This window comes from Frigoribacterium sp. PvP054 (assembly GCF_040547465.1).
Taxonomy (GTDB): domain Bacteria; phylum Actinomycetota; class Actinomycetes; order Actinomycetales; family Microbacteriaceae; genus Frigoribacterium.
This window is the reverse complement of sequence record NZ_JBEPPU010000003.1, coordinates 167,369-279,795: the sequence shown is the minus strand read 5'-3', so window position 1 is coordinate 279,795 and position 112,427 is coordinate 167,369. Positions and strand designations below refer to the sequence as shown.

Sequence of the window (112,427 nt, the reverse complement as noted above, 5' to 3'; positions counted from 1 at the left end):
GCTCGACCGGGCCTTCTAGGCCGAGGCGACCCGCGCCTCCTGACCCGGGACTGAGGTCGGGGCCGGGGCCGGTCGCACGGTCCGGCACGGACGACACCGGGCGCGAGTGGGCAGAGGATGCTCCTCCCTCGTACCCGACGAGCACCTTCTTCCCGCTCGACGCCTGCACCCCGCGTCCACGAGCACCAGCCTGTCGAGTGGTCCCTGAGCGTCCTTCCGGCGCACCCGAACGACGATTCGGGACCACTCGACCCGCGCCTCCAAGAGTCTGGTCGCGCCCCGGCACGAGTCCCGGGCGCGAGGGGGCGGGAGATGCTCCTCCCGCGGACGTGAAGCGCACCTCCTGCCCACTCGGCCACCGCGCCCCGCACCGCGCCGTCGGCCGACCCTGCAGCGCCAGGCCGACCCCGCACCACCGGGCCGACCCCGCACCGCCGGCCCCACCCGTCCCCACCCACCGGGGTACGCCCGGGTCGGCGACCCCGTGGACGAGTGCACCCCGCTCCACGCGGATTCTCAGCCCACACGCCGCGGTGGTCCCGGCCAACCCCCTGACCGGCCCTTAACCTGTGCCCATGTCGACGTTCAAGAACCCGGTCGGGCCGCAACCGCCCTCGGTCTACTGGCGTCGTCGCGCGGTGCTCGCGCTCGGTCTGATCGCGGTCGTGGTCATCATCGTGTTGATCGTCGTCCGCCCCGGATCGGGCTCGGCAGAACCCGGTGCCGCCGCGACGACCTCCGCACCCGCAGGCGACGCGGCCACCCCCTCGCCCGCGCCCAGCGAGACCGCCCCCGCGGCCGACGCCACCACCGACCCGTCCGACGACGCGACCGACGATGCCGCGGCCGGCGCCTCCGACGCCCCGACCTGCTCGACCCGCGACATCGACCTCAAGCCGGTCACCGACAAGACGACCTACGCCGCCACCGAGCTGCCGCAGATCTCGATGACGATCACCAACTCGGGCCGCTCCGACTGCTCGATCGACCTGGGCTCGGCGCAGCAGACGCTCGTCGTCTCGAGCGGCGAAGAGCAGTACTGGTCGTCGAAGGACTGCCAGGTCAACGGCACCAACCAGGTCGTCACGCTCACCGCCGGCCAGACCCTCAGCACCCCCGCCATCGCCTGGGACCGAACCCGCTCGTCCGCCGAGACCTGCGAGTCGACCTCGCGCACCCCCGTCACCGCGGGCGGCGCCACCTACCGGCTCTCCGTCTCGGTCGGCGACATCACGTCCGCCGACACCGCCCAGATGATCCTGAACTGACAGTGACCCACCACGTGAACGCAGCCACCCCCTCCTCCGACCCCGTCGATCCGGCCGACCGCAACGGCACCTTCCGCTCCGAGTCCCTCGAGCACGCCCTCGCCGCCCAGGACGCCGCCGCCGTCGCCTTCGCCCTCCGTCACGACGTCGTCGTGGTGCCGAAGCTCGTGCTGCCGATCGACCCGACCGACGCCCCCTCGACCGGCGGCCCCGACGACGGCGCCCTGCCCGACGAAGGCGACCAGGTGCGCGTCTTCGGCCGCGAGAACACCGACAAGCGCATCCTGCTGCTCTTCTCGTCCGACGAGACCTACGCCGCGATGGTGCCCGACGACCCGAACCGCCAGGTCATGCTCTACGACGCCCTGTCGCTCCGGGCGTTCCTCGAGGCCCACCTCGACGTCATCGAGCAGGTCTTCTTCGACATCGCCGGCCCGCACACCATGGCCGCCAACCCCGACGACCTCCTCAAGGCCCTCGGCTAGCGCCGCTTCCTGGCCCAGAGCCCAGGAGGCGCGGGTCCAGTGGTCCCGAATCGTCCCTCCCAGCCGGGCGAAGAACGATCCGGGACCACTCGACCGGCCACGGTGGACGTGAGTGAGCCCGTGGTCAGGCCCGAGCCCAGCCGGAACGACTACAGGGCGGGCAGCGCCTTGAGCATGCGCGAGTTGCCGAGCGTGTTCGGCTTGACGCGTGCCAGGTCGAGGAACTCCGCGACGCCCTCGTCGGTCGAGCGGACCAGCTCGCCGTAGACGTCCGGGGGCACGAGCCCCTCGTCGCCGACGTTGAGGTACCCGTGCTTCTCGAAGAAGTCGACCTCGAAGGTCAGGCAGAACAGCCGGCCGATCTCGAGCCGGCGAGCCGCCCCCTCGAGCGACTCGAGCAGGCGGTGCCCGACCCCCTTGCGGATCCACGCCGGGTCTAGGGCGAGCGTGCGCACCTCGGCGAGGTCGTCCCACATGACGTGCAGCGCGCCGCAGCCGATCGGCACCCCGTCGGGCCCGACCGCGATCTGGAACTCCTGCACGTCGCCGTACAGCGTCACGAGGTCCTTGCCCAGCAGGATGCGCTTCTGCACGAACGGCTCGCACAGCCGCTGGATGTGCGGCACGTCGCTCACGACGGCGTCACGCACCGTGATGCCGTGCCGGTCGGCGGCGCCGTGCCGGTCGGCGGCGCCCTGCGGGTCGACGCGGCCCGGTCGGCCGAGACCGCCCGTCGCATCGGCACCGGTCGTCGCGTCGGCGGCGTCAGACATCAGGCTCCCTCAAGCACACGACCCGAGGAGGCGCGGGTCGCCGCCCAGCCTAGCGACGCGGTGGCGACCCGGCCCCGGGTACGCCGAAGGGCGGCCCCTCTGCTGAGGGACCGCCCCGGGCGTCGAAGGCGACCCGCGCCTCCTTCGGTGTTGCTGTCGTTCGGTGTCGCTGTGGTGCTGGTGCCTCAGCTCTCGAGCTCGGGAGCGTCGCCCACGAGGACTTCTTCGCGACCCGGCTGACGCGAGGTGGCGAAGGTGAACTCACCGTCGACGAAGTCGACCTGGACGTGGTCGCCCGCGTTGAGCTCACCCTGCAGGATGCGCTCGGACAGGCGGTCCTCGACCTGCTGCTGGATCGCACGACGCAGCGGGCGGGCACCGAGCGACGGGTCGAACCCGATCTCGATGAGGCGCTCCTTCGCGGACTGCGAGAGCACGGCCGTCATGTCGCGGTCGAGCAGACGGTCGGACAGGCGCTTGATGAACAGGTCGACGATCTGCAGCAGCTCTTCTTGGTTGAGCTGCGGGAACACGATCGTCTCGTCGACGCGGTTCAAGAACTCGGGCTTGAAGTGCTTCTTGAGCTCTTCGGTGACCTTCGAACGCATGCGGTCGTACGAGGTGGCCGTGTCGCCCTCGATCTGGAAGCCCACGGGACCACCCGTGATGTCTTTCGTGCCGAGGTTGGTCGTCATGATGATGACCGTGTTCTTGAAGTCGACGACGCGACCCTGACCGTCGGTGAGACGACCTTCTTCGAGCACCTGCAACAGCGAGTTGAAGATGTCGGGGTGGGCCTTCTCGATCTCGTCGAACAGCACCACCGAGAACGGCTTGCGGCGGACCTTCTCGGTCAGCTGGCCGCCCTCTTCGAAGCCGACGAACCCGGGAGGGGCACCGAACAGCCGCGAGACGGTGTGCTTCTCGCCGTACTCGGACATGTCGAGCGAGATCAGCGCGCCCTCGTCGTCGAACAGGAACTCGGCGAGCGCCTTGGCCAGCTCGGTCTTGCCGACGCCCGTGGGCCCGGCGAAGATGAACGAACCGGAGGGACGCTTGGGGTCCTTCAGGCCGGCACGCGTGCGACGGATGGTCTTCGAGAGGGCCGCGATGGCCTGCTCCTGACCGATGACGCGCTGGTGCAGGGCCTTCTCCATGAAGACGAGGCGCGAGGTCTCTTCTTCGGTGAGCTTGAAGACCGGGATGCCCGTGGCCTGAGCCAGCACCTCGGCGATGATGCCCTCGTCGACCGTGCCACCGGCACCGGCCTCGCCCGAACGCCACTGCTTCTCGAGACGGAGGCGCTCACCGAGCAGCTTCTTCTCCTCGTCGCGGAGCGAAGCGGCCTTCTCGAAGTCCTGGTCTTCGATCGCGCCCTCTTTCTGACCGCGGACGCCGGCGATGCGCTCGTCGAACTCGCGCAGCTCGGGCGGCGCGGACAGGATCGACAGGCGCAGGCGGGCGCCGGCCTCGTCGATCAGGTCGATGGCCTTGTCGGGCAGGAAGCGGTCGCTGACGTAGCGGTCGGCGAGGTTCGCCGCCGCGACGATGGCGCCGTCGGTGATGGACACCTTGTGGAACGCCTCGTACTTGTCGCGCAGCCCCTTGAGGATGTTGATCGCGTGCGGCAGCGAGGGCTCGTTGACCTGGACGGACTGGAAGCGACGCTCGAGGGCGGCGTCCTTCTCGAAGTGCTTGCGGTACTCGTCGAGCGTGGTCGCACCGATCGTCTGCAGCTCACCACGGGCGAGCAGCGGCTTGAGGATCGACGCGGCGTCGATCGCGCCCTCGGCGGCACCCGCACCCACGAGGGTGTGGATCTCGTCGATGAAGACGATGATGTCGCCGCGCGTGCGGATCTCTTTGGTGACCTTCTTCAGGCGCTCCTCGAAGTCACCGCGGTAGCGGCTGCCGGCGATGAGCGAACCGAGGTCGAGCGAGTAGAGCTGCTTGTCCTTCAGCGTCTCGGGCACCTCGCCCTTGACGATCGCCTGCGCCAGGCCCTCGACGACGGCGGTCTTGCCGACGCCGGGCTCGCCGATCAGCACGGGGTTGTTCTTCGAGCGACGGGAGAGGATCTGCATGACCCGCTCCATCTCTTTCTCGCGCCCGATGACCGGGTCGAGCTTGTTGTCGCGCGCGGCCTGCGTCAGGTTGCGACCGAACTGGTCGAGCACCTGGCTGCCGCCCTGCGCGCCCTGGGTCTGTTCGCCGCCCACGGCCACCGCCTCTTTCCCCTGGTAGCCGGAGAGGAGCTGGATGACCTGCTGGCGGACCCGGTTGAGGTCTGCGCCGAGCTTCACGAGCACCTGGGCGGCGACACCCTCACCCTCGCGGATGAGGCCGAGCAGGATGTGCTCGGTGCCGATGTAGTTGTGGCCGAGCTGCAGCGCCTCGCGGAGGCTCAGCTCGAGGACCTTCTTCGCCCGGGGCGTGAAGGGGATGTGGCCGGTCGGCTGCTGCTGGCCCTGGCCGATGATGTCTTGCACCTGCTCGCGCACCGCGTCGAGCGAGATGCCCAGCGACTCGAGGGCCTTGGCGGCGACGCCTTCGCCCTCGTGGATGAGGCCGAGCAGGATGTGCTCGGTGCCGATGTAGTTGTGGTTGAGCATCTTCGCCTCTTCTTGGGCGAGGACGACGACGCGACGGGCACGGTCGGTGAATCTCTCGAACATCTTCTTTGCTCCCTAGGTGGCGGGGTGGTTGTCGCCACCGAATGTGCATCTGGCGCCCGCAGGGTACGGCACCGGTTTACAGAGAGAGTAACCAGGGCCCGCGGCTTAATCTGCCCCTGTTCGCTGGGGGCATAGAGCAGTGCGCAGGCGGGCTGACGGGGCACGCTGACAGGGGCGGCGGCTAGCCTCGCGCACATGGGCAAGTTCACGGTCGGTCTCGTTCCGCACCCCACCAAGTCGGTGCTCGACAGCGTCGCCATCATCCGCGACTGGACGACCCGGTCGCAGGCGCACCTGCTCGCGATGACCCCGGACGCCGCGCGCGTGGGCGAGGGCGTCGAGCTGGTCGACGAGCAGGCGTTCCGGGACCGCGTCTCGGTCGTCGTCGCGTTGGGCGGCGACGGCACGATGCTCGGGGCCATGCGCCTCGTGGCCGAGCGCCCCGTGCCCGTGCTCGGCGTCAACTACGGCAACGTGGGCTTCCTGGTCGAGGTCGAGCCGCGCGACCTGCCCGAGGCCCTCGACCGCATCGGCGACAAGCAGTTCTCGCTCGAACCGCACCACGCCCTCGAGGTCACGCACACCGCGACCGGCTTCGAGAACACCTACCTCGCCTTCAACGACGCCTCGGTCGCCCGTCGCCCGGGCGAGGGCGTCGTCACGGCCGACCTGGTGTTCGACGAGACGCCCTACGGCTACTACAAGGCCGACGCGATCGTCGCGGCGACGCCCGCCGGGTCGACGGCCTACAACTACGCCGCGGGCGGGCCCATCCTGTCGCCCGCCATCGCGGCCGTCGTCGTCACGCCGGTGGCGCCGATGTCCGGCATCGACCGCTCGGTGGTGCTCGGCCCGCGCGAGCGGCTGCGCTTCGAGATCGGCGGGGGCACGCACTCGGCGGCCCTCGAGGTCGACGGCCGCGTCGTCGCCGACGTCAGCGAGGGCTGCCTGATCACGCTCGTGCTGCGGCGCGACGCGGGCCAGGTCATCCGCCTCGACGCCGACCGGCACGGCCGCAAGGGCCGCCTCAAGCTCAGCCTGCTCGACCTGCCGCTGCGCGAGGACCAACTCCTCGAGCTCGTGCCGACCGACGTCCGGGCCCGCTTCCGCGAGCGCGCCGAACGCGCGGGCGGCATCGCCGGGGTCGTGCACGACGACGACACCTCCGTCACCGGCATCAGTCCCCTGCGCTGACGCGCCCGCACGCAGACCCCGGCCCGGCCCGGCCCCCCGCCGCCCGCCGGCCCGTAGGAGGCGCGGTGCGCGACGCTCGCGCACCGCGCCTCCCAGGGTCTGCCGCCGTCGTGCGAGCCCCGCCGGGCCTGCCGGCCCCGGCGGCCCCGGCGGCCCCGGCGGCCCCGGCAGCCCCTGCGGTCCGCGGCTAGAACACCTCGCCCAGTGCCTCGGCGAACACCTGCTCGGGGTCGCGGACGAACCCGCGTCGGGCGAACCAGGCGCAGACGTTCCGGCAGTCGCGCTCGAGCAGGTCGACTCCGTTGGGGTTGCTGGCGACGTCGACGAGCTGGGGCACGTCGATGGCGACGACCCGGCCGTCGTGGACGAGCAGGTTGTACGGCGAGAGGTCGCCGTGCGCGAAGCCGGCCCGGGCGAACCCGAGCACGATCTCGTGCACCTGCTCGAACAGCGGCCACAGCTCGGCCCCGTCCGCCCCGACCTGCGCGAGCCGCGGGGCGGCCTCGGCGCCGTGGCCGACGAACTCCATGAGGATCTCGGTGCCGCTGATCTGCACCGGGTACGGCACCGCGACGCCGAGGGAGTGCAGGCGGCTCAGCGCGTCGAACTCGGCCGCGGCCCAGAGCCCGGCCTGTACGCGTCGGCCGTGCCGTGAGCCGCGGGCCATCGCCCGACCGTCGCGGGTGTTGCGGACGCGTCGGCCCTCGCGGTACTCGGACGAGCGGTGGAAGTCGCTCTGCTCGGCGCCCCGGTACCGCTTCGCGGCGAGCGAGGAGGCGCGGGCACCGTCCCCGGGGCCCAGCACGACGTCGGCCGGCACGGCTCGGTCGATCAGGTGGACGTCGGCCTCCTTGCCGGTCTTGACGACGCCGAGCTCGGTGTCGATCGCGGCGGCGGAGGTGACGACCCACGCGGGCCAGGGTCGGGGCCCTCGCTCGGTGGGGGTGGCGGCCGGCCAGGTGGACCAGCGCTGGTCGGCGTCGACGTCGGGGTCGACGGTGGAGAAGGTGGGTACGACGAAGTCGTCGGAGAAGGTCAAGCTGTGCTCCAGGGGAAGCGTGAGACCTGCCCGGCCGGGGCACGCGGGTGCGCGCGCCGTCGCCTTCCGGTGACGGGGCCGCGACGAGGCGGTGCCGACTACGGGCGGAGGGTCTCGGGGTGAGTGGGGTACGCGTGGCGTGCGTCGACGGCAGTCATGCTCATCACCCCTCTCGTGCGGCTCGCGCGACGTGTCGCTCGCGGCCCGTCTCTCGTGACCTGTGTCTCGTGGCCGGGCCACCGGGTGCCTGGCTCCGCCCACGGTACCGCCCCGCGCCTCCCCTGTCGACGGCCAGTAGTCGCTCGTCGATGTCGCTCGTCGATGTCGCTCGAGTGGTCCCGAATCGTCGTTCGGGCGGCTCCGAAGGACGATTCGGGACCACTCGACCGCCGCAGAGCGAGACGTGCGGCTCGTGACGCGTGTCATGACAGCAGGCGACGGACACGGTCGACGCGTTCGTCGGCCCGACGCCCGCGCAGGTCGTCGTCCGTGCATCGGACCGTGCGCCAACCGGCATCGGCGAACCTCTCACGGCGCAGGATGTCCTGCCGGAACCGCCAGGGGTCACGCCGGTGTTCGTCGCCCTCGTACTCGATGGCGAGCTTGCACCAGGCGTACCGGAGGTCGGGCTTGCCGAGGTAGCGTCCGCGGACGTCGTGCGTCCGGGTGTTGATCTCGGGTTCCGGAAGCCCCGCACGGATCAAGAGGAGGCGGAGCTCGGTCTCCTTCGGCGACTCGACCCCGGGTCGGATCAGCGCTCGAGCTTCTCGCACGCTCGTGATGCCCCGAGCTCGTCCGACCTCGAGGATCGCTCGGTCGAGGTCGCCGAGTCGTCGGCGTCGCGCCTCGGGCAGGGGTGGCCACGACCCCGCCAGGGCATCACCGGTCCTGACGAGGTCGTCGAGGCCCATGAGCTGGCCCGAACGCACCCAAGCCGAGATCGGCTCGGCGACCGGGAGCCCGTCGACGAGACGCAGCGGCACCGGAGCAGCACGATGGCCGACGACGGCGGGGCGACGAACACTGCGACCCGTCGCGCTGCTGACGTGCAGCGGTTCGCGACCCCGGTCCACCCGGCCTGGGACGGGCAGCCCCCAGAGCGCCAGGGCCGTGACGTGGGAGAAGTACCACCCGTCGACCATGACCGGCATGAGGCGCCGGGCCCTGTCACGGACGGTGCCGACCCGGTCCCCGTCCGCGGCGGCCCTCACCCCGTGGTGGGGTCGCACGAGGTCCGGCCCCCGCATCCTCTCGGGCCCGAGACCCGCGGCCCTGCCCGGCGCGACGGAGAAGGGTTGCTCGAGGTGGCGGGGGACGGCGATCCGGGGCATGACCCGACCTTGGCGGCGGCAACCGGCCCGCGCCTCCTCTCTCGACGTCGCCTTTGCACGACCGCACCGCCTCGCGCGATGTGGACGAGTCGTCCAGCCTGCGACCGCGAGGTCGAGTGGTGGGGGGGGGGGCGGGGGGGGGGGGGGCCGCGGGGGGGGGGGGCCCCCCGCCGCCCCCCCCCCGCCCCGCCCCCGCCCCCCCCCCCGGCCCCCCCCCCCGCCGGCCGGGCCCCTGCCCCCGCCGCCCGCGCCGGGGGGGCGGGGGCCGGGGGGGCCCCCCCCGCGCGGGGGGGGGGGGGGGGGGGGGGGGGGGGGGGGGGGGGGGGGCCGGCCCGCCCCCCCACCACTCGACGGACCAGGACGAGACGAGCCCGGGCACGACGACGGGCCGCCACCCGGGTGATCCCGGGCGGCGGCCCTGACGTGGTGCTGCTTCGGCGACGGACGCCGACCGAGGCCTACTGCAGGTAGAGCTGGAGGTCCTGGCTGACGGCCTTCGCGAACATGCGGAGGCGCGCGCGGCTCTCGACGCGCGAGACGGCCTGGCGCGACGAGTGGACGCGCTTCGAGATCTCGTCGAGGGTCATCGGCTGGTCGTCGTCGAGGCCGAAGCGCATGCGGATCACGCGGGCCTCGTCCTCGGGCAGCGTCGCCACGAGGGCGTGCATGTCGCGGTTGAGCAGCGAGCTCTCGGTGGCCTGCGTGGGCGAGGGGGTCTCCTCGTCCTCGATGAAGTCGCCCAGCTCGCTGTCCTCCGCGTCGCCGACGACGGTGTGGATCGACACCGGCTCGTGCGAGCGCGACTTGAGCTCGACGAGGTCGGCGACCTCCATGGCGACCTCTTCGGCGACCTCCTCGACCGTGGGCGCACGGCCCAGGTCGACGGTGAGGTCGCGCTCGGCCCGCGAGATGCGGTTGATGCGCTCGACCGTGTGCACCGGGATGCGGATGGCACGGGCCTTGTCGGCCAGGCCGCGGGCGATCGCCTGGCGGATCCACCAGGTGGCGTAGGTCGAGAACTTGTAGCCCTGCGTGTAGTCGAACTTCTCGACGGCGCGGACGAGGCCGAGGTTGCCCTCTTGGATGACGTCCATGAAGGGCAGGCCGCGCTGCGTGTAGCGCTTGGCGATGCTGACGACGAGGCGGAGGTTCGCGGTGATCATGCGGTCCTTCGCACGCTCGCCGTCGTGCTGCAGCCAGCGCAGGTCGCGCATCGTCTCGGCGTGGGCCTTGGTGCGGTTCTTCTTGACCGCGTCGGCCGCCTGCAGCTCTTTGAGCTTCTCGCCGGCGAAGAGGCCGACCTCGATGCGGCGGGCGATCTCGGTCTCTTCCGCTGCGTCGAGCAGCGGCATGCGACCGATGTGGCGGAGGTAGTCGCCTACCTGGTCGGTGGAGGCCCCGCGGACCTGTGACAGGACCTCGACCTCGGTGTCGTCGGTGGCCGTGGTGGTGTTGCGCGTGGTGACGGAAGTGGTCGTCATCGTTCTCTCCCTGCTCGAAGTACTGACCTGATGTCGCGTCGATTAGTTCGTGAAGCTCTTCGGCGTACTCAAAGTCTGGCGGGTGGCACCGTCCCGCCAGAAGCCGGGACAGCCTCTCGCGATGCATCTCGGAGCGCACGTCCAGGGTTTCGACAGCAACGGGGTACGGGTGCGAAGGTCCTTTGACAGCAGCTCGATTCGGGTGTAGGTGGCCGCTATCACGCCGGGGGTACACATTCTCAGGTTGCTCACCGGAAACTCGGCGCCAGATCTGCCGGGGTCCGCACGACGGCACCGCGAGCCCGGGAGGCGCGGTGCCGTCACGCGACGGAGTTCGCGTCAGCGACGCGCCCCGGCGAGGAGTCGGGGGCTAGACCGCGCTGCGGTCGGCGGCGCGACGCGACTCGTCGCGCTCGTCGGCCTCGGCCTTGGCGCGCTCTTCGGCCTCGACCTTGGCGTAGACGGCACGCTCGGTGCGGTCGGAGCGCAGCAGTGCCCGGACGATGAACCAGAAGATGAGGCCCACGACGATGGTGGGCGTCACGGAGAAGACGATGGCTCCGGCGAGGGACTCAGGCACCCGACCAGGGTACGTCGCCCGGCTGGGGAACACCACGGGCACCTCTCGACGCCGAGACGACGGAAGCGCCCGACGACGGCGACGGCCAGGCCGAGACCACGGAGGCGCCCCGACGACGGAGGCGCGGTGCCCGACCGGCACCGCGCCTCCTGCCCTCGAGGCGGTCGCCCGTGAGGGACGACCGCGAAGGACTACTTGACGAGCGGGAAGAGGATCGTCTCGCGGATGCCGAGGCCGGTGATCGCCATCAGCAGGCGGTCGATGCCCATGCCCATGCCACCGCTCGGCGGCATGCCGTGCTCGAGGGCGGTGAGGAAGTCGTCGTCGAGGCGCATGGCCTCGGCGTCGCCGCGGGCCGACAGGGCGGCCTGCTCGACGAAGCGCTCGCGCTGGATGACCGGGTCGACCAGCTCGGAGTACGCCGTGGCGAGCTCGAAGCCGCGGACGTAGAGGTCCCACTTCTCGACGACGCCGGGCTTCGACCGGTGCTGGCGGACGAGCGGGCTCGTGTCGACGGGGAAGTCCACGACGAAGGTCGGGCGGTCCAGCGACGGCTTGACGAAGTGCTCCCAGAGCTCTTCGACGAGCTTGCCGTGGGTCTCGTGCGGCACGACGAGGTCGACCGTGGCGGCCAGCGCCTGCAGGTCGGCCACGGTGCTCGACGGCGTGACCTCGACGCCCGCGGCCTCGCTGAGCGACTCGTACATCGGCACGCGCGCCCACTCGCCGCCGAGGTCGTACTCGGTGCCGTCGGCCAGGGTGACGAGGTGCGACCCGGCGACCGCCGTCGCGGCGTTCTGCACGAGCTCTTGCGTCAGGCGGGCCATCTGGTCGTAGTCGCCGTACGCCTGGTACGCCTCGACCATCGCGAACTCGGGCGAGTGCGTCGAGTCGGCGCCCTCGTTGCGGAAGTTGCGGTTGATCTCGAAGACGCGGTCGATGCCGCCCACGACGGCACGCTTGAGGAACAGCTCGGGCGCGATGCGCAGGTACAGCTCGGTGTCGAAGGCGTTGCTGTGCGTCTGGAACGGCCTCGCCGCGGCACCGCCGTGCATCGTCTGGAGCATGGGCGTCTCGACCTCGAGGTACTCGTACGAGTCGAAGGTGCGCCGCAGCGACGAGACCGCCGCCGCCCGGGCGCGCACGGTGGCGCGGGCCTGGTCGCGCACGATGAGGTCGAGGTAGCGCTGGCGCACGCGCGTCTCTTCGCTCAGCTCGGAGTGCAGGTTCGGCAACGGCAGGATGGCCTTGGCCGCGATCGACCACTCCGACACCATGATCGACAGCTCGCCGCGACGCGACGAGACGACCTCGCCCTTCACGAAGACGTGGTCGCCCAGGTCGACCAGCTCCTTCCAGTCGGCGAGGCGCTGCTCGCCCACCTCGGCGAGCGAGACCATGGCCTGGATGCGGCTGCCGTCGCCCGCCTGGAGCGCGGCGAAGCAGAGCTTGCCCGTGTTGCGGGCGTGCACGACGCGGCCGGCCAGTCCGACGACGTCGCCCGACCGGCTGTCGGTCTCGAGCTCGGCGTGCCGGGCCCGCACGGCGCCGATGGTGTCGGTGATCGGCACGCCGACCGGGTACGCCTCGACACCGGACTCGAGCAGGCGGGCGCGCTTGTCGAGCCGCACCTGCTTCTGCTCCGACGCCTCGCGGGCGGCGGCGGCGGCCTCGTCGTCGGGGGTGGTGGTCGGATCGGGCGCGGCGGTCATGTGTCAGGTGCTCCTGGGGTGGTGGAGGGGGCGGGAGGCGCGGGCCGGGTCAGGCGCGCGGGTCACCGAACGCGGTGGGGCCGTCGTCGAACGAGGCCATGTCGATGGTACCGGGACCGGCCGAGCCACCGGCCTGGCCGAGGGCGGCGTCCATGGCCGATCGCATCAGCGGGGCGAGCAGGCGACCGGGCTCGGGCAGTCCCAGCTCGGTCAGCAGTCCGACCGACTGCTGGACGATCGCGGCCGAGAACTCGGTGGCGGTCGCGATCGCCTCGGCGTAGCGCTCCCGGTCGGCCTCGGCGACGACGACGGGCTCGGCGCCCATCTCGACGACGAGCGCCTGCCCGATCGGCTGCACGGGGGTCGGGGCGGTGACGGCGCACCAGGCGTCGCGCAACCGCACGAGGTCGATGGTCGTGCCGGTGAAGGCGAGGGCCGGGTGGATCGCGAGCGGGATCGCCCCCGCGGCGAGCGCGGGCCGCAGCACCTCGAGCCCGTGACGGGGCGAGGTGTGCACGACGAGCTGGCCCGGCTGCCAGGTGCCCGTCGCGGCCAGGCCCTGCACGAGGTCGGCGAGCTGGTCGTCGGGCACCGCGAGCAGCACGAGCTCGGACCGCTCGACGATCTCGGGGACGGTCAGCACGGGCACGCCCGGCAGGATCGCCTCGGCCCGGTCGCGGCTGCGCTCGGACACGGCCGAGATGCCGACGATCGCGTGCCCGGCGGCGGCGAGCGCGGCACCGAGCACCGGGCCGACCCGACCGGCTCCGACGATGCCGACGCCCAGGCGGCCGCTGCGTCGGTCGCCCCGCGGGGCCGAGCGGGGGTCGCTGTCGCGCAGGTCGTCGCGCCGGGGGTCGTCGCGCCGGGGGTCGGTCACGGGGTCTCCTCGCTCCAGCGGTGGGTGCGGTCGGCGCGGGCGGCGACGACCGCCTCGCGGCTGGCGGTGGTGAAGAAGCCGAGGGCGTCGTCCTGGTCGAGCGCGCCGATCTCGGCCACGATCGGCCCCTGGACGGTGTGCAGGTGCACGGTCGCCAGCCGCAGCCGACGACGCAGCGGGCCCTGCACGAGCCCGACGCTCTGCACGCGCGGCAGCGGCACGATGACGAGCTGCCGCCAGATCGCGCCCTTGCGCAGCAGCAGGGCGCCCGGTGCCGACCGGAACCCGTTGCGACGCCACGAGAACCAGCGCAGCACGGCGGCCCGTCGCGGCGAGACCGTGAAGCCGCCGTCGGTGCCGCTCGAGCGGAGGCCCCCCTCGACCAGCGAGAGGGTGTGCTCCGTCGTCGCCTCGACGGCGTCGCGGACGGCAGGAGGCGCGGCCGCGTCCGTCGCGGAGTCGTGCGGCGTCGAGGCGTGCACGGCGGCGCCCGGCACCGGGGCGTGCGCGGCTGCGTCCGGCACCGGGGTCGGGGCCGTCTCGGAGGCGACCGTCTCGGGGGCGACCGCCGGCGCGGTCGAGCCGGCCCGCGCCTCCTCGGCGGCGACGCCCACGGCGGCCACGCCGACCAGCTCGGGCAGGACGAGCTCGAGGACGCGGCGGACGTCCTCTTCGTCGCCGACCGGCAGGATCGTCGTGTTCTCCTGCCCGGCGGCGCCCTTGGTGCTCGAGCGCGAGGCCCGGTTGATCTTGACGTCCCACCAGCCGAACGGGCGCCAGAGCAGCGGCTGGCTGACCTTGACCGAGTGGATGCGTCCGGGCGGCAGCGTCTCGTTGGAGGTCGAGAACAGCCCGTAGCCGATGCGGACGCCGTCGCGCGTGCCCGCGATCGTGTACCGCAGCGACTTCGTGATGCGGTTGACGTAGAACCCGCCCGAGCCGAGCACCGCCGGCAGCAGCACGAAGAGCAGGAACCACTCGCCCGTCGTGATGACGCTGATGGCGATCGCGACCACGACGGCCACGAGGAACAGCGTGTAGCCGCTCAGGACGGTCGAGCCGATCAGGCGCCCCGGGGACAGCTCGACGACCGACTGCGGCGGCGCCTCGTCGGGGTCGAGCTCGGGCGCGAGGAACTCGTTCGCGCGCTGCTCGACGAGACCGCCGAAGCCCGGGCGGTGCGGGGCCCGCGCGTCGGGTCGGCCCGGGGTCGGGGGGCCGTCGAGGGCGGACGCGGCCGTCGTGCCGGCCGTGCCGTCCGCGGTGGCGCCCTCAGCCGCGACCGGCGCGTGCTGCTGCTGCGCGCCTCCCGCCCTCCGCAGGATCTCGCGGCGCAGGTCGTCGGCCGAGGCCGAACGGAGGTAGGCGAGGTTCACGTTGGCGTCCTGCCCGGCCTGGTTCACCTCGAGCTTGGCGGCGCCGAAGACCCGGGCGAGCAGCGGGCGCTGGATGTTGATGCCCTGGATGCGGTCGAGCCGCGCCCGGCGGTTCGTGCGGAACACGATGCCGCTGCGCACCTCGACGACGTCGTCGCCGACCCGGAAGGTGTTCATGGTCCACGACAGCCAGGCCCCGCCGACGAAGACGGCGATCACGGCGAACGCGGCGAGCAGCAGCCAGCCCAGCCAGCCCTGCTCGACGACGTAGCCGAACGGGTCGCCCTCGTCGCCGCGCCGGCCGCCCGGCACGAACAGCTCGACGACGTACTCGCGCGCGTTGTTGAACAGGATCACCAGCACGGCGACCAGCGCGATGCCGCCCTTGAGCAGCGGGGTCGCCGGGTGCAGGCGGTGCCACTCGCCGTCGGTCAGGGCGGCGACCTCGGGAGGCGCGGGTCGGGCCCCGCCCCCGTCCGCCTCGGTGCGGGAGTCGCTCACAGGCCGGCCCGACGCGACTCGGCCAGCTCGACGAGGCGGTCGCGCAGCCGCTCGGCGTCGTCGGCGGGCACGCCGGGGATGGTCACGGCCGACGCCGCGGCCGCGGTGACGAACTTCAGGTCGCTGAGGCCGAGCGCCCGGACGACGGGCCCGCGGTTGATGTCGATCAGTTGCATGCGGCCGTAGGGCACGGCCACGACCCGCAGGAAGAGGATGCCCTTGCGCAGCAGCAGGTCGTCCTCGCGCAGCTGGTAGCCGATCGCCCGCACGCGGCGGGGCGTGAGGGCGGCGACGACGATCGTGACCACCACGACGACCGCGGTGATCGCGTAGGTCCACCACTGGCCGAGCAACCACAGCGGGGCCGTCGCGGCGGCCACGATCAGACCGGTGACGAGGTAGCCGATCAGCTCGGGCCAGACGTACTTCGGCGAGACGCGGGTCCACTGGGCGTCGGGGATGTCGAGTCGGTCCATGTCGGCGTCTCTTCCGGTCGGCGTCGCGGTGGTGCGGCGGCTGTGTCGTTCGGCGGCCCTGTCGTTCGGCGGCCCTGTCGTTCGGCGGCCCTGTCGTTCGGCGGCCCTGTCGTTCGGCTGCTCTGTCGTGCGGGTGGCCGTCGTGCGGGTGGAGCCGCGCCCGATCAGACCGCCTGGGTGCCCGAGCCCGAGCCGCGCTCGTCGTCGGCGGGCGGGACGGTGCACATGCGCTCGGCGACGATGCCGGCCGCGAGCAGCCCCGCGCCGCCGACGACGGCCACGATCGTAGGCACCAGGGAGCCTACAGCGAGCCCCACGCCCCGCGACAGGACGAACAGCAGCACTCCCCCGGCGAAGCCGCCGAACAGCGCGCCGGCCAGGCTGCTCGCCTTGGCCAGCAGCAGCACGCGCGTGGCGTAGTAGGGGTCGACGCGCTCCTTGCTCGAGCCCTGGGCGACCCGGCGCACCGGGACGGCCATCGAGACCACCACCGCGCCGATGCCGAGCAGCACGAGGCCGGTGGCCGCGGGCAGGACGATCGACGGCTGCCGCATGGCCACGAGCACCGAGTCGAGGACGAACCCGGCCGCCACGGCCACGATGACCAGGCCGACCAGGGTCGAGGGGCGGGTGTGCTTCACGGGGCTCCTGGGCTGGTGGCGGGTGTCGGGCCGAGGCTGGCGTCGGGGTCGGCGGGGTCGGCGGGGTCGGCGGGGTCGGGGTCGAGCAGGGAGGTCGCCCCCGGCACGGGACGGCTGTGCTCGGTGAGGCGGGTCGCGAGGTCGGCGACGCGTCCTGCGCCGGCGAGCCGCGCCTCCGGGTCCAGCTGCAACCAGGGCTCGAGCACGAACGCGCGCTCGGCGGCGCGGGGGTGCGGCACCGTGAGGCGCTCGGTCGCGACGGTCGCGTCGTCGAGGGCCACGACGTCGAGGTCGAGCGTCCGGTCGCCCCAGCGCACGTCGCGGGTGCGACCGTGCGCCGCCTCGATCGCCTGCAGGGCGTCGAGCAGGGCGTCGTCGCCGAGCGTGACGTCGGCCAGCAGCACGGCGTTGAGGTAGGTGGGCTTGGTCGGGTCCCGGCCGTCGAGCGTGACGGCCGTCGACGACACCGGGGCCGAGGCCGCGACGACCGTCACGCCCGGGGTCGCGTCGACGGCCCGCACGGCCTGCCGCAGCAGGGTGTCGCGGTCGCCGAGGTTCGAGCCGAGGGCGATGACCGCCCGCCGGACGCGCGGCGCGGTCGACTCCTGCCCGATCTGGACCTGGTCGGTGCCGACCTGCTCGGGCACGCCTCGACCGGACGGGCGCGGGCCGGTCACGCGCGCTCCCGGCTGATCGTGATCGACACGTCGCCGAACGGCACGGTGATCGGGGCACCCGGCTTGTGCACGGTGACCTCGGCCGCGACGGCCGCCCGGTGGGCCAGCACGACGGCGGCGAGCCGCTCGGCGAGGGTCTCGATCAGGTCGACGGGGTCGCGCTCGACGGCGGCGACGAGTTCTTCGGCCAAGACCCCGTAGTGGACGGTCTCGCCGAGGTCGTCGCCGGAGGCCGCGGAGGTCGTGTCGAGGTGCACGACGACGTCGACGACGAACTCCTGCCCGTCGCGGCGCTCGTGGTCGAAGACGCCGTGGTGCCCCGTGGCCCGCACGCCCTCGAGGCGCAGGACGTCGAGGCCGCGGGCGCGGAGGGCCATGGGGCCCCCCGTCGCACCGGGGCCGCCGTCGCGCTCGGCCGAGGCGTCGGGCAGGCCGTCCGGGCCGGTCGCGATGCCGGTCACGCGTGCCTCGCCGGTCGGCGGGGTGCGGCGGCACCCTCGGTCCAGGCCTGCAGCACGTCGAGGGCGGCCCGGGTGCCGGCGACGTCGTGGACGCGCACGCCCCAGACGTCGGCCTGGGCGGCGAGCACGCTGACGACGGCGGTCGCGGGGTCTCGGTCGGTCGCCGGCGCCCCCTCGGGGACGAGGTCGGCCAGGAAGCGCTTGCGCGACGCGGCCACCAGCACGGGCAGCCCGAGCCGACCGAGCACGTCGAGGTGCGCGAGGAGCTGCCAGTTCTGCGCGCCGACCTTCGAGAACCCGAGGCCCGGGTCGAGCACGATCGACGTGGGGTCGACGCCCTGGGCGACGAGGTCGTCCACGCGGGCGGCGAGTTCGTCGACGACGGTGCCGACGACGTCGCCGTCGTAGTCGCGCGACGCGGCGGCGGACCCGTGACCCGAGTCGTCGAGGCGCCCACGCCAGTGCATGGCCACGAAGGTGCGACCGCTCGCGGCGACCACCCGTGCCATGTCGACGTCGGCGAGTCCGCCCGACACGTCGTTGACGATCTCGGCACCGGCCTCGATCGCGGCGACCGCGGTCGACGCGTTCATCGTGTCGATGCTGACGCGCACGCCCTCGGACGCGAGCTGGCGGACGACCGGCAGCACCCGTCGCAACTCGTCCGCCGGCTCGACGCGGGCGGCACCGGGGCGGGTCGACTCGCCGCCGACGTCGACGACGTCGGCGCCCTGGGCGAGGAGCGTCCGCGCGTGGGTCAGGGCGGCGTCGACGTCGAGGTGACGGCCGCCGTCGCTGAACGAGTCGGGCGTCACGTTGAGCACGCCCAGGACGAGGGGGCCCGGCCGGCGTCGGACCACGCGGTCGCGCGGGCGCCGGAGCACGGACGCAGGAGGCGCGGCGTGCGACCCGGGGCCGCTCGCGTCCCGGTCGCGCACCACCGGTGCCGCGTGCGAGGCTTCGCGCTGCCGATCGGGTCGCACCCGGGCCTCGACCGCGGGGACGACCTCGTCGAACGACCGCTCGAGCAGCGGCCCCTCGAACCGGCCGCCGGCCACCAGTCGACGACCCGATCGGGCCTCGGGCCCGGGAGCGGCCGCGGCGGGCGGGTCCGTCGCCACGGGCGGGTCGGCCGCCACGGGCGGGTCGGCCGCCACGGGCGGGTCGGTCACGGGCGGGGTCGGGTCGGCCGCGGCCGGACGTGACGAGCCCGCCCCGGGCGTCCCGGCCGGCTGACCGGATGCGGGCGTCGTCGCGGGCGTGTGAGTCACGGGCGGCAACTGGGCCGGCGGGCGGACGGCCGCGGTCTCGCCCAGGGCGAGGACGAGTCGCCCCTGGGTGACGAGACCCTCGGCCGTCTCGTCGGCGGCGGCACGAGTCGACGAGGGCGGTGCGTCGACCACCACGTCGGCGGGGTAGCGCTCGCGACCCCGGGGCCGCCTCAGCGGTGCGTCGGGCGGTGCGGCGGGGGTGCCGCCGGACTGGTCGGTCACGTGCGGTACCTCCGTTCGGTGCTCGGGACGAGCCCCCAGGCTAGCGACCGGCTGCGCCGTGGCGCAGCCGGTCGGGCCGATCGTGCGTCAGGCCGTGGCGATGCCGGGCGTCGTGCGGGGCGGACGCGTGCGGGCCGGCTTGGTGGTCGGCTCGGAGTCGACGCCCCCGTCGACGGCCTCGGCGTCGACGGGCGACTTCGTCGGCATGGGGATCGCCGGGCGGTCCGACACGGGACGCTTGTCGCTCGACAGCCACTGCGGGCGTTCGGGCAGCTTCTTGACGTCCTTGAAGATCTCGGCCAGTTCGTCGTGGTCGAGCGTCTCTTTCTCGAGCAGCTCACGGGCGAGGAAGTCGAGCACGTCGCGGTTGTCGTTGATGACCTCCCACGCCTCGTCGTGCGCCTGCTCGAGCAGCACGCGCACCTCGGCGTCGACGGTCTCGGCGATGTTCTCGGAGTAGTCGCGCGAGCTGCCGTCGCGGCCCATCATCATCTCGCCCGAGGCCTGCCCGAGCTTGACCGAACCGACCTTGTTGCTCATGCCGTACTCGGTGACCATCTTGCGGGCCGTCGCCGTGGCCTTCTCGATGTCGTTCGAGGCACCCGTGGTCGGGTCGTGGAAGACGAGCTCTTCGGCGACCCGGCCGCCCATGGCGTAGGTCAGCTGGTCGAGCAGCTCGTTGCGGGTGACCGAGTACTTGTCCTCGAGGGGCAGCACCATCGTGTAGCCGAGGGCACGGCCGCGGGGCAGGATCGTGATCTTGGTCACCGGGTCGGTGTGGCGCATCGCCGCCGCCGCCAGGGCGTGGCCGCCCTCGTGGTACGCCGTGATGAGCTTCTCGTGGTCGTTCATGATGCGGCTGCGGCGCTGGGGGCCGGCCATGACGCGGTCGACCGCCTCGTCGAGGGCGCGGTTGTCGATGAGCTGGGCGTTCGACCGGGCGGTCAGCAGGGCGGCCTCGTTGAGGACGTTGGCCAGGTCGGCGCCGGTGAACCCGGGCGTCTTGCGGGCCAGCACCTCGAGGTTCACCGAGGCGGCGAGGGGCTTGCCCTTGCCGTGCACCTCGAGGATCTGCTTGCGGCCGTCGAGGCCGGGGGCATCGACGCCGATCTGACGGTCGAAGCGTCCGGGACGCAGCAACGCCGGGTCGAGCACGTCGGGGCGGTTGGTCGCCGCGATCAGGATGACGTTGGTCTTGACGTCGAAGCCGTCCATCTCGACCAGCAACTGGTTGAGGGTCTGCTCGCGCTCGTCGTTGCCGCCGCCGATGCCGGCACCGCGGTGGCGGCCGACGGCGTCGATCTCGTCGACGAAGATGATGGCCGGGCTGTTCTGCTTGGCCTGCTCGAACAGGTCACGGACGCGGCTGGCGCCGACGCCGACGAACATCTCGACGAAGTCCGACCCCGAGATCGAGAAGAAGGGCACCCCGGCCTCGCCGGCGACGGCGCGGGCGAGCAGGGTCTTGCCGGTGCCGGGAGGGCCGTAGAGCAGCACGCCCTTGGGGATGCGGGCCCCGACGGCCTGGAACTTGGCGGGCTCCTTCAAGAACTCCTTGATCTCTTCGAGCTCTTCGATGGCCTCGTCGGCGCCCGCGACGTCGGTGAACATGACCTGCGGCGTCTCCTTCGACGCGAGCTTGGCCTTCGACTTGCCGAACTGCATGACCTTGCTGCCGCCGCCCTGCATGGACGAGAGCAAGAACCAGAAGATGACGCCAATGATCAGGAAGGGCAGCAGGATGCCGAGCAGCGACATGAACCAGCTGGTCTGCGTGACGGTGTCGTCGAAGTTCTCGAGGTTCGCGTCGTTGATCGCGTCGACGACCTCGGAGCCACGCGGCGTCGCGTAGTAGAACTGCTCGGCCTTGTCTCCGTCCTTCAGGACGAGGTCGACGCGCTGCTCGTTGCTGAAGATCGTCGCCGACTTGACCTGGTCGCCCTGGATCGCCTCGAGGCCCTTCTGGGTCGAGATCTGGGTCGTGCCGGCACCGCTGATCAGGCTCCACCCGATGCCGATGCCGATGACCGCGATCACGATGTAGATGATCGGACCGCGGAAGAGTTTCTTGAAGTCCATGTCAGTACGGGCGACGCCCGACACCTTTCTGCAGGAAGAACGTGAGCAAAAGGGTACATCGGAGCTGCTATGCACCGGATGGGTGTTCGCCGAGGGCTTGATCCGCCCCGCAGGGGGTCGCCCGCTAGCTGTAGACGTGGGGCGCGAGCACCCCGACGCCGCGCAGGTTGCGGTACTTCTCGTCGTAGTCGAGGCCGTAGCCGATGACGAAGTCGTTGGGGATCTCGAAGCCGACGTACCGGACGTCGACGGCGACCTTGGCGGCGGCCGGCTTGCGGAAGAGCGCGAAGATCTCGACCGAGGCCGCGCCGCGCTTCTGCAGGTTCTCGAGCAGCCACGACAGGGTCAGGCCCGAGTCGATGATGTCCTCGACGATGATGACGTCGCGGCCGTGCAGGTCGCTGTCGAGGTCTTTGAGGATGCGCACGACGCCCGACGACTTGGTGCCCGAGCCGTACGACGAGACGGCCATCCAGTCCATGGACGCCGCCAGCTTGAGCTCGCGCGAGAAGTCGGCCATGACCATGACGGCCCCCTTGAGCACGCCCACCAGCAGCGGCTCGCGACCCGCGTAGTCGGCCTCGACCTGCCGCGCGACCTCGGCGATCTTGGCGTGGATCTGCTCTTCGGTGTAGAGCACGCTGGTCAGGTCGGCCTCGATGTCGCTGAGTTCCATGGTGGTGTCGTGCTCCTGGTGTCGTGGGGTGCCGAGGGGGATCTCAGGAGGCGCCGGTCGCCGAGAAGTGCAGCGCGCCTCCGGTGCGTACAACTGTAATGCCCGGCAGCGACACGGCCCCCTGGCCGTGCCAGTCGGTGACGAGCCGGGCGACCTCGAGGGTCTGGGCCCGCGAGAGCGAGACGCCGAACTCGCCCTGCACCGCGAGCCGGATGAGCCGCTGGCGGAGGGCCGCCGGGTTCGCGGCGAGCCCCCGGACGTCGAGCGAGATGCCGGCCTCGGCGTGGTCGGCCAGCTCTTCGGCCAGTTCGTCGGCGAAGTGGTCGAGGGCCGCGGAGTCCTCACGGAGCGCGTCGGCCGTCCGGGCGAGCGCCTCGGTGATGCCCGGCCCGAGCTCGCGCTCGAGCATCGGCAGGACGGTCCGCCGCAGCCGCACCCGGGTGAAGGTCGGGTCGTCGTTGTGCGGATCGAGCCAGGCCTCGAGCCCGGCGTCGGAGCACGCCGCCGCCGTGGTCGAGCGACCGACGGCCAGCAGGGGGCGGGCGTAGAGGCCCGAGCGCGCCTCCATGCCGCTCAGGCTCGTCGCGCCGCTGCCGCGGGTGAGGCCGAGCAGCACCGTCTCGGCCTGGTCGTCACGGGTGTGGCCGAGCAGCACGGTGCGGGCGCCGTGCTCGGCGGCGGTCGAGGCCAGGGCGGCGTACCGGGCCGTGCGGGCGGCGGCCTCGGGGCCGCCCTCGGTGCCGACCGACACCCGCACGACGACGACGGGGTCGAGCCCGAGGCCCCGGGCCTGCTCTGCCGCACGGGCCGCGACCGTGCGCGAGTCGCCCTGCAGGTCGTGGTCGACGACCACCGCCCCGGCGCGGAGCCCGGCGCGGGGCGCCTCGAACGCGACGCCCGCCGCCAGCGCCAGCGAGTCCGGGCCGCCGCTGAGCGCCACGAGCACGAGATCGCCCTCGTCGTGACCGGACAAGGAGGCGCGCGTGGCACGTCGGACGTCGGCCGTCGCGGGGGTCAGGCGGGGTCTGTCGGGCATCTTGTAACGTTAGCGACACCGCCGACCCGTCGGGTCGGACCCCCAACGACGCATCGCAAGGAGCACACCCATGGCCGCGTACGACGCCGTGATCGAGATCCCCAAAGGCAGCCGCAACAAGTACGAGGTCGACCACGAGACCGGTCGCGTCTACCTCGACCGCGTCCTGTTCACCGGGTTCGTCTACCCGACCGACTACGGCTTCTTCGAGAACACGCTGGGCCTCGACGGCGACCCCGTCGACGTGCTCGTGCTGCTCGACCACCCGCTGTTCCCGGGCGTGGGCGTCAAGGTGCGCCCGGTCGGCGTCTTCAACATGACCGACGACGGCGGCAGCGACGCCAAGGTCATCGCCGTCCCCGCCAAGGACCCGCGCTGGGAGCACATCCAGGACGTCACCGACGTGCCCGAGCACCTCCGCAAGGAGATCGAGCACTTCTTCGAGCACTACAAGGACCTCGAACCCGGCAAGTGGGTCAAGACCGAGGGCTGGGGCGACGCCGCCGAGGCCGAGGCCATCGTCGAGGCGGGCGTCAAGAAGCTCGCCGACGAGGGGCACTGACCCTCGCACCCGCGCCGCGAAGGGCCCGACACCACGTGGTGTCGGGCCCTTCGTCGTGCGGGCGACCGGGCTCGGGCGGCCGGGTCCGGCGTCGCGGCCCGGGCGTCGCGGCCCGGGCGTCGTGACTAGAGCTTGATGCCCCGGTCGGCCATGAACGGCTGCGGGTTCTGCGCGACGCCGCCGACGCGGGTCTCGAAGTGCAGGTGGCAGCCGGTCGAGTTGCCGGTCGACCCGACGTGGCCGATCTGCTGACCGGTGCCGACGGCCTGGCCGACGCTCACCATGATGCCGCCGTTCGGCTGGTGGCCGTACCCGGTGGTGATGCCGTTGCCGTGGTCGATCAGCACGAAGTTGCCGTAGCCGCCGTACCAGCCGGCGTAGGTCACCACGCCTGCGGTGGCCGCGTAGATGGGGGTGTTGCAGCCCGCGGCGAGGTCGGTGCCGGCGTGCAGGATGTAGGCGTGCGTCACGGGGTTGACGCGCATGCCGAAGCCGCTCGAGATGTTGCCGCCGGCGGGGCGCGTCCAGCCCTGGGGCGAGACGACGCCGAGGGCCGTGCCGTTGGTCGCCGCCGCGGCGGCCGCGGCGGCCGCGCGCGACTCCTCGACGCCCTTCTGGTACTCGGCCTCGGTGTGGTCGACGTTCGTCTTGAGGGTCTCGAGCTGGGCCTGCAGCCGCGCCTGGTTCTCCTGCTGCGCGGCGAGGGCGTCGCTCGCGGCCTGGGCGGCGTCGTTGGCGTCGGCCAGGGCCTGCTGGGCCTCGTCGGCGAGCACGGCGAGGGCCGCCTCGGCCACGGCCGCCTGGTCCGACAGGCCCTGCGCCGTGTTGCGGTCCTGGGTGGCCTGGGCGTAGATGCCGTCGGCCTGCTCGGTGAGCTTGCTCATCGCGCCGAGCTTGTAGAGCAGCTGCCCCGCCTCGCCCGGGTCGGCGATCAGGCTGCCGCTGACGCCGTTCGTGCCGCCCGAACGACCGAGCTGGGCGGCCAGCTGGCCGGCACGCTCCTCGCTGGCGGCGGCCACCGTGTCGGCGGCGTCGGCCTGCGACTGCAGCTGTGCGGTCTTGTACTGGGCGTCGTCGTACGCGGACTGGGCCTTCTGCAGCTCGTCACCGCGCTTCTCGGCCTCGGCGTTCTTGGCGTCGAGGTCGGACTGCATCTGCGTGAGGATGCCCTCGAGGTTGGTGATCTCGGCCTGCTTCGCGGCCTCGTCGCCCCGGGCCTTCTGGACGTCCTCCCACGACGGGTAGCTCGCGGCGACGGCCGACGACGCGGGCAGTCCGACGACTCCGGCGGTGAGCAGCAGCGACGCGGCGGCGATCGAGACGACCACCCGGGCCAGTCGCGAGGACGGCGCGAGCGGGCCCGACGTGAGGCTCGCCAGGCGGACTCGGCCGGGTCGGCGGGTGGTGGTCATCGAATGGGTCCGATTCGTCGTGACGGCGTCGAGTCCGTCGAGCCGGGGTCGCCGTGTGGTCACACGCTAACCCGGGCGGGCGGTCCCGTACAGCACCGGTGGGTCGGCGTGCACGGGCGGGCCGACCCGGAGGGTGGGCCCGAACTCTCGAGAACAGCTTGAAACTAGTCGCCGGGCAGACCGTCGCCGGGCAATCGCCACGGAGTGGCGGGCGAGTCGTGTCACCAGAACGGGGGACGAGGAGGCGCGGTCACCGACCCGGTGTCGCCCCGTTTTGCTTTTGGCCCCGATCATCCGTATGCTCTGTGATCGGTTGCTATGACGTCCTCGGACACGGCCCCATCGTTTAGTGGCCTAGGACACCGCCCTTTCACGGCGGCAGCACGGGTTCGAATCCCGTTGGGGTCACCAGCTCCGAGCACCGTGTCACCAGCACCACCTGCACCAACCACAAGAGAACATCGAGTACGCTGTCTCACAGCAACAAGTTTGGCCCTGTAGCGCAGTTGGTTAGCGCGCCGCCCTGTCACGGCGGAGGTCGCCGGTTCAAGTCCGGTCAGGGTCGCCAAGGCGAGTTCATCGCCTGGGGGCTAAGCCCTCACGGCTGGGTAGCTCAGTTGGTAGAGCGTTCGACTGAAAATCGAAAGGTCCACGGATCGATGCCGTGTCCAGCCACAGAAGGCCCCGCTCAGGCGGGGCCTGACTCGTTTAACGGGCTCGGCTCGTTCAACGGGCTCGGCTCGTCCGGCGGGCTCGGCTCGTCCGGCGGGGCAGCCGTCCTGGTCCACCGCGGGGCGGTCGCGTGAGCATCGGTCACGACCCGGCGGTCGTCCCTCCGCGCAGCCGCTGGCTCGACCCGCTCGTGGCCGGCCTGGCCGCGCTGCTGCTCGGCGCGGCGGCCAGCTGGGTGCCCTCGTACTGGAGCGACGAGGCGACGACGCTCCAGGTCGCCCGGCTCCCCCTCGGTCAGCTGTTGGCCTTCGTCGACCAGCGCGACGCCGTCCACACCGTCTACTACCTGTTCATGCACTTCTGGGTGGGTGCCTTCGGCGAGGCCGAGCTGGTCACGAGGTTGCCCTCGGCCGTCTTCGCCGGGGCCGGCGCGGCCGGGGTGCTCGTCCTGACGCGGATGCTGACGACCCGTCGCACGGCCCTGATCGCCGCGGCGGTCTTCGCGGTGCTGCCACGCTTCACGCTCGAGGCCGCCGAGGCCAGGCCCTACGCCCTCTCGGCCGCGCTGGCCGTCTGGGTGACCGTCCTGCTGCTCGTCGCGTCGCGACGCCACAGACGACGCTGGTGGATCGGCTACGGCGCCGTCCTCGCCGGGTCGATCGCCACCTTCGTGCCGCTCGGCCTGATCATCGCCGTCCACGGGGTGTTCCTGCTGCTGGCGCCGGCACAGCGCCGGCGTCGCGGAGCCCGCCACCGCCTCCTCGGCTGGTCGGTCTCGACCGGGGCCGCGTTGTTCGCGACCGCCCCGGTCATCGGGACGGTCCTCGCCGAGCGCTCGCGCCTCCTCGGGGTGGCGGACCCGTCGACCGGGGCCGACATCACGTGGTTCACGGTGCTCGTCGAACCCTGGTTCGTCACGGGGCTCGCGTTCGCCGTGCTCTCGGGGGTGCTGCTGATCCTGCTCGGGACGCGACTGCGCGACCGGTCGCGGACGCCCGGCAGCGTCGTCCTGCTCGGCGCGCTCTGGGTGGCCCTGCCCACCGGCGTGCTGCTCGCCCTGGGGCTGGCCCTCTCGCCCGTGTTCACCTCGCGGCTCGTGACGTTCTCGGCACCGGGCATGTGCCTGCTGCTGGCCGTCGCCGTCACGGGGTTCCGCCGCCGGTGGATTAGCATCGCCCTCGTCGCCCTGCTGGTCGTGGCCTCCGCGCCGACGTACGTGCTGCAGCGCCTGCCGACCGGCAAGGGCGGGGGCAGCGACCTGTCACAGCTGTCGAGCTACATCGAGAGCCAGGCCCGGCCGGGTGACGCGTTCCTGCTGGACGCGAGCGGCACGGTCTCGACCCGACCCCGCCAGGCGGTCTACGCCTACCCCGGCCGGTTCGCGGACCTCGACGACGTCGCCTTCGTCCGCTCGGGGCTGCCCTCGGGGTCGTACTCGGACGTCACCCTGCGCCTCGACGACGAGGACGACGCGGCCGAACTCGCCGACCGCCTGTCGTCGGTGGACCGGCTGTGGATCGCGCGCCTGTCGGTCGACGTGCTCAGCGAGGCCGACCTGCGGCAGCTCCGCGACCAGGGCTACGAGATCCGGCAGGAGCACCGCACGGGGCGCAGCGTCGTCTACCTGTTCGTCCGCCCGTCGGCCTGACGTCCTGCCGAGCGCGGCGCGGCGACGCCGGGGGCCGACCCGGTCGTCCGACCCGGTCGCCCTGCCCGGCCGGGTCGCTCAGCCGGTCGCCCGGCCTGGTCGCCCGGCCCGGCCGGGTCGCTCAGCCGGTCGTCAGCGCCGCAGCTCGAGCGTGCAGCACTTGACGCCACCGCCGCCGAGCAGCAGCTCGGAGAGGTCGACGCCGATCGGGTTGTAGCCGCGCTCGCGCAACTGGCGCTCGAAGCCCTTCGCGCGGGCGGCGATCACGACGTTGAGGCCGTCCGAGTACGAGTTGAGGCCCAGGATGGCGGCGTCCTCCTCGCTGACCAGGATGGCGTCGGGGAACCGCGTGCGCAGGATCGCGAGCGAGGCGTCGTCGAAGGCGCTCTCGAGGTAGGCGATGGTGTGTCGACCGTCGACGGGCTCGGGGTCGAGCACGGCGATGGCGGTGTCGAGGTGGTAGAAGCTCGGGTTCACGAGGGTGAGGCTGACGACCTCGCGACCGTAGACGCGGCCGATCTCGTCGTGCGAGCTGGAGTCGCTGCGGAACCCGGTGCCGGCGAGGATCACGTCGCCGACGAGCAGGAAGTCCCCCTCGCCCTCGTTGGTCTCGGCGGGCTCGGCCACCTCGAACCCGGCCGACGCGAACCACCGCATGTAGGCGGGGCCCTCGGCCTGACGCTCGGGGAAGGTGAAGCGTGCCCCGTAGGCGATGCCGTCGAGCACGAAGCCGCCGTTGGCCGAGTAGACCATGTCGGGCAGGCCCGGTTCGGGTTCGATGAGCTCGACGTCGAAGCCCAGTCCGACGTAGGTGTCGTAGAGCGTCTGCCACTGCGCCAGGGCCGTCGCCGTGTCGGTAGGCTTGGCGGGGTCCATCCACGGGTTGATCTTGTAGCTGACGGTGAAGTGCTCGGGTCGGCACATCAAGACCGTTCGGTGGCTCGCCACGCGGGCGGCGTCCCGTCGGGCGGTCGCGTCGGGCAGGTCGGTGGGTTCGATCGTCAGGCTCACCGGATCAGTGTCACATCGCCGGCGCGCACGGTGCCGGGCTCCGACGCACTTTTCTTGCGTATTTCTGAGCTTTCGTGCAGTTTTCTGGCGTATCGTCCTCATGTGGACAACCTCGACTACGGCATCATCGACCTCCTGCGCCAGAACGCCCGTGCCGGGTACGGCGACATCGGCGCCTCGGTCGGCCTGAGCGCCTCGGCCGTGAAGCGTCGCGTCGACCGCCTCGTGGCCGACGGGGTCATCAAGGGCTTCACCGTCCAGGTCGACCCGGCCGTCGACGGGCTCGGCACCGAGGCCTACGTCGAGCTCTTCTGCCGGGGCACGGTCTCGCCCCAAGAACTGCAGCGCATCCTCGGCACGGTGCCCGAGGTCGTCGACGCCGGCACGGTCACCGGCAGCGCCGACGCGATCGTCCACATGCGCAGCCGCGACATCCCCTCGCTCGAAGAGGCCCTCGAACGCGTCCGCAACGCCCCCAACGTCGACCACACCCGCAGTGCGATCGTCCTGTCGAAGCTGATCAGCCGCCGCTCGGCCTGACGGCGGCGGCTGCCCTCGGCTGTCACCGGTTTCCGGCGGCCCCAAGGGCTGCCGCCGGACGCCGACGGCCGACGGCGTCCACGACCGCGCACCGACCGTCGTCGGAGGTCACGGCTCAGAGGCGGAGGTCGGCCAGTGCGGGCTCGAGGCGGCCGTAGCGGTGCGCCGTGATCGAGACGGACTGCTCGCGGACGAACGTCAGCAACTCGATCCGGCCCTCTTCGGTCACCTCGCCCGACACGACCGTCACGTCGGGGCTGCCCTGCACCGCCCGCGCCAGGGCCGCCGGGTCACCGCCGACCAGGCGGATGCGCAACCCGCGGTAGGCCCGCACCGCCTCGGGCGACGGGACGGGCGTCGAGTCGTCGACCCGCGCCTCCTCGGGGGACGCGGGCTCACCGCCGGCGGCCTCGGCCAGCAGGTCGAGGACGTCGGGGCCGGCCGCATCGGTCGCGTCGCCCTGCAGGGCTCCCGCCGCGGCCCGGGCGACGAACGCCGCGTCGCTCTCGACCACGACGTCGCGCACCCGGACCGGGGACGAGGAGGCGCGCCACAGGTGCACGAGCCCGGCCGGCAACGGCACCGCCGAACTGATCGTCAGGGTCGCCCCCGCGCGTGCCCCGGCGGCCACGAGCCGGATCAGCCCGGCCGGGTCGGCGCCGGCCGAGAGACGAACGGTGACCGGGTGCGGGCGGTACCGGAGGACGTTGCGCTCGACGACGAGACCCGACACGTCACGGGCCAGGCCGAACTCGGCCTGCCAGGCGCGCTGGTCGCTCTCGACGGCCGTGCGGAGCGAGTCGAACTGCTCGAACGACAGGGTCGGGCGGGCGGCGTCGACCAGCCGGGTCACGCCCTCGGAGACGTCGTGCAGCCGGAGCGAGGGACGGGGCTCGTGCGGTAGGTGGTGCCACGAGCCCTGACCGACCAGGGCGTGCGGGCCGACCGGTTTGAGACCGCGACCCAGGGCGCGTCGGCCCCACCCGCCGGTCGGGCGGCGACGCACCCGGGCCCCGGTGGTCGACCGGCCGACGACCAGGTCGCCGGCGCGCACGGTGTGCAGCCACTCGTCGACCTCGCCGACGTCGAGGGTGTGCAGCCCCGCCACGTCGCCCCCGCCCTCGGCGTTCTGCAGGGCGACGGCCTCGGCCAGCGTCTCGACCGCGACGAGACCCACGACGGGGACGCCGTGCGGCACCGACGCGAAGGCACCCCGGGGGTCGACCCCGTCGCGCACCCCCGGCGAGCACAGGGCCCCGACCTCGTCGAGCGGCCGGGGCTCGATCAGCCACGACTCGCCCACGCCGAGCACGGTCAGCGCGTCGAGGTCGGTGCCCGTGGGCGTGGCTCCGAGCGGGCCCACCGTGGTCGTGACGACGTCGGCCGGGCCGACGACGACCGCCTCGAACGCCTCGCGCAGCAGGCGCCGGAACGTCGGGCCGTGACCGACCGAACCGACGGCGATGACCAGGTCGAGCGCCCCCTGCCCACGACCGGCGTGGTCGACGACGCTCGTGACCACGTCGGCGGCGGCCCGCTCGAGGTCGGCGGCGGGGGTGACGACCAGGGACGTGACCCCCGTCGTCCGCACGGCCAGGTCGAGTTCGGGGCGCACCTCACGGAGCGCGACGAGGGCGTCGACCGTCGAGTGCCCCACGACCCGGTCGACGGACGGGTGAGCGAGCAGCGCGTGGTCGTCGTCGCCGTCGTCGGCCTCGGCGAGGGCCAGCAACGAGTCGGGCACGCCGACGGCCCAGAGCGCCTCGGCGACCACGGCGACCGTCCGCCGGCGGGCGCGCGGCAGTCGCACGACCACCGCGCTGCCCGCCCCGAAGGCGGCGAGCGTCGCCTCGACGGTGCTGGCCACGGGGGTGACGAGGTCGGGCAGGACGACCGTCAGGCGCGGCGGACGGTGCTCGGCGGTGACGATCGACGCGAGGTCGCGCGTCAGGCCGGCGAGCCGGTGTGCGGCGTCGACGGCGGCACCGACCTCGTGGTCGGCCTCGGACAGGGTCGCGCCCGACTCGCTGATCGACACCTCGATCAGCCGGGACCGTCGGAGCGCGAGCTCGCGGCCCGCGAGGTCGAGCAGTTCGGCCCGCGTGGCCGGCTCTTGCCGCCCCCAGGCCTCGCCCGCCCGGGAGGCGCGGGTCGTCAGGGCCTCGACGGCGTCGGCCTCGAGGGCGGGCGCCGCGTCGGCGGTCTCGACGCCGGCGGTGGACCGGCGGGCACGCCCGAGGACGCCCCGTGCCCACCGCCGGTTGCCGTCGAGCGAGGGGTCGGTGTCGGCCTCGGCCACGAAGTCGAGGACGTGGTCGGCGCCCTCGTCGAGCGGGCCGGAGCGGTCACGGCGACGACGGGGCGCGGTCGGCAGCTCGTCGACCACCCCGAGGGCCCGCTCGTGCCGTCGGGCCTCTCGCGCGAAGGCCGCCTCGTGGTCGACGTCGAGGGTGCTCGAGAGGAATCCGCCGGGGTCGGCGAGCGCGTCGAGCCTGCCGACGAGGTGTCGCACGGCGGAGTCGAACCGGTCGGGGTCGATCACCGGCACCTGCAGCACGAGTCCGGGAAGCTCGGACCGCAGCACCTCGGCCAGGCCGGGTGTCAGCCCGGACCACAGCTCGACGTCGAGCTGGTGCTCGGTGCCGTGTCGCCGGGCGACCGTGACCGCGTGGGCCACGTCGAAGACGTCGTGCCCGGCGAGGCCGACGCGCACGACGGCCGCGTTCTCGGGTCGGAGGGCGAAGTCGAGCAGTCGGAGGTGGCTCGCGTCGGTCTCGTGCTTGGCGTCGAACGTGACGACGGGCCAGTCGTTCAGGCGGGCGTCGACGATCTCGTCGAGCCGTGATCCGCCCTTGACGAGTCGCACCGTGATCGGGGCCCCGCCACGCTCGACCCGCGCCCTGGCCCAGTCGGTCAGCAGACGCAACGAGTCCATCGCCTCGGGGACGTACGACTGCACCACGATGCCCGCGGTGACGGCCTCGAGGTCGGGGCGGTCGAGGAGGCGCGTGAAGACGTCGATGGTCAGGTCGACGTCGGCGTGGCGGTCGACGCCGAGCGTGAGGAGCGTGCCCGAGGTCGCGGCGAGTTCGACGAGGGGGCCGAGCCTCGAGACCGCCAGGTCGCTCGTCTCGTCGAACGCCCAGGGCGACGTGGGGCCCACGAGCTCGCGCACGGTCGTCGTGACGCGCTCGACGTCGGGCCGGCCGACGAGGGCGGTGGTGGCGGCGAGGCGTCGGTCGGCCTCGGCCGGGCCCGACACCGTCGGCCCCCAAGCCGTGACGTCGAGCCGGATGCCGTCGCGTCGCAGCGCGTCCAGGGCCTGCCCGAGCTTCTCGGGCGCGGCGTCGACGAGCAGGTGGCCGACCATGTGGCGGAGCGTCCGGCGCGCGACCGGCATGATCGGCCGCGGCGCGAGCGGGCCGAACCCTCCGCCGAACGAGATCGCCGCCCGCAGGTGCCAGGGCAGCAGGGCGGGCGTGCTGCGGCTGAGCCCGTCGAGTGCGGCGGCGGCGACGCGGTCGTCCTCGGGACGGACCACGCGGTCGGCGAACCCCCGGGCGAAGTCGAGGCCCCGGGGGTCGCGCAGCACCTCGGTCAGCCGGGCGGCCGAGCCCTGCACCGGGACGGCGTGGGCCGCGTCCCACCACCGGCGGGCTGTCTCGATGGTCTGCTGCGTGACGGCGGCGGCGTGCACATCGGACATGGGTCGAGGATAAGCCGCGCCTCCGTCCCTACACTGGGCGAATGGCCGACGAACTCACCGACGAGGAGTGGGTCGTCTGGGACTCCTTCTACCTGATGAGACGACGCCTCGACCGCGCGCTCGAGCTGCGCCTGCAGAGCGACTCGGGGGTCTCGGCACCCGAGTACGAGATCCTCGTCGGGCTGGGTCGCAGCAGCGGTCGACGCTCTCGCGTCCGTGACATCGCCGAGCAGATCGGCTGGGAGAAGAGCCGGGTCAGCCACCAGGTGACCCGCATGGAGCGCCGGGGCCTCGTGCGACGGACCGAGTGCTCGTCGGACGCCCGCGGCACGTGGGTCGAGCTCACCCCCGACGGCCGCCGGGCCATGCTCGCGGCGACCCGTGGCCACACGGCCGCCATCAAGCGCTACTTCACCGACGTCCTGGCCGGCGACGACGACGTGGTGCGTGCGTTCTCGCACCGGGTGCTCGACGCGATCGGCGGCGACGCGTCCCCCGACGGGGTCGTGGGCCCGAGCGACACCGCCGACCCTGCCGGTCGCGCCCACACCGCGGTCTGACCGGCACCGACCGGCTCTGACCGGCTCCGACCCACGAGGTGTCGGCCGCGCGCCCCTCAGTGGAAGCGGTGGTCCTGGATGGTCATGCGCGGCCCGAAGCGCGGCTTCGAGAAGCCGCTGCCGGTGATGAGCCGCATGACCCGCTCGCGCTGACCGCGCCACGGCTCGAGCAGCTCGAGCATGCCGTCGTCGTCGACCGGGCGGCCGATCAACGCCCACCCCACGAGCGCGGGCAGGTGGTAGTCGCCGACGCTCGGGCTGTCGGGGTCGCCGTGGGCGCGTTGCGTCGTCTCGGCCGCCGTCCACACGCCGACCCCGGGGATCGACCGGAGGCGGCGGGAGACCTCGTCGCCCCCGCGACCGAGGGCGAGGGTGCGCTCGAGGGCCGGGGCGACCGCGCAGACCCGCATGACGGTGGCGGACCGCTGGGGGCCCACCCCCGCTCGGTGCCACTCCCAACTGGGCACGCGCCTCCAGCCCTCGGCGTCGGGGGGCGCCACGAGCCCCTCGGGCACCGGGCCTGGGGCCGGTTCGCCGTGACGACGGACGAGGTGGCGCCACGCGCGCCAGGCCTCGACGCTGGTGACCTTCTGTTCGAGGACGGCGGGGACGAGCATCTGCAGCACCTGGTTCGTCCGGGTGAGGCGGAGGCCGGGCGAGCGGTGTCGCGCCGCCGACAGGAACGCGTTGCCCGAGACGTCGAGGTCGGACCAGTCGTCGCCCCGCCCGAGCATCTCGGGGGCGTGCCGGACGGCCCACGCGGCACCCGGCCCCCACGCGCTGATCGCCACGGACGAGGAGGCGCGGCTCGCCGACACGACGAGGCTCGCGACCCCCTCGGGCGTCCGCAACGCCCGCCACACGCGGTCGCCGTCGACGCGGAACGTCGGGTCGCCGCTGCCCCGGCCCAGCGGCCGGAGCGCGGCACGGACGTCGACGGGAGCCTCGGGCCGGTAGACGTCGTCGACGCGCCGCGCCGGACGGGCGTCGGTGACGGGGGCGGAGACGGGCGAGGGCACGCCGTGATGCTAACCCGGGCGGCCGACACCCGGGGCCCGGTCGTCGGCGTCACGCCGCCGGGGGTGCCAGCGAGCCGAGCAGCGCGCGGACGGCCCCGCCGCGGGTGCCGTCGGAGCGGGCCAGCCCCGTGCGGACCCTCGTCTCGAAGGCCTGCCACGCCCCCACGGGCAGCTCGAGGCCCAGGCTGACGATCGCATGGCCGAGCCGCGGCTCGACGTCGTCGAGCGTCCGCGCCGAGGCACCCGACGCCGGCACCGCCGACAGGAGGCGCAGGACGGTCGACGCGGGACGCAGCGTGACCGAGGTCAGCGGTCGGCCCTCGGCGCGGCGGGCCAGCGGTCGCACCCTCGCCAGCACGCGGTCGACCTCGTCGGGGTCGGGGCCGCCGTCCGCCGCCGACCGGTCGATCGACCAGGCCAGCACGTGGGCGTAGAGCGAGCGGGCGTCGTCGAGGTCGTCGGCGCAGGGCGCGGCCACCCGCGTGTACCGGTTCGCCGCGAGCAGGACCAGCCCGCCGTCGCCGAGGCGTTCGAGGGCGGCGCGGATGGGCGTCCGCGAGACGCCCATCCAGGCGATGAGCTCGTCGTCGACCAGGCGCTCGCCCGGGGCGAGCACCCCGTCGAGCACGGCTCGCGAGAGCACCGCGTGGACGCCGGCGCTCAAGGTGCGGCGGCCCGGCCCGATGACGGGGTGCGACGTCGGCACGGGCGCGACGGGGACGGGGCCAGCCAGGGCGGTCAGGCGGGTCGCGAGTCCGCCGAGCAGGGCGACGACGGCGGCTCCGGTGGCGTCGCCGGGGCCCGATGCGGGGTCGGACGTCCGCGGGGCGTGACGCGGCGCTGGGGCGTCGGACGACGGCGGGGCGTCGGACGACGGCGGGGCGTCGGACGTCGGCGGGCCCGCGAGGACCGCGCGCAGGTCGCCGACGGCCTCGACCACGGCGCGTCCCGCCTCGCCGTCGAGGGCGGGGAGGTGGTGCCGCAGGACGAGCCCCGTCGTCGCGAGCCGCCGCCGGAGCAGCGCGTTCGCCCCGGGGACGTCGGTCAGGCGGGACGCCACCTGCAGGGCGTCGCCCAGGACCGCGGCGGCTGCCGCACCGCCCCCTCGGCCCGCCGTCGGTCGTCGTGCTCGACCCGGGCCGTCGAGCAGCCCGCCGAGGCCGTCGGCCAGGACGGCCCGGGCGTCCGGACCCGAGGCGGCGAAGGCGTCGGTGACGGCCAGGCCCGCCAGGACGCACGCCGTCGCCGACTCGTCGGCGGCCACCTCGGCCCGCCGTGGCACCACCCGGGTCTCGCGGGTCGAGACGGTCTCGACGAGCCCCAGGCCGGTGAGCCTCGCGAGCGCCACGCGGATGGGGGTCCGCGAGACGCCCAGCCACCGCTCGAGCTCGGCGTCGCGGAGGCGCTCGCCCGGTGCGAGCGAACCGTCGAGGACGGCCGCCACGAGGTGGTCGAAGACGGCGTCCTTGTGCAGGCGGCGGGGGATGGCGCACTCGGCGGTGATGGGGACGGGCATCTCGGCCTCTCGTCGGCGTGTCACATGTCGCATGAAAGCATAGGGCATACATGCCTCATCGGACACCTTCCGGGACGCCTGCGCGCGGCGGTCCGTGACCACGGGCACGCCCCGGGCGTAGGGTCCGCGGCATGACTGAGACCAACGACAGCAGCAAGATCGGCGAGGTCCTCGACGCGGGCCGCATCGGCATCCTCACCACCCAGAGCAGCCACGGCCACCTCGTGAGCCGTCCGCTCGCCCTGGTGGACCGCGACTTCGACGGCAAGGTGTACTTCTTCACGCGCGACCCGTCGCCGAAGGTCGACGACGTCAAGGCGCACCCCCAGGTCAACGTCGCCGTCGAGACCGGCAAGGGCTACCTCTCGCTGGCGGGGACGGCGTCGATCGTCAAGGACGACGCCCTGATCGACGAGTTGTGGAACACCGGCGCCGAGGCCTGGTTCGACGGAGGTCGCCAGGACCCCACCGTCGCCCTGCTCGAGGTCGACGTCGACACGGCCGAGTACTGGGTCAGCAACGAGCCCAAGGCCGTCACCCTCTTCAAGTACGCCAAGGCCGCCGTGACCGGCGGGCACCCGGGGAACGTCGCCGACACCGGCACCGTCCAGCTCTGACCGAGGAGGCGCGCGCGGGTCGTCGAGGACGGCCCGCGCCCGCGCCCTCCCGCGCTCGCGTCCCGGCTGCTCGTCGTCCCGTGCCCTGCGCCCCGCGGCCGCGCCCGGCCCTCGCGTCGCCCGCCGGGCTCAGCCGCAGGTGACGGTCTGCCCCTCGTCGTTGACGTAGTCGCCCGGACCGAGCTGCGCGCACGCGGTCGCGAGCTGTGAGTAGTGGTCGAGAGCCGCCACCGCCCACACGACGCTCAGCACGATGACGACCGAGGCGACGGCGACGCCGACGAGGGCCAACGTGGCCGGGCGGCCGGCGGCCCGGGCCCGGCGCGCGGCCACGATGCCGAAGACCAGGCCGAGCGGTGCGAAGAAGACGCCGAAGACGACCGCGGCGACGGCCAGGCCACGCCCCTCGTCGTCGGATCGGGGCGGGGACGACGACCAGTCGTCGTCGGCGGGGAAGAAGTACGAGCCGAGACCGGCGTTCTCGGGGCGCGCCTCGGGCGCGACCCCGCCTGCCGGAGCGGGGTCGGTCGCCGGGGCCCACACCTGGCGGCCGTCGGCCCCCCAGGCGGGCTGACCCGTGGGCTGCGCGACGGGCTGGGCGGGGAACGGCTGCCGCGCGTCGGGCGGCTGCGGGGCGACGGGGGCGTCGAGCGGCCAGCCGTGGTCGGCCGCGGTCGCCTCGGGGTGCACCGGCCGGGGCGGGCCGAACGGGAACTCGCCGCGCTCGGGCTCGCCGGGCGTGGGCCGGGCGAAGCGTGCCCACGGCGACGGCGGGCGCCCCGACTGCTCGTTGCTCATGCAGGCGAGGGTAGTACGACCGCCTGCGCGCCCCGGCCGGGAGGCGACCGGCGTCGTGGACGGGTGCCGCGCCTCCCGGTGGTCCATGATGGGTCTCGACCTCGGCCCGTCGAACGGGCCCTTCGATGCGATGGAGCCCCTCGATGCGAATCGGAATCCTCACCAGCGGCGGCGACTGCCCCGGTCTCAACGCGGTCATCCGCGGAGCCGTGCTCAAGGGCACGCAGATCCACGGGCAGGAGTTCGTCGGGTTCCGCGACGGTTGGCGCGGCGTCGTCGACGGCGACGTCATGCCGCTCACCCGGAAGGAGATCCAGGGCATCGCCAAGCAGGGCGGCACCATCCTCGGGACGAGCCGCACCAACCCGTTCGAGGGCGACGGCGGCGTGGACCGCATCGCCGAGAACATGGAGCGCTTCGGCATCGACGCCATGGTCGCCATCGGTGGCGAGGGCACGCTGGCCGCCGCCAAGCGCCTGACCGACGCCGGCCTCAAGATCGTCGGCGTGCCCAAGACCGTCGACAACGACCTCGGCGCGACCGACTACACCTTCGGCTTCGACACCGCGGTGCAGATCGCGACCGACGCGATGGACCGCCTCAGGACGACCGGCGACTCGCACAGCCGGTGCATGGTCGCCGAGGTCATGGGGCGGCACGTGGGCTGGATCGCCCTGCACTCGGGGATGGCCGCCGGTGCGCACGCGATCCTCATCCCCGAGCAGGCGACGAGCATGGACCAGATCGTCGAGTGGGTGCAGTCGGCCTACGACCGCGGGCGTGCGCCGCTCGTCGTCGTGGCCGAGGGCTTCGTGCCCGACCACGAGAGCGACGTCCACTCGGAGCGCGGCCTGGACGCCTTCGGGCGCCCGCGCCTCGGCGGCATCGGCGAGCGCCTCGCCCCCGTCATCGAGGAGCGCACGGGCATCGAGACCCGCGCCACGACGCTCGGCCACATCCAGCGCGGCGGCACGCCCACGTCGTACGACCGCGTTCTCGCGACGCGCCTCGGCATGGCCGCGAGCGACTCGGTCGTCGAGGGGCGCTGGGGCCGCATGGTGGCCCTGCGCGGCACCGAGATCGTGCACGTGTCGTTCGAGGAGGCGCTCGACAGCCTCAAGGTCGTGCCCCAGCACCGCTACGACGAGGCCGCGATCCTCTTCGGGTGAGCCGGCTGCGGGCGGGCGGGCCCGGAGCCGGCTCCCGCCCGCCGACGACTCGTCCCCAGGCGGCCGACGACCGCTGGTCGTCCCGGGTCCGTCGCGCAGCCGATGTGCGCCCAGCCGGACTCTGACAGTCTCGACGCATGATCACGTTCATCGTGGTGGGGGCGATCGGGCTCCTGCTCCTGCTCGTCAGCATCGTCGTGGGCGACCTGCTCGACGTGTTCGACGTCGGTGACGGGCTCGTGTCGGGCGTCGCCCTGGGCGCGGCCCTGGCCATCTTCGGGCTCGCAGGGGTCGTCACGTCGCAGACCGACCTCGCCCCGGGGTGGACGTACGCCGTCGCCGTCGGCACGGCCCTCGTGGCCCTCGTGCTGATCCAGCTCGTCGTCCGCCGGGTGACCCGTCGAGAGAGCGGCGGCCACTGGTCGCCGGTCGGGTTCGTCGGCGTCACGACCGAGGCCACCGGCCCCGGTGGCGGCGAGGTGCGCCTCGACGACGTCCGCGAGCTCGAGCGCCGACTGGCCACCAGCGCTGCGCGCATCGAGCGGGGCGTGCGGGTCCGCGTCGTGGCCGAGAACGGCCCGCGCGTGCAGGTCGAGGCCCTCGACGCCGGCGACGCCTCCCCGTCCCGTGATCCCCAGACCAACTGAAAGGAAGCCCCGTGGACTTCATCTCCTCCAACGTCAGCGTCGTCGCCGTCGTCGTCGCCGTCGTCATCGCGCTCGCCCTGCTGTCGTTCGTCGCCAGCCGGGTCCGACGCGTCCCGCCGAACGAGGCGCTCATCGTGGTCGGCCGGGGTGCCGAGCGTTCCGAGGGCGGGGGCATCTCGAGCCCCCAGAAGGTCATCATCGGCGGCCGCACCTTCGTCTGGCCGATCTTCCAAGAGGGGTTCAAGCTCTCGCTCGAGCAGTACCAGACCCCGGTCGAGGTGCAGGCCATCGACGCGAACTACATCCGCACCGCGGTCAAGGCCACCGTGAACTTCAAGGTCACGGGCACCGAGGACGGCGTCCGTCGCGCGGCACAGCGCTACCTGCTGCAGCAGCAGCAGCTGCCCGTCATCGTGCAGCAGTCGCTCGAGGGGTCGATCCGCGGCCTGATCGGCGGGCAACCGGTCGACGACCTGGTGAAGAACTTCTCCCGGCTCGCCGCCGACGCGGTCAACGAGACGAAGGGCGAGCTCGCCGAGCTCGGCCTCCAGATCGAGACCATGAACATCCGCGAGATCGAGACGCCCGGCAGCACCTACCTCGCCGACCGCGGTCGGGCCGAGGCCGCCGTGGCGAAGCAGAACGCCGACGTCGCCGAGGCCGAGGCCGAGCGCATCGCCGCCCTGGCCCGCATCGGCAACACCCAGCAGACGGCCGAGCGCCAGCTGCAGCTCGACGTGCGGCAGGCGCAGATCAAGGCCGAGACCGACCGGGCCCAGGCCGAGGCCGCGGCCGCCGGCGAGCTCGCCCGGGCCATGCAGGACAAGCTGGTCGCCGAGCAAGAGAGCATCGCCGTCGCCGAGCAGGCCAAGGTCAACCAAGAACGGCTCAACATCGAGGTCCGTCAGCCGGCCGAGGCCGCGGCCTACGCGTCGGTGCAGAACGCCGAGGCCGAGCGCGACGCCGCGAACGCCGCCGTCGAGGCCGAGGCCTTCCGTCGCACCCAACTCGCCGACGCCGCCCGCAACGCGGCCGAGAACGAGGCGGCGGCGGTCGAGGCGGCCGGACGCGCCGAGGCGGCCGCCATCAAGGCCAAGGGTCTGGCCGAGGCCGAGGCGGTCGACGCCCTGGCCGAGGCCCAGGGCAAGTTCGGTCAGGCGGCCCTCGCCTCGCAGGTCATCTCGCGCCTGCCCGAGATCGCTCGCGAGATGGCGGCGCCGATGGGCAACATCGACGCGCTCACGGTCGTCTCGACCGACGGTGCGAACGAGTTGACGAAGTCGGTGGCGAACAACATGACCCAGCTGCAAGACGTGGTCAAGGCCACGACGGGCCTCGACCTGGTCAGCGCGCTCGGCGGGTTCCTCGGGGCCCGCACCGGGTCCGCCGACGGCGCCGCGGCCTCGCGACCCCGCACGACCGACGGCGCGTAGCCTCCAGCCATGCGTGCCGTCGTCGTCGAGCAGGGCCGGGCCCCGGCCCTGCTCGACCGCCCAGAGCCCGAGCCCCACGACGGCGAGGTCCTCGTCGAGGTCCTCTGGTCGGGGGTGAACTACAAGGACGGTCTCGCCCTGCGGGGCGACCCCGGGGTGGCCAGGATCGATCCCCTCGTCCCGGGCATCGACGTCGTGGGACGCGTCGTCTCGGGCCACGGCGTGGCGGTCGACGCGGGCGACCTGGTCGTCGTCAACGGGGCGGGGCTCGGCGAGACCCGACCCGGCGGGTACGCCGAGCGCGTCGTCGTGCCCGGCGACGCCCTCGTGGCCCTGCCCGAGGCCGTCTCGCCGCGACGGGCGGCAGCCGTCGGCACGGCGGGCTTCACGGCGATGCTCAGCGTGCTGCGACTCGAACGCGACGTGGCACCGGGCGACGGCGAGATCGTCGTGACAGGGGCCGCGGGCGGCGTCGGCTCGGTGGCCGTCATGCTCCTCGCCCGGCTGGGCTACTCGGTGACGGCCTCGACGGGGCGTCTCGAGACCGAGTCCGACTACCTCCGGTCGCTCGGCGCCACGTCGGTCGTCGATCGTGCCGAGCTGGCGGCCGAGGGGCGTCCCCTGCAGCGCGCCCGATGGGCCGGGGCGATCGACAGCGTCGGCAGCAGCACCCTGGCCAGCCTGCTCGCGCAGACCTCGTGGGGCGGCGTCGTCACCGCCTGCGGCCTGGCCCAGGGCTCCGACCTGCCGACGACGGTGCTGCCGTTCATCCTGCGCGGCGTGACGCTGGCCGGCGTGAACTCGGTGGACGCGCCTCCTGCCCTCCGGCGCACCGCGTGGCACCGTCTCGCCACCGACCTCGACCTCGACCTGCTCGACTCGGCGACCGCCGAGGTCGACCTGGCCGACGTCGTCGACGCCGGTCGACGGGTGCTGGCGGGCGAGACCCGCGGGCGCACGGTGGTCCGGGTCGGGGCCTGACCCGTTGCTCCGAACCCACCGGGACCTCTCGCCTGAAGTACCGGATACGCGATAGATTGTCGTGCATGGAAGGTGCGACATGCACCTCCTGACGGCTTAGGGAGCCGTCGACGCCCGAGCCCAGGAGCCCCCGATGCCCATCCCCCAGACCTCCGACGCGCCTCCCGCCCCTCGCCGCCTGTTGCGCGACGTCGTCTACGACAAGCTGTTCGTCGCGATCATGGACGGCACGGTCGAACTGGGCGAACGGCTGAACGACGACGAGCTGGTGGCCTGGTTGGGCGTCTCTCGCACCCCCGTGCGCGAGGCCATCGCCAAGCTGGCCGACCAGGCCATCGTCGACATCGAGGCCAACCGTTACACGCGCATCGTGGCCCCGACCATGGCCGAGTTCGTCGACACCGTCGAGATCGGTTACCAGGTCTGGGCCCTGTCGGCCGAACGAGCCACCCCCGCCCTGACGGACCAGCAGCTCGAGACCGTCCTCGGGGTGCTCGACGCCCGGATCGCCGCCTTCGAGAAGCGCGAGCCCGAAGACGCCGTCGCGCTCGACTCCATGAACGAGCTGCTGCTCAAGGCTGCGGGCAGCCCGTCGTTGGCGCGGCTGTCGCTGGCCAGCGGGCCCCGGCTGCTGCTGCTGGTGCGCCGCGCCTTCGCCGCCGGGTTCTTCCCCTGGGACGCGGCGCTGACCTTCAGCCGGGCCCTGCGCCAGGCCTTCGCCGACCGTGACGCCGCCGAGGTGGGACGCCTCGTCCGCACCCAGCCCGAGAACTGGACCGAGTTCTTCAGCGACGTCGAGGCATCGGGCCTCTACCCGGTCGAGTCCCGACGCCCCTGACCCGAACGGCCCCGACCGAGCAGCCCCGACCCTGCCGGCCCCGAGCCGAGCGCCCGCACCGACGACGACCACGATCGACACCCGACCACCGAGAGGGAGCACGATGCCCATCCCCACCCCCGAGACCACCCCGGCACCCCGCCGACTGCTGCGCGACGTCGTCTTCGACAAGCTGCTGGCCGCCATCGGCGACGGCACGCTCGAACTGGGCGAGCGACTCAACGACGACGAGCTGGTCAGCTGGCTCGGCGTCTCGCGGACCCCGGTCCGCGAGGCCATCGCCAAGCTCAGCGACTTCGGCCTGGTCGACATCGAGGCGAACCGCTACACCCGGGTCGTGCAGCCGACGATGACCGAGGTCGACGACACGCTGAACGCCGCGCTCGGCGTCTGGAGCCTCGCCGCCCGTCGTGCCGCCGTCACGATGGACGACGCCCAGCGCAAGGAGTTCCGAGCGCTGGCCAAGTCGGTGACGTCGGCCCTCAAGGCGAAGAAGTCCGACCACGCCTTCGAGTTCAAGCGCCTGATCGACGGTCTCGTGCAGTACGCCGCGAGCCCCTCGCTCACCCGCATGGAAGAGACGGTGGGTGCCCGCACGGCCCTCATCCTGCGCCTCTCCGGCCCGGCGTTCTCGGTCGCGAACGCCGTCGCGTTCACCGACTCGCTCGTCGCCGCGATCGACGAGAAGGACGGCGAGGCCGCGGCGACCGTGCTCGTCGGAGCCGAGACGCAGGACTACGCCACGCAGCTGCTCGACGGACTGCGCGAGCAGGGGACCTTCCCGGCCTGACGCCCTCGGGGCCGGCGACCGCCGACCCGCCACGGTGGTCCGACACGGAACGACGCCGCCGCCCTCGTGGGCGGCGGCGTCGTTCGTCGTGGCGGGCCGGTGCCCGGTCGAGCCCGGGACGGACCCGGTTCAGCCGGGGACGACCGCGCGAGCCGCCGCCCGGGCCGCGGCCGGCAGGGCGTCGACGATGCGCGACACCGCCTCGTCGTCGTGCGCGGCCGTCACGAACCAGGCCTCGAAGACCGAGGGCGGCAGGTTGACCCCCGCGTCGAGCATGGCGTGGAAGAACGGTGGGTACCGCCAGGCCTGCTGTGCGCGCACGTCGTCGTAGTTCGCGGGCGGGGTCTCGGTGAAGGCGAACGAGAACAGCGAACCGGCGCGCTGGACGCTGTGGGCGACGCCCTCGGCCGACAGGGCCTCGGAGACCGCACGCGAGAGGGTGTCCGACACCGCGTCGAGGTGCGCGTAGACCTCGGGGGTCGCCAGCCGCAGCGTGGCGATGCCGGCGGCCACGGCGACCGGGTTGCCGCTCAGCGTGCCCGCCTGGTACACCGGGCCGAGGGGCGCGAGGAAGTCCATGACGTCGGCCCGACCCCCGAGGGCCGCGAGCGGCAGGCCCCCGCCGACGACCTTGCCGAACGTGATGAGGTCGGGCTCCCAGCCGGCGCCGTCGGGCACGACCTGCGAGGCCTCGAGACCCCACCACCCCGCCCGCCCGACGCGGAAGCCGGTGAGCACCTCGTCGACGATCAACAGCGAGCCGTTGCGTCGCGTGATCTCGGAGAGGCTGCGGTTGAAGCCGCGCTGCGGCGCGAGCACGCCCATGTTGGCGGCGGCCGCCTCGACGATGACGGCGGCGATCCGCGGGCCGTGCTCGTCGAAGGCCGCACGGACGGCGGCGAGGTCGTTGTACGGCAGCACCAGGGTCTGGGCCGCGGTCTCGGCCGTGATGCCGGCGGAGCCCGGCATCGACAGGGTCGCGACCCCCGAGCCTGCTTCGGCCAGCAGCGAGTCCGAGTGGCCGTGGTAGTGGCCGGCGAACTTCACGAGCAGGTCACGGCCGGTGTAGCCGCGGGCGAGGCGGATGGCCGTCATGGTCGCCTCGGTGCCGGTCGAGACCATGCGCAGCTTGCCGATCGGTCGCTGGTCGCCGACGGCGACGCGTTCGCGCACGAGTTCGGCGAGCTCGGTCTCGGCCGGGGTCGACGCCCCGAACGACAGGCCACGCGCGGCGGCCTGCTGCACCGCCTCGAGCACCTCGGGGTGCGTGTGGCCGAGGATGGCCGGGCCCCACGACGCCACCAGGTCGACGTACTCGCGCCCCTCGGCGTCGGTGACGTAGGCCCCCCGGGCACCGATCAGGAACCGCGGCGTGCCGCCGACCGAACCGTACGCGCGGACGGGCGAGTTGACGCCCCCGGGGATCGACCGCTTGGCGCGGGCGAAGTAGGTGTCGTTGCTCTGGCGGGTCGTCTCGGTCATCAGAACCGCTCCTTCTGGAGGCGCGTGGCCAGTTCGGTGGCCCAGTACGTCAGGATCGCGTCGGCCCCGGCCCGCTTGATCGACAGCACGCTCTCGTACGAGGCGGCGTCGAGGTCGATCCAGCCGTTCGCGGCGGCCGCGTGGATCATCGCGTACTCGCCGCTGATCTGGTACGCCCAGACCGGCACGGTGCTCGTGGCCGCCGTCTCGGCGAGGACGTCGAGGTAGCTCATGGCCGGCTTGACCATGACGACGTCGGCGCCCTCGGCGATGTCGAGGTCGACCTCGCGGAGCCCCTCGCGCCCGTTCGCGGCGTCCATCTGGTACGTACGGCGGTCGCCGACGAGCGTGGACTGCACGGCTTCGCGGAAGGGGCCGTAGAAGGCGGACGCGTACTTCGCCGCGTAGGCGAGCAGTGCCGTGCCGCCGAAGCCGGCCTCGTCGAGGGCGTCACGGGCCGAGCCGATCTGGCCGTCCATCATGCCGCTCATGCCGATCAGCTGCGAGCCGGCCTCGGCCTGCACGACGGCCATCTCGTCGTAGCGTACGAGGGTGGCGTCGTTGTCGACGGAGCCGTCCGCGGCGAGGACGCCGCAGTGGCCGTGGTCGGTGAACTCGTCGAGGCAGAGGTCGGTCTGCACGACGAGGGCGCCCTGGGCGGCGTCGACCGCCACGCGGGTCGCCACGTTGAGGATGCCCTCGGGGTCGGTCGCGCCCGATCCGACGGCGTCCTTCTCGAGCGGCACGCCGAAGAGCATGACGCCGCCGACGCCGGCCTCGGCCGCCTGCTCGATCGCCCGGGGCAGGCTCGACAGGCTGTGGTGGAACACGCCCGGCATGGACGAGATCGGGGCGGGCTCGTCGATTCCTTCGCGGACGAACATCGGCAGCACGAGGTCGGCGGGGTGGAGGCGGGTCTCCGCGGTCAGGCGGCGCAGGGCAGGGGTGGCACGCAGGCGGCGGGGCCGCACGCGGGGGAAATCGGACATCAGTCCTTCTCGGTCGGGGGTGTTCCGGCGGCCGGGCCGTCGAGGGCGTGGTCGACCACGGCCTCGACGAGGGCGGCCGCCGATCGGGTCTCGGCGATCAGGTGCACGGGCAGTCCCGCGGCACGGGCGTCGAAGGCGGTGCGCGGGCCGATGCACGCGACGAGGGTGGCGGGCGGCAGTGGGGCGAGCTGGGCCGCGATCTGGCGGGCCACGCTGCCCGAGGTGACGAGCAGCACGCCGATCGAGCCGTCGGCGACGCCGTCGCGCACCTCGGCCGACACGGGCACGCCGACGGTGCGGTATGCGGACACGAACTCGGCGTCGAACCCGCGGGCCGACAGCCCGGCGACGAGCGTCGGCTCGGCCAGGTCGGACTGGGGCACGAGCACGCGACCGGTGACCTCGTCGGCGGGCCATTCTTTCACCAGTCCGCGGGCCGAGTTGTCACCCTCGGGCACGAAGTCGACGCGGATGCCCGCGAGGCCCAGGGCCGACGCCGTGGTCTCGCCCACGGCGGCGACCCGGGTGGACGCCGGCGGCCGGATGCCGTTGCCCACCAACACGTCGACGGTCGTGGCGCTGGTGACGACGAGCCATTCGTAGACGCCGGCCTCGAGACGGGCGAGGGCCGCGGCCAGCAGCTCGGGGGTCTCTGCCGGCGCGAAGTTGATGAGCGGGGCGATGACCGGTGCGGCCCCACGCGATCGCAGGGAGGCCGCCACTCCGTCGCCCCACTTGCCGCCGCGCGGCACGAGCACGCGGACGCCCTTCAGGGGCTTGTCGGCCGTCACGAGGCGCTGCCCAGGGGGTCACCGCCGGACGGTCCGCCACCGATGGGGGCGAACTCGGCGGCGCCCGAGTCGATCAGCTCGTCGACCACGCGGCCGGCGACCTCGTGGACGTCGGCCAGGCGGGCGACGAGCGGGCCGTCGTCGAGCGAGACGGCGTGCGACGAGCTGAGCCGCCTGCTGCCGTCGGGGCTGTAGACCGTCGCGCTGAGCAGCAGCAGACCGGCGTCGACCACCGCGCTGGCCCCGACGGGCGCGGCACAACCGGCCTCGAGGCCGGCCAGCACGGCACGCTCGGCCGTGACGACGAGGCGGGTCTCTTCGTCCTCGACGGCGGCGAGCCCCCGGGCGAGCGACTCGTTCGGGTCGCCCTCGCGGACCTCGACGGCCAGCGAACCCTGACCGGGGGCACTGGGCCAGAAGCCGAGCCCCAACAGTTCGGTGGCCGCGTCGAGACGGCCGAGCCGGCCGAGACCGGCGGCACTCAGGAGCACGGCGTCGAGGTCGTCGCCGACCCGTCCGAGGCGCGTGTCGACGTTGCCCCGGATGTCGACCACCTCGAGGTCGGGGCGCCTCGACCGCAGCTGTGCGGCCCGACGGGGCGAGCCGGTGCCGACCCGGGCGCCCTCGGGCAGGCCCTCGAGGGTGAGGCCGTCGCGCGCGCACAGGGCGTCGCGGGCGTCCGCGCGAGCGGGCGTCGCTCCGATGACGAGACCGGGGTGGGTGGCGGTGGGCAGGTCTTTCAGCGAGTGGACGAGCGCGTCGCACTCGTCGGCCAGCAGCGCCTCGCGCAGGGCGCTGGCGAAGACCCCGGTGCCGCCGAGCGAGGCGAGCGACTCGCCCGAACCCTGCGACCGGTCACCCTCGGTCTTGATGCGGACGAGCTCGACGTCGCGGCCCGTCGCGGCCGCGATGCGGTCGGCCACGGTCGACGACTGGGCGACGGCCAGCGCGCTGCCCCGGGTGCCGATGCGGATGGTCGCCACGGGGTCAGGGAGCCAGACCGGAGAGGGCGGGCTTGAAACCGAGTCGCACGTTCTCGCAGCAGCCGGGCCGGCACACGTCGTACCAGGGGCCCAGGTCGGTCACGTGCGGTCGGTCCTCGACCGGGACCCCGTCACGGCGTTCGAGCACGAGGTCGACGAGCCCGGCGACGTAGGTCGGGTCGATGCCCGGCGTGGGGGTGCGCGTCGCCCAGAAGCCGTTCTTCTCGCTGGTCTCCATCGCCTCGTTGTCCAGGTCCCACATGACCTCCATGTGGTCGCTGACGAAGCCGAGCGGCACGATGACGACGGCCCGGGTGGGCCCGCCGGCCAGGTCGTCGATGGCGTCGTTGATGTCGGGTTCGAGCCAGGGCATCGACGGCGGGCCGCTGCGGGACTGGTAGACGAGCTGCCAGGGCACGGTCGTGCCCCCGCCCTCGGGCACGTCGAGGTCGAGGGCGGCCTCGGCCGCGGCCATGACGACCTCGGCGACCGCCTTGTGCTGCGCGGCGTACGCTCCGTCGGCGTCGAAGCCGCGCGACTCGGGGCCGCTCTTGGCCGCGTCGGTGGACGGGATCGAGTGCGTCGCGAACAGCACCTGCACCTCGGTCGACAGGTCGAGGCCCTCGTTCTCGGCGCGGGCCTTCACCAGGGCGTCGCGGACGCCGTCGACGAAGGGCTGCACGAACCCGGGGTGGTCGAAGAACTGGCGCACCTTGTCGATCTGCATCGTGCCCTCGAGGCCCGTGGCGTCGAGTGCCATCGCGAAGTCCTCGCGGTACTGACGGCACGAGCTGTACGACGAGTAGGCGCTGGTCGCGACGGCGATCAGCTTGCGGAAACCGCGCGCGTCGGCCTCGCGCACGGCGTCGGCCATGTACGGCTGCCAGTTGCGGTTGCCCCAGATCACGGGCAGGTCGATGCCGCGGCTCGCGAGCTCGGCCTCGAGGGCGGCCTTGAGTTCGCGGTTGTGCTCGTTGATCGGGCTGACGCCGCCGAAGTGGCGGTAGTGGGTGGCGACCTCTTCGAGTCGCTCTTCGGGGATGCCCCGGCCGCGCGTGACGTTGCGCAGGAACGGGATGACGTCGTCCTGCCCCTCGGGCCCGCCGAAGCCGGCCAGCAGGATGGCGTCGTAGTCGGTCGGCTCGGAGACGTGCTCGGGGCCCGCGGCCGCGGCCGGCGTGGCGTTGCGGACGAGCTGCCCGTTGGTGATGTGGCTGGTGTCGGTCACGACAAGACCTCGATGATGTCGGTGGTGGGGATGCGTCGGCCCGTGAAGAACGGGATCTCTTCGCGGACGTGGCGGCGGGCCTCGGTGTAGCGCAGGTCGCGCATGAGGTCGACCAGCTGGACGAGCTCGGGGGCCTCGAGAGCGAGGATCCACTCGTAGTCGCCGAGCGAGAAGCTGGCGACCGTGTTGGTCAGCACCGCGCGGTGCTCGGAGCCCTGCTTGCCGTGCTCGGCGAGCATCTGGCGCCGCTCGGCCTCGGGCAGCAGGTACCACTCGTAGCTGCGGACGAACGGGTACACCGTGAGCCACGCCTCGGGTGCCTTGCCGCGCATGAAGGCCGGGCTGTGGTTGCGGGAGAACTCGGCCTCGCGGTGCATGCCCATGGCGTTCCACGTGGGCAGGAGGGCGCCGAGCACGTCGGTGCGCAGCAGCTGCCGGTAGGCCGACTGGACGGCCTCGGGCACCTCGCCGTGCAACCAGATCATGATGTCGGCGTCGGCACGCAACGCGCTGACGTCGTAGAAGCCCCGGACGGTGACGCCGAGCCCGGCGAGGGCGTCGACGACCGCGTCGAGCTGCGGCACGTCGTCGAGCTCGGGGGCGTAGGGGTTCTGGGGGTCGCGACGCAACACGGCCCACAGGGTGTAACCCAGTCGCTCGGCCGGGGCCGGTGCGTCCGTCGGGGCGTCGCCGGCGTCGGGCCGTGCGGGTGCTTCGGGTCGTTCTGACGTCGGCAGGACGGGCGCTGCCGCGTCGGCGCTGGAACTCATGCAGTCATTCTCCCTCTCGGCACGCTGGGAGCCCAACCAGGTTGCTCCCGGTCGAGCGAACGGGCCGGGGCCCGGGCTGGGGACGAGCCGAGCAGCCGGTCAGCGTCGCTTGACCACCGCGACGACGACGCCGGCCACGGCCAGCGCACCCGCCCCGGCCGCGGCGAGCCACGGGGCCTTGTCGCGCTCGAACGACGACTTGGCCCGGTGCCCGGCGATGCCGAGCTGCTTGGGCACGTTCAGCTTGTCCTCGAGCTCGTTGAGGGTCGCCGCGAGCTCGGCGCGCGTGCGGTCGATGTGTGCCTGGATGTCGCTGCTGTCGCTCATGGGGCTCCTGTCGGGAACGGGGGGAGTCGGGAGGGTCGAGGAGGCGCGTGGGCGGTCGTCGAGGAGGCGCGTCAGCGCTCGTCGAGACGGGCGCCGGGGATCGACCCCACGCCCTTGACGGCCTTGAGGTCGGCCTTGAGGCTGGCGATGGTCTTCTCGGGGACGGCGGGCAGCCCCTTCTTGATCGCCTTGTACCCGAGGAACCCGAGCAGGGCGGCGACCAGCAGCAGCACGCCGGCGACGATCAGCGCCGAGGCCCAGCCGGGCAGCCAGATGGCGAGCAGCAGGACGATGCCGGTCAACAGCACGCCGAGCATCGCGAAGACGAAGACGAGCGCCCCGACGAGGAAGCCCGCACCGATGCCGAACGCCTTGAGCGTGCCGATGACCTCGTACTTGAGGAGGGCGAGCTCGCCCTTGACGAGGTCGGTGACCAGCGTCGGGATGTCCTGCACGAGGGCGAAGAGCGACCGCGGTCTCGTCTTGTGCCGCACCTCGTCGCTGCGCGTCGAGTCGGTCACTTCTTGCGACCGCCGCCGAAGAGCCGGGAGATGCCGCGGGTGATGCCCGTGACGACGGCGTCGACGCCGTCGGCCGTCTTCGCACCGGCGAAGTCCTGCCCCTTGGCGACCTGGCGCTGGACGGCCCGGCTGTTCCAGACCTTGGACGCCCTCTCGGTGATCTGCTCGTACCGGTCGTGGCCGGCGCGGGCGCCGAGCACGAATCCGACAGCGGCTCCGGCGACGAAGATCAGTTTGCCTCGCACGGGGACTCCATTCGTGGTCGTACGCGCGACGGCATGTGCCGCACACGTCCGTCCAATGTAGCCCGAGCGGGCTGCCCGACGCCCGCGCCGGACCGAACCCGACCGACCCCGTGCGCTCAGTCGCGCGGCGGGGGCGACGAGAGCGCCGCCACGAGGGTGGCGGCCTGACGACGCGAGTGGGCGACGATCGCGGCGAGCCCACGGCCCGCCACCGCGCCTCCTGCCTGGACGACCTCGATCACGGGCTCGACGACGGCCGCCGCCTCGGCCCGGCGCGGGGCGTCCCAGGTGGCACGGCCGAAGCCGACCAGGTGGCGCTCGGCGAGGTCGACGCCCAGCAGGGTGGAGGCGTCCGCGAGCGCGGCGTCGCGCACCTCGGCGTCGGAGGTGCCGCGGTCGACGACGGGCGAGTCGAAGCTCAGCCGCAGCACGTGCCGCCCCTCGGCCAGGTCGGCGAGCCAGCTCCACTTGACGGTGGCGTGGGTGAGGGCCTTGGCGCGCAGGCCGGTCGAGCCCGGTGCGACGAGCACCCCCGTGCCGCGGGGCGCCGCGTCGAGCTCGTGGCGCTCGACGACCAGGGTCGCGAGCGTGATCGCCCCGGGAGGCACCGAGGAGGCGCGGGTCGTCAGGGCCACCGCGTCGTGGTCCCCCACGGCCAGCACGACCTGTCTCGCCCTCACCTGCTCACCCCTCGCGGTCTCGACGTGCGTCTCGTCGATCGACCGGACGCGGGTGCCGAGGCGGACGTCGACGCCGAGCCGTCCGAGGTCGGCGACGATCGGGTCGACCAGCCGGGCCAGGCCGCCCCGGATGCCGGCCACGGCGGAGCCGGCCGGGGCGAGCGCCCGCAGGCCGAGCACGGCGGCGGCGAGGCTGCCCTCGCGCTGCAGGGCCGCGCGCAACCCCGGGGCCACGCGGTCGGCGGCGAGCAGGTCGGGGTGCAGCGAGTGGACCCCCGAGACGATCGGGCTGACGAGCCGGTCGACGACGGCCTCGCCCATGCGGGCGCGGACGAGACCGCCCAGGGTGGTTTCTTCGGACCCGACGTCGGCGGGCAGGTCGGCGTCGGCGAGCGCACGCCGCACGCCGGCCTCGCCGACCACGGCCCGCACGTCGGCCGCGGCGGGGTCGCCGGGGATGCCGAGCAGCCCCGTGCGCGGGATGGGGAACGACCGGCCGTCGGCCTCGTGCAGCCAGGCGCCGCGCGGGTCGGGCAGGACGATGTCGTCGCCCAGGCCGAGCTCGGTCGCGAAGCCGGCGACCGTGCCGCCGCGCGTCGCGAAGCTCTCGGCCCCGGCGTCGAGGGCGATGCCGGCGACGACGTGGCGCGAGACCTCGCCGCCGAGTCGGTCGGACGCCTCGAACAGGACGACGCCGAGGCCGGCGGCGGCCAGGTCGCGGGCCAGCACGATGCCACCCATGCCGCCGCCGACCACGGCGACGTCGACGGCGCCGCCCGGGGTGGCGACGGGCGGGGTCACAGCGTGTGGGCGAGCCCGACGATGCGGGTCAGCACGTCGGGGTCGGTCTCGGGGCTGACGCCGTGGCCGAGGTTGAGCACGTGCGCGGGGGCCGATCGGCCGCGCCGGGCGACGTCGCGCACGTGGGCCTCGAGCACGGGCCAGGGCGCCTGCAGCAGCGCCGGGTCGACGTTGCCCTGCACGGGCGTGGCCCCGCCGAGCCGGCGCGAGGCCTCGTCGAGGGGGATGCGCCAGTCGACCCCCACGGCGTCGGTGCCGACGTCGCGCATGGCGGCGAGCACCTCGCCGCTGCCGACGCCGAAGTGGATGCGCGGCACGTCGAGGTCGGCCACGTGCGACAGGGCACGGGCCGAGTGGCGCGCGACGTGCTCGGTGTAGTCGGCCAGCGACAGCGAGCCGACCCACGAGTCGAACAGCTGGGCGGCACTGGCACCCGCGAGCACCTGGGTCCGCAGGAACGCACCCGTCACGTCGGCGGCCCAGGTGAGCAGGGCGTCCCAGGTCTCGGGGTCGGAGTGCATCAGGGCACGGGCGCGGATGTGGTCCTTCGACGGGCCACCCTCGACGAGGTACGCGGCGAGGGTGAAGGGGGCACCGGCGAACCCGATCAGCGGCGTGCCGCCGAGCTGCGCGACGGTCTGGGCGACGCCCGCCGCGATCGGGGCCAGCGCCTCCTCGTCGATCGGCCGCAGGGCCGCGACGTCGGCCGCCGTGCGGATCGGCGTCTCGAGCACCGGCCCGCGACCGGGCACGATGTCGACCGCGACGCCGGCCAGCTTGACCGGCACGACGATGTCGCTGAAGAAGATGCCGGCGTCCACGCCGTGGCGGCGCACCGGCTGCATCGTGATCTCGCTCGCCAGGTCGGGGGTGAGGCAGGCGTCGAGCATCTTGGTGCCGACGCGCAGCTCGCGGTACTCGGGCAGCGAGCGACCGGCCTGCCGCATGAACCACACCGGCAGCGTCTCGGGCCGGTCGCCCCTCAGTGCACGGACCAGCGGCGACCGCGTCGTGAGGCCGGTGGCCAGGGGGTGCTGCTCGGGCAGGGCGGGGTTCTGGGTCACGAGGTCGATTCTCCCATCGCCCGCTGGGCGTCGGGTCGAGGAGGCACGTCGGCCGAGGAGGCGCGGGTCAGGAGACCGCGACGACCATCTTCCCGACGTTGTCACCGCGCATCAGCCCGGTGAAGGCGTCGAACGTCGAGTCGACGCCCTCGACGACGGTCTCGTCGTACACGACGTCGCCCGCGGCGAGCCAGGGGCCCATCTCGGCCTGGAACGCCGGCGCGAGGTGGCGGTAGTCGCCCAGCGTGAAGCCCTTCATCGTCAGGCCACGGGTGACCATGTTGGTCATGCCGGTGATGCCGACCGGGGCGCCGGTCGCGTTGTAGTTCGCGATCGAGCCGCAGAGCGCGGCGCGACCGCCGGTGCGGAACGAGGCGAGTGCAGCCGAGAGGTGGTCGCCGCCGACGTTGTCGAAGTAGAGGTCGATGCCGTCGGGCGCGGCCTCGGCGAGCAGCTCGGTGACGTCGCCGTCGCGGTAGTTGAAGGCCGCGTCGAAGCCGTACTTCGAGGTGAGCAGGTCGACCTTCTCGGCCGAGCCGGCGCTGCCGACCACCCGCGACGCGCCCTTGAGCCGGGCGATCTGGCCGACCATCGTCCCGACGGCCCCGGCGGCGCCCGAGACAAAGACGACGTCGCCCTCGCGGATGCCGGCGATCTCGGTGAGGCCGACGTACGCCGTGAGCCCGGTGAGGCCGAGCACGCCCAGGTACGCCGACAGGGGCACGCCGTCGACGGGCTGCACGGCACGGAACGCGGCCGCGCCTCCCTGGGCGACGTCCCGCCAGCCCTGCTCGTGGAGCACGACGGTGCCGACCGGCAGGTCGTCCGAACGCGACTCGACGACGCGTCCGACGGCGCCGCCGGTCATGGTCTCGCCGAGGGCGAACGGCGGGACGTACGACTTCACGTCGTTCATGCGACCGCGCATGTAGGGGTCGACCGAGAGGAACTCGTTCTGCACGCGCACCTCGCCGTCGGCGAGGTCGGGCAGCGTCACCTCGACGCGGGCGACGTCGTCGGGGGTGGGCTCGCCGTGCGGGCGGGCGACGAGCTGCCACTGGATGCTGGTGGTCGAGGTCATGGTGTCTCCTTGGTCGGTGCGGGGTGGGACCGGTCGGAATGCGAGGCCGGACACCCGTGTTGCAATCTGCAACCGTCCTGGGGCATTCCCGGCCACTCGACGTCGAGTCAACGCCCAGCCGAAAACGCCGATCAGAGTTAGGATCACTCAGTGCTCATCTGCCTCACGGCGTCCCACCAGAACGCCAGCTTCGACCTCCTCGAGAGGCTGAGCATCGGCGCACCCTCGGCGGCGGGCACCCTGGTCGACGGCAGCGACTTCGTCAGCGGCGCGGTCGTGCTGGCGACCTGCAACCGCTTCGAGGCCTACCTCGACGTCGACGAGCCCCTCACCGCGGGCAGCGCCCTCGCCGTCGAGGCGACCATCGAGACGATGAGCACCGCCAGCGGCGTCGAACCCGACGACCTGCGCGACAGCGTCCGTGTCATCACCGGCGACGAGGTCGTCGAGCACCTGTTCGCCGTCAGCTCGGGCCTCGAGTCGGTCGTCGTCGGCGAGGACGAGATCTCGGGCCAGGTGCGACGGTCGCTCGAGCGCGCCCGCCACGACGGCACCACCTCGCGCGACCTCGAGCGGCTCTTCCAGAAGGCGTCGCAGACCTCGCGCGGCATCAAGAACCAGACGAACGTCGGAGGCGCGGGTCGGTCGCTCGTGCGCCTCGCCCTCGAGTTGGCGTCGTCGCGCGTGACCGACTGGTCCGAGGCGCGCGTGCTCATCGTCGGCACCGGCCAGTACGCGGCCACCACGGTCGCGGCCCTCCGCGACCGGGGTGCCGACCAGCTCGCGGTCTACTCGGGCTCGGGTCGGGCCGAGTGGTTCGGCCTCAAGCACGCCGCGACGCCCTACGACGACCTCGCGACCGCCGTCGCCTGGAGCGACGTGCTGATCACCTGCACCTCGACCACCGAGCCGGTCGTCACCCGCGACGTCGTGCGGCCCGGCGGTCGCCGCCTGGTCATCGACCTCGGCCTGCCCCGCAACGTCGACCCGCTCGTCGCGGGCGTCGAGGGCGTCGAACTGCTCGACCTCGAGACCATCAGCCTGCACGCCCCGCTGCCCCAGCTCAGCGCGGCCGACGACGCGCGCGCACTCGTCTCGTCGGCGGCCGCCGAGTTCCAGGCCGTCGCCGCCGAGCAGTCCCTCACCCCCTCGGTCGTCGCCCTGCGCAAGCACGTCTTCGACCTGCTCGACGCCGAGATCGAACGGGCCCGGTCGCGCGGCGACTCGTCGGAGCGCACCGAGTCGGCGCTGCGTCACCTCGCCGGCGTCCTGCTGCACACCCCGTCCGTCCGGGCGCGCGAGCTCGCCCGCGAGGGTCGTGGCGACGAGTTCCGCGACGGTCTCGAGGCGCTGTTCGGCGTGACCGACGGGCGCCGCGCCTCCTCGTCCCCGTCACTGCGGGCGGTCGACGACGAGCGTCGGGCCTCGGCGGGCTGACCGACCGCCGCTCGTCGGTGCCGCGCACCCGACGCCGCCGTGCCCGAGGATGGCCTGATGGACACCATCGTCGTCAGCGCCCTCGCCCTCGTCCGTGACCGACGGATGCTGATGGTCACCGCGCGCGACCGTGACGTGCTGTACCTGCCCGGCGGCAAGCTCGAGGCGGGCGAGACGGCCGCCGAGGCCCTCGTCCGCGAATCGCGCGAGGAGGTGGGGGTCGAACTGGACCCCGCGACCGTGGCCGAGCTGTTCACGGTCGTGACGCAGGCGCACGGCGAACCCGAGGGGCGGCAGGTGGCGATGACGGTGTTCGCCGCCGAGCTCGCGTCGACGAGCCCCGAACCGGCACCCGCGGCCGAGGTGGGGGCGATGCACTGGGTGACGTCGGCGGACGCCGACCGCTGCCCGCCGGCGGGCGTCGCCACGCTCGGACGCCTGCGACGGCTCGACCTGATCGACTGACCCGGGCCGGTCACGGACGAGGCCGGGCCCGGCGGCGGGCCGGTCACCGCCCCGTTCGCTCAGTGCACGTACTCGAGTGCGTCGGTCCCCACCGCGCGCAGCGCCTCGAGGGCCCGGAGGCGGTGGGCGAGGGTGAGGTCGTCGAACGTCACGACGACGCAGTAGGCGACGCTGCGCCGGGGCCCGCGCAGCACGCCCAGCTCGGCCCGCACGCCCGCGTCTCCGCCGGTCGCGTGGACGATCTGCAGGTCGTGGTCGAGCCGCCGGTGCCCCAGCGGGTCGAGGCCGAACGGTGCCGCGACCAGGGACGTGTCGGCGCCGAGCGACAGCCAGCCCAGCACGCGGTTCGACACGGCCCGGTCGACGACCTCGCCGCGGGCCAGCGCCACCGTCAGCCCGGCGAGCTCATGGGCGGTGCCGACGGCCAGGGCGGGTGCGTCGTCCGGGCCGCGCGTCGACCGCGTCACGTCGAGCAGGGCCGTCTTCGTCAGGCCGAGCGACTCGCCCCGGGCGCGGACGGCGGCGAGCCCCACCAGGCCGATCAGCGCGTCGACGGCTGCCGCGTCGCGGAACGCGCCCACCAGGGTGGCCGCGTCGGTGATCGGCAGGCGCGTGCGACGCAGGTAGGGCCAGACGCCTCCCGGCCCCTGGTCGCCGGGCGCTCCGGGGCGCTCGAGCTCGTCGAGCGGACGCAGCGTGCCGTCCTCGATGCGGGCCGACACCTCGATGAGCAGCAGCACGGCGCCGAGCTGGCCCACCGGCAACGCCAGGTGCTCGTCGACGCTCAGCAGGTCGTCGCCCGAGTCGAGGTCGGCGACCGACGCCGAGACCTGCCCGCCCGCGAGCGCCAGGTCGCCCAGCGCCGCGAACGACGAGGCGAACGACTCGAGCGCCCGACCGCCGCCGTGACGCGGTTCGTGGTCGGCGCCGTCGTCGCCCCCGCGTCGGGCTCGGCGGCCGGGCCCCGGGTCTACCAAATCGTGACGCGCTCCTCGGCCGGCAGCCAGAGGGCGTCGGTCTCGGTCACGCCGAAGGTGTCGTAGAACTCGTCGATGTTGCGGACGATCTGGTTGCACCGGAACTCGTTCGGCGAGTGCGGGTCGATCGAGATCAGCCGGACGGCCTCTTCGTCGCGCAGCGTGATCTGCCAGGCCTGGGCCCAGCTGAGGAAGAACCGCTCGGCGCCGGTCAGGCCGTCGATCACGGGCGGCTCGCTGCCGTCGAGCGAGATCAGGTAGGCCTTCCAGGCGATCGAGAGTCCACCCAGGTCGCCGATGTTCTCGCCGATCGTCAGGGCTCCGTTGACGTGGTGGTCGGGCACCTGCTTCGGGGCGAGCGCGTCGTACTGCGCGATGAGCGACGAGGTCAGCTTCTCGAAGGCCTCGCGGTCGGCGGGGGTCCACCAGTCGGTCAGCTTGCCGTCGCCGTCGTACTTCGAGCCCTGGTCGTCGAAGCCGTGGCCGATCTCGTGGCCGATGACCGCTCCGATCGCCCCGTAGTTCGCGGCGGCGTCGCGGGTCTCGTCGAAGAACGGGAACTGCAGGATCGCCGCGGGGAACACGATCTCGTTCATGCCGGGGTTGTAGTACGCGTTGATGGTCTGCGGCGTCATGAACCACTCGTCGCGGTCGAGGGGCTTGCCGATCTTGCCCAGTTCGCGGTCGAAGCCGAACGCCGCGGTGGCCCGCACGTTGCCGACGAGGTCGGTCGGGTCGATCTCGAGCGCCGAGTAGTCGCGCCATGTCGAGGGGAACCCGATCTTGGGCGTGAACTTGTCGAGCTTGTCGAGGGCGCGCGCGCGGGTCTCGTCGGTCATCCAGGCGAGCCCCGAGATGCTCTGCCGGTACGCCTCGACGAGGTGGGCGACGAGCACGTCCATCGCGGTCTTGGCCGCGGGCGCGAAGTGCCGCTCGACGTAGATGCGGCCGACGGCCTCGCCGAGCGCGCCCTCGACGAGCGAGACGCCGCGCTTCCAGCGGGCCCGCTGCACGGGGGTGCCGGTCAGGGTGCGGCCGTAGAAGCCGAAGTTGGCCTGGACGAACGGCGTCGACAGGTAGGCCGCCGTCGAGCGCACGATCTGCCAGCGCAGCCAGTCGCGCCAGTCGTCGAGGCGGTCGTCGGTCAGCAGCGTGGCCAGGCCGGTCACGAACGAGGGCTCGCGCACGACGAGTTCGTCGAAGACGCCGGCCGGCCCGCCGACGGCGTCGCGCCAGACCGTCAGGTCGACGCCCTCGGCGAGCGCGTCGAACTCGGCCCACGGCATCAGGTTGTACGTCTTGTCGCTGTCGCGCGTGGCGACGTTGCTCCAGTGGTGCGAGGCGAGGTCGGTCTCGAGGGCGACCACGCGGTCGGCCCGTGCGCCCGGCTCGTCGAGCCCGGCCAGGTCGAGCATCTGCTCGACGAACGCGCGGTACGCCGTGCGCACCGACTCGAACTTCTCCTCGCGGTAGTACGACTCGTCGGGCAGCCCGAGACCGCCCTGCTCGGCGAACACGACGTAGCGCTCGGGGTCGCCGGGGTCGTTGTCGACGAAGAGCTGCACGACGCTCGGCACGCCCTGCTTCTCGTAGGAGCCGAGGAGGCGCGTGAACGAGGCCACGTCGGTCACCTCGTCGACCTCGGCCAGCAGTGGCTCGAGGGGTGCGGCGCCGAGCGCCTCGACGCGCTCCTCGTCGGTGAAGCTGGTGAAGAGGTCGCCGATCTTGCGGGCCTCGGTGCCGGGCTCGGCCGACTGCGACTCGACGACGATCTCGTGGACGGCCTTCTCGGCCTCCTCGGCCAACAGGTAGAAGGAGCCGTAGCGCGCCTTGTCCTCGGGGATCTCGGTGCGGTCGATCCACTTCCCGTTGACGTGCCGGAAGAGGTCGTCCTGCGGGCGGACCGCCGGGTCGAGTTCGTCGGTCTGGATTCCGCTGCTCAGTGCGTCGCTCGTCATGCCCGCCAGCCTACGGCGGCCCCGCCGCTACAGTTCTGGGCATGGCACTCCCCTGGTCGCTGCACGGCGACGGACGTACGGTCGACGCAACCGAGATCGTCGCCCCCGAAGAACGACTCACCTGGCCGCGCACCATCGGGCTCGGCGGCCAGCACGTCGTCGCGATGTTCGGCGCGACCTTCCTCGTGCCGATCATCACGGGGTTCCCGCCGAGCACGACGCTGCTCTTCTCGGGCATCGGCACCCTGCTCTTCCTGATCGTCACCAGGAACCGCCTGCCGAGCTACCTCGGCTCGTCGTTCGCGTTCCTCGCGCCGATCGCGGCGGCGCAGGACGTCGGCGGCATGCCCCTGGCGCTCAGCGGCATCGTCGTGGTCGGCGTGCTGCTCGCGATCGTCGGCGTGGTCGTCAACCTGGCGGGCACCCGGTGGATCGACGCGCTGCTGCCGCCGGTCGTCAGCGGCGCCATCGTCGCGCTGATCGGCTTCAACCTGGCCCCGGCCGCCCGCGACAACTTCGCCGAGGCGCCGCTCACCGCGGTCATCACGCTCGCCGCCGTCGTGCTCAGCGCCGTGCTCTTCCGGGGCCTCCTCGGCCGCCTGTCGATCTTCGTGGGCGTCGTGGTCGGCTACGTCGCCGCGCTGCTGCTCGGCGAGGTCGACTTCGGCGCGGTGGGCGACGCCGCCTGGGTGGGCCTGCCCACCTTCACGGCCCCCGCCTTCGACCCGGGTGCCCTGCCCGTCTACCTGGGCTTCCTGCCGGTCGTGCTCGCCCTCATCGCCGAGAACGTCGGACACGTCAAGGGCGTCGGTCAGCTGACCGGGCGCGACCTCGACCCGCTCACCGGCCGCGCCCTCTTCGCCGACGGCCTCAGCACGGTGCTGGCCGGCCTCGGCGGCGGCTCGGCGACGACCACCTACGGCGAGAACATCGGCGTGATGAGCGCCACCCGCGTCTTCTCGACCGCCGCGTACTGGGTCGCCGGCATCGTGGCGATCCTGCTCGGCCTGTCGCCGAAGATCGGTGCCGTCATCTTCACGATCCCGCCCGGCGTGCTGGGCGGCGTCACGACGGCGCTCTACGGCCTGATCGGCGTCATCGGCATCCGCATCTGGGTCGAGAACAAGGTCGACTTCAGCCGCCCGAAGAACCAGCTGACCGCCGGCATCGCCCTCATCATGGGCATCGCCGACTTCACCCTCGCCCTCGGTGGCGCGACGTTCGGTGGCATCATCCTCGGCACCGTCGCGGCCATCGTTATCTACCACCTCATGTCGGCCGTGGGCCGGGCCCGGGGCACCGACTGACGGTGGCAGGCACCCCCGGCGAGCCGACCCCGACGACGACCTCGCGCCTCCGTTCGCCCTGGGACCGCCGCATCGTCGACCTCGCGGGGCCGGCGCTCGGCGCCCTGGTCGCCGAACCGCTGTTCCTGCTGACCGACACGGCGATGGTCGGGCACCTCGGCACGGTGCCGCTGGCCGGCCTCGGCATCGCGAGCGTCGTGCTGCAGACCGCCCTCGGCCTGCTGATCTTCCTGGCGTACGCGACGACGCCGACCGTGGCCCGGCGGCTCGGGGCGGGCGACCGACCCGGGGCGATCCGGGCGGGCGTCGACGGCCTGTGGTTCGCGCTGCTGGTCGGCGTCGTCCTGGCGGGCGTCGGCGTCCTCGTCGCGCGTCCCCTCGTCGGGCTCTTCGGCACCGACCCCGCGGTCGTCGACGCCGCCACGACCTACCTGACCGTGTCGATGGTCGGCCTGCCGGGCATGCTGCTGGTCATCGCCGCGACGGGGCTGCTGCGCGGACTGCAGGACACGAGGACGCCCCTCGTCGTCGCCACCGTCGGCTTCGCGGCGAACGCGGGCCTCAACGCGGTCTTCCTCTACGTCTTCGGGTGGGGCATCGCCGGTTCGGCCGTCGGCACCGTCGTGGCCCAGTGGGGCATGGCGGCCGTCTACGTCGTGATCGCCGTCCGGGCCGCACGGGCCGTCGGTGCTCCGCTGCGCCCGGGGCTGGCCGGCGTCGGGCGCACGGCCCGCTCGGGGGCGTGGCTGCTCGTGCGCAACGCGTCGCTCCGGGTCGCGATGATCGCGACCGTCTGGGCCGCCGCCTCCTCGGGGGTGACGGGGCTCGCCACGATCCAGGTGGCGCTGACGCTGTTCAGCACGCTGGCGTTCGCCCTCGACGCGCTGGCCGTGGCCGGTCAGGCGCTCGTCGGCCACTCGCTCGGTCGGGGCGACCGCGACGCGGTGCGGGCGATCACCCGGCGGCTCATGCTGTTCGGCGTCGGCGGCGGCCTGCTGCTCGGCGTGCTGCTGGCGGCGGTCTCGCCCCTGCTCGCCCCCGTCTTCAGCGGCGACGACGCGGTCCGCGACCTCCTGCCCCGGGTCGTGCTCGCGATGGCCGTCGGCATCCCGCTGGCCGGCTTCGTCTTCGTCCTCGACGGGGTGCTGCTCGGTGCGGGCGACGCCCGGTACCTGGCCCTGGCCGGCGTGCTCAACACGGTCGTGTACCTCGCGATCCTGATCCCGCTGGAGGCGCGGGTCGAGCCGGGCGCACAGGGCACGGTCGCCTTGTGGCTGGCCTTCGGCCTCGGGTACGTCGGCATCCGCGCCGTGACGCTCGGCCTGCGGGCGCGGTCGGACCGGTGGATGGTCGTCGGAGGGAGCTGAGCCGGACCCCGTGAGGCGGCGGACGGGCGACACGGCGGACGGGCGTCAGCGGCGGGGCGGAGCCGTGGTCGACCCGGGCCGGAACACGCTCGTGAAGGTCGTGCCCGAGGCCTGCTCGCCGGCCAGCAGGGCGAGCACCGCGCGACCGGCCGCGCGACCCTTCTCGACGGCGGGCTGCACGACCGTGGTGAGGTCGGCCGCCCGCGGGTCGTCGAGCCGCACGCCGTCGTAGCCCACGACGCTGAGGTCGCCCGGCACCGAGAGTCCCAGCTCGTCGGCCGCGGCGATGACGCCGGAGGCGAGCAGGTCGCTCTGGGCGACGATCGCCGTGGGCCGCTCGGCCTCGGGCACGTCGAGCAGGCGCAGGCCCGCCCGGTGCCCCTCGCTCGTCCAGCTGCCGCGAGTGGCCAGTCCTCCCACGCCGGGGAAGACCTCACGGGTGCCGCGCAGTCGTTCGAGGGTCGGCCACGACGTGCCCCGGGCCACGCGTCCGTCGGTCAGCACGTCGTCCGCGCCGCCGGTCGACCGACCGGGGCCGAGCTCGAGGGCGACGACCGCGACGCGTCGATGGCCGAGGTCGTGCAGGTGCTGCGCCAGCAGTCGGGAGGAGCCGACGTTGTCCTCGGCGATGTCGAGCACGCCCTCGGTCGGCGGGGCCTCGATCGACACGACGGGGATGCCCCGGCGACGCATGATCGACACCGACTCGTCGAGGCGGGTGCTGCAGCCGAAGAGCACGACGGCGTCGACGGGGGCGTCGAGGAGCCGCGAGCGCTCGCCCGCGGTCTCGGTGAGCAGCAGCAGCGAGGCGTCGGCCGGCCCGGTGACGTCGGCGATGCCGTCGAGCATCGCGACGTTGATCGGGTCGCGGAACGCGGTGCTGAGGCTGGCCTCGAGGACGGCGCCGACGATGCCGGACCGACCCCGCCGCAGCGACCTCGCCCGGGGGTCGGGGCCGGCGTAGCCGAGGGCGTCGGCCGCGGCGAGCACCCGCGCGCGGGTCTCGGCCGACACGGGGCCGGTGCCGCTGAAGGCCAAGGAGGCGGTGCTCGCGCTGACGCCGGCGGCTCGCGCCACCGACGCGAGGGTCGGTCTGGCGTCGTCGCCCGCTGCCCGGCTCATGGTGCCGCAGCCTAGCCGACGACGCCCGGGGGGCCGGGGCGCCTCGGTCGTGCGAGGGCGCCTCAGTCGTGCCGGGCGCCTCAGTCGTGCTGGGCGACGCGCGGTTCGTCGAGGCCCAGCGCCGTGACGTAGTCCGCCGCGAGCGCCGGCACCTGGGCCCAGTCGCCGTAGTGGGCCGCGACCTCCATGAGGTCGACGATCGCCCCGCGCACCGTCGCCCCGAGGGCGGGGGTCATGCCGTGGGCGACGACGGCGCTCGTGCTGCAGAGGATCTCGAGCGGCAGCAGCACGTCGTCGAGGACGTGCTGGCGGGCCGACGGCGACAACACCTGCACGATCGAGCGGGCCAGGTCGAGGAAGTGCGCGACGTCGGGCTCGAGCTCGAGGCCGTGGGCGACGCAGGCGGGCGTCCGGTGCTCCGGCTCGTCGAGCTGCTCGAACGACGGCGCCCGCGTCGCCGCGATCGCGATCATGCGGACGAGGTCGTCGAGCAGCACCTCGTTGAACCGCCGGTGCCAGACGACGACGTGGGCGTGGCTGAACGGGGCGCGGACGACCACGCGCATCCGCCGGAGCTCGTAGAGGGCGAGCTGCACGTCGCCGGGGGTGACGCCGTGTTCGCGGACGATCGTGGCGAGGTCGAGGGTGTCGCCGGGGGCGTACCGGCCGCGGGCGATGTCGACGAGCACGAGCTCGGCGGCGTCGTGGGTGACCGGGGCGACGGTCGTGCGGGTCGCGGTGGAGTGCATCGGGGTGCTCATGGTTCCTCCGGGTCGAGTTGGGGGGGAAAGGTCGTCCTGCCGACCATCTGGCATGAACGTATTTCACATTTGAATGCACGTCAAGCACCAGATCGGACGACCGTCCTGGACCGGGCCGCCGCGTAGGATCGTCGGGTGCGCCTCGTCATAGCCCGCTGCTCGGTCGACTACGCCGGTCGACTCTCCGCCCACCTCCCGCTGGCCACGCGCCTCCTGATGATCAAGAGCGACGGCAGCCTCCTGGTGCACTCCGACGGGGGCAGCTACAAGCCCCTCAACTGGATGAGCCCGCCGTGCACGATCCGCTCGGTCGAACCCGACGACGACCAGCGCGCCGCCGGCGTCGTCGAGCTGTGGAAGGTCACCCAGGCCAAGACCGCCGACATCCTCGCGGTGTCGATCCACGAGGTGCTGCACGACTCGTCGCACGAGATGGGCGTCGACCCGGGCCTGACCAAGGACGGCGTCGAGGCCGACCTGCAGAAGCTGCTCGCCGAGCAGATCGACCTGCTGGGCGAGGGCCACACGCTGGTCCGACGGGAGTTCATGACCGCCATCGGTCCGGTCGACATCCTCGCCCGCGACGCGAAGGGCGCGGCGGTGGCGGTCGAGCTGAAGCGACGGGGCGACATCGACGGCGTCGAGCAGCTCACGCGTTACCTCGAGCTGATGAACCGCGACCCGCACCTCGCGCCGGTGACCGGCGTGTTCGCCGCGCAGGAGATCAAGCCGCAGGCGCGGACCCTGGCGCACGACCGGGGCATCCGCACCCTCTTGCTCGACTACGACGCCATGCGCGGGCTGGACGACTCGCACTCGCGACTGTTCTGAATCGGCCCCGCAAAACCCTTGTGACACTCACATGTCAGGGTTATATTTCTCCTACGACGAAACGACCGCAGGAGCAACCCGTGACCTCACCCATCTTCGACACCCTCTCCGCCCAGCGCGAGGCGACGCCGGTCTTCGAGTCCCTGACCCGAGGGCTCGACGACCCGATGTGGTCGTTCGAGACCATGGCACCGCCGTCGACCCGCGGCGCCGTGGCCAGCGATGCCGTCGCCCGCGGCGCCGTCGCCCGGCAGGCCCCGACGCGCGAGGCCCCGATCCGCCGGACGCCGACCCGCGAGGCCGTGGGAGCCGTCGCGACGTGGCCGCTCCGGACGATCACCTGCTGACACCGTTCCGTAAGCTGAGGGCGATGACTCTCCCCTACACGGCCGTCCTCTACGACCTCGACGGCACCATCGCCGACTCGGCGCCCGCGATCACCGCCAGCCTCGCGCACACCATCGGCCGGCTCGGCCTCCCGGTCCCCTCACCCGACGAGCTCATGGCCTGGGTCGGCCCGCCCCTGCCCCAGAGCTTCGAGGTGCGGCTCGGGCTCGATGGCGACCGCCTGGTCGAGGCGATGCGCCTCTACCGCTCGCACTACCTGGCCAACGGCGCCCTCGAGGGCGAGGTCTTCCCGGGGGTCCCCGACCTCATGGCGGCCGTCCACGCGGCCGGCCTCCCGACCTCGACCGCGACCTCGAAGCCCGAGACGCCGGCGACGGCGATCCTCCGGGCCCACGGCCTCGACCGCTACCTCGACGTCATCACCGGCGCCTCCGACGACGAGGTGCGCAACACCAAGGCGGACGTCGTCGCCGAGGCCCTGACGAGACTGCGAGCGCGAGGCGCCGACGTCTCGCGGCCCGTGCTCATCGGCGACCGCCACCACGACGTCGAGGGCGCCGCGGTCCACGGCGTGCCCACGATCATCGTCGGCTGGGGTTACGGCGAGCCCGACGAGCACGTCGGGGCGATCGCGGTCGCGACCGATGTCGACCACCTGGCCGAGCTGCTCGGCGTCACGCTGCTGCGCGGCGCCGCGTGACCCGCGCCGCGGCCGTCGTCCGGTCGCCGGCCGCCTGGCTGCTCACCCTCTCGATCGTCCTCATCGCCCTCAACATGCGCGGGCCCATCGTGGCCCCGGCCCCCGTGCTCGACCAGATGAGCGCCGACCTCGGGCTCACCGCCGTCGTGGCCGGGCTGCTCACGAGCATCCCGGTCCTCTGCTTCGCCGTGGCGAGCCCCTTCGCCTCGGCCCTGATCGGCCGCATCGGCGCCGAGCGGGCCGTCACCCTGGGCCTCGCCGGCGTGCTGCTCGGCACCCTGCTGCGGACGGCCGGCGGCACGGTCTGGCTCTACGTCGGCACGGTCGTGATCGGCGTCGCCATCACGATCGGCAACGTGGTGCTGCCCGTCGTCATCCGTCGCGACTTCAGCCCCGAGCGCGCCGGCTTCGTCACCGGCATCTACACCTCGGCCCTCAACGTCGGGTCGATGATCACCTCGCTCGCCACGGCACCGATCGCCTCGGTCGTGGGCTGGCCGCTCGCGCTCGTCACCTGGGGGCTCCTGGCCGTCCTCGCCGCCGTGGTCTGGTCCGTCGCGGTCGGGCCCCGCGTCGCGGTGCTCGGCGGCAGCGTGGCCGTGGTGCCGGGGTCGCAGGCCGACGTCGACGACCGGCACCGCGCCTCCTCGGCGACCGACGTCTTCACCGGCGGCATCGACGTCGTCGAGCCCGACGAGGCCGCAGCCGACGCCCGCGCACGCCGTCGCACGGCCACCCCGCTGCTGCGCCGCGCGACGACGTGGGGCCTGACGCTCGCGTTCGCCGGTCAGGCCTTCGGCTACTACGGGCTGACGGCCTGGATGCCCACGCTGCTGCGCGACGAGGTCGGGCTGACCCGCGAGGCCGCGGGTGCGAGCTCGTCGGTCTTCCAGATCCTGGCGGTCGTCGGCGCGCTCGGCGTGCCGTTCCTGGCGCTGCGCGTGCGGCCGGCCGTGGTCATCGGGCTGATCGCCGTGTTCTGGTCCGCGATGCCGCTGGGCCTGCTCTTCGCCCCCGAGCACTGGCTGCTGTGGTCGGTCTTCGGCGGGGCGGCCCAGGGCGGCGGCATCACGATCATCTTCATCGTCATCGTGCGCATGGCGTCCACCGACGTCGAGGCACGACGCCTGTCGGCCCTGGTGCAGGGCGGCGGGTACGCGATCGCGGCCCTCGGCCCGCTCGCGATCGGCGGGCTGCACGACGCCAGCGGCAACTGGCAGATCCCGATGATCGGCGTGGCCGCGGCCGTCGTCGTGCTCGGGGTCAGCGGCGTCCTGTCGTCGCGGCGCGTGCCCTGACCCCTGAGCGACGGGCCACGCGACGGGCCGCGCGACGGCCCGGCCGGCGGGCGGGGCCGTCCCGGCCGGTGCGCACCGGCCGCCCCGGCCGTGCGGGCACCCTCAGGCCTGCACTCCCCCGGCGAACAGCACCTCGAGCGTCAGCGGGTCGCGGCCGGTGAGGTCGCGCACGGCGCTCGTCACCGTCGCGACCTCGCCCGAGGCCATCGACGTGTAGGTGCTGACCCAGGCGTCGGCCTGGAACGGCTCGGGATCGTAGACGCGGCGCGACTCGTAGGCCTCGTCGACGGTCTCGTCGACGAAGGTGAACGAGCGTCCGCCGAGCGCCGTCAGCCGGGCCGCGGCCTCGGTCAGCGTGAACGCCTCGGACCCCGTCAGGTCGTAGGTCGCGCCCGCGTGCGACTCGTGGTCGAGCAGCACCACCGCCGCGACGGCCGCTACGTCGGCCCGGGCCACGGCCGCGACCCGTCCGTCCCCGGCCGGGCCACGGATGACGCCCTGCTCGTCGGCGAACAGCGGGACGAAGTCGAGGTAGAAGTTGTCGCGCAAGAAGGTGAAGCCGAGGCCCGAGGCGCGGATGTGCTGCTCGGTCGCGAAGTGGTCGCGCCCCAGCGTGAACACCGAGTCGGCCGACGCCCCGGCGAACGACGTGTAGACCACGTGCCGCACGCCCGCCTCGACGGCGGCGTCGACGAACGCACGGTGCTGGTCGACCCGGTCGGGCGCCTCGGCGGCCGACACCATGAAGAGCGTCTCGACGCCGCGCAGGGCCTCGACCGACGCCGCCCGGTCGCCGTAGGTCGCGACGGCGACCTCGGCCTCGGCCCCGTCGAGACGCGGTGCCCGCGAGGCGTCGCGCACGACGAGTCGCAGCGGCACGCCCCGCTCGGACAGGTGCGCGGCCACGATCCCGCCGACGGCACCCGTCGCGCCGGTCACGGCGACGAGCGACGAGGAGGCGCGGACGGGGTCCTCCACGCGGGCGGACGAGGTCTCGGTCGAGTCGGTCATGCCTCACTGAACCATGCAGGGGGCGCGGGCTCCCAGGCGGGGTCGACCCGCGCCTCCTCGTCCGGGAGCCGGGGCGGCCGCGTGCGGTGCGGACGCGCCGGATCGGTGCCGTCGCAGGGATCGAGACTCGTTATCGACTGGCCGGATCGGCGGCGGAGGTCGGTGGGCGACGGTAGATTCGACGCCGGCCCGGCACCCCGACGGGCCGAGCCGCGACCTCGGCCGACACCCCGGCCGTCGTCCGGCCGACCCCGACCGACCACCGATCCGTCACCGACGAGAGGCGCCCATGGGACACGACCACGGTCACGGACACGTCGCCGCCGACGGGCGACGCCTGCGCGTCGCGATCGCGATCGTCGCCCTCGGCCTCGTCGCCCAGCTGGTCGGGGCCTGGCTCTCGGGCTCGCTCGCGCTGCTGGCCGACTCGGGGCACATGCTGTCCGACCTCGCCGGGCTGGTCATCGCCCTGGTGGCGACCATCGTCGCGGCCCGGCCGGCGAGCGGTCGCCAGACCTACGGCTACCGGCGCGCCGAGGTGTTCGCCGCCTTCGTCAACGGGCTCGTGCTGCTCGCCGTCTCGCTGTCGGTCGCCGTCGCGGCGGTGTCCCGCCTGGTCGCGGTCGGCGGGCACGAGGTGCTCGGCCTGCCCATGCTGGTCGTGGGCCTGGTCGGCGGTGCGACCAACGTCGCCGCGCTGCTCGTGCTGCGCGGCGGCGCGACGCACTCGATCAACATGCGCGGCGCGTACCTCGAGGTGCTCGGCGACCTCCTCGGCTCGGCGGCCGTCGTGGTCGCGGCCGTCGTCGTGCTGATCACGGGCTTCACCCAGGCCGACTCGGTCGGCTCGCTGATCATCGCCGCGATGATCGTGCCGCGCGCGTGGTCGCTGCTGCGCGAGGCGATTCGCGTGCTGTTCGGCTCGGCGCCCGGCGACATCGACCTCGAGTCCGTCCGCACGCACATCGGCGACACCCCGGGGGTCGTCTCGGCGCACGACGTGCACGCCTGGCAGATCACCAGCGGGGCGACCGTGTTCTCGGCGCACGTCGTCGTCGAACGCGAGGTGTTCTGCGACATGAAGGTCGACGAGACGCTCGACGCCCTCGACCGCTGCCTCGCCGCCCACTTCTCGGTCGAGCACGCGACGTTCCAGCTCGAGCCGGCCGACCACGCCGGGCACGAACGCGAGACGCACGCCTGACGCCCGCCCTCCCCCGGGGAGGCGCGGGTCGAGTGGGCAGACATCGTCCTTCCCCCGTCGCGGAAGGACGAGTTCGGCCCCCTCGATGCGGTGGAAGCCAGGGCGGGGGCACGGGGCGGGTCCGGTCGGGTGCCGCTCAGGCTCGCGAGCCCAGCCAGAGGCCGAGGGAGGCGACCGCGACGCAGACGACGAGCATGCCCAGGCCGTTCGCGACCGCGGCCCCGCGGCGCCCCGCGGCCAGCAGCCGCACGGTCTCGACGCTGGCGGTGCTGAACGTCGTGTACCCGCCGAGCAGCCCCGTGCCGAGGACGGCCTTCCACTCGGGTCCGACCACCCCCTGCAGGGCGAGCCCCGTCAGCAGCCCCAACGCGAACGAGCCCGAGACGTTGACGACCGTCGTCCCCCAGGGGTGGGACGAGCCGAGACGGTCCTTGACGAGACCGTCGACGACGAACCGCAGGGCGGCACCGACCCCGCCGGCCGCCGCGACCGCGACGACGAGCAGCGGGCTCACGAGGCGCGTCCGGCGAGGCGGGCGCCGACGCGGATGCCGAGGGCGGCGGCGAGCACCCCGACCACGAGGCTGAGCAGCCCGTAGAGGACGGCGACCGCGAGGTCGCCCCCGCCGGCCCCGGCCAACGAGGCGGTCTCGGTGGCGAGCGAGCTGTACGTGGTGAACCCGCCGAGCACCCCCGTGCCGACGAACAGCCGGGCCCGCCGGCGAGCGCCCTCGTCGGGACCGGCGCGCAGCAGGCGCTCGAGCAGCAGGCCGAGCACGAAGGCACCGACGACGTTGATCGCGAAGATCGCGGTGTCGAAGGCCCCCCACGACGGCACGACGAGCGTGACGCCCACGCGGGCGGCCGTGCCCAGCGCACCGCCCAGCGCGACGAGGGCGATCAGGGACGGACGGAGGTGCGGGGCACGCGGGCGCGCAGCCCCCGTCACCGTCTCGCTCGCGTCACAGTTCGTCCTCCCACGGCAGCGTCTGGCTGCGCGGCACGGGGGCGAGCGGCACGACGACGACGGGACGCCGCTGACGGTGGCTGAGGTGCAGGGCGACGGACCCGGCGAAGAACTCGCGGACGCTGCCCCGCAGGCCGGCCTCCCGGCTGCCCACGACGATCAGGGGGGCGTCGACCTGCTCGGCGAGCTGCGACAGGCACCGGGCCGGCTCGCCCGCGACGACCGCGGTGCGCAGCTCGACGCCGCGAGCCGAGGCGGTCGACCGCAGCCGCGCCTCCAGGTCGGGGTCGAAGGCGAGGGTCTCGTCGTAGTCGTCGGGATCGAGGGGGTACGACAGGACGGTGCCGTCGATGCCCTCGGCGAAGGCGAGCCGGTCGGGCTCGACCGTCACGCAGAGCAGACCGGTGCCGAAGCGGGCGGCGAGGTCGGCGGCCGTCGCCCCGACGGCCTCGCCCGAGTTCGGCACGACACCCGCGACGACGAAGCCGTGGCTCGCGCTGTGTTCGTCGGACATGGTCACCACCCTCTCACCGCGCCGCCACCACGCGCGGCGACACGGCCACAGTGAACCACCGCCGCACCCCCGCGCGGAAGAGCAGACTGTCGGCATGTGCGGTCGCTACGTCGTTGCCCGGGCCACGTCCGATCTGCTGCCGAGCCTGCTCGACGGCCTCGGGCCGCTGCCCGACGACTTCAACGTCGCCCCGACGACGGTCGTGCCGGTCGTCCGCGAGCGCCACGGCGAACGCCGGCTGCCCGGCGCGCGCTGGGGCTTCGTGCCGTCGTGGTACCCCGACCTGAAGAAGCGGCCGCAACCGATCAACGCCCGCATCGAGACCGTCGCGACGAACGGCATGTTCCGCCGGGCCTTCGCGACCAGCCGCTGCATCGTGCCCGCCCAGGGCTACTACGAGTGGGTCGTCACCGAGACCGGCAAGCAGCCGCACTACGTGCACCGACCCGGCGCCGGCCTCGCCATGGCCGGCCTCGTGGGCGCCTGGCCCGACCCGACGAAGGCCGAGGACGACCCCGAGCGCTGGGTGCTGTCGACCACGATCATCACGCGCGACGCCCACGTGGCGCCGGGCGAGGTGCACGACCGCATGCCGGCCTGCCTGACCCCCGACTCGTACGACGACTGGCTCGGTGACGGCCTCGACGCCGACGAGCTGCTGGCGCTGCTCGACCGGGACTCGTTCGAGGTCGCGCACGACCTCGTGCAACACGAGGTGAGCCGCGACGCGAACAGCGTCCGCAACAACGGCCCACACCTGATCGAGCCCCTGGGCTGACGCCCGCCGGACGGGGAGGCGCGGGTCGCGTCCCCGACGCGAGCGCGGCCCGGCACGCCCGCCGCGTCAGCGTGCGTCGCGGTGGCTCGCCAGGCGTTCGCGGAGGTACGACGCGAGTTCGGTCTGGGCCCGTCGGGACTCGCGGGTCAGCCGGTTGAGGGGGACGCGGCCGCCGGCCGCCAGTGCGGGGTCGCGCGGCACCACGACGAGCGACCGACGGCCGAACTCGTTCTGCAGCGCCTCGCTCGCCCGCGCCGTGCGGTGTTCGCCGAAGACGCCGACGACCACGAGCATCACCCGGCGCAGGCCGCCGACCCCGTGTCGCCCTCGGATGCGGGCGAGCACCCGCTGCGCGTCGGCGAAGCCGACCGGGGTCGTGGGCGCCACGACGACCCCGAACACGCTCGGGTCGTCGAGCAGGTCGAGCAGGGCTCCGTCGGCGTGCGCCCCGAGGTCGTGCAGGGTGAGGTCGCGGTCGACGCTCGACGCGTCGTCGCCCCCGGTCAGCCGCGACCCGAGGTCGCCGCCGGAGTGGTCGACGAGCCGCGGCACGGACGCGCCGGAGAGCTGGGTGAAGAGCAACGCCGTGACCGTGGTCGTCCCGACGCCGCCGGCGACGCCCGCCACGACGACGGTCCGGCCCGTCACGGGCGTCCCCCGTCGGCACCGGCTCGCGGGTCGGCCTCGAACCGGGCGACCTGGACGATGCGGGGCGCCTGGCCCCGTCGGACGAGGCGGCCCCGACCGGCCGTCATCTGCTCGGCGTAGACCTGCGGCACGATCGGTCCTTCGCTGCGCTCGCCCGACATCACGAACGACGACCCGCCCGTGTCGCGGAGCGTCTGCAACGCGGGGTCGTAGAGGGCCCGGGCGGAGCCGGCGACCGGCCGGCTGACGAGAACGTGCAGCCGGAGGTCGCGGGCCGAGGGCAGGAAGGGCAGCAGCGGCTTGAGCGGTTCCGTGCCTCCCGAGGCGACGATGTCGTAGTCGTCGACGACCACCACGATGCGGGGGCCCGCGTCGCGATCGCCGGCCTGGCGCTTCGCGAGCTCGTCCGCGACGGCCACGGCTAGGGCGCGGGCGTCCGTGCTGGTCGAGGCGTGACCGCCGAGGTAGTCGTCCGGCACCTCGGCGACGAGGTCGCCCCGGAGGTCCATGAGGGCCACGACGAGCTCGTCCGGGGTCGCCCGGTCGACGAAGCCGCGGACCAGCCCCCGCAGCAGGGTCGACTTGCCGGCCTTCGAGTCGCCGAAGACGAGCAGGTGCTGGTCGGTCCCCGGGTCGAGGGCGACCGGCTGCATCGTGTCCTGGCGCAGGCCGAACGGGATCGCCTCGGGCTCGTCCAGGGCGTCGGGCAGCTCGTCCGGCGAGAGCTCGGTGGGCAGCAGCCTGATCGGCGCGGCCGCCGGGCCGTTCCAGCTCGCCGCCGACCGTCGGGCGAGTGCCTCGAGGGCGTCGCCGACCTCGTCGTCGTCCGTGTCGTCGAGCACCGGCAACGCCACCTGGGCGAACAGGTTCTCGTCGGTCAGCGCCCGGCCGGGCTGGTCGGCCCGGATGGTCTGGGCGAGCTTCCGACCGATGACCGAGTCCGCCGGGTCGTTCAGGTGCAGCTCGACGCGGGTGCCGACGAGCGGCTGCTGCGCCATCCGCAGCTCGTTCCAGCGCGTCATGCCGAGCACGACGTGCAGCCCGTAGCTGCCGCCCCGCTGCAGCAGGTCGCCGAAGGCCGTCTCGAGCTCGGTGAAGTCCCCGCGCAGCTGACCCGTGCCGTCGACGACCAGAACGACGTCGGCCGAGATCAGCTCGGGCACCTCCCCCGCCTCGTGCAGCCGACGCAGCATGGCGAGCGAGTCGATGCCGTGGTCGCGGAACACCCGCTCGCGGGTCGTCAGCATGGCGGCGAGCTCCTCGAGCAACCGGAGGAGGCGGTCCTTGCTCGCCCGCGTCGCGACGCCGCCGACGTGCGGGAACCCCTCGATGCGACCGAGTCCGCCGCCCGTGAGGTCCATGCCGTAGATGCTCACCTGGCGGGGCGTGTGCGTCAGGGCGAGGGACGCGACGAGCGTGCGCAAGAACGTGCTGCGCCCGGTCTGCGGCGCCCCGATGACGGCGACGTGGCCGCCGGCCCGGCCCAGGTCGAGCGACCAGGGGGCCTGTCGCTGGCGCGCCGGGTCGTCGAGCAGCCCCATCGGCACGCGCAGCCCGCCCGCCCGGTCCGCGCCGACGACCCGCGAGAGCGCCAGCCGGTCGGGCAGGGGCGGCAGCCAGACGGGGTCGACGTCGCCGCCGCCGCCCATGAGCCGGTCGACGGCCTCGTCGATCACGGCGCGACCGACGTCGGGACGCGAGAGCTCTTCCTCGCCGGCCTCGTCGTCGCCCCCGGCGATGCCGTTGTAGGTCGGCAGCAGAAGGGCGGTCGGGCGGGCGTCGTCGCCAGCGAGCGCGCGGGCCGCCTCGGTCGGCAGCGGGCCCGAGACGTAGCCCGCGCGGAACCGCCTGTACACCGAGGTGTCGACCTTCAAGAAGCCGAAGCCGGGCACGGCCGGCAGGTGGAACGCGTCCGGCCGGTCGAGCACGATCGAGCTCTCGGCCTCCGAGAAGGTGCGCAGGCCGATCCGGTACGAGAGGTAGGTGTCGAGGCCGCGCAGCTTGCCCGCCTCGATGCGCTGGCTCGACAGCAGCAGGTGCACGCCGATCGACCGCCCGATGCGTCCGATGGTGAGCAGCAGGTCGACGAACTCGGGTTCGGCCGTGAGCAGTTCGCCGAACTCGTCGATGACGACGAAGAGGTGCGGCATCGGCGGCAGCTCGGGGCGGCCGACGCGCATCTCGCGGTAGTGGCTGATCGACGAGGCCCCGCCCGCGTCGCGCAGCTGCTCCTGTCGCCGCACGACCTCGCCCTGGATGCTGACGCGCGCGCGCTCGGTGAGCTGCGCGTCGTCGGCCAGGTTGTCGATCAGCCCGGCGACGTGGGGCAGCCCCGCGAACGGGGCGAACGCCGCGCCTCCTTTGTAGTCGACCAGGACCATGCTGAGGTCGTCGGGCGAATGCGACAGGGCGAGGCCGAGCACGAGCGTGCGCAGCAGCTCGCTCTTGCCGGAACCGGTCGCGCCGATGCAGATGCCGTGCGGGCCCATGCCGAGCTGGGCGGACTCCTTGAGGTCGAGCAGCACCGGCGCACCGAAGTCGTCGAGGCCGATCGGCACGCGCAGGAAGTCCCGCGGCGAGCGCGGCGTCCACGCGGTCGCGGGCGTCAGCGTCGTCACGTCGTCGATGCCGAGCAGGTCGGTGATCTCGACGGCCTGGGCCGAGTCGACCTCGTCCTGGAGGCTGAGGCTGAGGCGCAGCGGGGTGAGGGTGCGGGCGACGGCCTCGAACAGCTGCGGGGTCGTGGCGTCGACGGTCGCCGTCTGCACGCGGACCTGCCCGTCGTCCTCGACCCGGGCGTCGGTCACGACGGCCTGGTCGCCCTCGACGGTGATGCGCAGGGTGACGTCCGACGGCTCGTGCAGCCGGTCGCTCAGCAGGTGGACGGTCGTCACGCCCAGGTCGGTCGGCGAGAGGTCGGCGTCGGGCACGGGGATGCTCGAGGCGACGTGCCCCCAGTCGTCGACGAAGACGACGAGCCGTGAACCCGCGGTCCGCGCGGTGGTGCCGATCGAGCGTTTCGTGGTGGCCGCCTCCTGGGCGCGGTCGCCCAGCTCGCCGCCGATCACCGAGAGCAACGAGGAGGCGCTGGTCGCGACCCGGCGTGCCGGCACCGGTCCGTCGTACAACGAGTCGTCGACCGCGTGCGGCACGAGGTCGAAGCCGCGCCAGTCGGCGGCGGCCGCCTCGGGGAACGCCGCGGCCAGGTGCACGTCGTCGGGCGAGTGCAGGGCGGCGAGCTGCAGGATCATCGAGCGCGCGACCCGCAGGGCGCCCTCGCGGTCGCCGAGCACGGCGACCGACCCGGCCCGGTCGAGGTCGACCGTGATGGGCATGCCGCGCACGGTCGAGAGGTGCTCGACGACGGACCGGGCCTCGCTGGCCATGATCGGGTCGAACGGCTGCACGGGGTTCGGGTCGTCGGGCACCGACATCGGGAACCAGGTCAGGTCGCCCTCGCCGATCCGCACCGAGAGGAAGTCGTCGTGGTGTCGCCGGCGCTCCCAGAGGCGGGCGGGGTCGCGCACGAGTTCGAGCAGGGCCGCCGGCTCGGGGTCGAGCACGGCCGCCGTCGCCCGGACCGACCGGGCCCTGGTGCGCATGCGCGACCGCAGCCGCTCGAGGAAGTCGAGGTAGCGTTCGCGCTGCAACCGACGCTGGCGGGCCGCGTTGCCCCGTTGGCTCAGGGTGACGGCGAGGCCGCCGACGAGGGCGACGATCAGGAGCACGGCGCCGACCAGCAGGAACAGCGGGTTCGAGCTGCCGCGGTAGACGACGATCATCACGACGCTCGAGAGGGCGCCCACGACGGGCAGCAGGGCCTGCACGGGCACGCCGCCCACCTTGCCGTCGGCCAGCTGCGGCGGGGGCGTGACGTCCTCGTGCTCGGCGGGCTGCACCGGTCGCGTGATCCGGGTCGGGCGGTGGACGAGCTTGACGGTCATCGGCCGGCCTCCTGGTCGTCGACGACGCCCGGCCGGGCGTCACGATCACGTGCCCGTCGGCGTTCCGACGGCCGGTCGTCCGCCGGTGGGCGGGTCGGCCCCGGGTCGTCCGCGGGCCGGGTCGTCCCTCGCGCCTGCGGGGCCTGCGGGCCGTCGAGGGGCAGCAGGGCCGCCGCGAGTCGGCCGTAGGCGATGCGGGTGCGCGTGCCCAGGGCGGCGCTCGACACCGGTCGTCCGCCCGAGCGGGCCGCGTCGTAGGGCACGCGCACGACGGGCACCGTGGGGTCGTCGCCGACCGTGACGGGCGCCGCCCGACCGGCGTCGCCGACGTCGACGAGGGCGATGACCACGTCGGGTCGGTCGGGGTGGTCCTTGACGGCCGGCACGAGGGCGGCGGCTTCCTCCGCCGCATGGCGGTCGGCGCGCGCCACGATGCACACCGTCCGGCTGGCCGAGACCACGTCGGTGAGGTCGGCGCGCCAGTCGCGGACCCCCCAGTCCGTGACGACGAGGTCGAAGAACCGGCTGATCGGGGTCACCTCGTCGAACCACCCGGCCGCGGCGGCCACCGCCCGCGACTCGCCCCGGGGGTCGAGCGACAGCGCGTACAGGCCGGAGGGCGTCCGCGGCAGGCCGTCGACCGCGTCGACCGACCGGCGGGCCGTGCGACGCCGCGAGCTCGGAGCGGCAGCCGACCCCACCGGGGCGCCGGCCTGCCACAACATGCCCCGGGGGCCGCGCGACGCGTCCACGCCGAGGACCAGCCCCGGACGGCGACGGGCGAGCAGGGCGGCGACGTAGCCCGCGGTCGAGCTGGCCCCGGCGCCGCCCCGCGCCTGCACGAACCCGATGCGGCGCGACACCGGCAACGGACGACGGACGATCTCGTCGACCGCCGTCACCTCGTGGACGCGGGCGCTGACGCTGCCGAGCAGGGCGAGCGGTGCCGACCGGACGAAGGCCTCGAAGGCGCTCACGAGAACGCACCCAGAAGGTCGGCGTAGACCCCGAACACCCCGAGCAGGACGGGCAGCAGGGCGACGACGCCCAGCGCCTCGACCAGGTTGCCGACGCGACGCAGCGAGGCGCGCTGGTGTGCCACCGGGTCGACGCCGCCGGCCACGACGGCGACGACGACCCCGGCCGCGAGCACGACGACCACGAGCCACGAGGGGGCGAGCGGCTGGACGAGCAGACCGCCGAGCAGGCCGACCAGGGCGGCGGCCCAGAGCCCCCAGCCCTGCGCGGCGATCGGCAGCGCCCGGGTGCGGGCGGCGACGACGAGCACCGCGGCGACGCCGAGGCCGACCTGCCACGGGTCGGCCGACCCGACCAACGACACGGCCGTGACGGCGACCGGGCCCGCGACGGCGTAGGTCGCCCAGGTCAGGGTGCGGTAGGCGTCGCCGACCGTGACCAGCACGTCGTCGCGGCGGCCGCGGCGACCGTCCACCACCTGGTCGTCGAGACCGGTCAACCCGGAGGCGCTCATCGCGTACCAGGGCAGCAGACCGCAGACGACGACGGCCAGCACCGCGCCCACGCCGACCGCGCCCGCGTCCGGGACCCCGAACGTGCGCAGGACGATCGGCACCGCGGAGAGGACGACGCCGAGGACGCCTCCCCACCAGGCCGACCGCGACCCGAGGCCGGCCCCGGCACCCAGCGCCAGGGCGACCCAGGCGAGCACGAGCACCCCGAGGGCGACGTCGACCGGGAGGAGGGCGGGTGCCGTCACCGCCCCGAGCACGACCGCGAGGGGCGCGGCGCACCCGAGCGCGACCGCGGTGGCGGCGACCGCGAGCCATCGACCGCCGAAGCGACCCGACACGAGGGCCACCACGACCGCGAGCGCGTAGACGGACGCGATCGTGCTCGCGGGGTCGACGTCGGGCGTCCGGGTCAGCACCACCGAGAGCACCAGCGAGAGCAGCCCGACGGCGACGGCCGCCGTCGCGGTGCGCGAGCGGCGCGTCCAGAGTCCCGGCCGGCCGGCCAACGACTCGGCCAGCACGTCCGTGACGTCCGCGACCTCGGGCGGCGGGGGTGCCGCGTCCTCGCGGAGCAGGCGCAGCAGCTCGCCGTCGACGACGCGCTGCTCGGCGACGGACAGCGAGGTGTCGAGCTGCTCCCCGGTCGAGCGGACGAGCGTCAGGGGCCGCGAGACGGCGCCGGGGCGCTCGTCGAGCAGCTCCATGAGGCGAGGGATCAGTCCACCGATCGGCTCGTCGGCGGGCACGACCAGCTCGGCCTTGCGTGCCGTGCCGACGATGGTCAGCCGGGTGTAGTCGGTCATCGGGGCTCCCTGGTGGGGGTGGGGTCGGGGACGTCGGTCGACGCGGGGGACGGTGAGGGCGAGACGGTGACCGGCACCGCGCCTCCCGACCCTCCGGTCGTCTGCGACTGGTTCGTCCGTTGGTCGGCGAGCACCGAGAGCACGAACGACGTGCCGGCGCAGCCCGCGCAGGCGACCGCCGCGATGACCAGGCCCACGACCAGGCGGCGGACGTTGTCGTCGACCAGACGGCGTTCGTCGAGCTCGCCGAAGAGCAGCGCCGAGACCAGTCGCGACCGGTGCGTCTTGACGGTCTCGAGCAGGACGACGTCGCGATCGCCGCTCATGAGTCCACCACCCCCGACGGCTGCACGGTGAGCCGGCGTTCGCCGAGCTCGACCACGTAGCCCGGGGCCGCCGGGCCCCGCAGGCCCGAGACGAGCGGCTGACGGGTGCCGTCCGGCGCGACGAGCGACGACCCGTTGGTCGAGCCGAGGTCGGTGACCCAGAGCACGGCGCCCTCCCACGCGAACAGGGCATGGGTCTTCGTCAGGCTGCGCGCGAGGTCGGCCCAGGCGAAGACGGGGTGCTCCTCCCCCTCGCGGTTGACCGGTGCGCGACCGATCAGCAGCGTCGTGTCGAGGTCGAGACGTTCGCCGCTGTCGAGCTCGAGGACGATCGACGGGGCTGCGGCCGACGGGCGGCCCTGGCCCGTGCGTCCGAAGGTGTTCTCGTCGGGCCGCCCGCGACCCTCGAGCGGGTCGGCCGCGTGGGGCGGCAGCGGAGCCGAGGCCGCGGCGGGCAGGGCCGGCCGCTGCACGAGCGGGGGCGACGACGTCATGGGGTCCCGGCCACGCCGCAGGTCGACCGTCACCGCCTGCCGGCGCACGCTGAAGCGCCCGCGCCGGTCGACCCTCAGCACGGCCGGCGGGCGACCGGTCAGGTCGTCCACGGTGCGCAACGAGAGCAGCAACCGGCCGATCGAGCGACCGCCGCGCACGTAGAGCACGACGTCGGACACCACGAAGGCCAGGGCGACGGCCACGACCGCGACCTCGACGGGGACGGGGACGACGGCGTCGCCGGGCGTCACGGCGGAGGACCCCGTGGCCACCCCGACGACGAGGACGCCGAGCAGCACGAGGGGCACGCCCCAGTCGATCGCGGCCGCACCGCGCCGCCTCGACGGCGTGGCCGTCTGCACGCCCGCGAGCAGCCCCGAGTAGGTGCCGATGGCGCTGCCGGCGGCCGCCGAGACGATCCGGACGCCGCACCAGAAGCACCAGGTCGCACCCGCGCCGAGAGGCTGGCCGCAGCGCCCGCAGCTTCGCGCGCCCACCAGTGCGCCCACGGTTCCGCCTCTCGCCTGCGGGGTGCCGGACCAGGTCGTCGAGACCGACGGGGAGCGATCGCCCGCGTCCCCGGAGCGCACGATCGGCCCCAGGCTAGCCGACCCCGCGTCCCCCGGTGGGACACCCGTTCCGGGGCCCACGACCACCCGTCCCCCGCCCCGGTCCCCCGATGTGTACCCCTCCCGCGGGTGGCGATCGAGACGAAATCGTGATTTCCTCATGAGTCGACCCGTGACGGGTCGCCATCAGTTCGAAGCAAGGGGAGAACGACATGATGAAGTTCGCCATGGGGAGCGAGACCCTCACGCAGTTGAGCCAGAAGACGAGCGGGGCCGGCGACGACCTCGGTGCGCTCGTCCGCCAGCTCGCCGACGCGGCCGAGCCGCTCGAAGGCCGCTTCAACGGTGCGGGCCGCGCCGCCTTCGACCGCTTCAAGGGCGAGGTCGACGGCATCTCGGTCGAGCTGAACGCGGCCCTGTCGTCGGTGCTGACCGGCATCACCGGCCAGAACCGTGCCTTCGTCGAGGGCGAGCAGCAGATCGCCGACGAGACCACCGCGGCCCAGTCCGGTGCCGGATTCGAGAGCGCCCGCTTCGGCGGCTCGCGCGCATAAGAGGGGAACGACCATGGCCAACGCAACCGACCGCCGCGACTTCGACCTCGGAGCCTCGGGCAACGCCCAGGACAACTTCAACGCCGTCGCCAGCCGCCTCGAGGCACTCATCACCCAGCGCGACGCCGACGTGAAGACCGCCATGGCGGACTACCAGGCCGACGGCTCCAGCGAGGAGTACGCGGGCAAGGAGCAGCGCTGGAACCGCGTCGCCACCGAGGTGCGCACCATCATCAACACCCTGCGCCAGTCGCTCGCGTCGAACGACGAGTCGGCCCAGACCGCCATGCAGCGGGCCAAGGCCGCCGTCGACGGCATCTAGGCCGTGCCCGTGAGCGACTCACGGGCGACGACCCTGCCGCACCCGCTCGCCGACGCGAGCGGGCCGGGCTGGATCGCGACGATCAGCACGGCCCCCGTCGTCGGGCTGACCTCGGGGCGACAGGCGCTGCTCGCCGACGCCACGCGGGCCGGCGTGCGGGTGGTCGTGGTGACCCACGACGACGCCCGCCTCAGCTGGGCCCTGTACCAGGCACTGCGCCTGCTGGCCGGTGCCTGGCTGGTGAGGGACGCCGAGGGCGGGCTCCGTCACGCCGTCGGTGGCGCCCGTGTCGCCTCGTACGACGAGGCGCTGCTCGACCCGTCGGCCGACCCCGTCGGGCGCGCGGCCGCGGTCACGGCCCCCGAGGCCGAGCTCGCGACGCTGCCGCAGCCGTCGGACGAGGCGATGCGCCCGTGGCTGCAGTTCTCCGTGGCGGTGCACCACGCCGCGCGAGCCGAAGCCCTGACCGGCTCGACGACGGAGGCGCTGGTCACCGCGGTCGCGGGCGTCGCGCCCACCGTGTGGGGCACCTCCGAACCCCCCGCCACCGTCTGGGACCGCGGTCGCCTCACGGCCCTGGCCCGGGCCCGCATGCCGCGGGACTCCCGGGTGCACGTCGCGGGCTCCGCACCCGACGGCACGGTCTGGACCGGCACGATCCGCATCGCGCGCAGCGAGACGGGCCTGACCGAGGAGACCCGGCTGCTGTTCGCGCTGCCCGAGGCGACCGGCGTCGACGACGCGACCCGCGCCTCCTCGGCCCTGCGCACCCTGTCCGAGAGGCAGCAGGTGCTGCTGGCGACGGCGTGGAGCCTGCGCGGCGCGGCCGACGCGACCATCACGCCGTACCGCCCCACGACGCCGCAGCCCCTCGCCGCGGTGGTCGGCGCCCGGGCCGTGCGGAGCCTGGGCCTCGACGCGGCCTCGTTCGCCGCCGAGCACGGCGGGACCACGACCGGCAACGCCCGCACCCCCTCGCTCGTGGTGCCGTTCGGCGCCGACGCGACCCGGTGGCAGCGCTTCGCGGCCGCCCTCGACGCGATCGGCCCGGGTGCGGTCGCCGACGCCCTCGTCCCCCCGGCGGTGCGCCGTGCCCCGTGAGTTCGTGATCCTCTCGGCCGAGCCCGTGACGGCCGTCGAGGTCGTCACCGCGGCCGCGGCGGTCGACGGCGGCCTCGGTGCCGGGCGCCTCTGGCAGGGCGGCGGCATCCAGATCGCGTCGACCGAGGGGCTGGTGCTCGCCGTGCTGCGCAGCACGCAGCTCGAGGACCCCCGGGAGGCGCGGCGCGGCCTCGGCCTGCCGGTCACCGTCCCGGCGTCCTCCCACGGCCCCGCCACCGACCGGTGGTGGACCGAGGCCTACGGCCCCTTCGGCGGGCCGCTCACCCAGGCGCTGGCCCGACGCCTGGCCGACGACGTGCAGGGCACCCTCGTGACGACAGGAGACGACCGATGAGCTCGTGGAGCATCCAGACCGACGGCGTGGTGAGCGTCCTGACGAAGGTGCAGGCCTCGGCCGAGACGTTCGCGGCGACCTTCACGGGCGTCGACACCGCCCAGGGCGAGCTGAACGCCGGGGTCGGCAGCGACATCCTCGTGTCGTCGGCCGTGGCCGTCGTCGACCTGATCTCGTCCGAGGCGTCTCGCGTGCAGGGCATCAACGCGCGCATCCTCGCCTGCGCGACCGGGGCCGGCGACGCGACCCTGGCCTACGTGAACGGCGACGAGGAGATGGCGGCGCAGACGCAGTCCGCCGCGATCCAGGCCGCCGGGTCGGGCGACCTGAGCTTCTTCGAGGGGGGCCGCTGATGGCGACGAAGGGGTCGCTGATCGACCCGTCCGAGTTCTACGGGCTCGACATCGTGCCCGAGTCGATCGCGTCGTCGGCGGCGAGCTACAAGTCGACGTCGACCGCGGTCACGACGAACGCCGAGGCGGTGGTGACGGACTGGTCGGGACTGTCCGCGTCGTACACCGCGCCCGAGGGGCCGCAGCTGTTCGCCTCGATGGACCCGGTGCGCACCGACGCCGAGGTCGTTGCGGGCAAGCTCTCGACCGTGGCCGACCTGCTCGACACGCTGGCCGAGGCGGTCACGGCACCCGTGGCGCGCATCAAGGAGCTCGTCACCGAGGCGAACGCCTTCCGCGCCTCGGTCGCCGGCGGCGTCACGCTCGACTTCTACGACCCCGACAACCCGCTCTTCCAGGCCAGCCAGATGAACGGCGGGGTCCCGGTCGTGCTCGAGGGCCAGGGCGAGACGACCATCCCGTGGAACGAGCACACGCCGTCGGTCGAGCGCAACAACGAGCTGCAGTCGCAGTACAACGCCGAGATCGCGAAGATCGACGCCGCCCGGGTCGAGTTCGAGAACGGCGTCAACGCCCTCCGCGACGACCTCTGCGTGGCTCCCCAGACCGCCGTCACGGGTGAGCAGCTCGACGCCGCGGAGGACAATCCGTGGGGCGCCCAGGGCAAGGGCGAACGGTCCTGCCAGGAGTCGGTCGGCGACGGACTGGTCGAGTTCGGCACCAGCTTCGTCGAGGGCACGGTGTCGCTCGTCGGCTTCGACGCCGCGAACGGCTGGAAGCACGACTGGTCGTTCGCCGGTGAGGCCTGGACCGGCATGCTGACCGGTCTCGGCGCCCTCGCGATCACGGTGGCCTTCCCGGCGGCGCCCGCCCTCGCGAACCTGCCCGACTCGGCCGTGCCCGAGTCGTTGCGCGGCCTCCGCGACAACTACAAGCAGACGATGGACGGCCTGGTCGGCGGCATCGTCGGCACGCCAGAGCAGTGGGAGGAGGACCCGGTCGCCGCGGGCACCTTCGCCGTGGCGAACGTCGCCTCGTTCTTCATCCCGGGCGCGGGCCAGGTCGGAGCGGGCCTCAAGGTCGGGTCGGGCGCGGCCCGGGCGGCGACGCTGACCGGCCGGCTGGCCGAGGTGGCGGAGGACGCGTCGCACCTGCCGAAGGGCCTGGCGCGGGTCGAGGACCTCGTCGCCGAGTTCGGCGAGCACGGCAGCGGCCTGTCGAAGCTCGACGACCTCGACGGCCTGACCGACACGATGGCCGCCCTCGACCGCATGACCGAGGTCGAGTTCTCCGGCCTGACCGGCGCCCTCAAGGCCGGCGAGAAGGTCGACTTCGGGTCCCTGTCGAAGCTCGAGGACTTCGCCGACCACGGCGACCTCGGTCGAGCAGCCGAGGAGGCGCGGGCCGCGTCCCCCACGCACGCCGACGCGTCCGCCCACGCGGGTGGTGGCACCGGCTCCGACCCGGCCGCCGGTGCCGCCCGCGCCGCCGACCCCGGATCGGGCGGCACGACGCTGCTCGAACGTGGCGACGACGGAGGGGCGGCCGATGCCGGGCGAGCCGACGGTGCCGGGTCGAGCGACGCAAGTCGCGCGGACGGCCCTGTCGACGGTGGCGACGCCATCCCGGACCGGCCAGCAGACGGTGGCCGCGGTGCCGAGGTCGACGACCTCGACCTGTTCGGCCCGGACGAGACGCCCGGTCCGCGAACGGACACCCCGGGAACCGGTCCGACGCCGCACCCCACGCCGACCGTCGAGCACCACGTCACGGTCTCCGGCTCCGACCTGCCGACGAAGCAGAAGCCGTTCGCCCACGGTCAGATCCTCGCCCCGGACACGGCGTACACGGTGCCCGGCCGGGGCGTGTTCTCGACCGACGCGACAGGTCGCATCGTCCACGTCGAGACCGAGTACGGCGGCAAGGGCAACCTGAACTACGACCTCATGAAGCCCGCCGCGGACACTACTTACGTCGTCGGTGGAAAGCACGTCTACGTCACCGACCACGCCAGCCGCACGGTGCTCGCCGAGTTCGACGACCTCCAGCTCGGCGATGCCGACCGGTCCGAGTCGGTGCAGAAGCGCATCGGCAAGGAGGGCGGTGTCGGGTACGAGGGGGGCCACCTCCTGGCCAACGTGTTCAGCGGCGGCGGCGAGAAGATCAACATCGTGCCGATGCTGCAGGAGGTGAACCGCGGAGCCGGGCATTCCTTCGGTAACCTCGAGAGGGACATCCGTCAGCTCGCCGGTGCCTCCGATCGCGCGGTCATCACGCTCAGCGTCAGACCCCGGTACTCCGGGACGAATACCGTTCCCGCCAGCTTCCAAGCCGTGTTCCATGCCGAGGGATCGATTCCCAGACAGGAGTTCTACTCGAATGTCCGATGACGACAAGGCCGAAGGCCTCGAGGGCGAGCGAGCGATCCTGCGGCAGATCGGAGTCCAACTCTTCGGTCTGCTTCCCCGAGGGTTCGACCGCATCGTCATGAAGACCAGCATGGCGGGCGGAGTCATGGCAGGCGAGACCGTCCTGCTTCGTCCCGACGGAAGCGAAGGCTACGCACTGCCTGACGAGACGACCTTCGAGACAGCACGGGACCTCAGGAAGATGATGCACAAGGCTGGGGCAGGAACATGGTTCACGGCTGTCTTCACCGTCACCGACACCGGCAAGTTCAGCGCGAGATACGACTATGACCACGAGCCGGAGATCGGTCACTTCGCGGCCGAGGCCTATCGTGCCGACTTCGAGGATTTTCCCCGGACGGCCGAGAACACGCCCGAGTGGCTCGCCGCGATCCTCGCGGGTGCGCCCACCCGGCACGACCTCGTCGGCCGTGACGAGGGTCCCGTCTGAGAGGCGTGACATGGACTCGAGCAACAAGGGTGGAGTCGCGTGACGCAGCCGTCGCCGTTGATGCCCGGACCTCCACTGTCCTCCGCCAGCCTCGACGCCGCTGTCGAGCGTCTGCCCGACGACGTCGTGGCCCTGTGGCGTGACCACGGGCTGGGCGCGACGGCTGACGGGTACCTGCGCATCGTCGACCCCACCGCGTGGCAGGACGTCCTCGCCGAGGTCGCACCTCGATTCGCGGCGGCCACGCCCCTGATGTCGTCCGCCCTCGGAGACCTGGTCGTCTGGCTCGACGGCCGAGCGCACCTCCTCGAATTCCGACAGGGCACGAGCCGGATCATCGCCAACAGGCTCTCGACGCTTCTCGTCATCCTCGGCTACGAGTCGTTCCTGGCCGACCCCGACTACTTCGACTGGAGCCCTTTCCCGGAGGCGCGGGAGCGTCTCGGGGTACCCCGCGCCGACGAATGCTTCGGTTTCAGCCCGCTGCTCGCCCTCGGAGGCCGACGATCTGCTGCGTCCCTCGGGGTCGTCGACATGCGCGAGCACGTCCTCCTGATCTCCTCCGTCGCGGGCCCGCTCCCGTGACTCACGCCAGCCGCACAGACGCCGCATGCTCGCATCCACGTGCACGTGAGGTGGGGCTGTCGGTCGCGACCGAGCAGTCGACGACGGGCGGGACCCTGATCCTCGTCGGAGGTGGCACATCGCCCGATGCCCACCTCGAGGCGTGCCTCACGACCTCGAGAGAATTGGCGGACTCAGGAGTGCTCGGGCCCGTGCCGTCCGCTCGCGACTCGGAGCCCCACGGCATGCCTGTCGTCGGCGGCGGTCGGGCACACGAGTCGAAGGGAGCACCCGAGTCGTGACACAGCAAGGGAACCCGCCCGGGCTCGAGCAAGAGCGCTCTGCACTGAGAGAGGTCGGGCTGGCCCTCCATGGCGAGATCGCCCCGGGTTTCGATCGCATCGAGGCCGAGATCAGCATCGCCGGTGGTGTCTCCTCCGGAAAGAAGCGCCTCTACCGCCCGGACGGGACGGACGACTCCGTCATGGGCAAGAGAGACTCCAACCTCCGTGCTCGTGAACTCAGAGAGGCCATGTACAGGCCGGGGGCCGGAACATGGTTCACCGCCTGGTTCACGGTCACGGCCGAAGGGAAACTCAGCACGCGATTCGACTACGACAACGAACCCGAACTGGGCCACTTCGCCGCCGAGGCGTACCGAGCCGACTTCGACGAGTTCCCCCGCACCCCCGAGAACACCCCCGATTGGCTGGCCGCCATCCTCGCCGGTGCACCGACCCGCCACGACCTGGTCGGCCGCGAACACGGTGACGACCGAGGACGATGAGGCCTGCGGGCCGAGACGCCTCAGAGCGGCAGCACGGCCTCGAGGGCGAGCGGGTCGCCGTCGATCGCGATGTCGTTGAGCTGCCGGCCGACGAACTCGGCGGCCTCGACCGTGTCCGACTCGATCCGGTGCCCCGTGCCGTCGACGACGAGAGCCCAGGCGACCGGCCCCCCGGAGGCGCGGGTCGGCTCGAGGCGGCAGCGCGTCAGTTCGCGGTCCTGTCCGAATCGCATGTCCGACAGGTCGGCGATGACCATGCACTCGAGGTCGTCGAGGAACCCGTGGAGCGTGGCGTCCGTCGCGATCTCGAACCGCGCCTCCTCGTCGAGGTCGTCGGCGGCCGAGGTGAACCGCGTGCCCTCGATCGTCCGGACGATCCACGAGACGTGGTCGCCGACGGTGACGAAGGACTGCATGCTGCTGACCCTCGGCCCGATGTCGGCGTGCGCGTACACCGGGGGCAGGTCGGTGACGCTGACAACGACGCCGTCGCGGCGACCCACCACGCGGCGGTCGGAGTCGACGACGATGCCCTGGTTGCGGGGCACCCACGGGTTCTTCGGCAACTCGTCGAAGAGCACCTCGTCGAACGCGAACACGACCCCGCTCTGCTGGCTCATGGCACCAGCCAAGCACCTGCGGGCCGGTGAGCAGGCCCGGAGACGGGCCCGAGAAAGAGAGAAGGCCCACCCTGAGGTGAGCCTTCACGTTCGTGCGCGAGGGGGGACTTGAACCCCCACGCCCTTTCGAGCACTGGCACCTGAAGCCAGCGCGTCTGCCAATTCCGCCACTCGCGCGAACTCGTAGACTTTAGCACGCGTCGGACGGCCGGAAGAGCACCGGTGAGTACCTTTCACTCGTTCGGGCTAAGATCGGGCGACCAGAGACCCCGAACCTGGAGACCCATGGGACTGCTCGACAACTTCGAACGCGGGCTGGAGCGCGCCGTCAACGGCGCCTTCGCCAAGACGTTCCGTTCGGGCGTGCAACCACTCGAGATCACGAACGCGCTGCGTCGCGAGCTCGACACCAAGGCGGCGGTCGTCTCGCGTGACCGCATCCTCGTGCCCAACGAGCTCCAGGTGCGCCTCGCCCCGATCGACTACGAGAAGATGTCCGGCATCGGTCCGGCCCTGATCGACGAGCTGACGCAGCTCACCCAGCGGCACGCCACGGCGCAGGGGTACCAGTTCGCCGGCCCGCTCGGCATCCGCCTCCGGGAGGACGACTCGCTCAGCGTCGGCATCATGTCGGTCGACTCGCGCAACCTGCGTGGCGAGGTGCAGTGGAAGCCGTTCGTCGAGATCGACGGCAGGCGCCGCGAGCTCAGCGGTGCCCGCACCATCATCGGCCGGGGCAGCGACGCCGACATCACCGTGCAAGACACCGGCACGTCCCGTCAGCACGTCGAGATCCTGTGGGACGGCTCGCGGGCACAGGTGCGCGACCTCGGCTCGACCAACGGGTCGAAGCTCAACGGCAACCCGCTCACCAAGGCGCCGCTGCAGCCCGATTCGGTGATCCAGATCGGCCGGACGCGTATCGTGTTCCGCGTGCTCCCCCAGTCCTCGACGCCCGACCCCTTCGACGGGCCCGACCCGACGGGTGGCCGACGATGACCTCAGCCCTCACCCTGCTGGTGCTCCACTTCGGCTTCCTGGCCGTCCTGTGGCTGTTCGTCTTCGTGATCGTGTTCGCGCTGCGAAGCGACCTCTTCGGGCAGCGGGCGCGCAAGATGCCCGCCGACGCCACACCCGGCAAGGCGAGTTCGACCGCCACCGCGCCTCCTGCTCCCTCTCCCCGCCCGGCGCCCGTCGCACCGGCGCCGACACCGCAGGGTGACGGCCGGGCGACGCGCCTCGTCATCACGAAGGGCGCCAAGGCCGGACTCGAGATGCCGCTCGGCGACGGGCCGCTCACCATCGGCCGGTCGCAAGAGAGCAACCTCGTGATCCGCGACGACTACACCTCGACCCACCACGCGCGCCTCATGCTCTGGAACGGCCGCTGGGTCGTGCAAGACCTCGACTCCACCAACGGCACGTTCCTCGCCGGTGAGCGCGTGTCGGTCCCCACCCCCGTGCCCACGGGCACGACCGTGACGATCGGGCAGACGAGCTTCGAGCTCCGACGGTAGGCACTCATGACGACTCACGCCAAGAGTGCCGCCCTGTCCAACGTGGGCAAGATCCGCTCCAACAACCAAGACAGCGGGTACGCCGGCACGCAACTGTTCGTCGTGGCCGACGGCATGGGCGGGCACGCGGGCGGCGACGTGGCGTCGGCCATCGCGATCCGGCGGATCCGCGAGACGGACCGCGTCTACACCTCACCCGGCGACGCCGAGTTCGCGCTGCAGTCGTCGCTGATCGCGGCGAACCAGCTGTTGGCCGAGACGGTGTTCGAGCACCAGGAGCTCACCGGCATGGGCACGACCGTCAGCGCGATGCTGCGCGTCGGCGACAGCATGGCGGTCGCCCACATCGGCGACTCGCGCATCTACCTGTTCCGCGAGGGCGAACTCAGCCAGATCACCGCCGACCACACGTTCGTGCAGCGTCTGGTCGACAGCGGCCGCATCACGCCCGAAGAGGCCGCGGTGCACCCGAGACGCAGCGTGCTGATGCGCGTGCTCGGCGACGTCGACGCCGCGCCCGAGATCGACACGGCGACCCTGGGCACGCAACCCGGCGACCGCTGGTTGATCTGCTCGGACGGCCTCAGCAGCTACCTCGCCGAAGAGCGCATCAAGAAGGCGCTGGCCATGGGCCTCGACGCCGAGCAGACCGCCAAGCGCCTCGTGAAAGAGACCCTCGACCACGGCGCCCCCGACAACGTCACCGTCGTCATCGTCGACGTCGACGAGTCGGGCGACTCGGCCCTCGACGAACCCGTCACGGTCGGTTCGGCCGCCGCGCCCCTCAGCTTCGACAGCGACGCGGGACGCAAGCAGCTGCGCCTGCCGACGATCCTGCTGCACCCGCTCAAGGTCGCCACGACGCCGGAGGACAGCCACTTCGAGCCCGAGAGCGACGAGTACCTCGCCGAGCTCATCGCCGAAGACAAACGACGTCGCCGGCGCCGCCGCATCACCTGGCTGACCGCCCTGGTCGTGGCGGTCGCCGCGCTCGTGGCGGGCCTGCTGCTCACCTACCAGTGGACCCAAGACCACTACTACGTGGGCGAGGAGCGCGGCACCGTCGTCATCTACAAGGGCGTGCAACAGAGCCTCGGGCCGATCAGCCTGTCGAGCGTCTACGAGACGACCGACGTCCGGGTCGACGACCTGCCGAACTACACGCAGACCACCGTCGGGGACACCATCAACGCCGGCTCCCTCGCGGACGCCCGGGCGATCGTCGAGAGGTTGGCCGATGCCAGCAACCCCTGACGCACCGGGCGGCGACGCCACCGAGGTCATCGGACGCCCAGGAGGCGCGCGCGGGTCGTCCGCGAAGGCCTCGCGTCCCACGAACATGACGCAGGCGATCTCGTTGCGCCTGCGCGAACCCGCGCGGCTCCGCAACCTCGAGCTGCTCATGCTGCTGATCGCCTGCGGCGTGGCGGCCGGGGCGATGGTGCTCGTGCAGCTCGGGGCGACCGGCGAGGTCGACCCCACCGTGCTGATCGCCGGGTCGATGGTGCTCGGGCTCGCCCTGATCTTCCACGTGGTGCTGCGGGTCGTGGCCCGAGAGGCCGACCCGTTCGTCATGCCGATCGCCGTGACCCTCAACGGCATCGGCATCTCGATGATCTACCGCCTCGACCTGGCCGAGGGACGCGAGGGCTGGGCGGCGCTCGGCATCAAGCAGATGGTCTGGACCGTCCTCGCCATGGTCATCGCCCTCGGCGTGCTGCTGGTCATCCGCAACTACCGCGTGCTCTCGCGGTACCGCTACATCGCCATGTTCGTCTCGATCGTCCTGTTGCTGCTGCCGTTGCTGCCCGGCATCGGCCGCGAGGGCCTCAACGCCCGCGTGTGGATCGACATCGGCCCGTTCTCGTTCCAGCCGGGCGAGATCGCCAAGATCACGTTGGCGATCTTCTTCGCCGGCTACCTGGTCACCGCCCGCGACAACCTGTCGCTCATGGGGCCGAAGATCCTCGGGATGCGGTTCCCCCGGCCGCGTGACCTCGGGCCGATCCTGATCGTCTGGCTCGTGGCCATGGGCGTGCTGATCTTCCAGCGCGACCTCGGCACCTCGCTGCTGTACTTCGGGCTGTTCCTCGTCATGATCTACGTCGGCACCGGGCGCGCCAGCTGGATCATCCTCGGCCTCGGCCTCTTCGTCGGCGGCGCACTCGTCGCGAGCACGTTCCTCGGCTACGTGCAGGGGCGCTTCGCCGCCTGGCTGAACCCGTTCGCCCAGTCCGAGTACGACGCCGTCGGCGGGTCGTTCCAACTCGTGCAGGGCCTCTTCGGCCTGGCCAACGGCGGCCTGATCGGCACCGGTCTCGGCCAGGGCCGGCCCGAGACGACGCCCCTCGCCGAGAGCGACTACATCTTCGCGTCGCTCGGTGAAGAACTCGGCCTCGCCGGCCTCTTCGCGATCCTCGCCCTCTACCTGCTGCTGGTCTCGCGCGGCTTCCGCATCGGCTTCGTGGGGCAGGACGACTTCGGCCGCATGCTCGGCGTCGGCGTCGCCTTCGTCGTGGCCCTGCAGGTCTTCGTGGTCATGGGCGGCGTGACGCGCGTCATCCCGCTCACCGGCCTGACGGCCCCCTTCCTCGCCGCGGGCGGCTCCTCGCTCGTGGCCAACTGGATCATCGTGGCCCTGTTGCTGCGACTGTCCGACTCCGTCCGCGACCAACCGAGGCTGGTGATCGGCTGATGAACAAAGAACTCCGACGCGTGAGCTACGTGGTGCTCGCCATGTTCGTCGCGCTCTTCCTCTCGACGACGTACATCACGGCGTTCCAGGCGGACGCCCTCAACGCCGACTCCCGCAACTCCCGCGCCCTGCTCGAGAGCTACTCGGCACAGCGCGGCCCCATCCTGGTCGGCGGGCAGGCCGTCGCGCAGTCCACCCCGGTCGACGACCAGTACGAGTTCCAGCGCACCTACTCGCAGCCCGACCTCTACGCGCCCGTCACCGGCTACTACACGCTGGGTCAGGGTTCCCGCGGCATCGAGGACGCGATGAACCGTTACCTCACGGGCAACGCGAACTCGCAGTTCTTCGATCAGGTGAACTCGCTCCTGACCGGTCAGGACCCCGAGGGCGCCACGGTCAACCTGACGCTCGACCCCACGGTGCAACAGGCCGCCTACGACGCCCTCGGCTCGAACTCGGGTGCGGTCGTCGCGATGGATCCTCAGACCGGCAAGATCCTCGCGATGGTGTCGAAGCCCAGCTACGACCCGAACCCGCTCGCCAGCCACGACCGCCAGACCGTCACCGACGCCTACGACTCCCTGATCGCCGACCCCTCGGCACCGCTGCAGAACCGGGCCATCCAGGGCGACCTCTACGCACCCGGTTCGACGTTCAAGCTGATCACGACGGCCGCGGCGCTCGAGAGCGGCGACTACACGCCCGACAGCGAGTTCCCCAACCCGTCGACGCTGACGCTGCCCGGCACGACGACCGACATCAACAACGCCGAGGGCGGAAGCTGCGGTGGCGGCGAGACGGCGACCATCGCCACGGCGCTGCGGCTGTCGTGCAACATCCCCATGGCACAGCTCGGTCAGGCCCTCGGGGCCGAGGCCCTGCAAGAGCAGGCCGAGAAGTTCGGCTTCGGCGACGACTCGATCGGCATCCCCCAGGCCGTGACGCCGAGCCAGTTCCCGATCGAGGACTCGAAGGGCCAGGCGATCAACGACGCCACCCTCATGCTGCAGTCGTTCGGGCAGGGTTCCGACCGGGTGACCCCCCTGCAGATGGCCATGGTCTCGGCGGCCATCGCCAACGGCGGCACCGAGATGAACCCCACGTTGATCGAGAGCGTCCTCAACCCCGACCTGAGCCCGGTCGAGGACTTCTCCCCGTCCGAGTACGGCAAGCCCATCAGCTCCCAGACTGCGGCCACGATGACCGACATGATGGTGCAGGACGTCGCGAACGGTGCGGCGAGCAATGCAAGAATTGACGGCGTCGACGTCGCCGGCAAGACAGGGACGGCCGAGAACGGCCCCGGCGATCCGTACACCCTCTGGTTCACCGGGTTCGCACCCGCGGCGGACCCCGAGGTCGCGGTCGCCGTCGTCGTCGAGAACGGCGGCGGTCGAGGGCAGTCCGCATTCGGCAACAGTGTCGCGTCACCGATCGCGAAGAAAGTACTAGAGGCGGTGCTGAACAAATGAGACCATCCGGCGGAGTCACCTTCGGTGGGCGTTACCAGCTGTCGACCCGAGTCGCCATCGGCGGCATGGGCGAGGTGTGGGAAGCCACCGACCTCGTCATCGGCCGCACGGTCGCCATCAAGATCCTCAAGGACGAGTACCTCGGAGACCCCGGGTTCCTCGAGCGATTCCGTGCCGAGGCGCGCCACGCCGCGCTCGTCAACCACGAGGGCATCGCCAACGTCTTCGACTACGGCGAAGAAGAGGGCAGCGCCTACCTCGTGATGGAGCTCGTCCCCGGCGAGGCCATGTCGACCGTCCTCGAGCGCGATCGCGTCCTGCCCACCGACAAGGTGCTCGACATCGTCGCGCAGACGGCGTCCGCCCTGCAGGCCGCCCACGCCGCGGGGCTCGTCCACCGTGACATCAAGCCCGGCAACCTGCTCGTCACCCCCGACGGCCGCGTGAAGATCACCGACTTCGGCATCGCACGCATCGCCGACCAGGTGCCGTTGACGGCCACGGGCCAGGTCATGGGCACCGTCCAGTACCTGTCGCCCGAACAGGCCAGCGGCCACCCGGCGTCGCCGAGCACGGACATCTACTCGTTGGGCATCGTCGCCTACGAGGCGCTGGCCGGGCGCCGCCCCTTCACGGGCGAGTCGCAGGTCGCCATCGCCATGGCCCAGATCAACGAGCAGCCGCCGGACCTCCCCTCGACGGTGTCCGAGCCCGTGCGCCGTCTCGTCCTGTCGTGCATCGCCAAGAAGCCCGGCGAGCGTCCGGCCACCGCGTCGGCCCTCGCGCAGGCGGCTCGCGCGTTGCGTCGCGGCGACGTCGCCGCGGCCACGGTCGCCGTGCCGGCGATCGGTGCCGCGGCGAACACGCCCGTCGACGCCCCCACCCAGGCCTTCAACGCCCAGGACGCCACGACGCAGCTCTTCGACCCCCTCGCGACGCGGGCACAGAGCGCCGCGGGCGGGGCGGCCGCGGGCTACGTCGCGGGCTCGGCCGACCCCGACGCCCTGCGCGACGACGACGACCTCGACGAGAAGAAGAAGCGCAGCCCCTGGTTCTGGCCGCTCATCGTCCTCGCCGTGCTGGCGGTCGTCGCCCTCGTGGTCGGCATCGTGTTCGCCCAGGGCGACACCGACGACCCGGCTCCGGTGCCGACGACGTCCAGCGCGGCGCCGTCACCCAGTCGCACCTCGACGACGCCGACGCCCACGCCCTCGACGGTCACCGTCTCGTCGGGCGACTACGTGGGCCTGACCGAGGCCGCCGCCCGGGCGGCCCTCGAGGAGCTCGACCTGCAGGTCGACTCGGCGGACGCCGGGTCGAGCGCGCCGAGCCCCGACCAGGTCGGCACCGTCGCGAGCATCGACCCCACGGGAGTCCTCGAGAAGGGCTCTTCGGTCACGATCTACATCTACCGGGCCGCCCCGACGCCGGCCCAACCGTCGACGCCGACGGCGAGCCCGGGCGAGATCGAGGCCGGCGACAGCGCGGTGATCAGCTGGCCCGCCTACACGGGGTGCCCCACCGGCTACTCGCTGACGGGTTACTCGTACACGATCACCGGCGGTTCCGACACCTCGGGCCAGGCGGCCGGCGGTCTCGGTGCCAACGCGACGTCGCTGACGGTCACGGCCTCGACGGCCGGCAACCTCACGGTCAGCTACGTGGCGAACTGCGGCCAGATCGCTTCCGAGCCCTCGCCCGGCGTGACCGTCACGGTCACCGCCCCGCCGGCGACCGAGACCCCGGCTCCCGACCCCACCGACGACCCGCAGCAGTGAACCAGATCGTGACCCCGGACGCTCGTCCGGCCGGGGTCACGATGCACTGACAATCATCCCCGCGACCGAGGCCCGTACCCAGTCCGGGGGAGTCCGCCCCGGTACACTTGCTCCGACCGTGTCGCCAGACAGGGGTGGGTCGTTGGGAGAACAGGCGTGGCTGAAGGTGTGAGAGAGAGCATCCATCTCCTCGCCAACCGGTACCAGATCGGTGACCTGATCGGCCGCGGTGGCATGGCCGACGTCCACGTCGGCACCGACGCCCGACTCGGTCGCAAGATCGCCGTCAAGCTGATGAAGCCCAGCCTCGCGACCGATCCGGCCTTCCGGTCGCGCTTCCGGCAAGAGGCCCAGGCCGCGGCCCGCATGGCGCACCCGACCATCGTCCGCGTCTTCGACGCCGGCGAAGAGGTCGTCCGCGACAGCCGGGGCCTCGACGTGGTCGTGCCCTTCATCGTCATGGAGTACGTCGAGGGCCGCCTCCTCAAGGACATCGTCGCCGAGGGCCCGCTCGAGCCCGACGAGGCCGTCCGCATCACCGCGGGCGTGCTCACCGCCCTCGAGTACTCGCACCGCGCCGGCGTGGTCCACCGCGACATCAAGCCCGGCAACGTCATGCTGACCAACTCCGGCCAGGTCAAGGTCATGGACTTCGGCATCGCCCGAGCCATAAGCGACTCGGCCGCCACGGTCGCGCAGACCACGGCGATCCTCGGCACCGCGCAGTACTTCAGCCCCGAGCAGGCCCGGGGCGAGACGGTCGACGCACGCACCGACCTCTACTCGACCGGCGTCATGCTGTTCGAGTTGCTGACGGGCGAGCCGCCCTTCACGGGCGATTCCGCCGTGGCGGTCGCCTACCGTCACGTCAGCGAGCCCCCGGTCCCGCCGAGCACCGTGCGACGTGCCGTCAGCCCGGCACTCGACGCCGTCGTCCTGCACGCCCTCACCAAAGACCGCTTCGACCGCTTCCAGACGGCGGCCGAGTTCCGTGACGACCTCGAGGCCGCGGCCGCAGGGCGCGCGCCGGCACGGCGACCGCACGCCGTCGACGCCGGCTCCACGCTCTTCGGGGTCAACCCGCACGCCAGCGCCGGCAGCGAGGCCGCACTGAAAGAGCTCCAGTCCGACGACACCGGGCGACCGCAGCGCACCCAGACGCGACCCCCCGTGGCGTGGATCTGGGCGGGCATCGTCCTCGTCACCTTCGTCATCGTGGCCGTCGTGTTCTGGGTCGTCAACCTCACCCCGCCGACGGTCGACAATGCGCAGTCCTCCCGCATCCCCGACCTCGTCGGGGTCAGCTTCGAGACGGGGTCGGCCCGTCTCGACGACCTCGGCCTGACGGCCGTCCGGGCCGAGGCCACCAGTCAGACCGTCGACGCGGGCGACATCATCTCGACCGACCCGCAGCCCGGCACGTCGGTGCCCAAGCAGTTCGCCGTCACGGTGACGGTGTCGTCGGGGCCCGAGCTCACCTCCATGCCCGACGTCACCGACCAGACGGTCGACGCCGCGTGGCAGGCGATCACCGACGCCGGTCTCGAGCGTGGCCGCCAGCAGACCGACTACTCGCCCACGGTGCCCGAGGGCTCCGTCCTGTCCAGCGACCCCACGGCGGCCGCCCAGGTGGCCCTCGGCTCGAGCGTCGACCTCGTCGTCTCGAACGGCCTCGTGCAACTGCCCGACGTCACGCGCCAGCCGTCCCAAGAGGCGATCACGACCCTCCAGGACGAGCTGGGCCTGGTGGTCACCCCTCAGTCCGACCCCGGGTGCACGGGCGAGACCGTGTCGGGCATGAGCGTCCCGCCCGGCGACGTCGCGCAGGGTTCCGCGATCACCCTCCGCATCTGCACCGGCTGAGCCGGCCGGCCTCCGAGATCAGCCGAGGTCGACCAGCGGGTCGAGCCCCGTGGCCGTCTCGGCGGCGTCCGGCAGCCCGGCCACCGTCAGCCAGTTGCCCATCATCTGGTAGCCGCCCTGGGTGAGCACGGACTCGGGGTGGAACTGCACGCCGTAGAGCGGCGCGGACCGGTGGCGCAGGCCCATGATGACCCCGCCCACGGTCCGTGAGGTGACCTCGAGCGTCTCGGGGACCGTCTCGTCCACGACGGCCAGCGAGTGGTAGCGCGTGGCGGTGAAGGGCTGCGGCACGCGGTCGTAGAACGCGCTGTCGTCGTGCTCGACCTTCGACGTCTTGCCGTGCATCAGCTCGTCGGCGTGCGTGACCGTGGCCCCCAGGGCCTCGGCGATGGCCTGGTGGCCGAGGCAGACGCCCAACAGCGGCTTGTCCGCCGCCACCGCCGCGTGCACGACGTCGATCGAGACGCCGGCCGCCGCGGGCGTGCCCGGCCCGGGTGACAACAGGACGCCGTCGTACTCGGCGATGCGGTCGGCGGTCTCGGCCGCGTCGAACGCGTCGTTGCGGACGACGTCGGTCTCGGCCCCCAGCTGCTGGAGGTAGCCGTTCAGGGTGTAGACGAAGCTGTCGTAGTTGTCGAGGACGAGGATGCGCGTCATGGTTGCTCCACGGTGACGTCGGGTGCGGGCAGGAGTTCGTTCACGTACGGGAAGACCCACTCGACGAGGGCGAACAGCGCCGCCGCCACGAGGACGAGCACGAGCAGCAGCCGCACCCACCAGGGGCCGGGCAGCAGACGCCACAGGGCGGAGTACATCGTCAGCCTCCGATCCCGGCGGCCGCGAGCTCGGCGGGGGCGCCGGCCGTCAGCGGTTGCCACGAGTCGAACACGCCGTACGCGACGATGCGTTCTTGAGCGGTGAACATGGGGTTGCAGCTCGTCAGGGTGATGAGTCGGTCACCGGAGGCCGCCGAGACGTCAGGGGCGTCGGGCACGGGCTGGAGCACCGAGACCTGGGTCGCCGGCACGTACTGCAGGTTGCGGAACGAGTAGGTGAACCACCCGTCCTGCGTCTGGACGTACATCTTGTCGCCCTCTCGGAGGTCGGCGATCTTGTTGAAGGGTGCGCCGTAGGTCGTGCGGTGCGCGGCGATGCCGAAGTTGCCGACCTGCCCGGGCATCTGGGTCTCGTCGTAGTGGCCGATGCCGATCTTGTTCAGGGTGCGCACGGTGCTCGTGCCCCCCGCGATCGGCACGGCGTAGTCGGCGCCGAACCGCGGCACGTAGAAGTTCGCGAACTTCTCGGCCTCGGCCGGAGGCGTCCCCGCGGGCGGTTCGCCGTACGACCCCTCGGCGTCCGGGGCCGGTGCCTCGGTCGCGGACTGCGCGAACTGCTGGCTGAGCTGGGCCGCGTCTCCCTTGTACTCGTCGGCCACGACGAGGTCGTTGAACCACTGCTGCCACCCGATGAAGAGCAGCACGAGCACGCCGGCCGTGATCAAGAGCTCGCCGAGGACGCTGACGAAGGAGGCGCGGGGTCGTGGCCGCCGACTCGTGCGTCGTGCGCGCGGGGCGTCGCCCCCGTGGTCGGTCATGACTCGATCCTAGATGGGCTCCCGTCCCCCCGAGACGGTGCCCGCCTCTGTGGAGGACATGTGGAGAGGATGTGGAGAACTCCGCCGGGTGGTGACTCGACGCCACGGGCCTCCCAGGCCCGAAAAGCGGCCCACGGTACACTGTGCGCCATGGCCAAAGACACGAACTCCAGCACGAAGCCCGCCCGCACCGCAGAGGACGCGCCGAACCCCGTGTGGTTCAAGCCCGTCATGTTCGGCTTCATGCTGGTCGGGCTCGCCTGGATCGTGGTCTTCTACGTCAGCCAGAGCACGTTGCCCGTGGCGTCGCTCGGTTCGTGGAACATCGCGGTCGGCTTCGGCATCATGTTCATCGGCTTCCTGATGACCACGCGCTGGCGCTAGAACGCACCTTCGAACTTACACGCCTGTAACTATCCCCATTGTGGGAAACCCTGTGGATAACTTGTCTGTGGATAAGTCAGGCGCCCAGAGTTGTCGTCGGCCGACGAGAAGAGGCGGCTCCCCGATGGGGAGCCGCCTCTCGTCGTCCACGGAACGGACGGCGTCAGAGCAGTCCGACCAGTTGAGCTGATCTGGCCAGCAGCGCCGCGACCACGACGACCCCGATGGCGACGAGCACCGCGATCTGGACGGCGTGCTTGGACCGGTGACGCGTCTTCGAGAACAAGAACGCGATGGCCCCGCCGACGACGATGCCGCCGAGGTGCGCCTGCCACGCGATGCCCGGGATGATGAAGCCGATCGCCAGGTTGATGCCCACGAGCACCAGCAACTGGATGCTGCGGCCGCCGAGGCTGCGGGCGATGACGAAGAACGCGGCCATGAGGCCGAAGATGGCGCCCGACGCGCCCACGACGAGGCTGCCCGGTGCCAGCAGGGCCACGGCGGCCGAACCGCCGATGCCCGAGACGAAGTAGAGAGCCGCGAAGCGTCCACGTCCGAGCTGCCGTTCGAGCTCGGCCCCGAAGATGTACAGCGAGTACATGTTGAACAGGATGTGGAAGAAACTGCCGTGGACGAACATCGTCGTGACGGCCCGCCACGGCTGGCTGATCTCGAGCGGGGCGTAGAACGCCAGGCTCTGCGTCACGAGCCCGTTGCCTGCTCCGCCCGTCACCAGTTGCAACAGGAAGACCGCGACCGTCACGCCGATGATGCCGTACGTGACGACCGGCGAACCACGTCGGGAGGCGCTGCGGACGCGGGTGACCACCTGCGGTCGGAGGCGCGGTGCGTTGCCCCGCGCCTCCTTCACGCACTCCGGGCAGTGGACGCCCACGGCGGCGGGCGTCTGGCACTCACCGCAGATGGTGCGACCGCACCGCTGGCAGAGGACGAAGCTCTGCCGGTCGGGGTGCCGGTAGCAGTAGTTCGCCCGATCGTGCGGATCGGTCACCTAGACCTCGTCGATGGTGACGCTCTCGAGCACCACGTCGTCGATCGGCTTGTCGCGTGCGTCGGTCTTGACGGCCTCGATCGCGTCGACGACCTTCTTCGACTCGTCGTCGGCGACCTCGCCGAAGATGGTGTGCTTGCCCTGCAGCCACGGGGTGGGGACCGTCGTGATGAAGAACTGCGAACCGTTGGTGCCCTTGCCGCCGCGCGTGCCGGCGTTGGCCATGGCGAAGATGTAGGGGGCGTTGAAGTTCAGCTCGGGGTGGATCTCGTCGTCGAACTGGTAACCGGGGCCGCCGACGCCCTGGCCGAGCGGGTCGCCGCCCTGCAGCATGAAGTCCTTGATGATGCGGTGGAAGACGACACCGTCGTACAGCTTGTCGGTGCTGACCTTGCCCGTGGCGGGGTGGGTCCACTCTTTGGTGCCGGTGGCGAGGCCGACGAAGTTGGCGACGGTCTTCGGGGCGTGGTCGCCGAAGAGGTTCACCTTGATGGTGCCGTGGTTGGTCGTGAGGGTGGCGACAGCGGTGTGCGATGACATGTCGTCATTCTTCCACAGCGACCTCGGCGCGCCAGCGACTCCCCAGGTACCGTGCCGTGACCTGTCAGGAAGCTCCGTGCCACACTGGGACGGGCCAGCAACTCTGGCTCCACTGCCTACTCGTTGGAGGAACGTTCATGGCCCTGTCACGCAAGCAGAAGAAAGAACTCAAGAAGTTCAAGAAGCACGCTGCGGCGGTGTGGGGTGAGCAGCGCGGCGTGATCGACCACGCGGGCAAGGTGATCGGCGGTTACCGCGACGACGCCGTGAAGATCGCCAACAAGAAGGTCGTCCCCCAGATCAAGAGCGCGGTGGACTCGAACGTCCGACCCGTGGTCTCACAGGGGCTGTCGACGGGTTCGCACTACGCCTCGGTCGCGCAGGACCGCCTGAAGCACGACGTCTACCCCGCGTTCTCGTCGGCGCTCGGCAACCTCGACCTCGCGAACGACCCCCGGGTCAAGAAGGCCGTCAAGAACGCGAAGAAGCAGGGCAAGAAGGCCGCGTCGAAGTACGTCCCCCACCAGCAGAAGTCGGGCCCCGGCGTCGGCGGCATCCTGCTGATCGGCGTGGGCGTCGTCGCCCTCGGCGCCCTCGTCTTCGCGGCCGTGCAGACGCTCCGTGCCGACGACGAGCTCTGGGTCGCCGACGACGACGCCGACACCAAGGCCTAGTCACCCGCACCCGTTCGAAGGGCCCGCCTCCACCCGAGGCGGGCCCTTCGTCGTCTCCGACCCCCCGACCGACGCGCCCGTCGACCTCGACCTCGACCTCGACCTCGACCTCGACCTCGACCGAGCGTCGCACACCCGTCGGCGAAGCCGACACGGGCCCGGAGGGCCCCCGGACCAGCACGCCGCCCCTGCGCCGCAGGGGCGGCGGCGCAGAACAGGCACAGAACGAGAATCGCCCCCGCGAGCTGACGAAGCCAGCGAACAGGGGCGATGCGATCGAGTGGAGCCTGGGAGAATCGAACTCCCGACATCCTGCTTGCAAAGCAGGCGCTCTACCAACTGAGCTAAGGCCCCGACCCCCCGGTCACCGGGGGAACGAGCACGATCCGGCCCTCGCCGTCGGCACGAGCCGAGGTGAAGACGGGACCGGTACTGCGTGGGGCTAATAGGACTTGAACCTATGACCTCTTCGTTATCAGCGAAGCGCTCTAACCGCCTGAGCTATAGCCCCCGGACCGTCGTAAAGCCTACAGCACCACGACGGCGAACTCGAATCGGCGGGTCGCGCCGGCTCGAGCGGATGGATCAGTTGTTGGTGAAACCGACGAGCAGGCCGCCGGTGATGCGGACGCTCAGGTTGTAGAGGACGGCGATGATGGCCCCGAGGACCGTGCCGACGACGACGTTGAGGATGGCGACGACGATCGAGAAGAGCATGATCTGGCCGACGTTGAAGGTGTCCTGGATGGAGAAGTTCGAGTCGCCGAGGATGTCGCGGAGCAGGGCGTCGAGGTCGTCGAAGATGCCGGTCTGGTTCAGGATGGCCCAGATGAGGAAGGTGGCGACGACGGTGATGATGCCGATCGCGACCGAGATCAGGAAGGCCAGCTTCACGACCGACCAGAAGTCGATGTAGACGAGCTTCAGGCGGACCTGCTTGGTGCCGGACGGTCGTTTCGCCTTCTTCTGCAGTCTCTCGGCGACACTACTCATTGTTCGTTTCCTCTCCGGCGGTTCCGGTGGCCTCGTCGTCGGTCGACTCGGCGTCGACCGACGTGACGTCGGTCGTGGGGATCTCGTTGTCGGCGTCGTCGGACTCGACGGCCTCGACAGACACTACGGCCTCGGCCACGGCGTCCGCACTCTCGTCGACCTCGGCCGCGAGGTTGCGTTCGCTGTTGCGGGCCACGGCGATGATGCGGTCGTCGCTCGCGAAGCGGGCGAAGACGACGCCCATCGTGTCGCGGCCCTTGGCGGGCACCTCGGAGACGGCCGACCGGACCACCTTGCCTCCGGACAGGACCACGAGCACCTCGTCGTCCTCGCCGACGATCAGGGCGCCGGCGAGGTCGCCCCGCGCCTCCGCGAGCTTCGCGACCTTGATGCCGAGGCCGCCGCGGTTCTGGACGCGGTACTGGTCGGCGGCCGTGCGCTTGGCGTAGCCGCCCTCGGTGACGACGAACACGTAGCCCTCTTCTCCGACGACGGAGGCGCTGAGCAGCGTGTCGTCGTCGCGGAAGGTCATGCCCTTGACGCCGGAGGTCGACCGCCCCATGGGACGCAGCGAGTCGTTCGTGGCCGTGAAGCGCAGGGACATGCCGTGTCGCGAGACGAGCAGCAGGTCGTCGTGCTCGTCGACGAGCAGGGCCGAGACGAGCTCGTCGTCGTCACGCAGGTTGATGGCGATGATGCCGCCGGTGCGGTTCGTGTCGTACTCGGTGAGCGCCGTCTTCTTGATCAGGCCGTCGCGGGTGGCGAGCACCAGGTAGTCGGCGACCTCGTAGTCGCGGATGTCGAGCACCTGCGAGATCTGCTCGTCGGGCTGCAGGGCGAGCAGGTTGGCGACGTGCTGCCCCTTGGCGTCGCGACCGGCCTCTTGCAGCTCGTACGTCTTGGCGCGGTAGACGCGACCCTTGTTCGTGAGGAACAACAGCCAGTGGTGCGTCGTCGTGACGAAGAAGTGGTCGACGACGTCGTCGGCGCGCAGCTGGGCTCCGCGGACGCCTTTGCCCCCGCGGTGCTGGCTGCGGTAGTTGTCGCTCCGCGTGCGCTTGACGTACCCGCCACGCGTGATGGTGACGACCATCTCTTCTTCGGGGATGAGGTCCTCGACGCTCATGTCACCGTCGAAGCCGAACATGATCTCGGTGCGACGGTCGTCGCCGAACTTGTCGGTGATCTCGGCGAGCTCGTCGCTGACGATGGTGCGCTGCCGCTCGGGCTTGGCGAGGATGTCCTGGTAGTCGGCGATCTCGCGCTCGAGCTTGTCGGCGTCGTCCTGGATCTTCTGGCGCTCGAGGGCGGCCAGGCGACGCAGCTGCAGGTTGAGGATGGCCGAGGCCTGGATCTCGTCGACGTCGAGCAGGTCCATGAGGCCCGCGCGCGCCTCCTCGACGGTCGGCGACCGTCGGATGAGCGCGATGACCTCGTCGAGGGCGTCGAGCGCCTTGAGGTAGCCGCGCAGGATGTGCGCGTCGGCTTCGGCCTTCTTCAGGCGGAACTGCGTGCGTCGGACGATGACGTCGATCTGGTGGTCGACCCAGGCCGAGATGAAGCCGTCGAGGGCGAGGGTGCGCGGCACGCCGTCGACGATGGCGAGCATGTTCGCGCCGAAGTTCTCCTGCAGGCTGGTGTGCTTGTAGAGGTTGTTGAGCACGACCTTCGCGACGGCGTCGCGCTTGAGCACGATGACGAGCCGCTGACCGGTGCGGCCCGAGGTCTCGTCACGGATGTCGGCGATGCCGCCGATGCGTCCGTCCTTCACGAGCTCGGCGATCTTGATCGCGAGGTTGTCGGGGTTGACCTGGTACGGCAGCTCGGTCACGACGAGGCAGGTGCGGCCCTGGATCTCTTCGACGGCCACGACCGCACGCATGGTGATCGAGCCACGACCGGTGCGGTAGGCGTCCTGGATGCCCCGCACGCCGAGGATCTGCGCGCCGGTCGGGAAGTCCGGACCCTTGACGCGCTGCATGAGCGCCTCGAGCAGCTCTTCGCGCGTTGCCGTGGGGTTCTCGAGGTACCACTGGGCTCCGGAGGCCACCTCGCGGAGGTTGTGCGGGGGGATGTTCGTCGCCATGCCCACGGCGATGCCGACCGAACCGTTGACGAGCAGGTTCGGGAACCGGCTGGGCAGGATGGCCGGTTCGCGCGTGCGACCGTCGTAGTTGTCCTGGAAGTCGACGGTGTCCTCGTCGATGTCGCGCACCATCTCGAGCGCGAGCGGGGCCATCTTCGTCTCGGTGTACCGGGGGGCGGCGGCGCCGTCGTTGCCGGGCGAGCCGAAGTTGCCCTGACCGAGCGCGAGCGGGTAGCGGAGGCTCCACGGCTGGACGAGCCGGACGAGGGCGTCGTAGATCGCCGTGTCACCGTGCGGGTGGAACTGCCCCATGACGTCGCCGACGACGCGCGAGCACTTCGAGAACGCACGGTCGGGGCGGTAGCCGCCGTCGTACATGGCGTAGATCACGCGGCGGTGCACGGGCTTGAGGCCGTCGCGCACCTCGGGCAGGGCCCGCCCGACGATGACGCTCATCGCGTAGTCGAGGTACGACCGCTGCATCTCGAGCTGCAGGTCGACCTGCTCGATGCTGTCGCGCTTCGGCGCCGCGGCGAAGGTCTGGGCCCCCTCGGCGTCGGTGCCCTCGGGGGTGTCTGTCGGCTCGTCGGCCATGATTCTCCGTTTGTCGTGGTCTGCCCCGTGGTGCTCGTCGGGGCGCGGGCGTGCTCCGGATCAGCCGGAGGCGCGCATCAGATGTCGAGGAAGCGGACGTCTTTCGCGTTCTGCTGGATGAAGTTGCGGCGCGACTCGACGTTCTCGCCCATCAGCGTGTCGAAGATGGTGTCGGCGGCCACGGCGTCCTCGAGGGTCACCTGCAGCAGCGTGCGGGTGTCGGGGTCCATGGTGGTCTCCCACAGCTCTTTGTAATCCATCTCGCCGAGGCCCTTGTAGCGCTGGATCGCGTTCTCCTTCGGGATGCGCTTGCCGGCCGCACGACCCGAGACGAGCACCGCGTCGCGCTCGGCGTCGCTGTAGACGTACTCGTGGGCGGCGTTGCTCCACTTGAGCTTGTAGAGCGGCGGCTGGGCGAGGTAGACGTAGCCGAGGTCGATCAGCGGACGCATGTACCGGAACAGCAGGGTCAGCAGCAGCGTGGTGATGTGCTGGCCGTCGACGTCGGCGTCGGCCATCAGGACGATCTTGTGGTACCTCGCCTTGTCGGGGTCGAAGTCTTCTCCGATGTCGGCGCCGAAGGCCTTGATCATGGCCTGCACCTCGTTGTTGCCGAGGGCGCGGTCGAGGCGGGCCTTCTCGACGTTGAGGATCTTGCCCCGCAACGGCAGGATCGCCTGCGTCTCGGGGTTGCGGCCCTGGACGGCCGAACCACCGGCCGAGTCGCCCTCGACGATGAAGATCTCGCTGCGCGAGGGGTCCTTGCTCTGGCAGTCCTTGAGCTTGCCGGGCATGCCGTTCGACTCGAGCACGCCCTTGCGGCGGGTCTGCTCGCGCGCCTTGCGGGCGGCCAGGCGGGCCTGCGAGGCCAGGATGCCCTTGCGGACGATCTCGGCGGCCTGCTTCGGGTTGCGGTCGAACCAGTCGTTGAGCTGCGAGCCGGCGACCTTCTGCACGAACGACTTGGCCTCGGTGTTGCCGAGCTTGGTCTTGGTCTGACCCTCGAACTGCGGCTCGCCGAGCTTGATCGAGATGACGGCGGTCAGGCCCTCGCGGACGTCGTCGCCCGAGAGGTTGTCGTCCTTCTCCTTCAGCAGGTTCTTCTCGCGCGCGTAGCGGTTGATCAGCGTGGTGAGCGCGGCACGGAAGCCCTCTTCGTGGGTGCCGCCCTCGTGCGTGTTGATCGTGTTCGCGTAGGTGTGCACGCTCTCTTGGTACGAGGTGTTCCACTGCATGGCGACCTCGAGCGAGATCTTCTTCTCGGTGTCTTCCTGCTCGAAGGCGATGATGTCGTCGTGGACCGTCTCGACCTTCTTGGTCGTGTTGAGGTACTCGACGTAGTCGACGAGGCCCTTCTCGTAGTGGAAGACGTCGTGGCGGGGCTCGGCGTCGTCCTCTTGCACGCGCTCGTCGCTGAGCTCGATGCGCAGGCCCTTGTTGAGGAACGCCATCTGCTGGAAGCGGGTGCGGAGCGTCTCGTAGTCGAACTCGACGGTCTCGAAGATCTCGGCGTTGGGCCAGAAGGTGATCGTCGTGCCCGTGGTGTCGTCGTCCTCGCCCTTGGCCAGCGGTGCCACCGGCACGCCGTCCGTGAAGCTCTGGCGGTACACGGCGCCCTGTCGGCGGACCTCGACGTCGAGCTCGCTCGAGAGCGCGTTGACCACCGAGCTGCCGACGCCGTGCAGACCACCCGACACGGCGTAGCCGCCGCCGCCGAACTTGCCACCGGCGTGCAGGACGGTCAGGACGACCTCGACGGTCGACCGGCCCTCGATCGGGTGCACGTCGACGGGGATGCCCCGGCCGTTGTCGACGACGCGCACGCCGCCGTCCTCGCGCATCGTGATCTCGATGTGGTCGCAGTGGCCGGCGAGTGCCTCGTCGACCGAGTTGTCGACGATCTCGTAGACCAGGTGGTGGAGGCCACGGGGGCCGGTGGAGCCGATGTACATGCCGGGACGCTTGCGGACGGCCTCGAGACCCTCGAGGACCTGGATCGCACTGGCGCCGTAGGTGTCGTCGGGCTGGGCGTCGGTGGGATCAGCTGACATGTGCGTGGGGGCTCCTGCCGGACGGGACGAGTGTGCGCCGACCGGTCGCGACCGCTCTCTCAGCGGCCCTCGGACGACCTTCCGAGTCTACCGCAGGCCCGTCCGTCACGGGGCGAAATCCGCCCTCAGACGGATTTTCCCACCGCACTTGGACGATTCACCCCGGTCAACCGTAAGTATCGCGAGGGCCCCGCCCTGGAACCGATCTGGGGCCGCGTTTCCAGGTCGGGGCGTTGGGTGCCAAGAATCGCACCGACTGGATGCCCGCCTCGGGGTACCTCCGCACGATGGTCGTGGTGACCTGCGTGCGCATCAGTCGCAGCTGCGTCGCCCAGGCCGTCGAGTCGCACTGCACGGTCAACGTGCCGTCGTCGATCGACACCGGATCCGAGTGCGCGGCCAGCTCGGCGCCGACCATGTCGGGCCAGGCGGTCATCAGCTCGGACTGGGCCAGCGGGCTGTTCCAGCCCAGCTCGGTGGTGACGGCCGAGAGCACGTCGGCGATGCCGCGCGGTTCACGCCCCGTGCCGAAGGGCTGGCTCGGCGAGCCGAGCTTGATCGACTTGCGCTTCCGGGCGTCGCGCGAGCGCGAGTTGGGATCGCCGAACACGCGCCGGAACCTCAGGTAGACCCGCTGGGCCTCGCTGTCGGGCTGCGCCTCGGGCTCGGGAGGCGCGGGTGGCGTGGACGCCGGAGGCTGCGGTTCGTCGTCGACGCTCACCGCGCCTCCTCGGTGTCCGCCCCCGTCGGCGGCTCGCCGTCGCCGGCCGCGGCGCCGGCGGCGTCCGCCTCGTCGACGATGGTGCCCCGGGCGATGCGGACGGTGTGGGCCTTGAGGCGAGGGGGCACGTCGCCCTCGACCGCGGCCGTGATGAGCACCTGCTCGTAGTCGGCCACGGCGTCCGCGAGGCGTTCGCGGCGCGATCCGTCGAGTTCGGCGAAGACGTCGTCGAGGACGATGACCGGGTCGCCCGTCGGCGAGTCGACCCGGACGACCGCGGCGGAGGCCAGCTTGAGGGCGAGGGCGAACGACCACGACTCGCCGTGGCTGGCGTACCCGCGGGCCGGCAGGCCGTTGAGCGAGAGGAAGAGGTCGTCGCGGTGCGGACCGACGAGGGTCAGCCCACGGTCGAGCTCGGTCGGTCGGACGCGGGCGAGGGCCTGGCGGAACACCTCGGGCACGTCCTCGGCGGGGATGGACTCGGTCGGCACCTCGGCCGCCGTGGTCTCGTCGTCGGGGGTCGCACCCCGGATGCTCAGCACGGTCGACAGCCGCGCGGCGTGGTCCGCACCGGCCACCGCGGCGTAGGCCCGGGCGACCTCGGGTGCGAGGTCGGCGGCGAGCCGGTCGCGGGCGACGACGAGCTCGCTGCCGAGGGCGACGAGGCGCTCGTCCCAGATGTCGAGGGTGCCGAGCTGGGCGGCCTTGACCCCGGAGGCGCGGGCCGACTTCAAGAGCGTGTTGCGTTGCTTGAGCACCCGCTCGTAGTCCGTCTGGACGCCCGCGAAGCGGGGCGAGCGGGCCACCAGCAGTTCGTCGAGGAACCTCCGTCGGCCGGACGGTTCACCGCGGACGAGCGCGAGGTCTTCGGGGGCGAACAGGACGCTCGTGAAGTAGCGAGGCAGCTCGCGGGGCTTGATCGCCCCCCGGTTGACCTGTGCACGGTTCGGCGACGACCGGTTGATCTGCACCTCGGCGAGCAGCTCGCGGTCGTCGGCGAGCAACCGTGCCCGGACGACCGCCGAGTCGCGGCCCTGACGGATCAGGGCCGCGTCCGACGAGACCCGGTGGGAGCCGAGGCTCGAGAGGTACCCGAGGGACTCGACCAGGTTGGTCTTGCCCTGGCCGTTGCTGCCGACGAAGAGGTTCGGCCCGCGCGCGAGGCTGACTTCGGCAGACGTGTAGTTGCGGAAGTCGGTCAGGCTGAGATGCAGTACTCGCACGCGGGCCGGTGGAGGCGCTAGGCCTTCTTGACGGCGTGGCCGCCGAACTGGTTGCGGAGGGCGGCGACGGCCTTCATGGTCGGCGAGCCCTCGCCCTGGCGCGAGACGAACCGCGCGAAGATCGACGCGCTGATCGCCGGCATCGGGACGGCGTGGTTGATCGCCTCTTCGAGCGTCCAGCGGCCCTCGCCGCTGTCCTCGACGTAGCCCGAGATCTCGGCCAGCTTGGGGTCGGCCTCGAGGGCCAGCACCATGAGCTCGAGCAACCACGAGCGCACGACGGTGCCGCGCTGCCAGGCCTTGAAGGTGCCCGTGACGTCCTTGATGAGGTCGCTGCGGGCCTCGAGCAGCTCGTAGCCCTCGCCGTAGGCCTGCATGATCGCGTACTCGATGCCGTTGTGGACCATCTTGGCGTAGTGGCCGGCGCCGGTGTCGCCCGCGTGGACGAAGCCCTCTTCACGGGGGCCCTCGGGGCGGAGCGCGTCGAAGACCGGCTGTGCCATGGCGACGTTCTCGGCCGAACCGCCGACCATGAGGCCGTAACCGTTGTCCTTGCCCCAGACGCCGCCCGAGACGCCGGCGTCGACGTACTTGATGCCCTTGCCGCCGAGCAGCTTCTCGTTGGCGAAGTCGCTGGTGAACTTCGAGTTGCCGCCGTCGATGACGAGGTCGCCCTCGGAGAGCTCCTTCGAGAGCTCTTCGATGACGCCGGCGGTGATGTCGCCCGCGGGCACCATCACCCAGACGATGCGGGGGGCGGGCAGTGTGCTGGCGAGCTCGGCGAGGCTGGCGACGTCGGAGACGGCGGGGTTGGCGTCGTAACCGGTCACCTCGATGCCGCTGTCGCGCAGGCGGGCGCGCATGTTGTTGCCCATTTTGCCGAGACCGACGAGGCCGATGTGCATGAGGATCCTTTGTTCGTGGCGGTGGGGCCCGAGGGCGGCACCGTTGCGTGCAGAGCGCTCTTAGCGCAGGAGGAGGTTGGGCTGCAGCAGGTACTTGTAGCTGTCAGCCCCGGCCTGGTCCTTGGACGACTGACTGGTGATCAGCACGGGACCGGGCTTGTTCGGGTTCTCCGTCTTGGTGAAGGAGATGCGGACGAACTCGGAATGAACCGCTCCGAGTCCGTCGAGGAGGAACTGCGGCTTCAACGAGACAACCGTGTCCTCGCCCGTCAACAACGCATCGATCGACTCTGACGCCTGCGCTTGTTCGCTTCCGATGGCCTCGAGCGTGAGGCCGTCGATCGTGAACGTGAACCTGAGGGCCGCCTCGCGCTCGAGCACGAGCGAGACGCGGCGGACCGACTCGACGAGCTCGGCCGTGTTGATCACGGCGTAGTTCTCGACGGTGTCGGGGAAGAGACGCCTCACCGGGGGGAAGTTGCCCTTGATGAGCAACGAGGTGACGGTCTTGTTGTCGGCCTGGAACGCGATCAGCTCGCGTTCGTCGGATCCGGTGATCGAGACGGCGACGGTGCCGGCGTTGCCGAAGGTCTTGCCGACCTCCTGCAGGGTGCGGGCCGGGACGAGGGCCGTCGTGGTGGTGGTGCTCGCGACGGTGCCCGGGTCGAACTCGATGCCGCGGACGGCGACCCGGTAGCGGTCGGTGGCCACCAGCGAGAGGGCGTTCTCGGTGACCTCGAGCTGCACGCCGGTGATCACCGGGGTGACGTCGTCGCGCGAGGCGGCCACGGCCACCTGCGAGACGGCGAGGGCGAACGAGTCGCCGGGGACGACGCCCGAGCGGTCGCCGACCGTGGGCAGCGTGGGGTACTCCTCGACCGGCATGCTCAGCAGCGAGAAGTTCGCGGATCCGCAACTGACGGCGATGCGGTTCTCGTCCGTCGAGAAGGTGACGGGTGCGTTCGGCAGGCGGCTGGCGATGTCGGCCAGGAGGCGCCCCGACACGAGGATGGTGCCCGGTTCGTCGATCTCGGCCGGGATGCTGGTCTGGGCCGAGACCTCGTAGTCGAAGGACGAGAGCGTGAGGCCGTCGGCGTCCGCCTCGATGAGCACGCCGCTCAGGATCGGCAGGGTGGTGCGTTGCGGCAGCAGCTTGACGGCGAAGGAGACCGCATCGCTGAAGACGTCACGGTTGACCTGGAACTTCACGCGGGGACCCCTATCGACTTCGCACTCGTGGACGGCCGCTCAATACTGGCACAGCATCGGCCTCCGCCCTTCCGGGAGGGCGAAGCCGGGGTCCGAGGGCCTCGGACGATCCACAAGGTTGTCCCTCGATCAATTTCTTGTAACCAGGATTAACAGTCTTAACCGTTGTGCACAGTGTGGATAACCTGTTTAAAACCCCGTGGCTCGGGCGAACTACACGCGTGTGACTTGTGGACGGCGTGTGGAACCGAATGACAAGAACCGTCGTGCTCCCGACCTCGCCCCGAGGGGGATCCCACAGGTGCGACGGATCCCTGAACAGCGCCGAGGCGGTTATCCACGAGTTTCCACAAGTTATCCACACTGTGTGGAACGCGCCTCCCCCAGGCCCTCCAGGAGGCGCGAGGCACCCCCGAGGACGACGAACGGGCGCCGACACGTGGTCGGCGCCCGGACGGCCGTGTCGTGGCGGACGGGCCGACCTGGCCCGTCGACCGCTCACTTGTAGCGGGTGTCCTGCTTGATGCGACTGGTCAGCTCGGTCACCTGGTTGTAGATCGAGCGACGCTCCTTCATGAGTTCGCTGATCTTCTTGTTCGCGTACATGACCGTCGTGTGGTCCCGGTTGCCGAAGAGCTGGCCGATCTTGGGCAGCGAGAGGCTGGTGAGCTCTCGGCAGAGGTACATGGCGATCTGGCGGGCCGTGGCGATCGCCTGCGAGCGGGACGACCCGTAGAGGTCGTCGACCGTGAGCTTGAAGTAGTCCGCCGTGTGGTTGATGATGTCGACCGGCGCGATGATGTTGTCCTCGTCGAGCGTGATGAGGTCCTTCAGCACGGTCTGGACGAGGGCGAGGTCGACGGCCGTCCGGTTGAGGCTCGCGAAGGCCGTCACCCTGATCAGGGTGCCCTCGAGCTCGCGGATGTTGCTCGACACCTTCGTCGCGATGAACTCGAGGACCTCGTCGCGGATCTGCAGCTTCTCGCTCTGCGCCTTCTTGCGCAGGATGGCGATGCGCGTCTCGAGGTCGGGAGCCTGCACGTCGGTGATGAGGCCCCACTCGAAGCGCGACCGCATGCGGTCCTCGAAGCCCGTGAGGTGCTTCGGCGGCAGGTCGCTGGTGATGACGAGCTGCTTGTCGTGATCGTGCAGGGTGTTGAAGGTGTGGAAGAAGGCCTCCTGGGTGCTGTCCTTGCCCTGGAGGAACTGGATGTCGTCGATCAGCAGGATGTCGATCTCGCGGTACCTCTGCTGGAAGAGGCTGGAGCGGTTGTTCGCGATCGAGTTGATGAAGTCGTTCGTGAACTCCTCGCTGCTGACATAGCGGACGCGGATGCCCGGGTACATCGTCTCGGCGTAGTGGCCGATGGCGTGCAGCAGGTGGGTCTTGCCGAGCCCCGACTCGCCGTAGACGAAGAGCGGGTTGTACGCCTTGGCCGGGGCCTCGGCGACCGCGACCGCTGCCGCGTGGGCGAAGCGGTTCGAGGCACCGATGACGAAGTTGTCGAAGCTGTACTTCGGGTTCAGGCGCGAGTCGTTGCGCTTGCCGCCGGCGGTCGACTCGACCGGGGCCGGGACGAAGGGAGCCTCGATGTAGTGGACCGGCTCGGACTGCTCGACCTGCTGGGTGAGGGTGTCGGGGGTGATGTCGGGGTTGACGGTGATGGCGAAGCTCGAGACCGACGTGTCGCCGAGCCCCGCGATCGACTCGAGCAGGGGCTCACGGATCCGTTGCTCGAGCATGCCGCGCGTCAGGTCGTTGGGCACCTCGAGGTAGAGGGTCCCGCCGAGGACGCCCTTCGGTTCGACCAGGCTGATGAAGCCGTGCAGCTGAGGCGTGATGCGGTCGTCCGTCGTCAGCGTCGCGAGGACGGAACGCCACAGGTCCTGGACCGGGTCGACGGTGTGCGCCACTGGGAGTCTCTTTCTCGCGGTGCGGGCGTCGGACTGGTCCGAGTGCCCCCGCGTGCCGCGTGCGGGTCGCGTTCAGCCGCTGGTGTTCGAAGGGTACGAGTGCGGGAGGAGTTGTCCACAGCTTTCTCCACCGATCGGTTGGCGCCGTTCGGGCCGGGAGTGCTGCGTCTTCCCCGTCGTCACGCGGATGCACCGCGAGAAGTACCCACCTTAGTTCGCCAGGGTGTGGACTCCGCAACAGGAGTTTTCAACAGTGTGGACAAGTGCCTCCGAGGCTGCCGTTTGACCAGGGCTCCGATCACGCGTACTTTTAATCAGTTGATTTCAGCCGCGTTGGCTGTACAAGACTTCTCGGATCGTGGCAACAGGCCTGGTCCGCTTTCCTGGAGGACCCCCATGAGCAAGAGAACGTTCCAGCCGAACAACCGTCGTCGCGCCAAGAAGCACGGCTTCCGCGCCCGCATGCGCACCCGCGCCGGCCGTGCCATCCTCGCGGCCCGCCGTGGCAAGGGCCGCACCGAGCTCTCGGCGTAGCCACCCCCGTGTTGGCCGGGGCCAACCGGATCGTCCGCGCAGACGACTACCGAAACACCGTGCGCCGTGGCCGCAAGTCGGGCACGGCGCACTCGGTCGTCTACGTGCGT

108 protein-coding genes and 6 tRNA genes (2 of these 114 running past the window's edge) are annotated in these 112,427 nt (G+C 72.3%); 48 read left to right on the top strand and 66 right to left on the bottom strand.

What is annotated here, in order from left to right; translation table 11 throughout:
* The 3 genes from radA to ABID81_RS06940 all read left to right on the top strand — a co-directional run.
* Nucleotides 1-19: the 3' portion of a DNA repair protein RadA gene (gene radA / locus ABID81_RS06950; protein ID WP_354594075.1), read on the top strand. 1,346 nt of this gene lie to the left of the window's left edge; 19 of the gene's 1,365 nt are visible here — the last part of the coding sequence; its start codon lies off the left edge, out of view; it ends in the stop codon at nt 17-19.
* A gap of 556 nt (nt 20-575) precedes the next feature.
* A complete protein-coding gene (locus tag ABID81_RS06945) occupies nt 576-1,268 on the top strand; it encodes a hypothetical protein (RefSeq protein WP_354594074.1) in 693 nt (230 codons plus the stop codon).
* Between the two features lie 14 nt (nt 1,269-1,282).
* Nucleotides 1,283-1,753 carry a dehydrogenase gene (locus ABID81_RS06940; protein WP_354594073.1) on the top strand — a complete coding sequence of 157 codons (471 nt, stop codon included), beginning with the start codon at nt 1,283-1,285 and terminating at the stop codon, nt 1,751-1,753.
* Nucleotides 1,754-1,902: 149 nt separating this feature from the next.
* On the opposite strand, the gene ABID81_RS06935 is transcribed toward ABID81_RS06940, so the two are convergent.
* The gene (locus ABID81_RS06935) at nt 1,903-2,526 is read right to left on the bottom strand and encodes an amino-acid N-acetyltransferase (RefSeq protein WP_354594072.1); all 624 of its coding nucleotides are present in this window, start codon (nt 2,524-2,526) and stop codon (nt 1,903-1,905) included.
* 185 nt (nt 2,527-2,711) lie between these two features.
* The gene (locus ABID81_RS06930; RefSeq protein WP_354594071.1) at nt 2,712-5,201 is read right to left on the bottom strand and encodes an ATP-dependent Clp protease ATP-binding subunit; all 2,490 of its coding nucleotides are present in this window, start codon (nt 5,199-5,201) and stop codon (nt 2,712-2,714) included.
* Nucleotides 5,202-5,396: 195 nt separating this feature from the next.
* Between ABID81_RS06930 and ABID81_RS06925 the strand changes: the two genes are divergently transcribed.
* Nucleotides 5,397-6,395: an NAD(+)/NADH kinase gene (locus tag ABID81_RS06925; protein WP_354594070.1), complete on the top strand. Its 999-nt coding sequence runs from the start codon at nt 5,397-5,399 to the stop codon at nt 6,393-6,395.
* A 187-nt stretch (nt 6,396-6,582) separates the two neighbouring features.
* On the opposite strand, the gene ABID81_RS06920 is transcribed toward ABID81_RS06925, so the two are convergent.
* The 15 genes from ABID81_RS06920 to tilS all read right to left on the bottom strand — a co-directional run bounded on the left by ABID81_RS06920 (nt 6,583) and on the right by tilS (nt 22,834).
* A complete protein-coding gene (locus ABID81_RS06920) occupies nt 6,583-7,434 on the bottom strand; it encodes a serine protein kinase RIO (protein ID WP_354594069.1) in 852 nt (283 codons plus the stop codon).
* A gap of 422 nt (nt 7,435-7,856) precedes the next feature.
* Complete coding sequence (locus ABID81_RS06915; protein ID WP_354594068.1) at nt 7,857-8,576, bottom strand: putative endonuclease domain-containing protein; 720 nt, start codon at nt 8,574-8,576, stop codon at nt 7,857-7,859.
* Between the two features lie 647 nt (nt 8,577-9,223).
* A complete protein-coding gene (locus ABID81_RS06910) occupies nt 9,224-10,246 on the bottom strand; it encodes a sigma-70 family RNA polymerase sigma factor (RefSeq protein WP_354594067.1) in 1,023 nt (340 codons plus the stop codon).
* 370 nt (nt 10,247-10,616) lie between these two features.
* Nucleotides 10,617-10,826, bottom strand: coding sequence for a hypothetical protein (locus ABID81_RS06905; protein WP_354594066.1), 210 nt, complete (start codon nt 10,824-10,826; stop codon nt 10,617-10,619).
* Between the two features lie 191 nt (nt 10,827-11,017).
* Nucleotides 11,018-12,538: a lysine--tRNA ligase gene (gene lysS / locus ABID81_RS06900; RefSeq protein WP_354594065.1), complete on the bottom strand. Its 1,521-nt coding sequence runs from the start codon at nt 12,536-12,538 to the stop codon at nt 11,018-11,020.
* A gap of 49 nt (nt 12,539-12,587) precedes the next feature.
* Nucleotides 12,588-13,379, bottom strand: a complete 792-nt coding sequence (locus ABID81_RS06895) for a Rossmann-like and DUF2520 domain-containing protein (protein WP_354594099.1) — start codon at nt 13,377-13,379, stop codon at nt 12,588-12,590.
* A gap of 35 nt (nt 13,380-13,414) precedes the next feature.
* On the bottom strand, nt 13,415-15,295 hold the full coding sequence (locus ABID81_RS06890; RefSeq protein WP_354594064.1) for a PH domain-containing protein: 1,881 nt from the start codon (nt 15,293-15,295) through the stop codon (nt 13,415-13,417).
* A complete protein-coding gene (locus tag ABID81_RS06885) occupies nt 15,292-15,771 on the bottom strand; it encodes a PH domain-containing protein (RefSeq protein ID WP_354594063.1) in 480 nt (159 codons plus the stop codon). Before ABID81_RS06885 ends, ABID81_RS06890 begins: the two co-directional genes overlap by 4 nt.
* 164 nt (nt 15,772-15,935) lie before the next feature.
* Nucleotides 15,936-16,412 carry a DUF3180 domain-containing protein gene (locus tag ABID81_RS06880; protein ID WP_354594062.1) on the bottom strand — a complete coding sequence of 159 codons (477 nt, stop codon included), beginning with the start codon at nt 16,410-16,412 and terminating at the stop codon, nt 15,936-15,938.
* Nucleotides 16,409-17,059, bottom strand: a complete 651-nt coding sequence (gene folK / locus ABID81_RS06875) for a 2-amino-4-hydroxy-6-hydroxymethyldihydropteridine diphosphokinase (RefSeq protein WP_354594061.1) — start codon at nt 17,057-17,059, stop codon at nt 16,409-16,411. Before folK ends, ABID81_RS06880 begins: the two co-directional genes overlap by 4 nt.
* A gap of 26 nt (nt 17,060-17,085) precedes the next feature.
* Nucleotides 17,086-17,550, bottom strand: coding sequence for a dihydroneopterin aldolase (gene folB / locus ABID81_RS06870; protein ID WP_354594060.1), 465 nt, complete (start codon nt 17,548-17,550; stop codon nt 17,086-17,088).
* Nucleotides 17,547-19,043 (bottom strand): dihydropteroate synthase, encoded by a 1,497-nt coding sequence (gene folP / locus ABID81_RS06865; protein ID WP_354594059.1) that lies wholly within the window; start codon nt 19,041-19,043, stop codon nt 17,547-17,549. The genes folB and folP overlap by 4 nt, the downstream gene beginning before the upstream one ends.
* 87 nt (nt 19,044-19,130) lie before the next feature.
* Nucleotides 19,131-21,122 carry an ATP-dependent zinc metalloprotease FtsH gene (gene ftsH / locus ABID81_RS06860; RefSeq protein ID WP_354594058.1) on the bottom strand — a complete coding sequence of 664 codons (1,992 nt, stop codon included), beginning with the start codon at nt 21,120-21,122 and terminating at the stop codon, nt 19,131-19,133.
* A gap of 124 nt (nt 21,123-21,246) precedes the next feature.
* On the bottom strand, nt 21,247-21,798 hold the full coding sequence (hpt, locus tag ABID81_RS06855) for a hypoxanthine phosphoribosyltransferase (RefSeq protein WP_056260114.1): 552 nt from the start codon (nt 21,796-21,798) through the stop codon (nt 21,247-21,249).
* Nucleotides 21,799-21,841: 43 nt separating this feature from the next.
* A complete protein-coding gene (gene tilS, locus ABID81_RS06850) occupies nt 21,842-22,834 on the bottom strand; it encodes a tRNA lysidine(34) synthetase TilS (protein WP_354594057.1) in 993 nt (330 codons plus the stop codon).
* A gap of 70 nt (nt 22,835-22,904) precedes the next feature.
* Here tilS and ppa point away from each other — a divergent pair, with 70 nt between their 5' ends.
* Complete coding sequence (gene ppa / locus ABID81_RS06845) at nt 22,905-23,396, top strand: inorganic diphosphatase (protein ID WP_354594056.1); 492 nt, start codon at nt 22,905-22,907, stop codon at nt 23,394-23,396.
* Nucleotides 23,397-23,521: 125 nt separating this feature from the next.
* Here ppa and ABID81_RS06840 read toward each other — a convergent pair whose 3' ends face one another.
* A complete protein-coding gene (locus ABID81_RS06840) occupies nt 23,522-24,808 on the bottom strand; it encodes a peptidoglycan DD-metalloendopeptidase family protein (protein WP_354594055.1) in 1,287 nt (428 codons plus the stop codon).
* A 335-nt stretch (nt 24,809-25,143) separates the two neighbouring features.
* On the opposite strand from ABID81_RS06840, the gene ABID81_RS06835 reads away from it, so the two are divergent.
* The 4 genes from ABID81_RS06835 (at nt 25,144) to ABID81_RS06820 (ending at nt 27,128) form a co-directional block, all read left to right on the top strand.
* Nucleotides 25,144-25,219, top strand: a tRNA-Glu gene (locus tag ABID81_RS06835).
* 80 nt (nt 25,220-25,299) lie between these two features.
* Nucleotides 25,300-25,376 (top strand) — tRNA-Asp (locus ABID81_RS06830).
* A 34-nt stretch (nt 25,377-25,410) separates the two neighbouring features.
* Nucleotides 25,411-25,483: transfer RNA gene (locus ABID81_RS06825), tRNA-Phe, on the top strand.
* Between the two features lie 127 nt (nt 25,484-25,610).
* Nucleotides 25,611-27,128, top strand: a complete 1,518-nt coding sequence (locus ABID81_RS06820) for a glycosyltransferase family 39 protein (RefSeq protein WP_354594054.1) — start codon at nt 25,611-25,613, stop codon at nt 27,126-27,128.
* Nucleotides 27,129-27,260: 132 nt separating this feature from the next.
* Here the strand turns inward: ABID81_RS06820 and ddaH are convergent, their stop codons facing one another.
* Complete coding sequence (ddaH, locus tag ABID81_RS06815) at nt 27,261-28,139, bottom strand: dimethylargininase (protein WP_354594053.1); 879 nt, start codon at nt 28,137-28,139, stop codon at nt 27,261-27,263.
* A 102-nt stretch (nt 28,140-28,241) separates the two neighbouring features.
* On the opposite strand from ddaH, the gene ABID81_RS06810 reads away from it, so the two are divergent.
* Nucleotides 28,242-28,679, top strand: coding sequence for an Lrp/AsnC family transcriptional regulator (locus ABID81_RS06810; protein WP_043593232.1), 438 nt, complete (start codon nt 28,242-28,244; stop codon nt 28,677-28,679).
* A 115-nt stretch (nt 28,680-28,794) separates the two neighbouring features.
* Here ABID81_RS06810 and ABID81_RS06805 read toward each other — a convergent pair whose 3' ends face one another.
* On the bottom strand, nt 28,795-32,385 hold the full coding sequence (locus ABID81_RS06805) for a proline dehydrogenase family protein (protein WP_354594052.1): 3,591 nt from the start codon (nt 32,383-32,385) through the stop codon (nt 28,795-28,797).
* Nucleotides 32,386-32,426: 41 nt separating this feature from the next.
* On the opposite strand from ABID81_RS06805, the gene ABID81_RS06800 reads away from it, so the two are divergent.
* Nucleotides 32,427-32,945 (top strand): MarR family winged helix-turn-helix transcriptional regulator, encoded by a 519-nt coding sequence (locus tag ABID81_RS06800; RefSeq protein WP_354594051.1) that lies wholly within the window; start codon nt 32,427-32,429, stop codon nt 32,943-32,945.
* Nucleotides 32,946-33,001: 56 nt separating this feature from the next.
* Here the strand turns inward: ABID81_RS06800 and ABID81_RS06795 are convergent, their stop codons facing one another.
* Complete coding sequence (locus ABID81_RS06795) at nt 33,002-33,964, bottom strand: DNA-3-methyladenine glycosylase family protein (protein ID WP_354594050.1); 963 nt, start codon at nt 33,962-33,964, stop codon at nt 33,002-33,004.
* 49 nt (nt 33,965-34,013) lie between these two features.
* On the bottom strand, nt 34,014-35,480 hold the full coding sequence (locus ABID81_RS15715) for a GntR family transcriptional regulator (RefSeq protein ID WP_502915187.1): 1,467 nt from the start codon (nt 35,478-35,480) through the stop codon (nt 34,014-34,016).
* Nucleotides 35,481-35,611: 131 nt separating this feature from the next.
* On the opposite strand from ABID81_RS15715, the gene ABID81_RS06780 reads away from it, so the two are divergent.
* Nucleotides 35,612-36,097: a pyridoxamine 5'-phosphate oxidase family protein gene (locus tag ABID81_RS06780; protein ID WP_354594049.1), complete on the top strand. Its 486-nt coding sequence runs from the start codon at nt 35,612-35,614 to the stop codon at nt 36,095-36,097.
* A gap of 129 nt (nt 36,098-36,226) precedes the next feature.
* On the opposite strand, the gene ABID81_RS06775 is transcribed toward ABID81_RS06780, so the two are convergent.
* A complete protein-coding gene (locus ABID81_RS06775) occupies nt 36,227-36,895 on the bottom strand; it encodes a hypothetical protein (protein WP_354594048.1) in 669 nt (222 codons plus the stop codon).
* Between the two features lie 143 nt (nt 36,896-37,038).
* Between ABID81_RS06775 and ABID81_RS06770 the strand changes: the two genes are divergently transcribed.
* From ABID81_RS06770 to ABID81_RS06745, 6 genes are all read left to right on the top strand, one after another.
* Complete coding sequence (locus ABID81_RS06770; protein ID WP_354594047.1) at nt 37,039-38,064, top strand: 6-phosphofructokinase; 1,026 nt, start codon at nt 37,039-37,041, stop codon at nt 38,062-38,064.
* Between the two features lie 137 nt (nt 38,065-38,201).
* Entirely contained in the window at nt 38,202-38,711 is a 510-nt protein-coding gene (locus ABID81_RS06765) for an NfeD family protein (RefSeq protein WP_354594046.1), read from the top strand.
* Nucleotides 38,712-38,722: 11 nt separating this feature from the next.
* Nucleotides 38,723-40,144 (top strand): SPFH domain-containing protein, encoded by a 1,422-nt coding sequence (locus ABID81_RS06760; protein WP_354594045.1) that lies wholly within the window; start codon nt 38,723-38,725, stop codon nt 40,142-40,144.
* A 9-nt stretch (nt 40,145-40,153) separates the two neighbouring features.
* Entirely contained in the window at nt 40,154-41,125 is a 972-nt protein-coding gene (locus ABID81_RS06755; RefSeq protein WP_354594044.1) for an MDR family oxidoreductase, read from the top strand.
* Nucleotides 41,126-41,258: 133 nt separating this feature from the next.
* Entirely contained in the window at nt 41,259-41,963 is a 705-nt protein-coding gene (locus tag ABID81_RS06750; RefSeq protein ID WP_354594043.1) for a GntR family transcriptional regulator, read from the top strand.
* A 103-nt stretch (nt 41,964-42,066) separates the two neighbouring features.
* Nucleotides 42,067-42,753, top strand: coding sequence for a GntR family transcriptional regulator (locus tag ABID81_RS06745; RefSeq protein WP_354594042.1), 687 nt, complete (start codon nt 42,067-42,069; stop codon nt 42,751-42,753).
* A 129-nt stretch (nt 42,754-42,882) separates the two neighbouring features.
* On the opposite strand, the gene hemL is transcribed toward ABID81_RS06745, so the two are convergent.
* The 12 genes from hemL to ABID81_RS06685 form a co-directional block, all read right to left on the bottom strand.
* Entirely contained in the window at nt 42,883-44,235 is a 1,353-nt protein-coding gene (gene hemL, locus ABID81_RS06740; protein WP_354594041.1) for a glutamate-1-semialdehyde 2,1-aminomutase, read from the bottom strand.
* On the bottom strand, nt 44,235-45,224 hold the full coding sequence (hemB, locus tag ABID81_RS06735) for a porphobilinogen synthase (protein WP_354594040.1): 990 nt from the start codon (nt 45,222-45,224) through the stop codon (nt 44,235-44,237). The genes hemL and hemB overlap by 1 nt, the downstream gene beginning before the upstream one ends.
* Nucleotides 45,224-46,015 carry a uroporphyrinogen-III synthase gene (locus ABID81_RS06730; protein ID WP_354594039.1) on the bottom strand — a complete coding sequence of 264 codons (792 nt, stop codon included), beginning with the start codon at nt 46,013-46,015 and terminating at the stop codon, nt 45,224-45,226. The genes hemB and ABID81_RS06730 overlap by 1 nt, the downstream gene beginning before the upstream one ends.
* The gene (gene hemC, locus ABID81_RS06725) at nt 46,012-46,998 is read right to left on the bottom strand and encodes a hydroxymethylbilane synthase (RefSeq protein ID WP_354594038.1); all 987 of its coding nucleotides are present in this window, start codon (nt 46,996-46,998) and stop codon (nt 46,012-46,014) included. The genes ABID81_RS06730 and hemC overlap by 4 nt, the downstream gene beginning before the upstream one ends.
* Before the next feature lie 4 nt (nt 46,999-47,002).
* Complete coding sequence (locus ABID81_RS06720) at nt 47,003-48,226, bottom strand: ferrochelatase (RefSeq protein ID WP_354594037.1); 1,224 nt, start codon at nt 48,224-48,226, stop codon at nt 47,003-47,005.
* Nucleotides 48,223-48,996 (bottom strand): hydrogen peroxide-dependent heme synthase, encoded by a 774-nt coding sequence (hemQ, locus tag ABID81_RS06715; RefSeq protein WP_354594036.1) that lies wholly within the window; start codon nt 48,994-48,996, stop codon nt 48,223-48,225. The genes ABID81_RS06720 and hemQ overlap by 4 nt, the downstream gene beginning before the upstream one ends.
* 99 nt (nt 48,997-49,095) lie before the next feature.
* Nucleotides 49,096-49,323 carry a DUF3618 domain-containing protein gene (locus ABID81_RS06710; RefSeq protein WP_354594035.1) on the bottom strand — a complete coding sequence of 76 codons (228 nt, stop codon included), beginning with the start codon at nt 49,321-49,323 and terminating at the stop codon, nt 49,096-49,098.
* A gap of 71 nt (nt 49,324-49,394) precedes the next feature.
* Nucleotides 49,395-49,844: a phage holin family protein gene (locus ABID81_RS06705; RefSeq protein WP_354594034.1), complete on the bottom strand. Its 450-nt coding sequence runs from the start codon at nt 49,842-49,844 to the stop codon at nt 49,395-49,397.
* Nucleotides 49,841-50,089, bottom strand: coding sequence for a hypothetical protein (locus ABID81_RS06700; RefSeq protein WP_354594033.1), 249 nt, complete (start codon nt 50,087-50,089; stop codon nt 49,841-49,843). Before ABID81_RS06700 ends, ABID81_RS06705 begins: the two co-directional genes overlap by 4 nt.
* Before the next feature lie 116 nt (nt 50,090-50,205).
* Nucleotides 50,206-51,570: a protoporphyrinogen/coproporphyrinogen oxidase gene (locus ABID81_RS06695; protein ID WP_354594032.1), complete on the bottom strand. Its 1,365-nt coding sequence runs from the start codon at nt 51,568-51,570 to the stop codon at nt 50,206-50,208.
* Nucleotides 51,567-52,634 carry a uroporphyrinogen decarboxylase gene (gene hemE / locus ABID81_RS06690; protein WP_354594031.1) on the bottom strand — a complete coding sequence of 356 codons (1,068 nt, stop codon included), beginning with the start codon at nt 52,632-52,634 and terminating at the stop codon, nt 51,567-51,569. The genes ABID81_RS06695 and hemE overlap by 4 nt, the downstream gene beginning before the upstream one ends.
* A gap of 67 nt (nt 52,635-52,701) precedes the next feature.
* Nucleotides 52,702-53,715 (bottom strand): NADP-dependent oxidoreductase, encoded by a 1,014-nt coding sequence (locus ABID81_RS06685; RefSeq protein WP_354594030.1) that lies wholly within the window; start codon nt 53,713-53,715, stop codon nt 52,702-52,704.
* Nucleotides 53,716-53,865: 150 nt separating this feature from the next.
* Here ABID81_RS06685 and ABID81_RS06680 point away from each other — a divergent pair, with 150 nt between their 5' ends.
* Together ABID81_RS06680 and ABID81_RS06675 are read left to right on the top strand one after the other, a co-directional pair.
* Entirely contained in the window at nt 53,866-55,152 is a 1,287-nt protein-coding gene (locus tag ABID81_RS06680) for a glutamyl-tRNA reductase (RefSeq protein WP_354594029.1), read from the top strand.
* A 57-nt stretch (nt 55,153-55,209) separates the two neighbouring features.
* Nucleotides 55,210-55,617: an NUDIX hydrolase gene (locus tag ABID81_RS06675; protein ID WP_354594028.1), complete on the top strand. Its 408-nt coding sequence runs from the start codon at nt 55,210-55,212 to the stop codon at nt 55,615-55,617.
* Between the two features lie 59 nt (nt 55,618-55,676).
* On the opposite strand, the gene ABID81_RS06670 is transcribed toward ABID81_RS06675, so the two are convergent.
* Together ABID81_RS06670 and ABID81_RS06665 are read right to left on the bottom strand one after the other, a co-directional pair.
* The gene (locus ABID81_RS06670; protein WP_354594027.1) at nt 55,677-56,594 is read right to left on the bottom strand and encodes a serine hydrolase; all 918 of its coding nucleotides are present in this window, start codon (nt 56,592-56,594) and stop codon (nt 55,677-55,679) included.
* The gene (locus ABID81_RS06665; RefSeq protein ID WP_354594026.1) at nt 56,588-58,552 is read right to left on the bottom strand and encodes a M13 family metallopeptidase; all 1,965 of its coding nucleotides are present in this window, start codon (nt 58,550-58,552) and stop codon (nt 56,588-56,590) included. The genes ABID81_RS06670 and ABID81_RS06665 overlap by 7 nt, the downstream gene beginning before the upstream one ends.
* 41 nt (nt 58,553-58,593) lie before the next feature.
* Here ABID81_RS06665 and ABID81_RS06660 point away from each other — a divergent pair, with 41 nt between their 5' ends.
* Nucleotides 58,594-59,859 (top strand): uracil-xanthine permease family protein, encoded by a 1,266-nt coding sequence (locus ABID81_RS06660; protein WP_354594025.1) that lies wholly within the window; start codon nt 58,594-58,596, stop codon nt 59,857-59,859.
* A 2-nt stretch (nt 59,860-59,861) separates the two neighbouring features.
* Nucleotides 59,862-61,226: an MATE family efflux transporter gene (locus ABID81_RS06655; RefSeq protein WP_502915186.1), complete on the top strand. Its 1,365-nt coding sequence runs from the start codon at nt 59,862-59,864 to the stop codon at nt 61,224-61,226.
* 45 nt (nt 61,227-61,271) lie between these two features.
* On the opposite strand, the gene ABID81_RS06650 is transcribed toward ABID81_RS06655, so the two are convergent.
* Nucleotides 61,272-62,348 (bottom strand): LacI family DNA-binding transcriptional regulator, encoded by a 1,077-nt coding sequence (locus tag ABID81_RS06650; protein WP_354594024.1) that lies wholly within the window; start codon nt 62,346-62,348, stop codon nt 61,272-61,274.
* 80 nt (nt 62,349-62,428) lie between these two features.
* Nucleotides 62,429-63,109, bottom strand: coding sequence for a hypothetical protein (locus ABID81_RS06645; RefSeq protein ID WP_354594023.1), 681 nt, complete (start codon nt 63,107-63,109; stop codon nt 62,429-62,431).
* Nucleotides 63,110-63,244: 135 nt separating this feature from the next.
* On the opposite strand from ABID81_RS06645, the gene nucS reads away from it, so the two are divergent.
* The 4 genes from nucS to ABID81_RS06625 all read left to right on the top strand — a co-directional run bounded on the left by nucS (nt 63,245) and on the right by ABID81_RS06625 (nt 66,286).
* Nucleotides 63,245-63,940, top strand: coding sequence for an endonuclease NucS (gene nucS, locus ABID81_RS06640; protein WP_354594022.1), 696 nt, complete (start codon nt 63,245-63,247; stop codon nt 63,938-63,940).
* Nucleotides 63,941-64,020: 80 nt separating this feature from the next.
* On the top strand, nt 64,021-64,287 hold the full coding sequence (locus tag ABID81_RS06635) for a hypothetical protein (RefSeq protein ID WP_354594021.1): 267 nt from the start codon (nt 64,021-64,023) through the stop codon (nt 64,285-64,287).
* A 23-nt stretch (nt 64,288-64,310) separates the two neighbouring features.
* Nucleotides 64,311-64,988, top strand: coding sequence for an HAD hydrolase-like protein (locus tag ABID81_RS06630; RefSeq protein WP_354594020.1), 678 nt, complete (start codon nt 64,311-64,313; stop codon nt 64,986-64,988).
* Nucleotides 64,985-66,286, top strand: a complete 1,302-nt coding sequence (locus tag ABID81_RS06625; RefSeq protein WP_354594019.1) for an MFS transporter — start codon at nt 64,985-64,987, stop codon at nt 66,284-66,286. Before ABID81_RS06630 ends, ABID81_RS06625 begins: the two co-directional genes overlap by 4 nt.
* 102 nt (nt 66,287-66,388) lie before the next feature.
* Here the strand turns inward: ABID81_RS06625 and ABID81_RS06620 are convergent, their stop codons facing one another.
* Nucleotides 66,389-67,297 (bottom strand): SDR family oxidoreductase, encoded by a 909-nt coding sequence (locus ABID81_RS06620; RefSeq protein WP_354594018.1) that lies wholly within the window; start codon nt 67,295-67,297, stop codon nt 66,389-66,391.
* Nucleotides 67,298-67,586: 289 nt separating this feature from the next.
* On the opposite strand from ABID81_RS06620, the gene ABID81_RS06615 reads away from it, so the two are divergent.
* Nucleotides 67,587-68,501, top strand: a complete 915-nt coding sequence (locus tag ABID81_RS06615) for a cation diffusion facilitator family transporter (RefSeq protein ID WP_354594017.1) — start codon at nt 67,587-67,589, stop codon at nt 68,499-68,501.
* A 136-nt stretch (nt 68,502-68,637) separates the two neighbouring features.
* Here ABID81_RS06615 and crcB read toward each other — a convergent pair whose 3' ends face one another.
* Genes crcB through ABID81_RS06600 form a run of 3 tightly spaced genes read right to left on the bottom strand, consistent with a single transcriptional unit; the run spans nt 68,638 to nt 69,981 of the window.
* Nucleotides 68,638-69,015: a fluoride efflux transporter CrcB gene (crcB, locus tag ABID81_RS06610; RefSeq protein ID WP_354594016.1), complete on the bottom strand. Its 378-nt coding sequence runs from the start codon at nt 69,013-69,015 to the stop codon at nt 68,638-68,640.
* Nucleotides 69,012-69,449, bottom strand: a complete 438-nt coding sequence (locus ABID81_RS06605; RefSeq protein WP_354594015.1) for a fluoride efflux transporter FluC — start codon at nt 69,447-69,449, stop codon at nt 69,012-69,014. Before ABID81_RS06605 ends, crcB begins: the two co-directional genes overlap by 4 nt.
* Nucleotides 69,450-69,462: 13 nt before the next feature.
* The gene (locus ABID81_RS06600; RefSeq protein WP_354594014.1) at nt 69,463-69,981 is read right to left on the bottom strand and encodes a universal stress protein; all 519 of its coding nucleotides are present in this window, start codon (nt 69,979-69,981) and stop codon (nt 69,463-69,465) included.
* Between the two features lie 94 nt (nt 69,982-70,075).
* Between ABID81_RS06600 and ABID81_RS06595 the strand changes: the two genes are divergently transcribed.
* The gene (locus tag ABID81_RS06595; protein WP_354594013.1) at nt 70,076-70,759 is read left to right on the top strand and encodes an SOS response-associated peptidase; all 684 of its coding nucleotides are present in this window, start codon (nt 70,076-70,078) and stop codon (nt 70,757-70,759) included.
* Between the two features lie 66 nt (nt 70,760-70,825).
* Here ABID81_RS06595 and ABID81_RS06590 read toward each other — a convergent pair whose 3' ends face one another.
* From ABID81_RS06590 to ABID81_RS06565, 6 genes are read right to left on the bottom strand one after another with little or no spacing between them, the layout of a single operon-like run.
* Nucleotides 70,826-71,407, bottom strand: a complete 582-nt coding sequence (locus tag ABID81_RS06590; protein WP_354594012.1) for a hypothetical protein — start codon at nt 71,405-71,407, stop codon at nt 70,826-70,828.
* The gene (eccCa, locus tag ABID81_RS06585; protein WP_354594011.1) at nt 71,404-75,351 is read right to left on the bottom strand and encodes a type VII secretion protein EccCa; all 3,948 of its coding nucleotides are present in this window, start codon (nt 75,349-75,351) and stop codon (nt 71,404-71,406) included. The genes ABID81_RS06590 and eccCa overlap by 4 nt, the downstream gene beginning before the upstream one ends.
* Complete coding sequence (locus tag ABID81_RS06580; RefSeq protein ID WP_354594010.1) at nt 75,348-76,328, bottom strand: P-loop NTPase family protein; 981 nt, start codon at nt 76,326-76,328, stop codon at nt 75,348-75,350. The genes eccCa and ABID81_RS06580 overlap by 4 nt, the downstream gene beginning before the upstream one ends.
* The gene (locus ABID81_RS06575) at nt 76,325-77,647 is read right to left on the bottom strand and encodes an EsaB/YukD family protein (protein WP_354594009.1); all 1,323 of its coding nucleotides are present in this window, start codon (nt 77,645-77,647) and stop codon (nt 76,325-76,327) included. Before ABID81_RS06575 ends, ABID81_RS06580 begins: the two co-directional genes overlap by 4 nt.
* Entirely contained in the window at nt 77,644-77,973 is a 330-nt protein-coding gene (locus tag ABID81_RS06570) for a hypothetical protein (protein WP_354594008.1), read from the bottom strand. Before ABID81_RS06570 ends, ABID81_RS06575 begins: the two co-directional genes overlap by 4 nt.
* Nucleotides 77,970-78,977, bottom strand: coding sequence for an RDD family protein (locus ABID81_RS06565; protein ID WP_354594007.1), 1,008 nt, complete (start codon nt 78,975-78,977; stop codon nt 77,970-77,972). Before ABID81_RS06565 ends, ABID81_RS06570 begins: the two co-directional genes overlap by 4 nt.
* Nucleotides 78,978-79,249: 272 nt before the next feature.
* Here ABID81_RS06565 and ABID81_RS06560 point away from each other — a divergent pair, with 272 nt between their 5' ends.
* The 9 genes from ABID81_RS06560 to ABID81_RS06520 all read left to right on the top strand — a co-directional run bounded on the left by ABID81_RS06560 (nt 79,250) and on the right by ABID81_RS06520 (nt 85,932).
* Entirely contained in the window at nt 79,250-79,591 is a 342-nt protein-coding gene (locus ABID81_RS06560) for a WXG100 family type VII secretion target (protein ID WP_354594006.1), read from the top strand.
* 13 nt (nt 79,592-79,604) lie between these two features.
* On the top strand, nt 79,605-79,913 hold the full coding sequence (locus tag ABID81_RS06555; protein ID WP_123519868.1) for a pore-forming ESAT-6 family protein: 309 nt from the start codon (nt 79,605-79,607) through the stop codon (nt 79,911-79,913).
* Nucleotides 79,914-79,922: 9 nt separating this feature from the next.
* Complete coding sequence (locus tag ABID81_RS06550) at nt 79,923-81,014, top strand: DUF6177 family protein (protein ID WP_354594005.1); 1,092 nt, start codon at nt 79,923-79,925, stop codon at nt 81,012-81,014.
* On the top strand, nt 81,004-81,369 hold the full coding sequence (locus ABID81_RS06545; protein WP_354594004.1) for a hypothetical protein: 366 nt from the start codon (nt 81,004-81,006) through the stop codon (nt 81,367-81,369). Before ABID81_RS06550 ends, ABID81_RS06545 begins: the two co-directional genes overlap by 11 nt.
* Nucleotides 81,366-81,722 (top strand): DUF6507 family protein, encoded by a 357-nt coding sequence (locus ABID81_RS06540; protein ID WP_194595972.1) that lies wholly within the window; start codon nt 81,366-81,368, stop codon nt 81,720-81,722. Before ABID81_RS06545 ends, ABID81_RS06540 begins: the two co-directional genes overlap by 4 nt.
* Nucleotides 81,722-84,112 carry a DNA/RNA non-specific endonuclease gene (locus ABID81_RS06535; RefSeq protein WP_354594003.1) on the top strand — a complete coding sequence of 797 codons (2,391 nt, stop codon included), beginning with the start codon at nt 81,722-81,724 and terminating at the stop codon, nt 84,110-84,112. The genes ABID81_RS06540 and ABID81_RS06535 overlap by 1 nt, the downstream gene beginning before the upstream one ends.
* The gene (locus tag ABID81_RS06530; protein WP_354594002.1) at nt 84,102-84,581 is read left to right on the top strand and encodes a hypothetical protein; all 480 of its coding nucleotides are present in this window, start codon (nt 84,102-84,104) and stop codon (nt 84,579-84,581) included. The genes ABID81_RS06535 and ABID81_RS06530 overlap by 11 nt, the downstream gene beginning before the upstream one ends.
* 39 nt (nt 84,582-84,620) lie before the next feature.
* Nucleotides 84,621-85,166 carry a T6SS immunity protein Tdi1 domain-containing protein gene (locus ABID81_RS06525; RefSeq protein ID WP_354594001.1) on the top strand — a complete coding sequence of 182 codons (546 nt, stop codon included), beginning with the start codon at nt 84,621-84,623 and terminating at the stop codon, nt 85,164-85,166.
* A 277-nt stretch (nt 85,167-85,443) separates the two neighbouring features.
* Entirely contained in the window at nt 85,444-85,932 is a 489-nt protein-coding gene (locus ABID81_RS06520; RefSeq protein WP_354594000.1) for a hypothetical protein, read from the top strand.
* A gap of 20 nt (nt 85,933-85,952) precedes the next feature.
* Here the strand turns inward: ABID81_RS06520 and ABID81_RS06515 are convergent, their stop codons facing one another.
* Both ABID81_RS06515 and ABID81_RS06510 read right to left on the bottom strand, forming a co-directional pair.
* Complete coding sequence (locus ABID81_RS06515; RefSeq protein WP_354593999.1) at nt 85,953-86,552, bottom strand: hypothetical protein; 600 nt, start codon at nt 86,550-86,552, stop codon at nt 85,953-85,955.
* A gap of 93 nt (nt 86,553-86,645) precedes the next feature.
* A tRNA-Leu gene (locus ABID81_RS06510) sits at nt 86,646-86,729 on the bottom strand.
* 108 nt (nt 86,730-86,837) lie between these two features.
* On the opposite strand from ABID81_RS06510, the gene ABID81_RS06505 reads away from it, so the two are divergent.
* The 7 genes from ABID81_RS06505 (at nt 86,838) to pknB (ending at nt 95,880) form a co-directional block, all read left to right on the top strand.
* Nucleotides 86,838-87,551 carry an FHA domain-containing protein gene (locus ABID81_RS06505; RefSeq protein ID WP_354593998.1) on the top strand — a complete coding sequence of 238 codons (714 nt, stop codon included), beginning with the start codon at nt 86,838-86,840 and terminating at the stop codon, nt 87,549-87,551.
* Nucleotides 87,548-88,069 (top strand): FHA domain-containing protein FhaB/FipA, encoded by a 522-nt coding sequence (locus ABID81_RS06500; protein WP_354593997.1) that lies wholly within the window; start codon nt 87,548-87,550, stop codon nt 88,067-88,069. Before ABID81_RS06505 ends, ABID81_RS06500 begins: the two co-directional genes overlap by 4 nt.
* A gap of 6 nt (nt 88,070-88,075) precedes the next feature.
* Nucleotides 88,076-89,323, top strand: coding sequence for a PP2C family protein-serine/threonine phosphatase (locus tag ABID81_RS06495; protein ID WP_354593996.1), 1,248 nt, complete (start codon nt 88,076-88,078; stop codon nt 89,321-89,323).
* Nucleotides 89,324-89,408: 85 nt separating this feature from the next.
* Nucleotides 89,409-90,764: an FtsW/RodA/SpoVE family cell cycle protein gene (locus ABID81_RS06490; RefSeq protein ID WP_354594097.1), complete on the top strand. Its 1,356-nt coding sequence runs from the start codon at nt 89,409-89,411 to the stop codon at nt 90,762-90,764.
* Nucleotides 90,764-92,239 carry a peptidoglycan D,D-transpeptidase FtsI family protein gene (locus ABID81_RS06485; protein WP_354593995.1) on the top strand — a complete coding sequence of 492 codons (1,476 nt, stop codon included), beginning with the start codon at nt 90,764-90,766 and terminating at the stop codon, nt 92,237-92,239. The genes ABID81_RS06490 and ABID81_RS06485 overlap by 1 nt, the downstream gene beginning before the upstream one ends.
* Nucleotides 92,236-94,017 carry a serine/threonine-protein kinase gene (locus tag ABID81_RS06480; protein WP_354593994.1) on the top strand — a complete coding sequence of 594 codons (1,782 nt, stop codon included), beginning with the start codon at nt 92,236-92,238 and terminating at the stop codon, nt 94,015-94,017. Before ABID81_RS06485 ends, ABID81_RS06480 begins: the two co-directional genes overlap by 4 nt.
* Nucleotides 94,018-94,173: 156 nt before the next feature.
* A complete protein-coding gene (gene pknB, locus ABID81_RS06475) occupies nt 94,174-95,880 on the top strand; it encodes a Stk1 family PASTA domain-containing Ser/Thr kinase (RefSeq protein ID WP_354593993.1) in 1,707 nt (568 codons plus the stop codon).
* An 18-nt stretch (nt 95,881-95,898) separates the two neighbouring features.
* On the opposite strand, the gene ABID81_RS06470 is transcribed toward pknB, so the two are convergent.
* Genes ABID81_RS06470 through ABID81_RS06460 form a run of 3 tightly spaced genes read right to left on the bottom strand, consistent with a single transcriptional unit; the run spans nt 95,899 to nt 97,474 of the window.
* Nucleotides 95,899-96,537: an anthranilate synthase component II gene (locus ABID81_RS06470; protein WP_354593992.1), complete on the bottom strand. Its 639-nt coding sequence runs from the start codon at nt 96,535-96,537 to the stop codon at nt 95,899-95,901.
* Complete coding sequence (locus tag ABID81_RS06465) at nt 96,534-96,695, bottom strand: hypothetical protein (protein ID WP_354593991.1); 162 nt, start codon at nt 96,693-96,695, stop codon at nt 96,534-96,536. Before ABID81_RS06465 ends, ABID81_RS06470 begins: the two co-directional genes overlap by 4 nt.
* A gap of 2 nt (nt 96,696-96,697) precedes the next feature.
* A complete protein-coding gene (locus tag ABID81_RS06460; protein ID WP_354593990.1) occupies nt 96,698-97,474 on the bottom strand; it encodes a class E sortase in 777 nt (258 codons plus the stop codon).
* 69 nt (nt 97,475-97,543) lie between these two features.
* On the opposite strand from ABID81_RS06460, the gene ABID81_RS06455 reads away from it, so the two are divergent.
* On the top strand, nt 97,544-97,858 hold the full coding sequence (locus ABID81_RS06455; RefSeq protein WP_354593989.1) for a cell division protein CrgA: 315 nt from the start codon (nt 97,544-97,546) through the stop codon (nt 97,856-97,858).
* A 163-nt stretch (nt 97,859-98,021) separates the two neighbouring features.
* Here ABID81_RS06455 and ABID81_RS06450 read toward each other — a convergent pair whose 3' ends face one another.
* Both ABID81_RS06450 and ABID81_RS06445 read right to left on the bottom strand, forming a co-directional pair.
* Nucleotides 98,022-98,873 (bottom strand): rhomboid family intramembrane serine protease, encoded by an 852-nt coding sequence (locus tag ABID81_RS06450; RefSeq protein WP_354593988.1) that lies wholly within the window; start codon nt 98,871-98,873, stop codon nt 98,022-98,024.
* Nucleotides 98,874-99,413 (bottom strand): peptidylprolyl isomerase, encoded by a 540-nt coding sequence (locus ABID81_RS06445; RefSeq protein WP_354593987.1) that lies wholly within the window; start codon nt 99,411-99,413, stop codon nt 98,874-98,876.
* A gap of 137 nt (nt 99,414-99,550) precedes the next feature.
* Here ABID81_RS06445 and ABID81_RS06440 point away from each other — a divergent pair, with 137 nt between their 5' ends.
* On the top strand, nt 99,551-100,087 hold the full coding sequence (locus tag ABID81_RS06440; RefSeq protein ID WP_354593986.1) for a hypothetical protein: 537 nt from the start codon (nt 99,551-99,553) through the stop codon (nt 100,085-100,087).
* Between the two features lie 281 nt (nt 100,088-100,368).
* Here the strand turns inward: ABID81_RS06440 and ABID81_RS06435 are convergent.
* From ABID81_RS06435 to dnaA, 10 genes are all read right to left on the bottom strand, one after another.
* Nucleotides 100,369-100,441, bottom strand: a tRNA-Ala gene (locus tag ABID81_RS06435).
* 83 nt (nt 100,442-100,524) lie between these two features.
* A tRNA-Ile gene (locus ABID81_RS06430) sits at nt 100,525-100,598 on the bottom strand.
* Between the two features lie 74 nt (nt 100,599-100,672).
* Entirely contained in the window at nt 100,673-101,080 is a 408-nt protein-coding gene (locus tag ABID81_RS06425) for a DUF3566 domain-containing protein (protein ID WP_354593985.1), read from the bottom strand.
* Nucleotides 101,073-103,760 (bottom strand): DNA gyrase subunit A, encoded by a 2,688-nt coding sequence (gyrA, locus tag ABID81_RS06420; protein ID WP_354593984.1) that lies wholly within the window; start codon nt 103,758-103,760, stop codon nt 101,073-101,075. Before gyrA ends, ABID81_RS06425 begins: the two co-directional genes overlap by 8 nt.
* 77 nt (nt 103,761-103,837) lie before the next feature.
* A complete protein-coding gene (gene gyrB, locus ABID81_RS06415; RefSeq protein ID WP_354593983.1) occupies nt 103,838-105,811 on the bottom strand; it encodes a DNA topoisomerase (ATP-hydrolyzing) subunit B in 1,974 nt (657 codons plus the stop codon).
* 166 nt (nt 105,812-105,977) lie between these two features.
* Nucleotides 105,978-106,532, bottom strand: a complete 555-nt coding sequence (locus ABID81_RS06410) for a DciA family protein (protein WP_354593982.1) — start codon at nt 106,530-106,532, stop codon at nt 105,978-105,980.
* Nucleotides 106,529-107,755 carry a DNA replication/repair protein RecF gene (gene recF / locus ABID81_RS06405; RefSeq protein WP_354593981.1) on the bottom strand — a complete coding sequence of 409 codons (1,227 nt, stop codon included), beginning with the start codon at nt 107,753-107,755 and terminating at the stop codon, nt 106,529-106,531. The genes ABID81_RS06410 and recF overlap by 4 nt, the downstream gene beginning before the upstream one ends.
* 17 nt (nt 107,756-107,772) lie before the next feature.
* On the bottom strand, nt 107,773-108,660 hold the full coding sequence (gnd, locus tag ABID81_RS06400; protein WP_354593980.1) for a phosphogluconate dehydrogenase (NAD(+)-dependent, decarboxylating): 888 nt from the start codon (nt 108,658-108,660) through the stop codon (nt 107,773-107,775).
* Nucleotides 108,661-108,720: 60 nt separating this feature from the next.
* Nucleotides 108,721-109,869 carry a DNA polymerase III subunit beta gene (gene dnaN / locus ABID81_RS06395; protein WP_354593979.1) on the bottom strand — a complete coding sequence of 383 codons (1,149 nt, stop codon included), beginning with the start codon at nt 109,867-109,869 and terminating at the stop codon, nt 108,721-108,723.
* A 498-nt stretch (nt 109,870-110,367) separates the two neighbouring features.
* Nucleotides 110,368-111,783: a chromosomal replication initiator protein DnaA gene (dnaA, locus tag ABID81_RS06390; protein ID WP_354593978.1), complete on the bottom strand. Its 1,416-nt coding sequence runs from the start codon at nt 111,781-111,783 to the stop codon at nt 110,368-110,370.
* A 396-nt stretch (nt 111,784-112,179) separates the two neighbouring features.
* On the opposite strand from dnaA, the gene rpmH reads away from it, so the two are divergent.
* The gene (gene rpmH / locus ABID81_RS06385; protein ID WP_043595303.1) at nt 112,180-112,317 is read left to right on the top strand and encodes a 50S ribosomal protein L34; all 138 of its coding nucleotides are present in this window, start codon (nt 112,180-112,182) and stop codon (nt 112,315-112,317) included.
* An 8-nt stretch (nt 112,318-112,325) separates the two neighbouring features.
* On the top strand, nt 112,326-112,427 hold the 5' portion of the coding sequence (gene rnpA, locus ABID81_RS06380) for a ribonuclease P protein component (protein WP_354593977.1). It continues 234 nt past the right edge of the window; the window shows 102 of its 336 coding nt (coding positions 1-102); its start codon is at nt 112,326-112,328; the stop codon falls past the right edge of the window.

What these genes read in the sequence shown, in the direction of transcription:
- ABID81_RS06945 (WP_354594074.1), top strand. Translation starts at nt 576, where the DNA reads ATGTCGACGTTCAAGAACCCGGTCGGGCCGCAACCGCCCTCGGTCTAC.
- ABID81_RS06935 (WP_354594072.1), bottom strand. Translation starts at nt 2,526, where the DNA reads ATGTCTGACGCCGCCGACGCGACGACCGGTGCCGATGCGACGGGCGGT.
- ABID81_RS06930 (WP_354594071.1), bottom strand. Translation starts at nt 5,201, where the DNA reads ATGTTCGAGAGATTCACCGACCGTGCCCGTCGCGTCGTCGTCCTCGCC.
- ABID81_RS06925 (WP_354594070.1), top strand. Translation starts at nt 5,397, where the DNA reads ATGGGCAAGTTCACGGTCGGTCTCGTTCCGCACCCCACCAAGTCGGTG.
- ABID81_RS06915 (WP_354594068.1), bottom strand. Translation starts at nt 8,576, where the DNA reads ATGGTCGACGGGTGGTACTTCTCCCACGTCACGGCCCTGGCGCTCTGG.
- ABID81_RS06910 (WP_354594067.1), bottom strand. Translation starts at nt 10,246, where the DNA reads ATGACGACCACTTCCGTCACCACGCGCAACACCACCACGGCCACCGAC.
- lysS (WP_354594065.1), bottom strand. Translation starts at nt 12,538, where the DNA reads ATGACCGCCGCGCCCGATCCGACCACCACCCCCGACGACGAGGCCGCC.
- ABID81_RS06885 (WP_354594063.1), bottom strand. Translation starts at nt 15,771, where the DNA reads ATGGACCGACTCGACATCCCCGACGCCCAGTGGACCCGCGTCTCGCCG.
- ftsH (WP_354594058.1), bottom strand. Translation starts at nt 21,122, where the DNA reads ATGGACTTCAAGAAACTCTTCCGCGGTCCGATCATCTACATCGTGATC.
- hpt (WP_056260114.1), bottom strand. Translation starts at nt 21,798, where the DNA reads ATGGAACTCAGCGACATCGAGGCCGACCTGACCAGCGTGCTCTACACC.
- tilS (WP_354594057.1), bottom strand. Translation starts at nt 22,834, where the DNA reads ATGCCCGACAGACCCCGCCTGACCCCCGCGACGGCCGACGTCCGACGT.
- ppa (WP_354594056.1), top strand. Translation starts at nt 22,905, where the DNA reads ATGGCCGCGTACGACGCCGTGATCGAGATCCCCAAAGGCAGCCGCAAC.
- ABID81_RS06840 (WP_354594055.1), bottom strand. Translation starts at nt 24,808, where the DNA reads ATGACCACCACCCGCCGACCCGGCCGAGTCCGCCTGGCGAGCCTCACG.
- ABID81_RS06805 (WP_354594052.1), bottom strand. Translation starts at nt 32,385, where the DNA reads ATGTCCGATGTGCACGCCGCCGCCGTCACGCAGCAGACCATCGAGACA.
- ABID81_RS06800 (WP_354594051.1), top strand. Translation starts at nt 32,427, where the DNA reads ATGGCCGACGAACTCACCGACGAGGAGTGGGTCGTCTGGGACTCCTTC.
- ABID81_RS15715 (WP_502915187.1), bottom strand. Translation starts at nt 35,480, where the DNA reads ATGCCCGTCCCCATCACCGCCGAGTGCGCCATCCCCCGCCGCCTGCAC.
- ABID81_RS06780 (WP_354594049.1), top strand. Translation starts at nt 35,612, where the DNA reads ATGACTGAGACCAACGACAGCAGCAAGATCGGCGAGGTCCTCGACGCG.
- ABID81_RS06775 (WP_354594048.1), bottom strand. Translation starts at nt 36,895, where the DNA reads ATGAGCAACGAGCAGTCGGGGCGCCCGCCGTCGCCGTGGGCACGCTTC.
- ABID81_RS06770 (WP_354594047.1), top strand. Translation starts at nt 37,039, where the DNA reads ATGCGAATCGGAATCCTCACCAGCGGCGGCGACTGCCCCGGTCTCAAC.
- ABID81_RS06765 (WP_354594046.1), top strand. Translation starts at nt 38,202, where the DNA reads ATGATCACGTTCATCGTGGTGGGGGCGATCGGGCTCCTGCTCCTGCTC.
- ABID81_RS06755 (WP_354594044.1), top strand. Translation starts at nt 40,154, where the DNA reads ATGCGTGCCGTCGTCGTCGAGCAGGGCCGGGCCCCGGCCCTGCTCGAC.
- ABID81_RS06750 (WP_354594043.1), top strand. Translation starts at nt 41,259, where the DNA reads ATGCCCATCCCCCAGACCTCCGACGCGCCTCCCGCCCCTCGCCGCCTG.
- ABID81_RS06745 (WP_354594042.1), top strand. Translation starts at nt 42,067, where the DNA reads ATGCCCATCCCCACCCCCGAGACCACCCCGGCACCCCGCCGACTGCTG.
- hemL (WP_354594041.1), bottom strand. Translation starts at nt 44,235, where the DNA reads ATGACCGAGACGACCCGCCAGAGCAACGACACCTACTTCGCCCGCGCC.
- hemB (WP_354594040.1), bottom strand. Translation starts at nt 45,224, where the DNA reads ATGTCCGATTTCCCCCGCGTGCGGCCCCGCCGCCTGCGTGCCACCCCT.
- hemQ (WP_354594036.1), bottom strand. Translation starts at nt 48,996, where the DNA reads ATGAGTTCCAGCGCCGACGCGGCAGCGCCCGTCCTGCCGACGTCAGAA.
- ABID81_RS06710 (WP_354594035.1), bottom strand. Translation starts at nt 49,323, where the DNA reads ATGAGCGACAGCAGCGACATCCAGGCACACATCGACCGCACGCGCGCC.
- ABID81_RS06685 (WP_354594030.1), bottom strand. Translation starts at nt 53,715, where the DNA reads ATGACCTCGACCACCAGCATCCAGTGGCAGCTCGTCGCCCGCCCGCAC.
- ABID81_RS06675 (WP_354594028.1), top strand. Translation starts at nt 55,210, where the DNA reads ATGGACACCATCGTCGTCAGCGCCCTCGCCCTCGTCCGTGACCGACGG.
- ABID81_RS06665 (WP_354594026.1), bottom strand. Translation starts at nt 58,552, where the DNA reads ATGACGAGCGACGCACTGAGCAGCGGAATCCAGACCGACGAACTCGAC.
- ABID81_RS06660 (WP_354594025.1), top strand. Translation starts at nt 58,594, where the DNA reads ATGGCACTCCCCTGGTCGCTGCACGGCGACGGACGTACGGTCGACGCA.
- ABID81_RS06650 (WP_354594024.1), bottom strand. Translation starts at nt 62,348, where the DNA reads ATGAGCCGGGCAGCGGGCGACGACGCCAGACCGACCCTCGCGTCGGTG.
- ABID81_RS06645 (WP_354594023.1), bottom strand. Translation starts at nt 63,109, where the DNA reads ATGAGCACCCCGATGCACTCCACCGCGACCCGCACGACCGTCGCCCCG.
- ABID81_RS06630 (WP_354594020.1), top strand. Translation starts at nt 64,311, where the DNA reads ATGACTCTCCCCTACACGGCCGTCCTCTACGACCTCGACGGCACCATC.
- ABID81_RS06620 (WP_354594018.1), bottom strand. Translation starts at nt 67,297, where the DNA reads ATGACCGACTCGACCGAGACCTCGTCCGCCCGCGTGGAGGACCCCGTC.
- ABID81_RS06615 (WP_354594017.1), top strand. Translation starts at nt 67,587, where the DNA reads ATGGGACACGACCACGGTCACGGACACGTCGCCGCCGACGGGCGACGC.
- ABID81_RS06600 (WP_354594014.1), bottom strand. Translation starts at nt 69,981, where the DNA reads ATGTCCGACGAACACAGCGCGAGCCACGGCTTCGTCGTCGCGGGTGTC.
- ABID81_RS06595 (WP_354594013.1), top strand. Translation starts at nt 70,076, where the DNA reads ATGTGCGGTCGCTACGTCGTTGCCCGGGCCACGTCCGATCTGCTGCCG.
- eccCa (WP_354594011.1), bottom strand. Translation starts at nt 75,351, where the DNA reads ATGACCGTCAAGCTCGTCCACCGCCCGACCCGGATCACGCGACCGGTG.
- ABID81_RS06575 (WP_354594009.1), bottom strand. Translation starts at nt 77,647, where the DNA reads ATGACCGACTACACCCGGCTGACCATCGTCGGCACGGCACGCAAGGCC.
- ABID81_RS06570 (WP_354594008.1), bottom strand. Translation starts at nt 77,973, where the DNA reads ATGAGCGGCGATCGCGACGTCGTCCTGCTCGAGACCGTCAAGACGCAC.
- ABID81_RS06560 (WP_354594006.1), top strand. Translation starts at nt 79,250, where the DNA reads ATGATGAAGTTCGCCATGGGGAGCGAGACCCTCACGCAGTTGAGCCAG.
- ABID81_RS06555 (WP_123519868.1), top strand. Translation starts at nt 79,605, where the DNA reads ATGGCCAACGCAACCGACCGCCGCGACTTCGACCTCGGAGCCTCGGGC.
- ABID81_RS06540 (WP_194595972.1), top strand. Translation starts at nt 81,366, where the DNA reads ATGAGCTCGTGGAGCATCCAGACCGACGGCGTGGTGAGCGTCCTGACG.
- ABID81_RS06535 (WP_354594003.1), top strand. Translation starts at nt 81,722, where the DNA reads ATGGCGACGAAGGGGTCGCTGATCGACCCGTCCGAGTTCTACGGGCTC.
- ABID81_RS06530 (WP_354594002.1), top strand. Translation starts at nt 84,102, where the DNA reads ATGTCCGATGACGACAAGGCCGAAGGCCTCGAGGGCGAGCGAGCGATC.
- ABID81_RS06515 (WP_354593999.1), bottom strand. Translation starts at nt 86,552, where the DNA reads ATGAGCCAGCAGAGCGGGGTCGTGTTCGCGTTCGACGAGGTGCTCTTC.
- ABID81_RS06505 (WP_354593998.1), top strand. Translation starts at nt 86,838, where the DNA reads ATGGGACTGCTCGACAACTTCGAACGCGGGCTGGAGCGCGCCGTCAAC.
- ABID81_RS06500 (WP_354593997.1), top strand. Translation starts at nt 87,548, where the DNA reads ATGACCTCAGCCCTCACCCTGCTGGTGCTCCACTTCGGCTTCCTGGCC.
- ABID81_RS06495 (WP_354593996.1), top strand. Translation starts at nt 88,076, where the DNA reads ATGACGACTCACGCCAAGAGTGCCGCCCTGTCCAACGTGGGCAAGATC.
- ABID81_RS06490 (WP_354594097.1), top strand. Translation starts at nt 89,409, where the DNA reads ATGACGCAGGCGATCTCGTTGCGCCTGCGCGAACCCGCGCGGCTCCGC.
- ABID81_RS06485 (WP_354593995.1), top strand. Translation starts at nt 90,764, where the DNA reads ATGAACAAAGAACTCCGACGCGTGAGCTACGTGGTGCTCGCCATGTTC.
- ABID81_RS06480 (WP_354593994.1), top strand. Translation starts at nt 92,236, where the DNA reads ATGAGACCATCCGGCGGAGTCACCTTCGGTGGGCGTTACCAGCTGTCG.
- ABID81_RS06470 (WP_354593992.1), bottom strand. Translation starts at nt 96,537, where the DNA reads ATGACGCGCATCCTCGTCCTCGACAACTACGACAGCTTCGTCTACACC.
- ABID81_RS06465 (WP_354593991.1), bottom strand. Translation starts at nt 96,695, where the DNA reads ATGTACTCCGCCCTGTGGCGTCTGCTGCCCGGCCCCTGGTGGGTGCGG.
- ABID81_RS06460 (WP_354593990.1), bottom strand. Translation starts at nt 97,474, where the DNA reads ATGACCGACCACGGGGGCGACGCCCCGCGCGCACGACGCACGAGTCGG.
- ABID81_RS06455 (WP_354593989.1), top strand. Translation starts at nt 97,544, where the DNA reads ATGTGGAGAACTCCGCCGGGTGGTGACTCGACGCCACGGGCCTCCCAG.
- ABID81_RS06445 (WP_354593987.1), bottom strand. Translation starts at nt 99,413, where the DNA reads ATGTCATCGCACACCGCTGTCGCCACCCTCACGACCAACCACGGCACC.
- ABID81_RS06440 (WP_354593986.1), top strand. Translation starts at nt 99,551, where the DNA reads ATGGCCCTGTCACGCAAGCAGAAGAAAGAACTCAAGAAGTTCAAGAAG.
- ABID81_RS06425 (WP_354593985.1), bottom strand. Translation starts at nt 101,080, where the DNA reads ATGAGTAGTGTCGCCGAGAGACTGCAGAAGAAGGCGAAACGACCGTCC.
- gyrA (WP_354593984.1), bottom strand. Translation starts at nt 103,760, where the DNA reads ATGGCCGACGAGCCGACAGACACCCCCGAGGGCACCGACGCCGAGGGG.
- gyrB (WP_354593983.1), bottom strand. Translation starts at nt 105,811, where the DNA reads ATGTCAGCTGATCCCACCGACGCCCAGCCCGACGACACCTACGGCGCC.
- gnd (WP_354593980.1), bottom strand. Translation starts at nt 108,660, where the DNA reads ATGCACATCGGCCTCGTCGGTCTCGGCAAAATGGGCAACAACATGCGC.
- rpmH (WP_043595303.1), top strand. Translation starts at nt 112,180, where the DNA reads ATGAGCAAGAGAACGTTCCAGCCGAACAACCGTCGTCGCGCCAAGAAG.